This window comes from Enterobacter cloacae complex sp. SHL020, assembly GCF_049236945.1.
Taxonomy (GTDB): Bacteria; Pseudomonadota; Gammaproteobacteria; order Enterobacterales; family Enterobacteriaceae; genus Enterobacter; species Enterobacter dykesii.
Genome location: NZ_JBMKJF010000014.1, coordinates 1 through 81,533 on the forward strand (window position 1 = coordinate 1; position 81,533 = coordinate 81,533).

General features: G+C 56.4%; 75 protein-coding genes and 5 tRNA genes. 59 read left to right on the forward strand and 21 right to left on the reverse strand.

The window, feature by feature from the left end:
- The first annotated feature begins 128 nt into the window (after positions 1-128).
- A tRNA-Trp gene (locus ACOTZB_RS21605) sits at positions 129-204 on the forward strand.
- A 98-nt stretch (positions 205-302) separates the two neighbouring features.
- Here ACOTZB_RS21605 and hdfR read toward each other — a convergent pair.
- Positions 303-1,124, reverse strand: coding sequence for an HTH-type transcriptional regulator HdfR (gene hdfR / locus ACOTZB_RS21610; RefSeq protein WP_193805315.1), 822 nt, complete (start codon positions 1,122-1,124; stop codon positions 303-305).
- A gap of 118 nt (positions 1,125-1,242) precedes the next feature.
- Between hdfR and ACOTZB_RS21615 the strand changes: the two genes are divergently transcribed.
- Entirely contained in the window at positions 1,243-1,581 is a 339-nt protein-coding gene (locus ACOTZB_RS21615) for a DUF413 domain-containing protein (RefSeq protein WP_023309658.1), read from the forward strand.
- 30 nt (positions 1,582-1,611) lie between these two features.
- Here ACOTZB_RS21615 and ACOTZB_RS21620 read toward each other — a convergent pair whose 3' ends face one another.
- A complete protein-coding gene (locus ACOTZB_RS21620; protein ID WP_421628494.1) occupies positions 1,612-3,132 on the reverse strand; it encodes a YifB family Mg chelatase-like AAA ATPase in 1,521 nt (506 codons plus the stop codon).
- Between the two features lie 341 nt (positions 3,133-3,473).
- On the opposite strand from ACOTZB_RS21620, the gene ilvL reads away from it, so the two are divergent.
- The 7 genes from ilvL to ilvA all read left to right on the forward strand — a co-directional run bounded on the left by ilvL (position 3,474) and on the right by ilvA (position 10,024).
- Positions 3,474-3,572: an ilv operon leader peptide gene (gene ilvL, locus ACOTZB_RS21625; protein WP_001311244.1), complete on the forward strand. Its 99-nt coding sequence runs from the start codon at positions 3,474-3,476 to the stop codon at positions 3,570-3,572.
- 86 nt (positions 3,573-3,658) lie between these two features.
- The gene (gene ilvX, locus ACOTZB_RS21630; protein ID WP_166792073.1) at positions 3,659-3,709 is read left to right on the forward strand and encodes a peptide IlvX; all 51 of its coding nucleotides are present in this window, start codon (positions 3,659-3,661) and stop codon (positions 3,707-3,709) included.
- A 2-nt stretch (positions 3,710-3,711) separates the two neighbouring features.
- Positions 3,712-5,358, forward strand: coding sequence for an acetolactate synthase 2 catalytic subunit (ilvG, locus tag ACOTZB_RS21635; protein ID WP_421628495.1), 1,647 nt, complete (start codon positions 3,712-3,714; stop codon positions 5,356-5,358).
- Positions 5,355-5,618, forward strand: a complete 264-nt coding sequence (ilvM, locus tag ACOTZB_RS21640) for an acetolactate synthase 2 small subunit (protein WP_024907956.1) — start codon at positions 5,355-5,357, stop codon at positions 5,616-5,618. Before ilvG ends, ilvM begins: the two co-directional genes overlap by 4 nt.
- A gap of 18 nt (positions 5,619-5,636) precedes the next feature.
- Positions 5,637-6,566: a branched-chain-amino-acid transaminase gene (ilvE, locus tag ACOTZB_RS21645; protein WP_023309654.1), complete on the forward strand. Its 930-nt coding sequence runs from the start codon at positions 5,637-5,639 to the stop codon at positions 6,564-6,566.
- Between the two features lie 60 nt (positions 6,567-6,626).
- Entirely contained in the window at positions 6,627-8,477 is a 1,851-nt protein-coding gene (ilvD, locus tag ACOTZB_RS21650) for a dihydroxy-acid dehydratase (RefSeq protein WP_033146918.1), read from the forward strand.
- 2 nt (positions 8,478-8,479) lie between these two features.
- On the forward strand, positions 8,480-10,024 hold the full coding sequence (gene ilvA, locus ACOTZB_RS21655; RefSeq protein ID WP_039267211.1) for a threonine ammonia-lyase, biosynthetic: 1,545 nt from the start codon (positions 8,480-8,482) through the stop codon (positions 10,022-10,024).
- Here the strand turns inward: ilvA and ilvY are convergent.
- Positions 10,021-10,911 carry an HTH-type transcriptional activator IlvY gene (gene ilvY, locus ACOTZB_RS21660; protein ID WP_023333829.1) on the reverse strand — a complete coding sequence of 297 codons (891 nt, stop codon included), beginning with the start codon at positions 10,909-10,911 and terminating at the stop codon, positions 10,021-10,023. The two genes, ilvA and ilvY, sit on opposite strands and share 4 nt — an antisense overlap.
- Positions 10,912-11,063: 152 nt before the next feature.
- Here ilvY and ilvC point away from each other — a divergent pair, with 152 nt between their 5' ends.
- Positions 11,064-12,539, forward strand: coding sequence for a ketol-acid reductoisomerase (ilvC, locus tag ACOTZB_RS21665; protein WP_421628496.1), 1,476 nt, complete (start codon positions 11,064-11,066; stop codon positions 12,537-12,539).
- A gap of 93 nt (positions 12,540-12,632) precedes the next feature.
- On the opposite strand, the gene ppiC (ACOTZB_RS21670) is transcribed toward ilvC, so the two are convergent.
- Both ppiC (ACOTZB_RS21670) and ppiC (ACOTZB_RS21675) read right to left on the reverse strand, forming a co-directional pair.
- Positions 12,633-12,914, reverse strand: a complete 282-nt coding sequence (gene ppiC, locus ACOTZB_RS21670; RefSeq protein ID WP_023309650.1) for a peptidylprolyl isomerase PpiC — start codon at positions 12,912-12,914, stop codon at positions 12,633-12,635.
- Positions 12,915-12,964: 50 nt separating this feature from the next.
- A complete protein-coding gene (ppiC, locus tag ACOTZB_RS21675) occupies positions 12,965-13,246 on the reverse strand; it encodes a peptidylprolyl isomerase PpiC (RefSeq protein ID WP_023309649.1) in 282 nt (93 codons plus the stop codon).
- Between the two features lie 112 nt (positions 13,247-13,358).
- Between ppiC (ACOTZB_RS21675) and rep the strand changes: the two genes are divergently transcribed.
- Positions 13,359-15,383 carry a DNA helicase Rep gene (gene rep, locus ACOTZB_RS21680; RefSeq protein ID WP_032646096.1) on the forward strand — a complete coding sequence of 675 codons (2,025 nt, stop codon included), beginning with the start codon at positions 13,359-13,361 and terminating at the stop codon, positions 15,381-15,383.
- Positions 15,384-15,442: 59 nt separating this feature from the next.
- On the opposite strand, the gene gppA is transcribed toward rep, so the two are convergent.
- Both gppA and rhlB read right to left on the reverse strand, forming a co-directional pair.
- Complete coding sequence (gene gppA / locus ACOTZB_RS21685) at positions 15,443-16,927, reverse strand: guanosine-5'-triphosphate,3'-diphosphate diphosphatase (protein WP_047652204.1); 1,485 nt, start codon at positions 16,925-16,927, stop codon at positions 15,443-15,445.
- Between the two features lie 6 nt (positions 16,928-16,933).
- Entirely contained in the window at positions 16,934-18,202 is a 1,269-nt protein-coding gene (rhlB, locus tag ACOTZB_RS21690; protein WP_021242834.1) for an ATP-dependent RNA helicase RhlB, read from the reverse strand.
- A gap of 144 nt (positions 18,203-18,346) precedes the next feature.
- Here rhlB and trxA point away from each other — a divergent pair, with 144 nt between their 5' ends.
- The 17 genes from trxA (at position 18,347) to ACOTZB_RS21775 (ending at position 33,504) form a co-directional block, all read left to right on the forward strand.
- On the forward strand, positions 18,347-18,676 hold the full coding sequence (gene trxA, locus ACOTZB_RS21695) for a thioredoxin TrxA (protein ID WP_421628497.1): 330 nt from the start codon (positions 18,347-18,349) through the stop codon (positions 18,674-18,676).
- 345 nt (positions 18,677-19,021) lie between these two features.
- Positions 19,022-20,281: a transcription termination factor Rho gene (gene rho / locus ACOTZB_RS21700; RefSeq protein ID WP_008501566.1), complete on the forward strand. Its 1,260-nt coding sequence runs from the start codon at positions 19,022-19,024 to the stop codon at positions 20,279-20,281.
- A gap of 242 nt (positions 20,282-20,523) precedes the next feature.
- Positions 20,524-21,627, forward strand: a complete 1,104-nt coding sequence (gene wecA, locus ACOTZB_RS21705) for a UDP-N-acetylglucosamine--undecaprenyl-phosphate N-acetylglucosaminephosphotransferase (protein WP_023309645.1) — start codon at positions 20,524-20,526, stop codon at positions 21,625-21,627.
- A gap of 13 nt (positions 21,628-21,640) precedes the next feature.
- Complete coding sequence (gene wzzE, locus ACOTZB_RS21710) at positions 21,641-22,687, forward strand: ECA polysaccharide chain length modulation protein (RefSeq protein ID WP_047652205.1); 1,047 nt, start codon at positions 21,641-21,643, stop codon at positions 22,685-22,687.
- A 56-nt stretch (positions 22,688-22,743) separates the two neighbouring features.
- Entirely contained in the window at positions 22,744-23,874 is a 1,131-nt protein-coding gene (gene wecB / locus ACOTZB_RS21715; RefSeq protein ID WP_421628498.1) for a non-hydrolyzing UDP-N-acetylglucosamine 2-epimerase, read from the forward strand.
- The gene (wecC, locus tag ACOTZB_RS21720) at positions 23,871-25,133 is read left to right on the forward strand and encodes a UDP-N-acetyl-D-mannosamine dehydrogenase (RefSeq protein ID WP_421628499.1); all 1,263 of its coding nucleotides are present in this window, start codon (positions 23,871-23,873) and stop codon (positions 25,131-25,133) included. The genes wecB and wecC overlap by 4 nt, the downstream gene beginning before the upstream one ends.
- Positions 25,130-25,807: a dTDP-4-amino-4,6-dideoxy-D-galactose acyltransferase gene (rffC, locus tag ACOTZB_RS21725; RefSeq protein WP_193805309.1), complete on the forward strand. Its 678-nt coding sequence runs from the start codon at positions 25,130-25,132 to the stop codon at positions 25,805-25,807. Before wecC ends, rffC begins: the two co-directional genes overlap by 4 nt.
- A 4-nt stretch (positions 25,808-25,811) precedes the next feature.
- On the forward strand, positions 25,812-26,942 hold the full coding sequence (gene rffA / locus ACOTZB_RS21730; RefSeq protein WP_047652209.1) for a dTDP-4-amino-4,6-dideoxygalactose transaminase: 1,131 nt from the start codon (positions 25,812-25,814) through the stop codon (positions 26,940-26,942).
- A gap of 1 nt (position 26,943) precedes the next feature.
- Positions 26,944-28,194: a lipid III flippase WzxE gene (wzxE, locus tag ACOTZB_RS21735; protein WP_193805308.1), complete on the forward strand. Its 1,251-nt coding sequence runs from the start codon at positions 26,944-26,946 to the stop codon at positions 28,192-28,194.
- Positions 28,191-29,270 carry a TDP-N-acetylfucosamine:lipid II N-acetylfucosaminyltransferase gene (locus ACOTZB_RS21740; RefSeq protein ID WP_193805307.1) on the forward strand — a complete coding sequence of 360 codons (1,080 nt, stop codon included), beginning with the start codon at positions 28,191-28,193 and terminating at the stop codon, positions 29,268-29,270. Before wzxE ends, ACOTZB_RS21740 begins: the two co-directional genes overlap by 4 nt.
- The gene (gene wzyE / locus ACOTZB_RS21745; protein ID WP_193805306.1) at positions 29,267-30,619 is read left to right on the forward strand and encodes an ECA oligosaccharide polymerase; all 1,353 of its coding nucleotides are present in this window, start codon (positions 29,267-29,269) and stop codon (positions 30,617-30,619) included. The genes ACOTZB_RS21740 and wzyE overlap by 4 nt, the downstream gene beginning before the upstream one ends.
- A gap of 12 nt (positions 30,620-30,631) precedes the next feature.
- Positions 30,632-31,372: a lipopolysaccharide N-acetylmannosaminouronosyltransferase gene (gene wecG / locus ACOTZB_RS21750; protein ID WP_421628500.1), complete on the forward strand. Its 741-nt coding sequence runs from the start codon at positions 30,632-30,634 to the stop codon at positions 31,370-31,372.
- 197 nt (positions 31,373-31,569) lie between these two features.
- Positions 31,570-32,955: a bifunctional threonine/serine APC transporter ThrP gene (gene thrP, locus ACOTZB_RS21755; protein WP_047652213.1), complete on the forward strand. Its 1,386-nt coding sequence runs from the start codon at positions 31,570-31,572 to the stop codon at positions 32,953-32,955.
- A gap of 102 nt (positions 32,956-33,057) precedes the next feature.
- Positions 33,058-33,134, forward strand: a tRNA-Arg gene (locus ACOTZB_RS21760).
- A 64-nt stretch (positions 33,135-33,198) separates the two neighbouring features.
- Positions 33,199-33,274 (forward strand) — tRNA-His (locus ACOTZB_RS21765).
- 22 nt (positions 33,275-33,296) lie between these two features.
- Positions 33,297-33,382 (forward strand) — tRNA-Leu (locus ACOTZB_RS21770).
- A 45-nt stretch (positions 33,383-33,427) separates the two neighbouring features.
- Positions 33,428-33,504, forward strand: a tRNA-Pro gene (locus tag ACOTZB_RS21775).
- Positions 33,505-34,011: 507 nt separating this feature from the next.
- On the opposite strand, the gene ACOTZB_RS21780 is transcribed toward ACOTZB_RS21775, so the two are convergent.
- The 5 genes from ACOTZB_RS21780 to hemC all read right to left on the reverse strand — a co-directional run bounded on the left by ACOTZB_RS21780 (position 34,012) and on the right by hemC (position 39,487).
- Positions 34,012-35,223 (reverse strand): MFS transporter, encoded by a 1,212-nt coding sequence (locus ACOTZB_RS21780; protein WP_193805303.1) that lies wholly within the window; start codon positions 35,221-35,223, stop codon positions 34,012-34,014.
- A 172-nt stretch (positions 35,224-35,395) separates the two neighbouring features.
- On the reverse strand, positions 35,396-36,595 hold the full coding sequence (gene hemY / locus ACOTZB_RS21785; RefSeq protein ID WP_257833590.1) for a protoheme IX biogenesis protein HemY: 1,200 nt from the start codon (positions 36,593-36,595) through the stop codon (positions 35,396-35,398).
- 2 nt (positions 36,596-36,597) lie between these two features.
- Positions 36,598-37,788 carry a uroporphyrinogen-III C-methyltransferase gene (gene hemX / locus ACOTZB_RS21790; protein WP_421628501.1) on the reverse strand — a complete coding sequence of 397 codons (1,191 nt, stop codon included), beginning with the start codon at positions 37,786-37,788 and terminating at the stop codon, positions 36,598-36,600.
- A 20-nt stretch (positions 37,789-37,808) separates the two neighbouring features.
- Positions 37,809-38,549 carry a uroporphyrinogen-III synthase gene (hemD, locus tag ACOTZB_RS21795; RefSeq protein WP_421628502.1) on the reverse strand — a complete coding sequence of 247 codons (741 nt, stop codon included), beginning with the start codon at positions 38,547-38,549 and terminating at the stop codon, positions 37,809-37,811.
- Positions 38,546-39,487 (reverse strand): hydroxymethylbilane synthase, encoded by a 942-nt coding sequence (hemC, locus tag ACOTZB_RS21800; protein WP_047652218.1) that lies wholly within the window; start codon positions 39,485-39,487, stop codon positions 38,546-38,548. The genes hemD and hemC overlap by 4 nt, the downstream gene beginning before the upstream one ends.
- 350 nt (positions 39,488-39,837) lie before the next feature.
- On the opposite strand from hemC, the gene cyaA reads away from it, so the two are divergent.
- Positions 39,838-42,381, forward strand: a complete 2,544-nt coding sequence (gene cyaA, locus ACOTZB_RS21805) for a class I adenylate cyclase (protein WP_023309629.1) — start codon at positions 39,838-39,840, stop codon at positions 42,379-42,381.
- 40 nt (positions 42,382-42,421) lie between these two features.
- On the opposite strand, the gene cyaY is transcribed toward cyaA, so the two are convergent.
- On the reverse strand, positions 42,422-42,742 hold the full coding sequence (gene cyaY / locus ACOTZB_RS21810; RefSeq protein ID WP_402517819.1) for an iron donor protein CyaY: 321 nt from the start codon (positions 42,740-42,742) through the stop codon (positions 42,422-42,424).
- A gap of 135 nt (positions 42,743-42,877) precedes the next feature.
- Between cyaY and lptM the strand changes: the two genes are divergently transcribed.
- From lptM to corA, 8 genes are all read left to right on the forward strand, one after another.
- Positions 42,878-43,081 (forward strand): LPS translocon maturation chaperone LptM, encoded by a 204-nt coding sequence (gene lptM / locus ACOTZB_RS21815; RefSeq protein WP_214577588.1) that lies wholly within the window; start codon positions 42,878-42,880, stop codon positions 43,079-43,081.
- A 35-nt stretch (positions 43,082-43,116) separates the two neighbouring features.
- Positions 43,117-43,941 (forward strand): diaminopimelate epimerase, encoded by an 825-nt coding sequence (dapF, locus tag ACOTZB_RS21820; protein ID WP_008501545.1) that lies wholly within the window; start codon positions 43,117-43,119, stop codon positions 43,939-43,941.
- A complete protein-coding gene (locus ACOTZB_RS21825; RefSeq protein ID WP_126331078.1) occupies positions 43,938-44,645 on the forward strand; it encodes a DUF484 domain-containing protein in 708 nt (235 codons plus the stop codon). The genes dapF and ACOTZB_RS21825 overlap by 4 nt, the downstream gene beginning before the upstream one ends.
- Positions 44,642-45,544 (forward strand): tyrosine recombinase XerC, encoded by a 903-nt coding sequence (gene xerC / locus ACOTZB_RS21830; RefSeq protein ID WP_348559425.1) that lies wholly within the window; start codon positions 44,642-44,644, stop codon positions 45,542-45,544. The genes ACOTZB_RS21825 and xerC overlap by 4 nt, the downstream gene beginning before the upstream one ends.
- On the forward strand, positions 45,544-46,260 hold the full coding sequence (gene yigB / locus ACOTZB_RS21835) for a 5-amino-6-(5-phospho-D-ribitylamino)uracil phosphatase YigB (RefSeq protein ID WP_421628503.1): 717 nt from the start codon (positions 45,544-45,546) through the stop codon (positions 46,258-46,260). Before xerC ends, yigB begins: the two co-directional genes overlap by 1 nt.
- 79 nt (positions 46,261-46,339) lie before the next feature.
- Positions 46,340-48,502, forward strand: a complete 2,163-nt coding sequence (uvrD, locus tag ACOTZB_RS21840; RefSeq protein ID WP_193805297.1) for a DNA helicase II — start codon at positions 46,340-46,342, stop codon at positions 48,500-48,502.
- 149 nt (positions 48,503-48,651) lie between these two features.
- Positions 48,652-48,708, forward strand: a complete 57-nt coding sequence (gene ysgD, locus ACOTZB_RS21845) for a YsgD/CorL family protein (protein ID WP_212743980.1) — start codon at positions 48,652-48,654, stop codon at positions 48,706-48,708.
- 151 nt (positions 48,709-48,859) lie between these two features.
- Entirely contained in the window at positions 48,860-49,810 is a 951-nt protein-coding gene (corA, locus tag ACOTZB_RS21850; protein WP_008501540.1) for a magnesium/cobalt transporter CorA, read from the forward strand.
- 52 nt (positions 49,811-49,862) lie between these two features.
- Here corA and rarD read toward each other — a convergent pair whose 3' ends face one another.
- Both rarD and yigI read right to left on the reverse strand, forming a co-directional pair.
- Positions 49,863-50,759: an EamA family transporter RarD gene (gene rarD, locus ACOTZB_RS21855; RefSeq protein WP_023309622.1), complete on the reverse strand. Its 897-nt coding sequence runs from the start codon at positions 50,757-50,759 to the stop codon at positions 49,863-49,865.
- Between the two features lie 51 nt (positions 50,760-50,810).
- Positions 50,811-51,278 carry an acyl-CoA thioesterase YigI gene (yigI, locus tag ACOTZB_RS21860; RefSeq protein WP_008501538.1) on the reverse strand — a complete coding sequence of 156 codons (468 nt, stop codon included), beginning with the start codon at positions 51,276-51,278 and terminating at the stop codon, positions 50,811-50,813.
- A 163-nt stretch (positions 51,279-51,441) separates the two neighbouring features.
- Here yigI and pldA point away from each other — a divergent pair, with 163 nt between their 5' ends.
- The 3 genes from pldA to rhtC all read left to right on the forward strand — a co-directional run bounded on the left by pldA (position 51,442) and on the right by rhtC (position 54,913).
- Complete coding sequence (gene pldA / locus ACOTZB_RS21865; protein WP_126331085.1) at positions 51,442-52,311, forward strand: phospholipase A; 870 nt, start codon at positions 51,442-51,444, stop codon at positions 52,309-52,311.
- A 90-nt stretch (positions 52,312-52,401) separates the two neighbouring features.
- The gene (gene recQ, locus ACOTZB_RS21870) at positions 52,402-54,231 is read left to right on the forward strand and encodes an ATP-dependent DNA helicase RecQ (protein ID WP_029741834.1); all 1,830 of its coding nucleotides are present in this window, start codon (positions 52,402-52,404) and stop codon (positions 54,229-54,231) included.
- 61 nt (positions 54,232-54,292) lie between these two features.
- The gene (gene rhtC / locus ACOTZB_RS21875; RefSeq protein WP_025757538.1) at positions 54,293-54,913 is read left to right on the forward strand and encodes a threonine export protein RhtC; all 621 of its coding nucleotides are present in this window, start codon (positions 54,293-54,295) and stop codon (positions 54,911-54,913) included.
- Here rhtC and rhtB read toward each other — a convergent pair.
- Positions 54,910-55,530 carry a homoserine/homoserine lactone efflux protein gene (gene rhtB / locus ACOTZB_RS21880; protein ID WP_008501533.1) on the reverse strand — a complete coding sequence of 207 codons (621 nt, stop codon included), beginning with the start codon at positions 55,528-55,530 and terminating at the stop codon, positions 54,910-54,912. The two genes, rhtC and rhtB, sit on opposite strands and share 4 nt — an antisense overlap.
- 110 nt (positions 55,531-55,640) lie before the next feature.
- On the opposite strand from rhtB, the gene pldB reads away from it, so the two are divergent.
- The 3 genes from pldB (at position 55,641) to ACOTZB_RS21895 (ending at position 58,447) form a co-directional block, all read left to right on the forward strand.
- A complete protein-coding gene (gene pldB, locus ACOTZB_RS21885) occupies positions 55,641-56,633 on the forward strand; it encodes a lysophospholipase L2 (protein ID WP_193805295.1) in 993 nt (330 codons plus the stop codon).
- A 31-nt stretch (positions 56,634-56,664) separates the two neighbouring features.
- Positions 56,665-57,465: a sugar/pyridoxal phosphate phosphatase YigL gene (gene yigL, locus ACOTZB_RS21890; protein ID WP_421628504.1), complete on the forward strand. Its 801-nt coding sequence runs from the start codon at positions 56,665-56,667 to the stop codon at positions 57,463-57,465.
- A gap of 82 nt (positions 57,466-57,547) precedes the next feature.
- Positions 57,548-58,447, forward strand: coding sequence for a carboxylate/amino acid/amine transporter (locus tag ACOTZB_RS21895; protein ID WP_032665167.1), 900 nt, complete (start codon positions 57,548-57,550; stop codon positions 58,445-58,447).
- Here the strand turns inward: ACOTZB_RS21895 and metR are convergent.
- Positions 58,335-59,288, reverse strand: a complete 954-nt coding sequence (gene metR / locus ACOTZB_RS21900; RefSeq protein ID WP_421628505.1) for an HTH-type transcriptional regulator MetR — start codon at positions 59,286-59,288, stop codon at positions 58,335-58,337. The genes ACOTZB_RS21895 and metR overlap by 113 nt on opposite strands.
- 115 nt (positions 59,289-59,403) lie before the next feature.
- Between metR and metE the strand changes: the two genes are divergently transcribed.
- The gene (metE, locus tag ACOTZB_RS21905; protein WP_421628506.1) at positions 59,404-61,665 is read left to right on the forward strand and encodes a 5-methyltetrahydropteroyltriglutamate--homocysteine S-methyltransferase; all 2,262 of its coding nucleotides are present in this window, start codon (positions 59,404-59,406) and stop codon (positions 61,663-61,665) included.
- 46 nt (positions 61,666-61,711) lie between these two features.
- On the opposite strand, the gene ACOTZB_RS21910 is transcribed toward metE, so the two are convergent.
- On the reverse strand, positions 61,712-62,518 hold the full coding sequence (locus ACOTZB_RS21910) for a dienelactone hydrolase family protein (protein WP_115877022.1): 807 nt from the start codon (positions 62,516-62,518) through the stop codon (positions 61,712-61,714).
- Between the two features lie 255 nt (positions 62,519-62,773).
- Here ACOTZB_RS21910 and udp point away from each other — a divergent pair, with 255 nt between their 5' ends.
- The 9 genes from udp (at position 62,774) to tatD (ending at position 70,684) form a co-directional block, all read left to right on the forward strand.
- Positions 62,774-63,535: a uridine phosphorylase gene (udp, locus tag ACOTZB_RS21915; RefSeq protein ID WP_003860792.1), complete on the forward strand. Its 762-nt coding sequence runs from the start codon at positions 62,774-62,776 to the stop codon at positions 63,533-63,535.
- Positions 63,536-63,674: 139 nt separating this feature from the next.
- A complete protein-coding gene (rmuC, locus tag ACOTZB_RS21920) occupies positions 63,675-65,132 on the forward strand; it encodes a DNA recombination protein RmuC (RefSeq protein WP_126331095.1) in 1,458 nt (485 codons plus the stop codon).
- Between the two features lie 66 nt (positions 65,133-65,198).
- A complete protein-coding gene (ubiE, locus tag ACOTZB_RS21925) occupies positions 65,199-65,954 on the forward strand; it encodes a bifunctional demethylmenaquinone methyltransferase/2-methoxy-6-polyprenyl-1,4-benzoquinol methylase UbiE (protein ID WP_023309612.1) in 756 nt (251 codons plus the stop codon).
- Positions 65,955-65,967: 13 nt separating this feature from the next.
- Entirely contained in the window at positions 65,968-66,573 is a 606-nt protein-coding gene (gene ubiJ, locus ACOTZB_RS21930) for a ubiquinone biosynthesis protein UbiJ (protein ID WP_421628507.1), read from the forward strand.
- Complete coding sequence (gene ubiB, locus ACOTZB_RS21935; protein WP_421628508.1) at positions 66,570-68,210, forward strand: ubiquinone biosynthesis regulatory protein kinase UbiB; 1,641 nt, start codon at positions 66,570-66,572, stop codon at positions 68,208-68,210. Before ubiJ ends, ubiB begins: the two co-directional genes overlap by 4 nt.
- 76 nt (positions 68,211-68,286) lie before the next feature.
- Positions 68,287-68,541, forward strand: coding sequence for a Sec-independent protein translocase subunit TatA (gene tatA, locus ACOTZB_RS21940; RefSeq protein WP_023309609.1), 255 nt, complete (start codon positions 68,287-68,289; stop codon positions 68,539-68,541).
- Positions 68,542-68,544: 3 nt separating this feature from the next.
- Positions 68,545-69,087 (forward strand): Sec-independent protein translocase protein TatB, encoded by a 543-nt coding sequence (gene tatB / locus ACOTZB_RS21945; RefSeq protein WP_032662846.1) that lies wholly within the window; start codon positions 68,545-68,547, stop codon positions 69,085-69,087.
- Between the two features lie 2 nt (positions 69,088-69,089).
- Entirely contained in the window at positions 69,090-69,860 is a 771-nt protein-coding gene (tatC, locus tag ACOTZB_RS21950; RefSeq protein ID WP_023309607.1) for a Sec-independent protein translocase subunit TatC, read from the forward strand.
- A 41-nt stretch (positions 69,861-69,901) separates the two neighbouring features.
- Entirely contained in the window at positions 69,902-70,684 is a 783-nt protein-coding gene (gene tatD / locus ACOTZB_RS21955) for a 3'-5' ssDNA/RNA exonuclease TatD (protein WP_421628509.1), read from the forward strand.
- Here the strand turns inward: tatD and rfaH are convergent.
- Complete coding sequence (rfaH, locus tag ACOTZB_RS21960; RefSeq protein WP_033146887.1) at positions 70,681-71,172, reverse strand: transcription/translation regulatory transformer protein RfaH; 492 nt, start codon at positions 71,170-71,172, stop codon at positions 70,681-70,683. The two genes, tatD and rfaH, sit on opposite strands and share 4 nt — an antisense overlap.
- Before the next feature lie 173 nt (positions 71,173-71,345).
- On the opposite strand from rfaH, the gene ubiD reads away from it, so the two are divergent.
- Positions 71,346-72,836 (forward strand): 4-hydroxy-3-polyprenylbenzoate decarboxylase, encoded by a 1,491-nt coding sequence (ubiD, locus tag ACOTZB_RS21965; RefSeq protein WP_348941619.1) that lies wholly within the window; start codon positions 71,346-71,348, stop codon positions 72,834-72,836.
- A gap of 42 nt (positions 72,837-72,878) precedes the next feature.
- On the forward strand, positions 72,879-73,580 hold the full coding sequence (gene fre / locus ACOTZB_RS21970; RefSeq protein ID WP_008501516.1) for an NAD(P)H-flavin reductase: 702 nt from the start codon (positions 72,879-72,881) through the stop codon (positions 73,578-73,580).
- A 124-nt stretch (positions 73,581-73,704) separates the two neighbouring features.
- Here the strand turns inward: fre and fadA are convergent, their stop codons facing one another.
- Together fadA and fadB are read right to left on the reverse strand one after the other, a co-directional pair.
- A complete protein-coding gene (gene fadA / locus ACOTZB_RS21975) occupies positions 73,705-74,868 on the reverse strand; it encodes an acetyl-CoA C-acyltransferase FadA (RefSeq protein WP_126331105.1) in 1,164 nt (387 codons plus the stop codon).
- A 9-nt stretch (positions 74,869-74,877) separates the two neighbouring features.
- The gene (gene fadB / locus ACOTZB_RS21980; RefSeq protein ID WP_421628510.1) at positions 74,878-77,067 is read right to left on the reverse strand and encodes a fatty acid oxidation complex subunit alpha FadB; all 2,190 of its coding nucleotides are present in this window, start codon (positions 77,065-77,067) and stop codon (positions 74,878-74,880) included.
- A 190-nt stretch (positions 77,068-77,257) separates the two neighbouring features.
- Between fadB and pepQ the strand changes: the two genes are divergently transcribed.
- Genes pepQ through hemG form a run of 4 tightly spaced genes read left to right on the forward strand, consistent with a single transcriptional unit; the run spans position 77,258 to position 81,249 of the window.
- Positions 77,258-78,589 (forward strand): Xaa-Pro dipeptidase, encoded by a 1,332-nt coding sequence (pepQ, locus tag ACOTZB_RS21985; protein WP_045888442.1) that lies wholly within the window; start codon positions 77,258-77,260, stop codon positions 78,587-78,589.
- Complete coding sequence (locus tag ACOTZB_RS21990; RefSeq protein WP_063442062.1) at positions 78,589-79,203, forward strand: IMPACT family protein; 615 nt, start codon at positions 78,589-78,591, stop codon at positions 79,201-79,203. Before pepQ ends, ACOTZB_RS21990 begins: the two co-directional genes overlap by 1 nt.
- A gap of 41 nt (positions 79,204-79,244) precedes the next feature.
- Positions 79,245-80,696 carry a Trk system potassium transporter TrkH gene (gene trkH / locus ACOTZB_RS21995; protein WP_421628511.1) on the forward strand — a complete coding sequence of 484 codons (1,452 nt, stop codon included), beginning with the start codon at positions 79,245-79,247 and terminating at the stop codon, positions 80,694-80,696.
- Between the two features lie 10 nt (positions 80,697-80,706).
- Positions 80,707-81,249 carry a menaquinone-dependent protoporphyrinogen IX dehydrogenase gene (hemG, locus tag ACOTZB_RS22000; protein ID WP_421628512.1) on the forward strand — a complete coding sequence of 181 codons (543 nt, stop codon included), beginning with the start codon at positions 80,707-80,709 and terminating at the stop codon, positions 81,247-81,249.
- The last annotated feature ends 284 nt before the right edge of the window (positions 81,250-81,533 follow it).

Consider the following 81,533-nt stretch of genomic DNA (forward strand, 5'->3'; position numbering starts at 1 on the left):
AGCGGTAGTTCAGTCGGTTAGAATACCTGCCTGTCACGCAGGGGGTCGCGGGTTCGAGTCCCGTCCGTTCCGCCACTTATTAAGACATTAAGCCTGCCTTGTTGGCAGGCTTAATGGCAAAAAACTTTAGGGGCGTAGCTCAGTTGGTAGAGCACCGGTCTCCAAAACCGGGTGTCGCGAGTTCGAGTCTCTCCGCCCCTGCCATATATAATCCTTTGCTTCGGCAAAGGATTTTTTTTGCCTGAAACACTGTAGAAAACTCTCTTCATAATATTCAGCCAGCATTCCTGCTGGCTGATGCATCAATCCATTACATTGATTTTTAATAGATCTTTTATCTGCGCTTGCTTATCACTGTTTTGCAGCCAAATTGCATACAGCGGCCTGGTAAGCGTGGTGGAATCCATCACGGTGTGCAGCCCTGCTTTAGTGTCTGCCCAGCGAACAGGTAACCAGGTACAACCTTTCAGCAGGGACAGCTGCTGACAGGCGATCTCTGCAGAGCTGGTCGTTAACTGCGGAACATCATCAGGCGCAATTAGTCCCGTCTCGTGCTGCTGAAAATCTGGCCCCCATTCCAGGCGTAAATAGGTCAGGTCTGCCTTCATCATCGAAGGTTCAGACGCATAAAGCGCCAGGCCAAACTGGCCCACAATCTGGCTGCTAAATTCGTCCATCTTGGGGGCTTCGGTTGTGATCAGAAGATCAAGCTGGCGCTCATGAAGTTGCTTAACCAGCGACTGCCGTTGCGCAATCCTGGCTTCAAATTGCAGATGGCCGTGTGAATGATACAGCCGGGTAAGCCACTGACTTAGCATGCATTCCCACAGAGAAGCGCTGGCCCCTATCGAGAACTCATTATGCCTCGAAGTATGTGCCACCTCTTTACGTGCTGCCTGCCAGGTATTCATGAGCGTTTCTGCATACGGCAGCAGTTTCTCGCCGGCCGGCGTTAAGCGAATATTGTTGCGATGGCGGGTAAAAAGATTCACACCCAGTTGATTTTCCAGCTGTCGAATACGAAAACTGACTGCTGACTGCGTCAGGTAAAGGGCCTCAGCTGCTCGCCCAAAGTGGCGTGTTCTGCTCACTTCAAGGAAAGTTTTAAGCAATTCCGTATCCACATCTTTCTCCGCAAAATTATTTGTCGTTATGATTTAAATGTTTTGTTTTACACTCTGTCAAGCGTAACTAATACTCCGCGCCATAAATAGCTCGGCCAAAGAATTAGGAGCGTGTAGGATGGCGGAAAGCTTTACGACGACTAATCGTTTTTTCGACAATAAACATTATCCGCGCGGGTTCTCTCGTCACGGCGATTTCACCATCAAAGAAGCTCAACTGCTTGAGCGCCATGGTTATGCCTTTAACGAGCTGGATCTGGGTAAGCGTGAACCTGCAACCGAAGACGAAAAACAGTTTGTTTCTGTTTGCCGTGGTGAGCGTGAGCCGGAGTCTGAAGCGGAACGCGTATGGATAAAGTACATGGCGCGCATTAAGCGTCCTAAGCGCTTCCATACGCTGTCTGGCGGCAAGCCGCAGATGGAAGGTGCAGAAGACTACACCGAGTCTGATGACTAAAATGAAAAGAAGGGGCTACGGCCCCTTTTTTTATGCCAGCAATTTCTGCAAATGCAGCAGCAAACGATCGATAGCGCGGTAGCTCAGCGCCTCCTGCAAATGCTTTCTCTCAATGTCAGTGCACCCCTCTACGTCAGCAATAGTTCTGGCCACCTTCAGCAAACGCTGCCACGCACGTATGGACAGCCCGAACCGCGTCAACGTCTCCTCCAGCCATCCCGCATCTTCGACGTTAAGAGAACAAAACTGCCGGATCCCGGCGTTATCCAGCCGCGCATTCAACCTGTTCTGACGAGCATACTGCCGCGTCTGGGCTGCAATCACCCGTTCGCGTACCTCCGCTGAGCTTTCACCCGTTATGCTCGTTTGCCTGAGCAGACCCGGCGGGGGGAGGGGGATTTCGAGGGATAAATCGAAACGGTCGAGGAACGGGCCGGATAACTTACCCAGATAACGCAACGTCTGCTCTGGCGTACAGCGGTTATGGTTTCCCTGGTAGTGACCCGTCGGGCTGGGATTCATCGCCGCAACCAGCTGAAACTGCGCGGGATAGCTTATTTTCGCTCGTGCGCGTGAGATATGTATCTCACCGGATTCAATGGGCTCCCTCAGTGCATCCAGCACGCGGCGCTCAAACTCCGGCAGCTCGTCAAGAAACAGAATGCCATTGTGTGCCAGCGAGATCTCACCCGGCCCGGGGATAGACCCGCCGCCGACCATTGCCGTCAGTGAAGCGCTATGATGCGGGGAACGAAAAGGACGACGGCGCCACTGTTTTTGCAACGATGCAGAACTGATGAGACTATATATGGCGGCGCTTTCCAGCGCTTCATGGTTATTGAGCGGTGGAAGCAACCCACTCAGCCTGCTCGCCAGCATCGTTTTCCCCGTACCCGGCGGGCCAATTAACAGAAGATTGTGTCCACCTGCCGCCGTAATCTCCAGCGCCCGTTTCCCTTGCTCCTGTCCCATAATCTCGCTGAGATCCTCTGGTGCATCCGCTATAACATCATCACATTCCTCCGGCTCGGACAGTTCATGCCGTCCTTCCAGCCACGCACAAACTTCCTGTAAATGCCCAGCGATGAGACACCCCTTCTCGGCGATAAGACTCACTTCTGATGCGTTTTCATTGGCGACAATGATTTGCCGTCCTGCTCGTATGGCTTCCAGCGCTCCCGATATAGCACCGGGAACGCCTCTTAACGCGCCTGTAAGCGCGAGTTCGCCAACGAACTCATACGAGCCTAGCCGTGTCGTATTAAGCTGCTCAGAAGCCGCGAGAAGGGCAATTGCGATAGGTAAATCGTATCGTCCCCCCTCTTTAGGCAGATCGGCGGGGGCAAGGTTGATGGTGATCTTCTTTGCGGGGAAGGTATAACCGCTATTTATTATTGCGCTGCGAACGCGATCCCTGGCCTCTTTAACCGTCGTTTCAGGTAACCCGACAAGCGTGAGTCCGGGTAGCCCATTGCTCAAATGAACCTCGACGGAAATAAGCGGTGCTTTTACCCCGAGAGCCGCACGCGTATAAACAACTGACAGTGACATTTGCACTACCTCCTGGTGTGACTATGCCAGCGCCTTTTTTGCCTGTTTAGCGTCGTTTTGCGAATTTACGCCGCCTGTTCAGAGATTTTAAGCGCACACTGAAACCCTTGCATAACCGTGGAAGCCTCCTCGCAGAATGTAAAAAGCCCCGTTTTGACGGTAAGAACCGCAGTGAAAAAATGAAAAATATTCATTTTCTAATTTCCGTATATAAAACAACGGTTTTAAGAAATATGATTCGCTGCCTAATCAAATTCGTCATAAATAAATCTTGTGTTTGATTTAAAAACTGTGATAACTCTTTAGGTATTCCTTCGAACAAGATGCAAAAAGAACTGAAAATGACAGCCCTTCTACGAGTGATTAGCCTGGTCGTGATTAGCGTGGTGGTGATTATTATCCCACCGTGCGGGGCTGCACTTGGACGAGGAAAGGCTTAGAAATCAAGCCTTAACGAACTAAGACCCCCGCACCGAAAGGTCCGGGGGTTTTTTTATGACTAAAAAACGTAAATGAGGAGCAGAGAATGACGACTAGCACAAAATTCTGTTTCTCCCGATTTATGACGGGGAACTAACTATGAATGGGGCACAGTGGGTAGTACATGCGTTGCGCACGCAGGGAGTCGAAACCGTATTCGGTTATCCGGGTGGCGCAATTATGCCGATTTACGATGCACTGTATGACGGCGGCGTGGAACATCTCTTGTGCCGACACGAGCAGGGCGCAGCGATGGCAGCCATCGGTTATGCCCGCGCGACCGGTAAAACCGGCGTGTGTATGGCGACTTCAGGCCCGGGCGCAACGAACCTGATCACCGGCCTGGCTGACGCGCTGCTGGATTCCGTTCCCGTTGTCGCCATCACCGGGCAGGTGGCGTCTCCGTTCATCGGTACCGATGCTTTTCAGGAAGTCGACGTCCTCGGTTTATCGCTGGCCTGCACCAAACATAGCTTCCTCGTCCTGTCTCTGGAAGAGCTGCCGCGCGTAATGGCAGAAGCGTTCGACGTGGCAAACTCAGGTCGTCCTGGTCCGGTACTGGTCGATATCCCGAAAGATATCCAGGTGGCACTCGGCGAGCTGGAACCGCACTTCTCTACCGTTGAAAGCGACGATGTCTTTCCGGAAGCGGAAGTTGAAGAGGCCCGTCAGATGCTGGCCCAGGCGAAACAGCCGATGCTGTACGTCGGCGGTGGCGTCGGCATGGCACAGGCCGTTCCTGCCCTGCGCGAATTTATCGCAACAACGCAGATGCCAGCGACCTGCACGTTGAAAGGTCTCGGTGCAGTCAACGCGGATTACCCCTACTATCTGGGCATGCTGGGAATGCACGGCACCAAAGCGGCAAACCTGGCGGTGCAGGAGTGCGATCTGCTCATCGCCGTAGGTGCCCGTTTTGACGACCGCGTCACCGGCAAGCTGAATACCTTTGCGCCGAACGCCAAAGTCATCCATATGGATATCGACCCGGCAGAGATGAACAAGCTGCGTCAGGCGCATGTCGCCTTGCAGGGCGATCTCAACGCGCTGTTACCGGCATTGCAGCAGCCGCTGGATATCAACGCATGGCGTCAGCACACCGCAGATATGCGCGCCGAGCACGCCTGGCGGTACGACCACCCCGGCGAGGCCATTTACGCGCCGCTGCTGTTGAAGCAGTTGTCCGACCGTAAACCGGCTGACAGCGTCGTCACCACCGACGTAGGCCAGCACCAGATGTGGTCCGCGCAGCACATGACCTACACCCGCCCGGAAAACTTCATCACCTCCAGCGGGTTAGGGACGATGGGCTTCGGTCTGCCAGCCGCCGTTGGCGCGCAGGTTGCCCGCCCGAACGATACCGTTATCTGTATCTCCGGTGACGGCTCCTTCATGATGAACGTTCAGGAGCTCGGCACCGTTAAGCGCAAGCAGTTGCCGCTGAAGATCGTGTTGCTCGATAACCAGCGTTTAGGAATGGTTCGCCAGTGGCAACAGCTGTTCTTCCAGGAGCGCTACAGCGAAACGACTCTCACCGATAACCCCGATTTCCTCACCCTGGCCAGCGCCTTTGGCATCCCTGGTCAGCACATCACCCGTAAAGATCAGGTTGAAGCGGCGCTCGACACCATGCTGAACAGCGATGGGCCTTACCTGCTTCATGTCTCAATCGACGAACTCGAGAACGTCTGGCCGTTGGTACCGCCTGGTGCCAGTAACTCACAAATGATGGAGAAATTATCATGATGCAGCATCAGGTCGCCGTACAGGCTCGCTTCAACCCGGAAACCTTAGAACGCGTTTTGCGTGTGGTGCGTCATCGTGGTTTTCAGATTTGCTCTATGAATATGGAGACGGCCACTGACGCCCGGAATATCAGTATCGAATTAACCGTTGCCAGCCCGCGGTCGGTCGACTTACTGTTTAGTCAGTTATCAAAGCTGGTAGACGTTGCCCATGTTGCCATCTGCCAGAGCACAACCACATCACAACAAATCCGCGCTTAAGCGTGACAGGACGAAAAAATGACGACAAAAAAAGCTGATTACATTTGGTTCAACGGTGAGATGGTTCGCTGGGAGGACGCGAAGGTCCACGTGATGTCCCACGCGCTGCACTACGGTACCTCCGTATTTGAAGGCATCCGCTGCTACGATTCTCACAAAGGGCCAGTGGTGTTCCGCCATCGCGAACACATGCAGCGTCTGCATGACTCAGCCAAAATTTATCGTTTCCCGGTTTCACAAAGCGTTGATGAGCTGATGGAAGCCTGCCGCGACGTGATCCGTAAAAACAACCTGACCAGCGCCTATATCCGTCCGCTGGTCTTCGTGGGTGACGTCGGTATGGGCGTGAACCCGCCAGCCGGCTATACCACAGATGTGATCATTGCCGCGTTCCCGTGGGGTGCTTACCTGGGTGCAGAAGCCCTGGAGCAGGGGATCGACGCAATGGTCTCTTCCTGGAACCGCGTTGCGCCAAACACTATCCCGACCGCCGCGAAAGCAGGCGGGAACTATCTCTCCTCATTGCTGGTCGGTAGCGAAGCGCGCCGCCACGGCTATCAGGAAGGTATCGCCCTCGACGTAAATGGCTACATCTCTGAAGGTGCGGGTGAAAACCTGTTTGAAGTGAAAGACGGTATCCTGTTCACGCCGCCGTTCACTTCCTCCGCGCTGCCGGGCATCACCCGCGACGCCATCATCAAGCTGGCGAAAGATCTGGGTATCGAAGTGCGCGAGCAGGTGCTGTCCCGCGAATCCCTGTATCTGGCGGATGAAGTGTTTATGTCCGGTACGGCGGCTGAAATCACGCCGGTACGCAGCGTGGACGGTATCCAGGTGGGCGAAGGCCGCTGTGGCCCGGTCACCAAACGTATTCAGCAAGCGTTCTTCGGCCTCTTCACCGGTGAGACAGAAGATAAATACGGCTGGTTGGATCAGGTTAATCACTAAGCATAAATTTGGGACGGCACGCACCGTCCCAGTAAATAGTCAGACGGGAGTCAATAAAGCATGCCTAAGTATCGTTCAGCCACCACCACCCACGGCCGTAATATGGCGGGAGCCCGCGCGCTGTGGCGCGCCACCGGAATGACCGACGCCGATTTCGGCAAGCCGATTATCGCCGTGGTGAACTCCTTCACCCAGTTTGTACCGGGCCACGTACACCTGCGCGATCTCGGCAAGCTGGTTGCCGAGCAAATCGAAGCCTCCGGCGGCGTGGCGAAAGAGTTCAACACCATTGCGGTGGATGACGGTATCGCGATGGGGCACGGGGGCATGCTCTATTCACTGCCGTCGCGCGAGCTGATCGCCGACTCCGTAGAGTATATGGTTAACGCCCATTGCGCCGATGCGATGGTCTGTATCTCCAACTGCGACAAAATCACCCCGGGGATGCTAATGGCCTCCCTGCGCCTGAACATTCCGGTGATCTTCGTCTCCGGCGGCCCAATGGAAGCGGGGAAAACCAAACTCTCCGACAAAATCATCAAGCTCGACCTGGTCGATGCGATGATCCAGGGCGCGGATCCAAAAGTCTCTGACGAGCAGAGCGACCAGGTGGAACGCTCCGCGTGTCCGACCTGCGGCTCCTGTTCCGGTATGTTCACGGCAAACTCCATGAACTGTCTGACCGAAGCGCTGGGTCTGTCTCAGCCGGGTAACGGCTCGCTGCTGGCGACCCACGCAGACCGTAAGCAGCTGTTCCTCAACGCCGGTAAGCGCATCGTTGAGCTGACCAAACGCTACTACGAGCAGGACGACGCCAGCGCGCTGCCGCGCAACATCGCCAGCAAGGCCGCATTTGAGAACGCGATGACGCTGGATATCGCAATGGGCGGCTCCACCAACACTGTTCTGCACCTGCTGGCCGCCGCGCAGGAAGCCGAAATCGACTTCACCATGAGCGACATCGACAAGCTCTCCCGCAAAGTCCCGCAGCTGTGTAAAGTCGCGCCGAGCACCCAGAAGTACCATATGGAAGACGTACACCGCGCGGGCGGCGTGCTGGGCATTCTCGGCGAGCTGGATCGCGCCGGGCTGCTGAACCGTGACGTGAAAAACGTGCTTGGCCTGACGCTGCCTGAGTCGCTGGACCAGTACGACGTCATGCTGACCAAAGACGACGCGGTGAAAAAAATGTTCCGCGCCGGCCCTGCCGGTATCCGCACCACCCAGGCGTTCTCGCAGGATTGTCGCTGGGATACGCTGGACGATGACCGCGCCGAAGGCTGCATCCGCTCGTTGGAACATGCCTACAGCAAAGACGGCGGTCTGGCCGTGCTGTACGGTAACTTCGCGGAAAACGGCTGCATCGTGAAAACCGCAGGCGTGGACGACAGCATCCTGAAATTCACCGGTCCGGCGAAGGTATACGAAAGCCAGGATGAAGCGGTAGACGCGATTCTCGGCGGCAAAGTGGTGGAAGGCGACGTGGTTGTCATTCGCTACGAGGGCCCGAAAGGCGGTCCGGGCATGCAGGAGATGCTCTACCCAACTACCTTCCTGAAATCCATGGGGCTCGGTAAGGCCTGCGCGCTGATCACCGACGGACGTTTCTCCGGCGGTACCTCCGGCCTCTCTATCGGCCACGTTTCCCCTGAAGCGGCAAGCGGCGGCAACATCGCCATCATCGAAGACGGTGACCTGATCGAAATCGACATTCCGAATCGCGGCATTCAGCTGAAGCTGAGCGACCAGGAAATTGCGGCCCGTCGTGAAGCGCAGGAGGCCCGCGGCGACAAAGCCTGGACGCCGAAAGACCGCCAGCGTGAAGTCTCCTTCGCCCTGCGCGCCTACGCGAGCCTTGCCACCAGTGCAGATAAAGGCGCGGTGCGCGATAAATCGAAACTTGGGGGCTAATGATGGCCGAGTCACAACCCTTATCCGCCGCCCCCGAGGGGGCGGAATACCTGAGAGCGGTGCTGCGCGCGCCGGTCTATGAAGCCGTGCAGGTCACACCCCTGCAGAAAATGGAAAAACTCTCTTCGCGCCTCGACAACGTCATTCTGGTGAAGCGCGAAGACCGTCAGCCGGTGCACAGCTTCAAGCTGCGCGGTGCCTACGCGATGATGGCCGGGCTGACCGACGAGCAGAAAGCGCGCGGCGTAATTACCGCGTCGGCGGGCAACCATGCTCAGGGCGTGGCGTTCTCGTCTGCCCGTCTGGGGCTGAAAGCGCTGATCGTGATGCCGGTTGCTACCGCAGATATCAAAGTCGACGCGGTGCGCGGTTTCGGCGGCGAGGTACTGCTCCACGGCGCCAACTTTGACGAAGCGAAAGCCAAAGCGATCGAGCTGGCGCAGCAGCAGGGGTTCACCTGGGTGCCGCCATTCGATCACCCGATGGTGATTGCCGGACAAGGCACGCTGGCGCTGGAACTGCTGCAGCAGGATGCCCATCTCGACCGCGTCTTCGTCCCGGTGGGCGGCGGTGGCTTAGCCGCAGGCGTGGCGGTGCTGATCAAACAGCTGATGCCGCAGATCAAAGTCATCGCCGTGGAAGCGGAAGACTCTGCCTGCCTGAAAGCGGCGCTGGATGCCGGTCATCCGGTGGACCTGCCGCGCGTCGGGCTGTTTGCCGAGGGCGTGGCGGTGAAGCGCATTGGCGACGAAACCTTCCGCCTGTGCCGGGAATATCTCGACGATATCGTCACGGTGGATAGCGACGCTATCTGCGCGGCGATGAAAGATCTGTTCGAAGACGTGCGTGCGGTGGCGGAACCGTCAGGCGCGCTGGCGCTGGCGGGGATGAAAAAATACATCGCGCAGCACAACATTCGCGGCGAGCGACTGGCGCACGTGCTTTCCGGCGCCAACGTGAACTTCCACGGTCTGCGCTACGTTTCCGAGCGCTGCGAGCTGGGCGAACAGCGTGAAGCGCTGCTGGCGGTGACGATTCCTGAAGAGAAGGGCAGCTTCCTGAAGTTCTGCCAACTGCTGGGCGGCCGTTCGGTGACGGAATTTAACTACCGTTTTGCCGATGCCAAAGACGCCTGCATTTTTGTCGGCGTGCGTCTGAGCCGCGGCGTGGAGGAGCGCAAAGAGATCCTCAACCTGCTGCATGAGGGTGGCTACAGCGTGGTCGATCTTTCTGACGATGAGATGGCGAAGCTGCACGTGCGCTACATGGTCGGCGGGCGTCCATCAAAGCCGCTCAGGGAACGTCTGTTTAGCTTCGAGTTCCCGGAATCACCGGGCGCGCTGCTCAAGTTCCTGCACACGCTGGGCACGCACTGGAATATTTCACTATTCCACTACCGCAGCCACGGCACCGACTACGGCCGCGTGCTGGCGGCGTTCGAACTGGGCGAGCACGAGCCGGATTTCGAAACGCGGCTGAACGAGCTGGGCTATGAGTGCCACGACGAAACCCATAACCCGGCGTTCAGGTTCTTCCTGGCAGGTTAGTGGTTCGGCAATATCGTCCAGAACGCATCAATAAGCGGCTCATGCAGCCGCTTTTTTTGTGCGCACACGCCAAGCTCAAACGGCGTTTTCTCATCGCTGCGCTCCAGAATCATCACGCGATTGCGCACCGGTTCCGGGCTATTTTCCAGCACCACCTCCGGCAGCAGCGCCACGCCGCAGCCGAGCGCCACCATCGACACCATTGCCTCATGGCCGCTGACCGTGGCGTAAATCGACGGGTTGCTGATTTTCTGGCGGCGGAACCACAGCTCAATACGACGGCGCACCGGCCCCTGATCGGCCATGATAAACGGTACCGTGGACCAGTCCGGTTTTTCCACCGACACCTGGTTACGTACCGGGCAGGGCAGCGCCGGGGCAATGAGTACCACCGCCAGATTCTCCAGCATGGAGAATGCCACCGCGCCCGGCAGGGTTTCAGGTTTCCCGGCAATGGCGAGATCCGCTTCGCCCGTCACCACTTTTTCCATTGCGTCGGAGGCGTCGCCGGTGGTGAGCTTAATTTCAACCGACGGATGCGCCGCGCGGAAGCGGTCAAGGATGGGCGGCAGATGGCTGTAAGCGGCGGTCACGGAGCAAAAAATATGCAGCTCGCCGGAAAGTGACGGCCCCTGCTGGTCAATCGAGTGCCGCAGCTGCTGGTACTGCAGCAGCGTCTGCTGGGCAAAAATGCGTAGCTCTTCGCCCGCTTCCGTGAGGGTGACGGTGCGGTTGTCGCGCACGAACAGGGGCTGGCCGAGGTCTTCCTCAAGGCGCTGGATCTGGCGTGAAAGCGTGGAGGGGCTAACGTGCATCGCCCGGGCGCTGCGGCCAAAATGGCGGCTTTCTGCCAGATGCAGGAACATTTTCAGATCGCGTAAATCCACCGATTCCACTCCCTCTTTTTACATTGCAAAAATTGCAACATGACGTTGTGAATATATCAATTTCCGCAATAAATTTCCTGTTGTAATGTGGGTACATTCTCGCTGAAACGCGAACCGAACAATAAGACACACAACATCACGAGGTATCACCCATGGCTAACTACTTTAATACACTGAACTTGCGCCAGCAGCTGGCGCAGCTGGGCAAATGCCGCTTCATGGCGCGCGATGAATTTGCCGATGGCGCGAGCTACCTTCAGGGTAAAAAAGTGGTCATCGTCGGCTGTGGCGCACAGGGTCTGAACCAGGGCCTGAACATGCGTGACTCCGGTCTGGATATCTCCTACGCTCTGCGCAAAGAAGCAATTGCCGAGAAGCGTGCTTCCTGGCGTAAAGCGACCGAGAACGGCTTCAAAGTGGGCACCTACGAAGAGCTGATCCCGCAGGCGGATCTGGTGGTTAACCTGACCCCGGACAAGCAGCACTCTGACGTTGTGCGTTCAGTACAGCCGCTGATGAAAGACGGCGCCGCGCTGGGTTACTCTCACGGCTTCAACATCGTTGAAGTGGGCGAGCAGATCCGTAAAGACATCACCGTGGTGATGGTGGCGCCGAAGTGCCCGGGTACGGAAGTACGCGAAGAGTACAAACGTGGCTTCGGCGTGCCGACCCTGATCGCGGTTCACCCGGAAAACGATCCGAAAGACGAAGGCATGGCGATTGCCAAAGCGTGGGCTGCGGCGACCGGCGGCCACCGTGCGGGCGTGCTGGAATCGTCCTTCGTTGCCGAAGTGAAATCTGACCTGATGGGTGAGCAGACCATTCTGTGCGGCATGCTGCAGGCCGGTTCTCTGCTGTGCTTCGACAAGCTGGTGGAAGAGGGTACCGACCCGGCCTACGCGGAAAAACTGATTCAGTTCGGCTGGGAAACCATCACCGAAGCGCTGAAGCAGGGCGGTATTACGCTGATGATGGACCGTCTGTCCAACCCGGCAAAACTGCGTGCTTACGCGCTGTCTGAACAGCTGAAAACCATCATGGCACCGCTGTTCCAGAAACACATGGACGACATCATCTCCGGCGAATTCTCTTCCGGCATGATGGCGGACTGGGCGAACGACGATAAAAACCTGCTGACCTGGCGTGAAGAGACCGGTAAAACCGCGTTCGAAACCGCGCCGCAGTATGAAGGTAAAATCGGCGAGCAGGAGTACTTCGATAAAGGCGTACTGATGATCGCGATGGTGAAAGCAGGCGTTGAGCTGGCGTTCGAAACCATGGTGGATTCCGGCATCATCGAAGAGTCTGCGTACTACGAATCTCTGCACGAGCTGCCGCTGATCGCGAACACCATTGCCCGTAAGCGTCTGTACGAAATGAACGTGGTTATCTCTGATACCGCAGAATACGGTAACTATCTGTTCTCTTACGCCTGCGTACCGCTGCTGAAAGAGTTTATGACCACTCTGCAGACGGGCGATCTGGGTAAAGCGATTGCGGAAGGTGCCGTAGATAACGCGCAGCTGCGCGATGTGAACGAAGCGATTCGCAGCCATCAGATCGAGAAAGTGGGTCACAAACTGCGTGGCTACATGACCGATATGAAGCGTATCGCGGTAGCGGGTTAACACCTGGTGCGGGCTGATGCCCTCACCCCGCCCCTCTCCCACTGGGAGAGGGTGCAAACATTAAAGGCCTTCTCTTAGAGAAGGCCTTGCTGTTTATTTCCGATACAGTACTTTAATAATGTGATACCCGAACTGCGTGTGCAGCGGGCCGGTTGGCTCCAGCACCGGGCAGGAGAACACCACTTTATCGAACGCCGGAACCATCTGACCCTGGCGGAATTCACCCAGGTCGCCTCCACGTTTGCCTGACGGGCAGATGGAATGCTTCTTCGCCAGCTTGCCGAAGTCGGCACCGTTTTTAATCTGCTCCAGAAGATCCAAAGCCAGTTTCTCTTCTTTAACGAGGATGTGCACTGCTGCTGCTGTTTTTGCCATGATCGTGCCTTGAATAGGTTGAAATAAATCGGGGCGCAATATACCACGCGTCAGCGGCGATAAAGCACCTTAATGATATGGTAGCCAAATTTGGTTTTTACCGGGCCGTAGGGCTTCAGAAGCGGGCAGCTAAAGACCGCCCGATCGAACGGGCCGACCATCGCACCTTGTTGAAACTCGCCGAGATCCCCGCCATTGCGCCCGGACGGGCATTTAGAGTAGCGCTTTGCCAGATGATCGAAGCTGATGCCGCGCTCCAGCTTGGCCAGGATCTCCTGGGCCAGTTTCTCTTCTTTTACCAGAATATGCAGGGCTGCTGCGGTCTTTTTCATGGTTCTGCTCTACGGGTTAAACGCGATTTCTCCACTTTATCATTAGCTGGTAAATCTGCGCCCGGCTTTCTGCTACAATCCACACCCCGTTCGAAGATTGAGCAACACTCCCATGCGTTTAAACCCTGGACAACAACAAGCGGTCGAATTCGTTACTGGACCATGCCTGGTGCTGGCAGGGGCCGGTTCGGGTAAAACCCGCGTGATCACCAACAAAATCGCCCATCTGATCCACAACTGCGGATATCAGGCGCGACACATTGCGGCGGTCACCTTTACCAATAAAGCGGCGCGTGAGATGAAAGAGCGCGTCGGTCAGACGCTTGGCCGTAAAGAAGCGCGCGGTCTGATGATCTCCACCTTTCACACGCTGGGGCTGGATATCATCAAACGCGAGTATGCGGCGCTGGGAATGAAGTCCAACTTCTCGCTTTTTGACGATACCGATCAGGTGGCGCTGCTCAAAGAGCTCACCGAGGGGCTGATCGAAGATGACAAGGTGCTGTTGCAGCAGCTGATCTCGACGATCTCGAACTGGAAAAACGATCTGATGACGCCGGCCCAGGCCGCGGCGATCGCCAAAGGCGAACGGGATCGGATTTTCGCCCACTGCTACGGTCTGTACGATGCGCATATGAAAGCGTGCAACGTGCTGGACTTTGACGATCTGATCCTGCTGCCCACGCTGCTGCTGCAGCGCAATGAAGAGGTGCGCGAGCGCTGGCAGAATAAAATCCGCTACCTGCTGGTGGATGAATATCAGGACACCAACACCAGCCAGTACGAGCTGGTGAAGCTGCTGGTGGGGCAGCGCGCGCGTTTCACCGTGGTAGGCGACGACGACCAGTCAATTTACTCCTGGCGCGGTGCGCGCCCACAAAACCTGGTGCTGCTGAGCAAAGATTTCCCGGCCCTGCAGGTGATTAAGCTAGAGCAGAACTACCGCTCCTCCGGGCGTATCCTGAAGGCGGCAAACATCCTGATTGCCAATAACCCGCACGTGTTTGAGAAGCGTCTCTTCTCCGAACTGGGCTACGGCACGGAGCTGAAAGTGCTCAGCGCCAATAATGAGGATCATGAAGCGGAGCGCGTGACGGGCGAACTCATCGCTCACCACTTCGTCAACAAAACCGAATATAAGGATTACGCGATCCTCTATCGCGGTAATCACCAGTCGCGCGTCTTTGAAAAGATGCTGATGCAGAACCGCATTCCGTACAAAATCTCGGGCGGCACGTCGTTCTTCTCACGACCAGAAATCAAAGATCTGCTGGCCTATCTTCGCGTGCTCACTAATCCGGATGATGACAGCGCGTTTCTGCGCATCGTGAATACGCCTAAACGCGAGATTGGCCCGGCGACGCTGCAAAAGCTCGGCGAGTGGGCGATGACCCGCAACAAAAGTATGTTTACTGCCAGCTTCGACATGGGGCTGAGCCAGACGTTAACCGGACGCGGGTATGACTCGTTAACCCGCTTCACCCACTGGCTCGGCGAAGTGCAGCGTCTCGCGGAGCGGGAGCCGGTGGCGGCCGTGCGCGATCTCATTCACGGCATCGACTATGAGTCCTGGCTGTATGAAACCTCAGCCAGCCCGAAGGCGGCTGAGATGCGCATGAAGAACGTTAACCAGCTCTTCAGCTGGATGACCGAAATGCTGGAAGGCTCTGAAATCGACGAGCCGATGACCCTGACGCAGGTGGTCACCCGCTTTACCCTGCGCGACATGATGGAGCGCGGCGAAAGCGAAGAAGAGGCCGATCAGGTTCAGCTGATGACGCTGCATGCGTCAAAAGGGCTGGAGTTCCCGTATGTGTATCTGGTCGGCATGGAAGAGGGATTGTTGCCGCACCAGAGCAGCATCGATGAAGATAACGTCGACGAGGAGCGCCGCCTGGCCTACGTGGGGATCACCCGCGCGCAGAAAGAGCTAACGTTCACGCTGTGTAAAGAGCGCCGTCAGTATGGCGAACTCGTCCGCCCGGAGCCGAGCCGTTTCCTGCTGGAGTTGCCGCAGGATGACGTGATCTGGGAACAGGAACGCAAAGTTATTACTGCGGAAGAGCGGATGCACAAGGGGCAGGCTAACGTGGCGAACATTCGCGCCATGCTGGCGAAAGCCAAAGAGAAAGGATAAGTCCGTAGGGACCTGTAGGCCGGGTAAGGCGAAGCCGCCTCCCGGCAATGTTCAGCGTATTACTTCACCTCAAGCACCCAGTGCACATAGCTCTGCCACTGGCATTCCTGTTCGATCATTTCTGCCCCTAACGGGTGACGATCAATCCAGTTCTCCGGCAGCGTCAGCGAAAGCTTCTCGTCATCGGCCACCAGATTAATGGCTGGCAGCAAATCATCGCGGCGGCGGCTGGCAAACAGGATCGCCAGACGCAGCAGGCGGCACAGATGCTCGGCCACGCGCGGCGGGACGGCGTTTTGCTGATGCAAAGAGGAGAGATCGACGGCATTGGTCTGGTTCAGCAGCAGCGTGGCCAGCAATTTTTTCTGCGCGGGCGTATAGCCCGGTAAATCAAGGTTGCGGACCAAATACGCTGCGTGAGCCGGTGCCTGCTTAAAATCAATGCTCAGCCCGATTTCATGGAGCGCGCAAGCGCTCAGCAATAAATCCCGGCTCAGATGATCAAGATCCCAGACGTTAGCGACCCGATCGGCGAAGCGTGACGCCAGCTGCGATACGCGTCCTGCCTGATCGATATCAACCAGAAAGCGACGCTGCACGTTGCGCAGAGTACGGCTGCGGATATCCTGATCGACCGAAAGATGTAACATCCCGTAGACCAGACCTTCGCGCAGCGCGCCGCCGGCCAGGGTCATACACTGGATGTTCAGCTCGGTGAAAATGGCGATAAGAATGGCCAGCCCGCTCGGGAAGACCAGCGCGCGTTCCAGCGTCAGGCCTTCAATTTCCAGCTCTTCCAGGCGTCCGCACTGAATGGCGCGCTGTTTCAGCTGCTGAAGTTTGGCAAGCGTAATCCGCTCGTCCATTCCCTGCGCCATCATGATTTCCTGCAGAGCCTGCACGGTGCCTGATGCACCCACGCAGACTTTCCAGCCGTGATAGCGCAGCTCGTCCATCACCGGGCGTAACACCTCGCGCGCGGCGTTTTCTGCCTCATCGAAGTTCTCTTTCGCCAGGTTCCGATCGGTAAAGTAGCGCTCAAGCCAGGTCACGCAGCCCATCGACAGGCTGAACAGCGACGTTGCCTGCGCGCCGGTGCCGGTCACCAGTTCGGTACTGGCACCGCCGATATCCACCACCAGGCGGCGATCGTCACCTCCCGTGGTGTGCGCAACCCCCTGATAAATAAGGCGAGCTTCTTCTTCACCGCTGATAACCTGTACCGGACAACCGAGAATTTCCTGCGCTCTGGCAATAAAATCCACGGCGTTGACCGCCAGGCGGAGTGTCGCAGTGGCGACCACGGTGATTTGGGCGTGCGGGATATCCTGCAGACGTTCGGCAAAGAGCCGCAGACACTGCCAGCCACGTTCCATGGCTTCAGGGGAGAGGTGATTATCGCTGCTCAGGCCCGCCGCGAGGCGGACCTTGCGCTTGATGCGCGTCAGCGTTTGTATGCTTCCCGCCACCTCGCGCACAACCAGCATATGAAAACTATTCGAACCGAGATCAATTGCCGCATAAAGCGAGGTGGAGCTGAGCATATTTTCTTAACCTGAACGACGACGATTACGCGGCGCGCCGCCTGAACGACGCGGACCATTGCCGGAGCGTGGGCGGGTTAGACGCTTAGGCGGCGGCAGTTCGCTTAACAGTGCTTCCGGATTGTATTTGCTCTGTGGAATAGAGTGACCGATATACGTCTCAATGGCCGGGAGATTCAGCGCATACTCTTCACACGCAAGGCTAATCGAGTGACCGCTTGCGCCCGCACGACCGGTACGACCGATACGGTGTACGTAGTCTTCGCAGTCGTCTGGCAGATCGTAGTTAAAGACGTGCGTTACGGCCGGAATGTGCAGACCACGAGCGGCAACGTCGGTTGCGACCAGAATATCGAGATCGCCACGGGTGAATTCTTCCAGAATACGCAGGCGTTTTTTCTGCGCCACGTCGCCGGTCAACAGGCCAACACGGTGACCGTCTGCAGCCAGATGGCCCCAGATGTCTTCGCAACGGTGTTTGGTGTTCGCGAAGATAATGGCGCGATCTGGCCACTCTTCTTCGATCAGCGTTTGCAGCAGACGCATTTTCTCTTCATTGGAAGGATAGAAGAGCTCTTCTTTAATGCGGTGACCCGTTTTCTGCTCCGGTTCCACTTCTACATATTCGGCGTTGTTCATCTGTTCGAACGCCAGCTCGCGTACGCGATAAGAAAGAGTAGCGGAGAACAGCATATTCAGACGCTGATTGGCCGGCGGCATGCGGCGGAATAGCCAGCGAATGTCTTTAATGAAGCCCAGATCGTACATGCGGTCAGCTTCATCGAGCACCACAACCTGGATTGCGCCGAGGTTAATGTGGTTCTGTTTGGCGTAATCAATAAGACGGCCGGTGGTACCGATCAGGATATCCACACCGCTTTCCAGCACTTTCAGCTGTTTATCGTAGCCGTCGCCGCCATAGGCCAGGCCCAGCTTCAGGCCAGTAGCCTGCGCCAGGGGTTCAGCGTCTGCGTGGATCTGTACCGCCAGTTCTCGCGTCGGGGCCATAATTAGCGCGCGCGGCTGGTTAACTTTGCGGTCTGCAATCGCTGGGTGAGAAAGTAAATAATGAAACGTTGACGTTAAAAACGCCATCGTTTTGCCGGTACCGGTTTGCGCCTGCCCGGCAACATCGCGACCGGCCAGCGTCAGCGGCAGCGCGAGGGCCTGAATGGGCGTGCAGTTATGAAACCCTTTATTTTCAAGGGCTTCAATCACCTTCGGGTGCAGCGCGAAGTCGGAAAACTTCTGTTCTGTTAAATGTGTTTTGCTCATAGTGTGGTAGAATATCAGCTTACTATTGCTTTACGAAAGCGTATCCGGTGAAATAAAGTCAACCTTTAGTTGGTTAATGCGACATCAACACGTCGTTGGTGGAGACAAAACCAACGTACCAGGCTTATTCCTGTGGAGTTATATATGAGCGATAAAATTATTCACCTGACTGACGACAGTTTTGACACGGACGTACTTAAGGCTGACGGGCTGATCCTCGTCGATTTCTGGGCTGAATGGTGTGGTCCTTGCAAAATGATCGCCCCGATTCTGGATGAGATCGCCGACGAATATCAGGGCAAACTGACCGTTGCCAAGCTGAACGTCGACCAGAACCCGGGCACCGCACCAAAATACGGTATCCGTGGCATCCCGACCCTTCTGCTGTTCAAAAACGGCGAAGTGGCGGCGACCAAAGTGGGCGCACTGTCCAAAGGTCAACTGAAAGAGTTCCTGGACGCTAACCTGGCGTAAGGTTTCTCCGCTGTGCGTTCAGAGCTCCCGGCTAAATGATGTGGAACTCTGGACGCCCGGCTGAAGTCGTGCTAAGTTAGCTATGACTTCGTTTTAAACATATCTTGTTGTTTGAATCTTGTTTTACCCGATACTTCCCGTTGTTAACATGAACAGTGCGTGAAGTGGCTAAATTCCGGGCTTGTCACTCAATCCGTCTTGTCGTTTCAGTTCTGCGTTCTTTCCCTGTGACCAGACAGCGAACAGACATGAGTCGATGGCCGCTAAACAGGCATGGATGACCCTGCCATACCATTCACAACATTAAGTTCGAGAATCACCCCGAGTTTAAGAACCCACACCATTATGAATCTTACCGAATTAAAGAATACGCCGGTTTCTGAGCTGATCACTCTCGGCGAAAATATGGGGCTGGAAAACCAGGCTCGTATGCGCAAGCAGGACATCATTTTCGCCATCCTGAAGCAGCACGCTAAGAGTGGCGAAGATATCTTTGGCGACGGTGTGCTGGAGATATTGCAAGACGGATTTGGTTTCCTCCGCTCTGCAGACAGCTCCTACCTCGCCGGCCCTGACGACATCTACGTATCCCCCAGCCAAATCCGCCGTTTCAACCTCCGCACTGGTGACACCATTTCAGGTAAGATTCGTCCTCCTAAAGAGGGTGAACGCTACTTTGCGCTGTTGAAAGTCAATGAAGTTAACTTCGACAAACCGGAAAACTCGCGTAATAAGATCCTCTTTGAGAACTTAACGCCGCTGCACGCGAACTCTCGCCTGCGCATGGAGCGTGGTAACGGTTCTACTGAAGACTTAACCGCGCGTGTTCTGGATCTGGCATCACCAATTGGTCGCGGCCAGCGTGGTCTGATTGTGGCACCGCCAAAAGCGGGTAAAACCATGCTGCTGCAGAACATCGCGCAGAGCATTGCCTATAACCACCCAGACTGCGTGCTGATGGTGCTGCTGATTGACGAACGTCCGGAAGAAGTGACCGAGATGCAGCGTCTGGTTAAAGGTGAAGTGGTTGCTTCTACCTTCGACGAACCGGCATCTCGCCACGTTCAGGTTGCGGAAATGGTTATCGAGAAGGCGAAACGCCTGGTTGAGCACAAGAAAGACGTGATCATCCTGCTTGACTCCATCACCCGTCTGGCGCGTGCCTACAACACCGTGGTTCCTGCATCCGGTAAAGTGCTGACCGGTGGTGTGGATGCTAACGCCCTGCATCGTCCGAAACGCTTCTTCGGTGCCGCACGTAACGTGGAAGAGGGCGGCAGCCTGACCATCATTGCGACGGCGCTGATCGATACCGGTTCTAAAATGGACGAAGTGATTTACGAAGAATTTAAAGGTACAGGTAACATGGAACTGCACCTTTCTCGTAAAATCGCTGAAAAACGCGTCTTCCCGGCTATTGACTACAACCGTTCCGGTACCCGTAAAGAAGAGCTGCTCACCACGCAGGAAGAGCTGCAGAAAATGTGGATCCTGCGCAAAATTATCCATCCAATGGGTGAAATTGACGCGATGGAGTTCCTCATTAACAAACTGGCGATGACCAAAACCAACGACGATTTCTTCGACATGATGAAACGCTCGTAACGTAAATAAAGCCAGCGAACGCCACGTTTTTACGTGGCGTTTTTCTTTTATGGACTATACGCTAGTACCATCTACTCCCAATTTTGACCGGTCGGTGCGACAATAGGGCCGTTTGTGCAGCTAAAGAAATAATTGATTGAAAAATATACAAAGGAAGTGGTGAGAAGCCATCTTTATTACTTCTGAGGCTGTAGCTTCATGGTTATACTTCCGGGACTAACATTTGTTGAGAGCAATCCATTGTGAATCTATTCACCGCCGTTACTGAACTGATCAGTATTTTTTTATTCACAACCTGTTTTTTGTTCATTGCGCGAAAGGTGGCAAAACGAATAGGGTTGGTGGATAAGCCGAATTTTCGTAAACGTCATCAGGGACTTATTCCTTTAGTCGGCGGGATTTCTGTATACGCAGGGATTTGCTTCACGTTTGGAATTGCCGACTATTATATTCCGCATGCCGCCCTCTACATTGCCTGCGCCGGTGTCCTGGTGTTGGTCGGGGCTCTTGATGACCGGTTCGATATCGCGGTGAAAATACGCGCGACCGTTCAGGCGGCCATTGGCGTGGTGATGATGGTTGTGGGCGGACTGTATCTGCGAAGCCTCGGCTATGTATTTGGCCCCTGGGAGTTAGTCCTGGGTCCATTTGGCTTCTTCCTGACACTCTTTGCCGTCTGGGCGGCAATCAATGCTTTCAACATGGTGGATGGCATTGACGGCCTGCTCGGTGGGTTGTCATCCGTCTCGTTTGCCGCTATCGGCATTATTTTATGGTTTGATGGCCAGTACAGTCTGGCAATGTGGTGTTTTGCCATGATTGCCGCCATTCTGCCTTATATCCTCTTAAACCTCGGAGTGCTGGGCCGTCGCTATAAAGTCTTTATGGGTGACGCGGGCAGCACGTTGATTGGTTTTACGGTTATCTGGATCCTGCTTGAAACCACACAGGGTCAAACCCATCCGATAAGTCCCGTAACCGCGCTGTGGATTATCGCGATTCCATTAATGGATATGGTGGCGATTATGTATCGCCGCCTGCGCAAAGGAATGAGTCCTTTCTCTCCTGACCGCCAACACATTCATCATCTCATCATGCGTGCGGGTTTTACTTCTCGTCAGGCGTTTGTGCTGATTACTCTGGCCGCCGCTATTTTAGCCGCGATTGGTGTAGCTGCAGAATATTCCCATATTATTCCTGAGTGGGTTATGTTGGCATTATTCTTGCTGGCATTTTTCCTGTACGGCTACTGCATTAAACGCGCATGGAAAGTGGCGCGATTTATTAAACGTCTTAAACGCCGGATGCGTCGTAACAGTGGCAAAAACACAACATTAACTAAGTAAAACCGGGACTATGATGACTCAACCGTTGGCGGGAGCGAAATCAGTGGTAACTGAGAATGAACTGGATATTCGGGGTTTGTTTCGCGTGTTATGGGCAGGCAAACTTTGGATTGCGGGGATCGCGCTGGGGTTTGCACTGTTAGCGCTGGCCTATACGTTCTTTGCAAAACAAGAGTGGAGCGCCACGGCAATTACAGACAAGCCAACGGTTAACATGCTCGGGGGATACTATTCCCAGCAGCAATTCCTGCGTAACCTGGATATCAAAGCCAGTCTTGCAACGCCAGACCAGGCTTCCGTTATGGATGAAGCCTATAAAGAGTTTGTAATGCAGCTGGCTTCGTGGGATACCCGACGCGATTTCTGGTCCCAGACGGATTACTACAAGCAGCGCCGGGTTGATAATACAAAAGCCGACGCCGCCCTGCTGGACGATCTGATTAACAATATTCAGTTTATGCCGGGCGACGCGCTGCGTAACGTGAATGACAGCGTCAAGCTGATTGCAGAAACCGCGCCGGATGCCAACAACCTGTTGCGTCAGTACGTCGCGTTTGCCAGCCAGCGTGCCGCAAGCCATCTTAACGAAGAGCTTAAAGGCGCCTGGGCTGCCCGCACCATCCAGATGAAAGCCCAGGTGAAACGTCAGGAAGAGGTGGCGAATACCATTTTCGGTCGCCGCGTGCATAACATTGAGCAGGCGCTGAAAATTGCGGAGCAGCACAATATTTCCCGTACTGAGACGGACGTGCCCGCCGATGAGCTGCCTGACTCTGAAATGTTCCTTCTTGGTCGCCCTATGCTGCAGGCGCGTCTGGAAAACCTGAAGGCCGTCGGTCCTGATTTTGACCTCGATTACGATCAAAATCGCGCGATGCTCAATACGCTTAATGTAGGTCCATCCCTGGACCCGCGTTTTCAGACCTATCGTTATTTGCGAACGCCTGAAGAACCTGTAAAACGCGATAGCCCGCGTCGTGCATTCCTGATGATTATGTGGGGGATTGTAGGCGCACTGACGGGCGCTGGCGTGGCGTTAACGCGTCGTCGCAAAAACTAAGAACGCCGTCTACGATGAAGGCTGCGGCCTTCATCGCCTAATCGAAGAGAATCGATGTGAAAGTACTAACCGTATTTGGCACCAGGCCGGAGGCCATTAAGATGGCACCTCTGGTTCATGCGCTGGCCTGCGATCCCGATATTGATGCGAAAGTGTGCGTCACTGCCCAGCACCGTGAGATGCTCGATCAGGTTTTAACGCTCTTCTCCATCGTCCCGGATTATGACCTTAATATTATGAAGCCGGGGCAAGGATTAACGGAGATAACCTGTCGCATTCTGCAAGAGCTAAAGCCGATCCTGGAGTCATTTAAGCCTGACGTGGTGCTGGTACACGGTGACACAACCACAACCGTGGCGACCAGCCTGGCCGCGTTTTATCAACGGATTCCCGTGGGGCATGTTGAGGCGGGTCTGCGTACCGGCAATCTCTATTCGCCGTGGCCGGAGGAGGCCAACCGCACGTTAACGGGCCATCTGGCGATGTACCACTTTGCGCCAACTGAAAACTCGCGTCAGAACCTGCTGCGTGAAAATATCGCCGATAACAAAATCTTTGTGACCGGCAATACGGTCATCGATGCTTTAATTTGGGTACGTGACCGCGTCCTCGCAAACGACGATCTCAAGAAAGAGCTCGCTGCCCGCTATCCGTTTCTCCACAACGGCAAAAAAACTATTCTGGTTACTGGCCACCGTCGCGAAAGCTTTGGCCGGGGTTTTGAGCAAATCTGTCACGCGCTGGCTGAAATCGCCGCGCATAACGACGATGTGCAAATTGTCTATCCAGTACACCTTAACCCTAACGTCAGCGAGCCGGTTAACCGGATCCTGGGCCATGTCGACAATGTCCTTCTGATTGAACCTCAGGACTATATGCCGTTTGTCTGGCTGATGAACCACGCCTGGCTTATCCTCACCGATTCCGGGGGAATTCAGGAAGAAGCGCCATCCCTCGGCAAACCGGTGCTGGTGATGCGTGAAACGACCGAACGTCCGGAAGCCGTTAAAGCCGGTACGGTGCGGCTGGTCGGCACCAACGCGCAGCTCATCGTCGAAGAGGTCACGCGCCTGCTGCATGACGATGAAGCGTATCAGGCGATGAGCCGGGCCCATAATCCTTACGGAGACGGGCAGGCTTGTGGCCGTATTTTGCATGCACTTAAACACAATCGGGTATCGCTATGAGTTTTACTACCATCTCTGTCATTGGTCTTGGCTACATTGGCTTGCCTACTGCGGCCGCGTTTGCCTCTCGTCAGAAACAGGTTGTCGGTGTGGATATCAACGCACGGGCGGTAGAAACCATTAACCGTGGCGAGATTCATATTGTGGAGCCCGATCTTGACCGCGTGGTGAAAGAGGCGGTGGAGGGGGGCTTCCTGCGTGCCAGCACGACGCCAGTTGAAGCGGATGCCTACCTGATTGCCGTCCCCACTCCATTTAAAGGCGACCACGAGCCCGACATGGCGTTCGTCGAGGCGGCGGCAAAATCTATAGCCCCTGTGCTGAAGAAAGGGGCGTTGGTGATTCTGGAATCGACCTCTCCGGTCGGCGCTACCGAGCAGATGGCACGGTGGCTGGCCGACGCGCGTCCTGACTTAAGCTTCCCGCAGCAGGCGGGTGAGCAGGCGGATATCAACATCGCCTACTGTCCGGAGCGCGTGCTGCCGGGCCAGGTGATGGTCGAACTGATTAAAAACGACCGCGTCATTGGCGGTATGACGCCCGTCTGTTCCGAACGTGCCAGCGCGCTGTACAAGATTTTCCTGGAAGGTGAGTGCGTGGTGACCAACTCTCGCACCGCCGAGATGTGCAAGCTGACGGAAAACAGCTTCCGCGACGTCAATATCGCCTTTGCGAACGAACTGTCGCTGATCTGTGCCGATCAGGGGATTAACGTCTGGGAGCTGATTAGCCTGGCGAATCGCCATCCGCGCGTGAACATTCTTCAGCCAGGCCCGGGCGTGGGCGGACACTGTATCGCCGTCGATCCGTGGTTTATCGTGGCGCAAAATCCGGCGCAGGCGCGTCTGATTCGCACCGCGCGTGAAGTGAACGACAGCAAGCCTCACTGGGTGCTCAACCAGGTTAAAGCGACGGTAGCGGATTGCCTGGCAGAGAGCGGCAAGCGCGCCAGCGAGCTGAGAATTGCCTGCTTTGGTCTGGCATTCAAACCCAATATTGACGATCTGCGTGAAAGCCCGGCGATGGAAATTGCCGAGATGATTGCCGAATGGCACAAGGGTGAAACGCTGGTGGTTGAGCCGAATATCCATGAATTGCCGGCAAAACTGGCGGGGCACTGCACGCTAACGGCGCTGGACGACGCGCTGGCGACGGCGGACGTGCTGGTGCTGCTGGTGGATCATAAAGAGTTTAAAGCGACGTCCGGCGATGCCGTTCGTCAGCAGTATATTGTTGATACCAAAGGTGTCTGGCGTTGAATAGCCTGAATGGGGTGCTCGAGTCCCTGCAGTGGGAGAGTGCCTTTTTCGGCCTGCCGTCGGCCATCGTGCGTCTGCGCGATGACGCGTCGGTGCTGGCTGAACCGGATTTTATCGCCTGGCAACGGGTGCAGGCTAAGATCCCGGCGGAGCGCGCCGATCTGCTTGACGCGCTCCAGCAACACGGCTTTCAGCTGGTTGAAGGTGAGGTAGACCTTTCCATTACCCTTACCCGGCACGATGCATCCGGCGCGGAAATTGCAAACGAACTGGACATCCCCGTGCTGCGTCAGATGGCGGCCCAGGCATTTGCACAGAGTCGCTTTCGTGCGCCCTGGTATGCACCTGACGATAGCGGACGTTTCTATGCCCAGTGGATAGAGAATGCGGTCAAAGGCACATTTGACCACGTCTGCCTGGTTTTCCGTGCAGGGGACGGTCAAATCCAGGGGTTCGTCTCGCTGCGTAAGCTCAACGAGCGCGAGGCGCGTATCGGCTTATTAGCCGGGCGCGGCATGGGTGAAAAACTCATGCAGGCGGCGCTGCACTGGGCTCAGCAGCAACAGCTTGTGACGCTGCGGGTCGCGACCCAACTGGGCAACACAGCCGCGCTTAAACGTTATATTGCGAGTGGTGCCAACATCGACGCCACCGCCTACTGGTTATACAGGTGACAAGATGATTCCATTTAACGCACCACCCGTTGTCGGAACTGAACTCGACTATATGCAGTCTGCTATGGGCAGCGGCAAACTCTGTGGTGACGGCGGTTTCACCCGACGCTGTCAGCAGTGGATGGAACAGCGTTTTCGCAGCGCCAAAGTGCTGCTGACCCCGTCCTGTACGGCATCGCTGGAAATGGCGGCACTGTTGCTGGATATCCAGCCCGGTGATGAAGTGATTATGCCGAGCTATACCTTCGTTTCCACGGCGAACGCCTTTGTCCTGCGCGGAGCGAAAATCGTCTTTGTGGATATCCGCCCGGATACCATGAACATTGATGAGACGCTGATTGAAGCGGCGATCACTGACAAAACGCGCGCGATCGTGCCGGTTCACTACGCGGGTGTGGCCTGTGAAATGGACACCATCATGGCCATCGCCAAAAAACATAATCTGTTCGTGGTGGAAGATGCCGCGCAGGGCGTGATGTCCACCTACAAGGGACGCGCGCTGGGCACTATCGGCCACATAGGCTGCTTTAGCTTCCACGAAACCAAAAACTACACGGCGGGCGGAGAAGGTGGCGCGACGCTGATTAACGACCGGGCTCTCGTGGAGCGTGCGGAAGTGATCCGCGAAAAAGGCACCAACCGCAGCCAGTTCTTCCGGGGTCAGGTAGACAAATACACCTGGCGCGATATCGGCTCCAGCTATCTGATGGCGGATCTGCAGGCGGCGTACCTGTGGGCGCAGCTGGAAGCGGCGGAACGTATCAACCTTCAGCGTCTTTCCCTGTGGCAAACGTATTACGATGCGCTTGAGCCGCTGGCCAAAGCCGGGCGTATTGAGCTGCCGACCATCCCAGCGGATTGCGTCCACAACGCGCATATGTTCTACATCAAGCTGCGCGATAACGACGATCGCAGCGCGCTTATCGCCTGGCTGAAAGAGGCCGAAATTATGGCGGTGTTCCACTACATCCCGCTGCACTCCAGCCCGGCCGGCGAAGCGTTTGGCACGTTCGCGGGTGAAGACCGTTACACCACGAAAGAAAGTGAGCGTTTGCTTCGCCTGCCACTGTTTTACAACCTCGCGCCTGTTAACCAGCGTACGGTGATTAATACCCTTCTGAGTTATTTCGGCTGATATGTCTCTGGCAAAAGCATCGGTGTGGACCGCCGCGTCCACGCTTGTAAAAATTGGCGCCGGGCTGCTGGTCGTCAAGCTGCTGGCCGTCTCTTTTGGCCCCTCTGGCGTGGGGCTGGCGGGTAATTTCCGCCAGCTCGTTACCGTCCTTGGGGTGCTGGCCGGTGCCGGTATTTTCAACGGCGTTACCAAATACGTTGCGCAGTATCACGATGATGCGGCTCAGCTGCGCAGGGTGGTGGGCACCTCTTCGGCGATGGTCACGGGTTTTTCGACCCTGATGGCGATTGTCTTTCTGCTGGCAGCGGCGCCCATCAGCCAGGGATTGTTCGGGCACACCCATTATCAGGGACTGGTGCGTCTGGTCGCGTTGGTTCAGATGGGCATTGCCTGGGCAAACCTGCTGCTGGCGCTGATGAAAGGTTTTCGTGATGCCGCCGGAAACGCGCTTGCCTTAATCCTGGGTAGCGTCATCGGCGTGATTGCCTATTACTTCTGCTATCGCCTGGGCGGCTATGAAGGCGCGCTGCTGGGGCTTGCGCTGGTCCCGGCCCTGGTGGTTGTGCCTGCGGCATTGATGCTGATGCGTCGGGGCGTCATCCCTTTGAGCTACCTGAAACCGCAATGGGACACGATGCTTGCCAGCCAGCTGGGCAAATTTACCCTGATGGCGCTCATCACCTCCGTCACGCTGCCGGTAGCCTACGTGATGATGCGAAACCTGCTGGCGGCGCATTATAGCTGGGATGAAGTGGGGATCTGGCAGGGCGTAAGCAGTATTTCCGACGCTTATCTCCAGTTTATTACGGCTTCCTTTAGCGTTTACCTGCTGCCAACCTTATCGCGATTGGCATCCAGACAGGAAATCACGCGTGAGATTTTCCGATCGCTGCGCTTTGTGCTGCCGGCAGTCGCGGCGGCCAGCTTTACCGTCTGGTTACTGCGCGATGTCGCTATCTGGCTGCTGTTCTCGGCGAAGTTCACCGCCATGCGCGATCTCTTTGCCTGGCAGCTGGTGGGTGATGTGCTGAAAGTGGGTGCTTACGTTTTTGGCTATCTGGTGATTGCAAAAGCGTCCCTGCGGCTGTATATCCTGGCGGAAATTAGCCAGTTTGCGTTACTGACAGCATTTTCACACTGGCTGATACCCGCGCACGGTGCGCTGGGTGCGGCTCAGGCCTACATGGCAACCTATATCGTTTATTTCGCTGCCTGTTGCGGCGTATTTTTATTGTGGCGTAAACGCGCATGACTGCACTGATTCACATCCTGGGATCGGATATCCCACACCATAACCAGACCGTTTTGCGGTTCTTCAACGACGAGCTGGCATCGGGTAATCCTGATGCGCGTGAGTTTATGGTTGCAGGTCAGGATAAGGGCCTGAGCGAGGCGTTTCCGGCACTGACGATTCGCTTCTGGCCGGATAAGGCCGCGCTGGCGAAGGCGGTCGTTGCCAGAGCCAAAGCGGATCGTAAGCAACGTTTCTTTTTCCACGGGCAGTTCAATACCGGCCTGTGGCTGGCACTGCTCAGCGGGGGGATTAAACCCTCCCAGTGCAGCTGGCATATCTGGGGAGCCGATCTCTACGAAGTCTCCCGCGGCTGGAAATTCCGTCTTTTCTATCCGCTGCGGCGCATGGCGCAGGGGCGCGTGGGCTGTGTGTTTGCCACCCGCGGCGATCTCAACTATTTTGCTAAACAGCACCCGAACGTGCGCGGAGAACTGCTCTATTTCCCAACCCGCATGGATCCGGCCCTGAACGCCATGGCGAATGACGCGGTGCGTGAAGGCAAGCTGACGATCCTGGTGGGGAATTCCGGCGATCGCAGTAACGAACACGTCGCGGCGCTCAAGGCGGTGCATCAGCAGTTTGGCGACACGGTGAACGTGGTGGTGCCGATGGGCTATCCCGCCAACAACGACGCCTATATTGCTGAGGTTCGCCAGCAGGGACTTGCGCTGTTTAGTGCAGAAAATCTGCACATTCTCAGCAATAAGCTGGAATTTGATGACTATCTTGCGCTGCTGAGAAAATGCGATCTCGGCTATTTCATCTTTGCCCGACAGCAGGGAATTGGCACGCTGTGTCTGCTGATCCAGGCTGGTGTACCGTGCGTGCTCAACCGCGACAACCCGTTCTGGCAGGATATGGCCGAGCAGCATATTCCGGTGCTGTTTACCTCAGACACGCTGAATGTTGAGGTGGTACGGGAAGCCCAACGGCAGCTCACGCTGGTGGACAAAAATAGCATCGATTTTTTCAGCCCGAACTACCTCACGCCGTGGCACCGCGCGCTGCGTATCGCTTCAGGAGACAAAGCATGAGTCAGTTGCAATTCAGCGGCTTACTGGTTGTCTGGCTTCTGAGCGCCCTGTTTATCGCCACGCTTACCTGGTTTGAATTCCGCCGGGTGCGCTTCAACTTTAACGTTTTCTTCTCGTTACTGTTTCTGCTGACATTCTTTTTCGGCTTCCCGCTGACCAGCATTCTGGTCTTCCGTTTTGACGTGAGCGTTGCGCCGCCGGAAATCCTGCTCCAGGCGCTTCTGGCGGCGACCTGCTTCTATGCGGTCTACTACGTCACCTATAAAACGCGTCTGCGTTCAGCGCAGGCTGCTGCCCCGCGTCGGCCGCTTTTTACCATGAATCGGGTTGAGACCCACCTGACGTGGGTGATGCTGATGACCATCGCCCTGGTCAGCGTCGGTATCTTCTTCATGCACAACGGCTTTCTGCTGTTTAAGCTCCACTCCTATAGCCAGATTTTTTCGGCCGAAGTCTCGGGCGTGGCGCTTAAGCGTTTCTTCTACTTCTTCATCCCGGCGATGCTGGTGGTCTTTTTCCTGCGCCAGGACAGCAAAGCGTGGCTGTTTTTCCTGGTCAGTACCGTCGCGTTTGGCATTCTGACCTACATGATTGTGGGCGGCACGCGCGCGAACATTATCATCGCCTTCGCCATCTTCCTGTTTATCGGCATCATCCGCGGCTGGATCTCGCTGTGGATGCTGGTTGCGGCAGGCGTGTTTGGCATTGTTGGGATGTTCTGGCTGGCGCTGAAGCGCTACGGGATGAACGTGGCGGGCGATGAGGCGTTTTACACATTCCTCTACCTGACGCGCGATACCTTCTCGCCGTGGGAAAACCTGGCGTTGCTGCTGCAAAACTACGACAAGATTGATTTCCAGGGGCTGGCGCCGATTGTTCGCGACTTCTACGTCTTTATCCCTTCCTGGCTATGGCCGGACCGGCCTGACGTGGTGCTTAACACGGCAAATTACTTTACCTGGGAAGTGCTGAACAACCATTCCGGTCTGGCAATCTCGCCGACGCTGATTGGTTCCCTGGTGGTGATGGGGGGGGCGTGGTTCATTCTGCCCGGGGCGGTTGCCGTGGGGCTGATTATCAAGTGGTTCGACTGGCTTTACCTGCGCGGCAACGAAGAGACCAACCGCTATAAAGCCGCCATTTTGCACAGTTTCTGCTTTGGTGCCATTTTCAATATGATCGTTCTGGCGCGCGAAGGGCTGGACTCGTTCGTGTCGCGCGTGGTGTTCTTCATGGTCGTTTTCGGCCTCTGCCTGTTGCTCGCCAAACTGTTGTACTGGCTGTTTGACAGCGCAGGGCTCGTGCACAAGCGCGAGCGGCAGGGCAGCACAACGCTGTCGCAAGTCTGAGTAAGGATAGTAATGACTGATAAAATTTCTGCACCGCGCTATGCGCTACGTGGCCTGCAGCTTATTGGCTGGCGCGACATGCAGCACGCGCTGGACTTTCTGTTCGCCGACGGCCAGATGAAATCCGGTACGCTGGTGGCCATCAACGCGGAAAAAATGCTGGCGGTTGAGGATAATGCGGAAGTCAAAAGCCTGATTGAAGCGGCTGAATTCAAATACGCGGACGGGATCAGCGTGGTCCGCTCTATCCGTAAAAAGTATCCTGACGCTAATGTATCCCGCGTGGCGGGGGCCGATCTCTGGGAGCAGCTTATGGCCCGCGCCGGTGTGCAGGGTACGCCCGTGTTCCTGATTGGCGGAAAGCCGGAGATACTGGCCCAGACGGAGGAGAAACTGCGTCGTCAATGGAATGTTAATATTGTCGGCAGCCAGGATGGTTACTTCAAACCGGAAGATCGACAGGCTCTGTTTGAGCGCGTTCGTGACAGCGGGGCGAAAATTGTCACCGTGGCGATGGGCTCCCCGCGTCAGGAGATCCTGATGCGCGACTGCCGTCTGGTCTGTCCTGATGCCCTCTACATGGGCGTCGGCGGCACGTACGACGTCTTTACCGGCCACGTTAAGCGTGCGCCTAAGGTCTGGCAAAATCTGGGGCTGGAGTGGCTGTACCGCCTGCTATCGCAACCGACGCGCATTAAACGACAGATCCGTCTGCTTCGCTACCTCGCCTGGCATTACACCGGCAAAATGTAATCAAAATGTAGCGCGATATGCTATTCGCGCTGCAACTCGCCTGCAAAACTGCTGATAATCTGTGCAATGCATTCATTTTTTTAATGCATCGTTTGCCATTTGGCAGATTTTAGGAAACCATTCGCTCCGTATTTTAGTACCCCTAAAAAACAATACCCGGTATTAAGCCGGGAAACAGCAAACACAATCGAGGATCTATGGCAGAGAAACAACCGGAGCTACAGCGTGGGCTGGAAGCTCGTCATATTGAACTGATAGCGCTGGGCGGCACTATCGGCGTGGGCCTGTTTATGGGCTCCGCAAGCACGCTCAAATGGGCAGGCCCTTCCGTATTACTGGCGTATATTATCGCCGGGCTGTTTGTTTTCTTCATTATGCGTTCCATGGGCGAAATGCTCTTCCTGGAGCCGGTAACCGGCTCTTTCGCCGTTTACGCGCATCGCTATATGAGCCCGTTCTTCGGCTACCTGACGGCCTGGTCATACTGGTTTATGTGGATGGCGGTGGGCATCTCAGAGATCACCGCGATAGGGGTCTACGTCCAGTTCTGGTTCCCGGACATGGTCCAGTGGATACCCGCGCTCATTGCCGTGGGGCTGGTGGCGCTGGCAAACCTGGCAGCCGTGCGCCTTTACGGTGAAATTGAGTTCTGGTTCGCAATGATCAAAGTCACCACGATTATCGTGATGATTGTCGTCGGCCTGGGCGTGATTTTCTTCGGCTTTGGCAACGGTGGGCACGCTATCGGTTTTGGCAACCTGACCGAAAACGGCGGCTTCTTTGCCGGCGGCTGGAAGGGCTTCCTGACGGCGCTGTGTATCGTTGTGGCCTCGTATCAGGGCGTGGAGCTGATCGGTATTACCGCCGGTGAAGCGAAAAACCCGCAGGTCACGCTGCGTAGCGCGGTGGGCAAAGTGCTGTGGCGCATCCTGATTTTCTATGTGGGCGCGATCTTCGTCATCGTGACCATCTTCCCGTGGAACGAAATTGGCACGACGGGTAGCCCGTTTGTATTAACCTTTGCCAAAATTGGTATCACGGCGGCGGCGGGTATCATCAACTTTGTGGTCCTGACGGCAGCGCTGTCAGGCTGTAACAGCGGGATGTACAGCTGCGGGCGTATGCTCTATGCGCTTTCGAAGAATAACCAGCTGCCTGCAGCAATGAGTAAAGTCTCACGTGCCGGCGTACCGGTGGCGGGTGTGGCGGTCTCCATTGTAATCCTGCTGATTGGCTCTTGCCTGAATTACATCATTCCTAACCCGCAGCGCGTGTTCGTTTACGTCTACAGCGCCAGCGTACTGCCGGGCATGGTGCCGTGGTTCGTTATCCTCATCAGCCAGCTACGTTTCCGCCATGCGCATAAAAAAGCGATCGAAAGCCATCCGTTCCGCTCAATTCTGTTCCCCTATGCGAACTATTTGACGATGGCGTTCCTGATTTGCGTATTAATCGGCATGTACTTTAATGAAGATACCCGCATGTCGCTGTTTGTCGGGATGATCTTCCTGGCGGCTGTGACGGCCGCATATAAGCTTTTTGGTCTGGGTCGCCGCGCCACCACGCATAAAGTGGAGGAATAAGCGGCAAAATGTGCAAACCATAACCAAACGCGCATTTTTTTCAAAAAAGCACTAGACAGCGGGGACGGAGGTACGTAATATCCAGCCCCGCAACGGCGCTAAGCGCCCGTAGCTCAGCTGGATAGAGCGCTGCCCTCCGGAGGCAGAGGTCTCAGGTTCGAATCCTGTCGGGCGCACCATTAACCCGGTGCTAGAGCTGCGGTGGTCTGAGAAGTAGTCAGTACCGCGTGAAAGAATACAGTGGTGGCTATAGCTCAGTTGGTAGAGCCCTGGATTGTGATTCCAGTTGTCGTGGGTTCGAATCCCATTAGCCACCCCATTATTTGAAAGAGTTGTGAATTGCGAAGGTGGCGGAATTGGTAGACGCGCTAGCTTCAGGTGTTAGTGTCCTTTGGATGTGGGGGTTCGAGTCCCCCCCCTCGCACCACGACTTTTTAAATGAATTGAACTAAAAATTCAAAAAGCAGTACATCGGCGAGTAGCGCAGCTTGGTAGCGCAACTGGTTTGGGACCAGTGGGTCGGAGGTTCGAATCCTCTCTCGCCGACCAATTTTGAACCCCGCTTCGGCGGGGTTTTTTGTTTTCTGCGGCTTCTCACCCCTGTAGTAATGCCCCGACAGCGCCCTTTTTCTTTGTCGCAATCCAGCGACATACAATGCATTGAAAATTAAACAAATAACTATTTATTGGTTTTGCTGTCTCCTCCTGGCGACATATTGCCGCCTTTTACCGATACGTTGTAGAGCCTAAGACGGCGCATAGCAGCTTAATTTCCTTTTATCTTAAAATGTTGCGTCATGTAAAAGTTCTGGGTGTCATGTTGGCACGTTACGTGCAATAATATGCGTGTAGATGCTCATTCCATCTCTTATGTTCGCCTTAGTGCCTCATAAACTCAGGAATGACGCAGAGCCATTTACGGTGCTTATCGTCCACTGACAGATGTCGCTTCGGCCTCATCAGACACCATGGACACAACGTTGAGTGAAGCACCAAATATGTTGTCTTACAGACCTGTTTTAACGCCTGCTTTTATAGCAGGCGTTTTTTTATGCCTTATTCCCGATAAAGGCGCATGATCAGGGCAACCATCAGCAAGGCCGATGCAGAGACAGCATAGAGCGCCTGTACTGAGCCAAACCCTGAAGCCACCGCCGCTGCAATGCCGGTGAAAAGAGAGGCGCTGAGCGTTTGCCAGCGCCAGGCTTTACCGCTGGCCGAAGCGGTTTGCGTGAGAGGAAAACTGCTGAGCACGCCAAACGTGCCTGCTGCGAAGAGAACATTCGAGGCCAGATGCGCGATAAAGATCATCCCCAGCGCACATACCGTCCACCCGGACAAAAGCGGCAGAATGCCGTAAGCGGCCAGAAAGATGCTCAGGCAAACGATTATTCGCGGCGTGTGGGCCGCAACGCGCGTCAGGCTCTCTTTTTTTAGCAGCAGGGGGCCACAAAGCTGCCCCAGACTCCTCGCGAAAAGCAGAGGCAAAGCAAGGCCCGCCGCATCCTGAGGACGAAGCTGCTGGGCCAGTGCCGGAAGAAGCGCCATCGCCGGTGAGCCGACGGCGGCCAGCGCCGGCAGGATGAGCAGGCTGCGTTTTTGCCGAACGGTCAACGCCTGCCAGCGTAATGTTGCAGAAGCTCCCCTTTCCAAAGCGGTGGGATGTGGTGCTGGAGAAAACCGGCGCCCAGCCAGCCATAGCAGTAACAGTGACCCAAAAAAGCTCGCAGCATCAATAGCCAGCAGGGTAAACACGGATGTCTTCTGAAACAGCACCACGCCCAGGCCGGTCCCTAACAACACCTGAGAAGCAAAAATCACATTTTCCAGACAGGTTGCAGCGGGCAACTCCGCTTCGCTAAGTCCGCGCTTAAAGAGCAATGTCAGCGCGGGCCAGCTCATCCCGCTGAGCAGCGCCTCGGTGGATTGCACGGCGAGCAATGCGGCAACGCTGTGGTAACCCACGCCAAGCAGGGGAAAGAGCAGGGCGAGCAGGCCCAGCCCCTCGGTCAGTATCAGCAGGGATATCGGTGAAAAGCGCGAGCACAGCTTTTCGCCGAAGATACTGCCGATGAACCCTGGGACCGTAGCGAAAAGAAAAGCGAGAGTGAGCAGAGCGGGCGGGGCTGACCACGCTAGCAGCAAACCGAAGACTACAACCTGGGTTAAACCATTCCCCAGTGAAGAAAAGATAAAAGCGCAGGCAAGCAGGCGCAGCCAGCGGTGGCAGCGCAGCGCCTGAATAAGCGCATGCAAAAGCGAGTTCATTGAGATTTCCTTTCAAAAACGATTTAGTCCACGCTGCAAAATGTGCGCGTGTGTGAAAAAAGGTTAATGAAAAGACATCGTTACATTGGCGGGTTCGTTTGCGGATGTGTGTATAAAGAATGTAGCAGGAGAAGGGCGATAAAAAAAGGAGGCCCTCTGGCCCCCTTTTTATTTACTGCTGCGTACCGTTATTTTGCAGCGTTAACAGCAACCCATCACGACGCATGGCGGCTGCCTCTTCCGGTTTATGCTGTTTGTCCAGCGCATCGGCAAGCCACGCGTAGTCAAACGCGTCCGGACGCTGCTTCAGCGCCGCGCGGAAGGCGAGGCTCGCCTCCTGCCATTCGCCGTGCTTCATCAGCGATTGACCGAGCGTGCTCCACAGCAGCGGGCGATCCCCAACGGCTTTAATCTGCTGTCGCAGCACTTTTTCGATTTGCTCAGGATTATTGGTTTTCAGGCGCGGGATCACCATCACCAGACGATCGTCATACTGGCGCTTCAGGCCGTCGAGGAGGATCTCCTGAGCCGTGTCATGATCGTCACATTCAATAAGATGTTCCGCCATGGCGACCTGCAGAGGAACCTGCTGGCGCGTCTTACGGCTCTGATTCTTCCACCACGTTTTCAGACCGTCGCTGCCCAGGTCGGCGCGCGCCTGATCCATCAGGCCAATCCATGCCAGACGCTGAAGTTCATCACGATGTTCATCGTCGCCCACCTCGGCCTTCGCCATCGACGGAATGATGTCCAGCAGCGAGCCCCAGGCGCCGGTACGAATATACGCCTGCTCGGCAAGACGCAGCACTTCCGGATGACGTGGCGCAACTTCCAGCAGGCGATCGATACCGTGACGCGCCGCGTGATTTTCATTGCGCGCCAGCTGCAGGCGAACGCGCGTGATTTCTACAGGAATCGGGTCGCCGTGAGCCAGCTCAGCCGCCCGCTCCAGATGCTGATTGGCGCGGGCTTCGTCACCGCGCTGCTGCGCCGCTTCGGCTGCGAGCAGATAATTCACCACCGGCTGTTCGGCATGGTCGGCGTTTTTCGACATCAGCTTTTCAACCTGCTGATAGTCACCCTCGGCAAGCTTAAGCAGCGCCTGTTCGGTCTGCTTACGGGCGCGGCGGCGCTTGCGGCCAACGAACCAGCCGCGCGTGTGGGCACCGGTGCGGAAAATGCGGCGCAGGATCCACTCGATCGCAAACAGCACCACCACGCCGAGGATCAGAATGATCGTCAGGCCGGTTACGCTGGTTTCAATGTTGTAGTTATCCGTCTGGATCAGGACGTAACCCTGATGACCCGCAAGCATGGGCCCCAGCACGATCCCGGCGATCAGCAGGATGAAGAGTAAGAGAACTTTTAGCATCATTACTCTCCTTGTGGTGCGCTTTCAGGCGCCGGAGCCGGAGCCGCTACGCCCGACGGCTCTGCCGGCACGCCCGGCTGCGCCAGCAGGTTACGCACGCGCGTCTGCATCAGCTTCTCCAGAATCGGCTGGCTGGCCAGCTTATCCGGAACGTTCATGGTGATGTTCTGCTGGCTCAGCTTATCAATGTCTTCGAGGAAGGCGGTGGTCGTCGCATCATCGGTGTTGTAGTAGGCGCGTACCCACGTTGAGACGTTATCCAGCGCCTGTTTGTAGGTCTCTTCCTGATGACGCGGCACGGCCTGAGCCGCCACCAGCAGGCGGGAACGAATGTTCTCGCGCAGATAGATATCCTGGTTCGGCGCCAGCAGCGGCACGGCGGTTTCGTCGCGACGGCGGATAGTGATGAAGCTGTCCATAAAGTTCTGCCAGCTTTTCTGCAGGTTTATGCGCCATTCGCTCAGGGAGCTGGAAAGCTCGGTACCGTCGGAATCCATCGGTGAGTCGTCGTCGTTGTTATCCGCCAGCTGCAGGTTATCAATCTGATTCGACAGCTGGTTCACCTTGAGGATAATGCCGTCGTAATCCACCTGCGAGACGGCGGAGAGACTGGCGATGTCTTCGGTGATCGCGCGACGCGCGGTGATAAGGCTCGGGTCGTTCATGTCTGCCAGGCTCGCATCGGCGCTTTTCAGCAGCGCGGCGGCAGTGGTGACGTCCTGATCGCTCCAGAGCTTACGTCCGGCGAGCTTCACCAGGAAGTCAGCCTGCGAGAGCAGCCAGGTTTTGGCATCGGTGCCGGAAATCGTGGCGACTTTCTGCTGCACTTCGCCCAGCTGTTTAGTCAGCTCTTCCTGTTTGCTGTTCGCCTCGGCAAGCGCGGCGGCCTGCTGCTTAATCACCGTTTCCAGCTCGGTTTTCTGCGTCTCCTGCGCTTTTTGCAGGGCAGTGAGCTGATTCACCAGCGCATCGCTGGTGGACGTCTGGCTAGCGCCCTGTTGCTTCACCAGACCGTACAGGCCAACCCCTGCTGCCAGCGCAATGGCGATGGCAATCGCGCTCAGCGCGAGGCTCGTTTTGTTGCTGCCGTTTTTCTTCTCAGCGGTTTTCTCTGTCGTCTCTGGCTGTGGCGTCGTTTCCACAGTCTCCCTGGTCTCTTCAACCACGGCGGAGGATTTGTCGTGTTCCGTCATTATGGCTTCCCATTTGAGAGTTATTGTAATGCGCGCAGCAGCGCATCGTTGTCGGCGTTATCAGCGATCCGAATATCCTGCCAGCCCAGTTCCCGGGCCTGGTTCGCCAGACGCTCACTGACGACCAGAAGCCGACAGCGGAGTAACCAGTTTTCGCGATACCAGAGCGGTATCAGCGACCAAAGCTGTTGTAACATTTCACCGCTGGTGACCACCAGCGTATTAATGTCGCGCGCGTGCCAGCGCATCGCCTCTTCCGCGCCATCGTAGTGTTTTGCACAGCGCTGATAGCACTCAATGAACGTCACGTCTGCACCACGTTCACGCAGCGTTTCGCCCAGCAGCTCGCGACCACCATTACCGCGTAAAATGAGCGCACGCTTTCCGGCAATGTTTTGTAATTCAGGTAATTGTAGCAAGACTTCGCTGATTTCCCGATCTAACGGGTAACGAACGTCCGCGCTGCTTACGGTATGCAGCGCCAGTGCCGTTGTGCGGCCAATCGCGAAATAGCGGGGGGCGGCTGGCCAGGCTAAACCCTGCTGTTGCAGCTGTGCGTGGGCAAATTCCACCGCATGTTGCGACAGCGCAAACAGCAGGTCGCCTTCCTGAAGGGTATTCATCTGGTCGGCGAGCGCGGAGAGCTCCCGACCGGGGGAGAATTCAATGAGCGGAAAACTCCAGGCCACCTGCCCCAGTGTGCGCAGACGGCTCACTAACTGCTCTCCTGCGGGAGAAGGGCGGGTGACAAGAATACTCATGCAGGGGGCTCTCCATTATAAACGTCAGCCAGAATCTCGCGGGCGCCGTTATCCAGCAGTTCTTCCGCCAGCGACACGCCAAGCTGCTCGGCATCTTGCGCTTTACCGCGACGTTCGCCGCGTACCATCTGCGAACCGTCAGGGGCGCCCACCAGCGCACGCAGCCACAGTTCGCCATCTGTTAATTCAGCATAGCTGCCAATCGGTACCTGGCATCCTCCTTCGAGGCGGGTATTCATCGCTCGCTCGGCTTTTACGCGGATAGCGGTCTCGTCATGGTTCAGCGGTGCGAGCAGTTCGCGGGTACGCGCATCGTCCAGACGGCACTCGATGCCGACGGCGCCCTGGCCCACGGCCGGCAGCGACAGTTCCGGCGGCAATGCCACGCGAATGCGCGACTCCAGCCCCAGACGCTTAAGGCCGGCAACGGCGAGGATAATGGCATCGTAATCGCCGTTATCCAGTTTGCCCAGACGCGTGCCGACGTTACCGCGCAGCGAGCGAATGATCAGGTCAGGACGGCGCTCTGCCAGCTGACACTGACGGCGTAAACTGGACGTGCCAACTACGCTACCCTCCGGCAGCGCGTCGAGCGAGTCATAGCGGTTGGAGACAAACGCATCGCGCGGATCTTCGCGCTCGCAGATTGTCACCAACCCCAGCCCTTCCGGGAACTCGACGGGCACGTCTTTCATTGAATGTACGGCGATATCGGCGCGGTTCTCAAGCAATGCCAGTTCCAGTTCTTTGACAAACAGGCCTTTGCCGCCCACTTTCGCCAAGGGCGTGTCGAGGATCACGTCACCGCGCGTGACCATCGGCACCAGCTCGACGCGCAATCCGCTGTGGCAGGCTTCAAGGCGCTGCTTCACATAATGTGCCTGCCAGAGCGCGAGGGGGCTTTGGCGTGTGGCAATTCTCAAAACATTGTCTAACATGCTTGTTACCGTCATTATCAATCGCTAACCATCCTAACATTGTTGACTCTGGGATGGCAGTTTTACGGTTGATGAAGCGTGAGAGGGACAAGGCGGCGTATTCGTCAGCCATAGCCGTATTCAGGAATTTACACGTACAGAACGGTGCTACACTTGTATGTAGCGCATCTTTCTTTACGGTCAACCGGCAAGGTGTTAAATTGATCACGTTTTAGACCATTTTTTCGTCGGTACCACCAAAAATGATAAGGGCGAAAAAGGGTAACGGTTATCTTTTTGAAATACTGCGGGTCCGCTGTTATTCGTGTTTTGAATAGCTTGCGACACCCGGAAACATCAGGCGATACGTCTTGTACCTCTATATTGAGACTCTGAAACAGAGACTGGATGCCATTAATCAACTGCGTGTGGATCGCGCGCTTGCTGCCATGGGCCCTGCTTTCCAGCAGGTATACAGTCTGCTGCCGACATTATTGCACTATCACCATCCGCTAATGCCTGGCTACCTTGACGGTAACGTTCCCCAGGGCATTTGCCTTTTCACGCCTGATGAAACCCAACAGCATTACCTCAACGAACTGGAACTCTACCGCGGCATGCCGCCACAGGAGTCTCCAAAAGGTGAACTGCCGATTACCGGCGTTTACTCTATGGGGAGCACCTCATCGGTAGGGCAAAGCTGTTCTTCGGACCTGGACATCTGGGTCTGCCATCAGTCCTGGCTCGATAACGACGAGCGTCAGCTGCTGCAGCGCAAGTGCAGCCTGCTGGAGAGCTGGGCGGCCTCGCTCGGTGTGGAAGTAAGCTTCTTCCTGATTGATGAAAACCGTTTCCGCCATAATGAAAGCGGCAGTCTGGGTGGTGAGGACTGCGGCTCGACTCAGCACATCTTACTGCTGGATGAATTTTACCGTACTGCTGTGCGTCTGGCCGGGAAGCGTATTCTGTGGAATATGGTCCCTTGCGAAGAAGAAGAGCATTACGATGACTACGTCATGTCGCTTTACGCGCAGGGTGTACTGACGCCAAACGAATGGCTGGACCTCGGCGGTCTCAGCTCTCTGTCTGCGGAAGAGTACTTCGGCGCAAGCCTCTGGCAGCTCTATAAGAGTATCGACTCGCCGTACAAAGCGGTGCTGAAAACGCTGCTGCTGGAAGCCTATTCCTGGGAATACCCCACGCCGCGCCTGCTGGCGAAAGATATCAAGCAGCGTCTGCACGACGGGGAGATCGTCTCCTTCGGGCTCGACGCCTACTGCATGATGCTGGAGCGCGTGACCGAATACCTGAAAGCCATTGATGACACCACGCGTCTTGACCTGGTGCGTCGATGTTTCTATCTCAAAGTCTGTGAGAAATTGAGCCGCGAGCGCGCCTGCGTGGGCTGGCGTCGTGAAGTGGTCAGTCAGTTAGTGAAAGAGTGGGGATGGGACGAAGCGCGTCTGTCCATGCTCGACAACCGGGCCAACTGGAAAATCGATCAGGTGCGTGAAGCGCACAACGAACTGCTCGATGCGATGATGCAAAGCTACCGTAACCTGATCCGCTTTGCGCGCCGTAACAACCTCAGCGTTTCCGCCAGCCCTCAGGATATCGGGGTATTAACCCGTAAGCTGTACGCCGCGTTTGAAGCGCTGCCGGGTAAAGTCACCCTGGTTAACCCGCAGATTTCGCCAGACCTGTCAGAACCGAATCTGACCTTTATCTACGTGCCGCCGGGCCGCGCAAACCGCACCGGGTGGTATCTGTATAACCGTGCGCCAAGCATGGACTCAATCATCAGCCATCAGCCGCTGGAGTATAACCGCTACCTGAACAAGCTGGTGGCCTGGGCCTGGTTTAACGGCCTGCTGACCTCGCGCACGCGCCTGTTTATCAAAGGCAACGAGGTGGTCGATCTCGCTAAGCTGCAGGAGATGGTTGCGGATGTGTCGCACCACTTCCCGCTGCGTCTGCCTGCCCCAACGCCAAAAGCGCTCTACAGCCCGTGCGAAATTCGCCATCTGGCAATTATCGTCAACCTGGAATACGACCCGACGGCGGCCTTCCGCAATCAGGTGGTTCACTTTGACTTCCGCAAGCTGGACGTCTTTAGCTTTGGCGAGCAGCAAAACTGCCTGGTAGGCAGTGTGGATCTGCTGTACCGCAACTCGTGGAACGAAGTGCGTACCCTGCATTTCAACGGTGAGCAGGCAATGATCGAAGCGCTGAAAACGATTCTCGGCAAGATGCACCAGGATGCCGCACCGCCGGATAGCGTTGAGGTGTTCTGCTACAGCCAGCACCTGCGCGGTTTAATTCGTACCCGCGTGCAGCAGCTGGTCTCTGAGTGTATCGAACTGCGTCTCTCCAGTACTCGCCAGGAAACCGGGCGCTTTAAAGCGCTGCGCGTCTCCGGTCAGACCTGGGGCCTGTTCTTCGAGCGCCTGAACGTGTCGGTACAGAAGCTGGAAAACGCCATCGAGTTCTACGGCGCGATTTCACACAACAAGCTGCATGGCCTGTCGGTGCAGGTGGAAACCAACCACGTTAAGCTCCCGCAGGTGGTGGACGGATTCGCCAGCGAAGGGATTATTCAGTTCTTCTTTGAAGAGTCGGGCGACGATGCCGGGTTCAACATCTACATTCTGGATGAAACCAACCGCGCCGAGGTGTATCACCACTGTGAAGGCAGTAAAGAGGAGCTGGTGCGCGACGTAAGCCGCTTCTACTCCTCTTCGCATGACCGTTTCACCTACGGCTCAAGCTTTATCAACTTTAACCTGCCGCAGTTCTACCAGATTGTGAACGTCGACGGTCGTACGCAGGTGATCCCGTTCCGCACCCAGGCCGTAACGCCTGCCGCGCCTGCCAATCAGGACACCGCGCCGCTGTTGCAGCAATACTTCTCCTGAGGCTTTTCGCCGGGTAGCGCAGCGCCACCCGGCAACAAAACTACCTGAAACTCACTTCCTCACCGGCCTGCGCGGTCGCCGCTTGTTCCAGCAGATCCCAGAACGGTACGCCGCTGCGGTCGCAAACCCATTCCCCGTCTTTCAGATCGAAATGATAGCCGCCCTGTTTCGCGGCCAGCCACACCTGGTGAAGCGGCTCCTGGCGGTTAATAATAATTTTGCTGCCATTTTCGAAGCTCAGGGTCAGAATGCCGCCGTTGATTTCACAATCGATATCGCTGTCGCCGTCCCAGTCGTCAAGACGCTCTTCGATGGTCATCCACAGGTTGTCGGCAAGGCGATGGAATTCACTGTCGTTCATGGTTTTGTTCCTGTTTTTCGTGATGCCGGCAGTATAACCCTAAATAATTCCCGTTGCAGGAAAGCGGCAAACTCTTGCTTTTGTGTCTTCTCCTGCGATGATAGAAACAGATTTGAACTTACGGGCAACTTTATAATGAAAAACGCTTTCCGAACGCTTGCCGTTCTCATCACGCTGTTTAGCCTGACTGGCTGCGGACTGAAGGGACCACTGTACTTCCCGCCTGCGGATAAAACCGCACCGCCGCCGACGAAACCGGTTAACAGCGGCATTGAGTCTACCACGCCAACTACTAACGATCGTGGCGACAACGGTGGCCCGACTCAGGTTAATCTCTGACGACAACGTTCTGTACCCGCGCAATGGAGCAAATGATGCAGTTCTCTAAAATGCATGGCCTTGGCAACGATTTTATGGTCGTCGACGCGGTAACGCAGAATGTGTTTTTCTCCCCGGAACTGATCCGTCGCCTGGCGGATCGGCATCTGGGCGTGGGGTTCGATCAGCTGCTGGTGGTCGAGCCACCGTACGATCCCGACCTCGATTTTCACTACCGTATTTTTAACGCGGACGGCAGCGAAGTTAACCAGTGCGGCAACGGCGCGCGCTGTTTTGCCCGCTTTGTCCGCCTGAAAGGGCTGACCAACAAGCGTGATATTCGCGTCAGCACGGCCAATGGCCGCATGGTGCTCAGCGTCACCGATGATGAGCTGGTGCGCGTGAACATGGGCGAGCCTAACTTCGAGCCCTCCGTCGTGCCGTTTCGCGCAAACAAAGCGGAAAAGACCTATATTATGCGTGCAGCCGAGCAGACAGTATTGTGCGGCGTCGTCTCAATGGGTAACCCACACTGCGTGATTCAGGTTGATGATGTGGAAACCGCCGCGGTCGAAACGCTCGGCCCGGTGCTGGAAAGCCACGAACGTTTCCCGGAGCGTGCGAACATCGGCTTTATGCAGGTGGTGAAGCGCGAGCACATTCGCCTGCGGGTTTACGAGCGCGGCGCGGGCGAGACTCAGGCCTGCGGAAGCGGCGCCTGTGCAGCGGTGGCCGTGGGCATCTCTCAGGGGTTACTGGCAGAAGAGGTTCGCGTGGAATTACCGGGCGGTCGGCTTGATATCGCCTGGAAAGGACCGGGTCATCCACTGTATATGACTGGCCCGGCGGCACATGTCTATGACGGGTTTATCCATCTATGAAACAACCAGGGGAAGAACTGCAGGAAACAGTGACGGAACTGGACGACAGAGCTGTTGTTGATTATCTGCTGCGCAATCCTGAGTTTTTTATTCGCAATGCACGCGTCGTCGAAGAGATGCGCGTGCCGCATCCGGTTCGCGGGACCGTGTCGCTGGTCGAATGGCACATGGCGCGCTCGCGCAACCACATCAATCAGCTAGAAGAGAACATGACGCTGCTGATGGAGCAGGCCAGCACCAACGAAAGCCTGTTCTATCGTCTGCTGCATCTGCAGGCGCGTCTGGCGTCGGCGCACAGCCTTGACGAGTTCCTCAGCCGCTTCCACCGCTGGGCCCGGGAGCTGGGGCTGGCGGGCGCAACGATTCGTCTGTTCCCTGACCGCTGGCGCATCGGCGCGCCGTCGGGGTTCACCCATCTGGCGCTGAGCCGTCAGGCGTTTGAACCGCTGCGCATTCAGCGTCTGGGCCACGAGCACCACTATCTGGGGCCGCTTAACGGACCTGAGCTACTGGTGGTGTTACCTGAGGCCAAAGCGATTGGCTCGGTGGCGATGTCGCTGATGGGGCGCGATGGCGATCTGGGCGTCATATTATTTACCAGCCGCGACGCGCATCACTATGAGCAGGGGCAGGCCACGCACCTGCTGCAGGAGATTGCCCTGATGCTGCCCGAGCTGCTGGAGCGCTGGATTGAGCGCGTATGACGGACGGACTGCTCGCCACTGACGTCTCGCGCTTTCTGCGCTATCTGGGCATGGAGCGTCAGCTTAGCCCCATTACCCTGCTCAACTACCAGCGTCAGCTTGATGCCATCATGCAGATCGCCGACGAAATCGGCCTGAAAAGCTGGCAACAATGTGACGCTGCGACGGTACGCGGGTTCGTCGTGCGTAGCCGTAAAAAAAATCTCAGCCCGGCAAGCCTGGCGCTCAGGCTCTCGGCGCTGCGCAGTTTCTTCGACTGGCTGGTCAGCCAGGGGGGCTTAAAAGCCAACCCGGCAAAGGGGATCGCCACGCCGAAAGCGCCGCGCCATCTGCCTAAAAATATCGACGTTGACGACGTAAACCGCCTGCTGGATATCGACCTTAACGATCCGCTCGCCGTGCGCGACCGCGCGATGCTGGAGGTGATGTACGGTGCCGGGCTGCGTCTGTCAGAGCTGGTTAATCTTGATATCAAACACCTCGATCTGGAGTCCGGTGAAGTGTGGGTAATGGGCAAGGGCAGCAAAGAGCGCCGCCTGCCGATTGGCCGCAATGCAGTTTCCTGGATTGAGCACTGGCTTGACCTGCGCGGGCTGTTTGGCAGCGAAGAGGATGCGCTCTTCCTGTCGAAGCTCGGCAAGCGGATCTCGGCGCGTAACGTGCAGAAGCGCTTTGCGGAGTGGGGCATTAAGCAGGGGCTGAACAGCCACGTGCATCCGCACAAGCTGCGCCACTCCTTTGCGACACACATGCTTGAGTCGAGCGGCGATCTGCGCGGCGTGCAGGAACTGCTTGGCCACGCGAACCTGTCGACTACACAAATCTATACCCACTTAGACTTTCAGCACCTTGCCTCGGTGTATGACGCGGCGCATCCACGCGCCAAACGGGGGAAATAATGCGTTTTTACCGCCCACTTGGTCAGATCTCAGCCCTGACGTTTGACCTTGATGACACCCTTTACGACAACCGCGAGGTGATCCTGCGTACCGAGCAGGAGTCTCTGGCGTTTGTGCAGAACTACCATCCCGCGCTGAAGGCGATACAGAACAAAGACTTTCAGAAGCTGCGTCAGTCCCTGCGGGAAACCGAGCCGGACATTTACCACGACGTGACCGAATGGCGTCGTCGCGCGGTTGAGCAGGCGATGCTCAATGCCGGCCTGAGCGCGCAGGACGCGGCCATCGGGGCGGAAGCGGCCATGGAAAACTTTGCCAAATGGCGCAGCCGTATCGACGTGCCGCAGGAAACCCACGACACGCTGGCGAAGCTTGCCGAAAAGTGGCCGCTGGTGGCTATCACTAACGGCAATGCTCAGCCGGAGCTGTTTGGCCTCAGCGATTATTTTGAGTTCGTGCTGCGTGCGGGTCCTCACGGGCGCGCGAAGCCGTTCAGTGACATGTACCATCTGGCGGCAGATAAGCTTAAGCTGCCGCTGGGTAACATTCTGCACGTGGGGGATGACCTGACCACGGATGTGGCCGGTGCTATCCGCTGCGGGATGCAGGCCTGCTGGATCAAGCCGGAAAACGCTGACCTGATGATCGCCTCCGATAGCCGTCTTCTGCCGCACGTGGAAATTTCACGGTTGGCATCCCTCACGACGCTGATATAATCATCAATTGTTCTGTATAAATTAACAGGGTTTTGGCGAGTGGAAACATTCGCCTGCCCGACATGACGTGACGGTGCCAATGGACGTTTCTTACCTGCTCGACAGCCTTAATGACAAACAGCGTGACGCGGTTGCCGCCTCGCGCACCAACCTGCTGGTGCTGGCTGGAGCGGGCAGTGGTAAGACGCGCGTGCTGGTTCACCGTATCGCCTGGCTGCAGAGCGTGGAGAACTGCTCCCCGTACTCCATCATGGCGGTGACGTTCACCAACAAGGCGGCGGCAGAGATGCGCCACCGTATCGCCCAGCTGATGGGCACCAGCCAGGGCGGCATGTGGGTCGGTACCTTCCACGGCCTGGCGCACCGCCTGCTGCGCGCGCACCATATGGACGCCAACCTGCCGCAGGATTTCCAGATCCTCGACAGCGAAGACCAGCTACGTCTGCTGAAGCGCCTGATCAAGGCGATGAACCTCGACGAGAAGCAGTGGCCGCCGCGTCAGGCGATGTGGTACATCAACGGCCAGAAGGACGAGGGGCTGCGTCCGCACCATATTCAGAGCTTCGGCAATCCGGTCGAGCAGACCTGGCAGAACGTCTACAAGGCCTATCAGGAAGCGTGCGATCGCGCCGGTCTGGTGGATTTTGCCGAGCTGCTGCTGCGCGCTCACGAGCTGTGGCTCAACAAACCGCACATCCTGCAGCACTACCGCGAACGCTTCACCAATATTCTGGTGGACGAATTCCAGGATACCAACAACATTCAGTACGCGTGGATCCGCCTGCTGGCCGGTGATACCGGCAAGGTGATGATCGTGGGCGATGATGACCAGTCGATCTACGGCTGGCGCGGGGCGCAGGTGGAGAACATCCAGCGCTTCCTCAACGACTTTCCCGGCGCGGAAACTATCCGTCTGGAGCAGAACTACCGTTCAACCAGCAACATCCTGAGCGCGGCCAACGCCCTCATTGAAAACAACAACGGGCGTCTGGGTAAAAAGCTGTGGACCGACGGCGTCGACGGCGAACCGATTTCGATCTACTGCGCCTTCAACGAGCTCGACGAAGCCCGCTTCGTGGTGAACCGCATCAAAACCTGGCAGGATAACGGCGGCACGCTGGAGCAGTGCGCCATTCTCTACCGCAGCAACGCCCAGTCGCGCGTGCTGGAAGAGGCGCTCCTGCAGGTGAGCATGCCGTACCGCATTTACGGCGGTATGCGCTTCTTCGAACGTCAGGAAATCAAAGATGCGCTGTCGTATCTGCGCCTCATTGCGAACCGTAACGACGACGCGGCGTTTGAGCGCGTGGTCAATACGCCGACCCGCGGGATTGGCGACCGCACGCTGGACGTCGTGCGTCAGGTCTCGCGCGATCGCCAACTGACGCTGTGGCAGGCGTGCCGCGAGCTGCTGCAGGAAAAAGCGCTCGCCGGACGTGCCGCCAGCGCATTGCAGCGCTTCCTTGAGCTGATTGACGCTCTGGCGCAGGAAACGGCCGACATGCCGCTGCACGTGCAGACCGACCGGGTGATTAAAGACTCCGGCCTGAGAACCATGTACGAGCAGGAGAAAGGCGAGAAGGGCCAGACCCGTATTGAGAACTTAGAGGAACTGGTCACGGCAACGCGCCAGTTCAGCTACAACGAAGAAGACGAAGACCTGATGCCGCTGCAGGCGTTCCTCTCCCACGCCGCGCTGGAAGCGGGTGAAGGACAGGCGGACACCTGGCAGGATGCGGTTCAGCTGATGACCCTGCACTCCGCCAAAGGTCTGGAGTTCCCGCAGGTGTTTATCGTCGGGATGGAAGAGGGGATGTTCCCGAGCCAGATGTCGCTGGATGAAGGCGGACGTCTGGAAGAGGAACGTCGTCTGGCCTACGTGGGCGTGACGCGCGCGATGCAAAAGCTGACGCTAACCTACGCCGAAACCCGACGTCTGTACGGTAAAGAGGTCTATCACCGTCCATCGCGCTTTATCGGCGAACTGCCGGAGGAGTGCGTGGAAGAGGTGCGTCTGCGGGCGAGCATCAGCCGTCCGGTCAGCCATCAGCGCATGGGCTCACCGATTGCGGAAACCGACACCGGCTACAAGCTGGGCCAGCGCGTGCGCCATTCGAAGTTTGGCGAAGGCACCATTGTGAATCTGGAAGGCAGCGGCGAGCACAGCCGCCTGCAGGTAGCGTTCCAGGGGCAGGGGATCAAATGGCTGGTGGCGGCCTATGCGAAGCTGGAAACAGTCTAACATTCAGAAAAATATCATTATTTTGTAATAATCTGCTAGCCTTATACAGTGAAGGTCAATTAATGCCCTTCAGCGTTCCGTTGCGTGTTGACGCCACAGTTATAGCTGGCGTAACATGCGCGCACGATTACGCTAAGAGGACATTCGCCTTGGACACACCCAGTAGATACTGGCTCAATTCCCTGTCATCCAGGAACAACTCCTAAGGCTATCTCCTCTTGCTGATGGCCTTAGTGGTTGTCAGCGACCTGCATTATTCCCGTCGCGCTGAGTCAGGCTGTTTAATGGTCTGAAACCCAATTTGTTTCTGTGTGCCCACCGAACTGTCCGATATTTTTTGCATTGGGAGTCCCGGTCATGTTGAGCGCATTTCAACTCGAAAATAACCGACTGACTCGGCTTGAAGCCGAAGAGTCACAGCCCCTCATTGATGCCGTATGGGTGGATCTGGTCGAGCCGGACGACGATGAGCGCCTTCGCGTACAATCTGAACTGGGGCAAAGCCTGGCAACCCGCCCAGAACTGGAAGACATCGAAGCATCCGCGCGTTTTTTTGAAGACGAAGACGGTCTGCATATTCACTCCTTCTTCTTCTTTGAAGATGCGGAAGACCACGCGGGTAACTCCACCGTGGCGTTTACCATTCGCGACGGCCGTCTGTTTACCCTGCGCGAGCGTGAGCTGCCGGCATTCCGCCTCTACCGCATGCGCGCCCGCAGCCAGGCAATGGTGGACGGTAACGCTTACGAGCTGCTGCTCGATCTGTTCGAGACCAAAATTGAACAGCTGGCGGACGAAATTGAAAACATCTATAGCGATCTGGAAAAGCTTAGCCGCGTGATCATGGAAGGCCATCAGGGCGATGAGTACGACGAAGCGCTCTCCACGCTGGCGGAGCTGGAAGATATCGGCTGGAAGGTGCGCTTGTGTCTGATGGATACCCAGCGCGCGCTGAACTTCCTGGTGCGCAAGGCGCGTCTGCCGGGCGGTCAGCTGGAGCAGGCGCGTGAGATCTTACGAGATATCGAATCCCTGCTGCCGCACAACGAATCCCTGTTCCAGAAGGTGAACTTCCTGATGCAGGCGGCGATGGGCTTTATCAACATCGAGCAGAACCGCATCATCAAGATCTTCTCGGTGGTTTCCGTGGTGTTCCTGCCGCCGACGCTGGTAGCCTCCAGCTACGGGATGAACTTCGAGTTTATGCCGGAGCTGAAGTGGAGCTTTGGCTACCCGGGGGCGATTATCTTTATGATCCTCGCGGGGCTGGCGCCGTATCTCTATTTCAAGCGCCGGAACTGGCTGTAAGAGCGAGGCGAATTCCCTCTCCCTGTGGGAGAGGGTTAGGGTGAGGGCAACATCACAGCCCTTTGCGCACCCTGCGCTGGGTATAAATCGCATCCGCAACAAAGATTGCCAGCGCCACCCAGATAAAGGCGAACGTCACCATCTTATCCGCCCCCGGCACTTCGCCGTAGAACACCACTGCCAGCAGGAACATCAGCGTCGGGCCAATGTACTGGAAGAAGCCCAGCGTGGAGAGACGCAGGCGCGTCGCGGCACCGGTGAAGCACAGCAGTGGAATGGTGGTTACCACGCCCGCCGCCATCAGCATCAGGTTCAGCGACCACGGGTTGCTGCCCATATGGCTGGTGGCGCTGTCGGCAATGCCGAAGAGATAAATCGCCGCTACCGGCAGCAGCCACAGGGTTTCAAACAGCATCCCCGTCTGTGCTTCAACCGCAATCTTCTTACGCACCAGGCCGTAGAAGGCAAAGCTGAACGCCAGACCGAGGGCGATAATCGGCAGCGAGCCGAAGGTCCAGAGCTGCACCAGTACGCCACAGAAGGCCAGAATCACCGCCACCCACTGCATCCGGCGGAAGCGCTCCCCGAGGAAAATCATCCCCAGCACGATATTCACCAGCGGGTTAATGAAGTACCCCAGGCTCGCTTCAAGCATGTGATGATTATTCACCGCCCAGATAAACAGCAGCCAGTTGCCGCCAATCAGCACCGCTGAGAGCGCCAGCAGGAAAATCTTTTTCGGGGTTTGCAGCAGCGTTTTGACGCCCGACCACTGACGGCTGAGGCTCATTAGCGCAATCATAAAGAAGAATGACCAGATAACGCGGTGAGTCAGGATCTCATCGGCAGGAACGTAGGCGATAAGCTTGAAATACGCCGGGGCGATACCCCAAATAAAATAAGCGGCAAGGGCGAGTAAAACGCCCTGCCGCGTCTGTTTAGCATCCATCGGGAAAATCCGTTACAAAAAAGTGAATTAATTTTACCCGATTTTGCTGCCTCAACCCACCATATAAGTGGCGGTTGCGCTGGCGATATACACCTGTTCTTCGTTGTGTAATTCAACGCGCGCCACGGCAACTTTATTCCCCGCGCGCAGCAGGCTGCTGGTACAGGTAAAGCGATTACCGCGCCCCGGGCGAAGATAGTCGACGCGTAAATCAATGGTGCCCATGCGCGCCAGACGCTGCCGGAGTTCGTCTTCGTTGATGGTGTCATGGCGGGTCAGCGTACTGCCCACGCAGACCAGACCTGCCGCCACGTCCAGCGCGGAGGCAATCACGCCGCCGTGCAAAATACTTTGCGCCCAGTTGCCCACCATCATCGGCTGGTTATTGAAGCTCAGTTGGGCAAAATCTTTCTCGTAACGCTCCAGCTCCAGTCCCAGCGCACGGTTAAACGGCATATGGTAAACAAAAATCTCGCCCACGAGTTTTAACACTTCTTCGGCGGTAAGCATGGCTGACATGAGGCATCACATCCTTATTGTTAACGAAATGTTGATTTTATGCCTCGGCAACAAGGAATTCCACTTTCAGAAACGAGGATGCAGCAGTTGTCGCAGAAGTCTGTAGAATGTTCGCCACATAACTATTCAGCTAATTTTACTCTTTTGCAGGAGAACACCACCGATGCGGACGTATCTGGCCTGGTTACTGGCGGCGGTTGCGCTGCCCCTCACAGCATATGCGCAGGAAGCGACGATCAAAGAGGTGCATGATAAACCTGCCGTTCACGGTAGCATTATCGCGAACCTTCTTCAGGAGCATGACAATCCGTTCACGCTCTATCCGTATGACACCAACTATGTGATTTACACCCAGACCAGCGATCTCAACAAAGAGGCGATAAGCTCCTATAACTGGTCTGATAATGCGCGTAAAGATGAGGTGAAGTTCCAGCTCAGCCTCGCGTTCCCGTTCTGGCGCGGTATTCTGGGCCCGAACTCGGTGCTCGGGGCGTCTTACACGCAGAAATCCTGGTGGCAGCTCTCTAACAGCGGAGAATCCTCGCCGTTCCGTGAAACCAACTATGAGCCGCAGCTGTTCCTCGGTTTTGCAACGGATTATGAGTTTGCGGGCTGGACGCTGCGCGATGTCGAAGTGGGCTTTAACCACGATTCCAACGGTCGCTCTGACCCGACATCCCGCAGCTGGAACCGTGCCTATACGCGTCTGATGGCGCAGAACGGTAACTGGATGGTGGAAGTGAAGCCGTGGTATGTGGTCGGCAGTACGGATGACAACCCGGATATCACCAAATATATGGGCTACTACCAGCTTAAAGTCGGCTATCAGTTAGGCGATGCCGTGCTCAGCGCCAAAGGCCAGTACAACTGGAACACCGGCTACGGCGGTGCGGAAGTGGGCTTAAGCTATCCAATGACGAAGCATGTCCGCATCTACACTCAGGTGTACAGCGGTTACGGCGAGTCGCTTATCGATTACAACTTCAACCAGACCCGCATCGGCGTGGGCGTGATGCTGAACGATATTCTCTAGGCTGTTCGAATGTTTTTGCGTTAAACGTTGAAGTTTCTCTCTCAGGCGCTGAAAATAGCGCCTGTTTCATTTTTGGCATATGGGGTTAACGTGGCGCAGGCGGAAGTATTGAATCAGGAGTCGCTGGCTAAACAGGTTTTGCATGAAACCTTTGGCTACCAGCAGTTCCGCCCCGGCCAGGAAACCATCATTGAAACGGTGCTGGAAGGTCGTGATTGCCTGGTGGTAATGCCGACCGGTGGCGGCAAGTCCCTCTGTTATCAGGTGCCCGCGCTGGTGCTTAACGGCCTGACGGTCGTGGTATCCCCCCTTATTTCTCTGATGAAAGACCAGGTTGACCAGCTGCTTGCCAACGGCGTGGCGGCGGCCTGTCTCAACTCGACCCAAACCCGGGAGCAGCAGCAAGAGGTGATGGCCGGTTGTCGTACCGGGCAGATCCGCCTGCTGTATATCGCCCCGGAACGCCTGATGCTGGATAACTTCCTCGATCACCTGGCGCACTGGAACCCGGTCCTGCTGGCGGTGGACGAAGCGCACTGTATTTCCCAGTGGGGACACGATTTCCGCCCGGAATACGCTGCCCTCGGCCAGCTGCGTCAGCGCTTCCCCGAGCTGCCGTTTATGGCGCTTACCGCCACGGCGGATGACACCACGCGGCTGGATATCGTTCGTCTGCTCGGGCTGAACGACCCCTATATTCAGGTTAGCAGCTTTGACCGCCCCAACATCCGCTATATGCTGATGGAAAAGTTCAAGCCGCTGGATCAGCTCCTGCGCTACGTCCAGGAGCAGCGCGGCAAGTCCGGCATCATCTACTGCAACAGCCGTGCGAAGGTGGAAGACACCGCCGCGCGTCTGCAAAACCGTGGCTTTAGCGCCGCCGCCTATCACGCCGGATTAGAGAACCACATCCGCGCCGACGTGCAGGAAAAATTCCAGCGCGATGACCTGCAAATCGTCGTCGCGACCGTGGCGTTTGGAATGGGGATCAACAAGCCAAACGTGCGCTTTGTGGTGCATTTCGACATCCCGCGCAATATCGAATCCTACTATCAGGAAACCGGCCGCGCCGGGCGTGACGGGCTGCCTGCGGAAGCGATGCTGTTTTACGATCCGGCCGATATGGCGTGGCTGCGCCGCTGTCTGGAAGAGAAGCCGCAGGGACAGCTGCAGGATATCGAGCGCCACAAGCTCAACGCGATGGGCGCGTTTGCCGAAGCGCAAACCTGCCGTCGTCTGGTGTTGCTCAACTACTTTGGTGAAGGGCGCCAGGAGCCGTGCGGCAACTGCGATATCTGCCTCGACCCGCCAAAGCAGTACGATGGCCTGATGGACGCGCGTAAGGCGCTCTCGACCATTTATCGTGTGAATCAACGCTTCGGGATGGGCTACGTGGTGGAGGTGCTGCGCGGCGCCAATAACCAGCGTATCCGCGATATGGGCCACGACAAGCTGCCGGTCTACGGTATTGGCAAGGAGCAGAGCCACGAACACTGGGTGAGCATCATTCGCCAGCTGATCCACCTCGGCTTCGCCACGCAGAACATTGCCCAGCACTCCGCCCTGCAGCTGACCGAGGCGGCGCGTCCTGTCCTGCGCGGTGACGTTGAACTCAAGCTCGCCGTGCCGCGCGTCATCGCCCTGAAGCCACGCGTGATGCAGAAATCCTACGGCGGCAACTACGACCGCAAGCTGTTCGCCAAACTGCGCAAGCTGCGTAAAGCCATCGCCGACGAAGAAAACATCCCTCCTTACGTGGTGTTCAACGACGCGACGCTGATCGAGATGGCCGAGCAGATGCCGCTCAGCGCCAGCGAAATGCTCAGCGTCAACGGCGTGGGGACGCGCAAGCTGGAGCGCTTCGGTAAAGAGTTTATGGCGCTCATCCGCTCTCACGCCGATGGTGATGATGAGGAGTAGTCAGCCGGGCGAAAAAGTGCCAGGATGATGACTCACTGAATTATTTCCTCGCGAGCTAATTATGTTAATGCTATTTCTCACCGTGGCGTTAGTGCACATCGTTGCGCTGATGAGCCCCGGCCCGGACTTTTTCTTCGTATCACAAACGGCCGTCAGCCGCTCCCGCAAAGAGGCGATGATGGGCGTGCTCGGTATCACCATGGGCGTTATGGTCTGGGCGGCCGTTGCGCTGCTCGGTCTGAACCTAATCCTGGCGAAGATGGCCTGGCTGCATAACATCATTATGGTCGGCGGCGGCCTGTATCTGTGCTGGATGGGCTACCAGATGCTGCGCGGGGCGCTGAAGAAAGAAGAGAAAAAGCCGCAAGAGCCGAAGGTGGAGCTGGCAACGGGCGGCCGCAGCTTTGTAAAAGGGCTGCTGACCAATCTGGCGAACCCAAAAGCGATTATCTATTTCGGCTCGGTGTTCTCGCTGTTTGTCGGCGATAGCGTCGGCGCGGGCGCGCGCTGGGGCATCTTCCTGCTGATCGTCGTTGAAACCTTTGCCTGGTTTACTATCGTGGCCAGCCTGTTTGCCTTACCGGCGATGCGCCGCGGCTATCAGCGTATCGCGAAGTGGATTGACGGCTTCGCCGGCGCGCTGTTCGCCGGCTTCGGCATTCATCTCATCATTTCTCGCTAAGCATGACGCGCTGACGCAAGCAGCGCGCCAACCAGCATAAACAGCGAGCCAAAGACTTTATTCAGGGCCTTCATCTGCTTAGGCCCTTTAATCCACGCCGCAATTCGCTGCGCCAGCGTCGCATAACCAATCATCACGATGATATCGACGATAATGGTGGTCGCGCCCAGCACCACGTACTGCATCACCTGGGGCTGATGCGGAACGATAAACTGCGGGAACAGCGCGGCGAGGAAAACGATGCTCTTCGGGTTGGTCAGGTTGACGAACACCGCGCGCTTAAACAGATGGCCGCGGTTTTGCGTCTGAGCCAGCGTATTCAGGTTGATGGAGCCTGCCGCGCGCCACTGCTGAATGCCGAGCCAAATGAGATACGCTGCCCCGGCCCATTTCAGCACCTCAAAGGCCAGCACGGAGCGGGAGAACAGGGTTCCCAGACCAATCCCGACCAGCACAATATGAATGCCCAGCCCGGTCTGCAAACCGGCAATCGACGCTGCCGCACCGCGGTAGCCGTGATTGATGGAGGTGGTCATGGTGTTAATAGCCCCCGAACCCGGAGAAAGGCTGAGGATAATGGATGTCAGCAGGTAGGCGAACCACCATTCGAAGGTCATTTGAAACTCCCGAACCGTCTATTTTTATGCCACAATACGCTATTATTGAGTCATTTTGTGACCGGTGACGAAAAAAACGATATTCCCTGGATTACGTGAGTGGAAACCCAATGTTTCAGCAGAAAAAGGACTGGGAAACACGAGAAAACGCTTTTGCTGCTTTCTCTATGGGGCCGCTGACCGATTTCTGGCGGCAGCGTGAGGAAGATGAGTTTACGGGCGTCGGGGGCATCCCTGTGCGTTTCGTTCGTTTCCGAAATGAAAAAAATGACCGGGTGATTGTGGTCTGCCCTGGGCGTATTGAAAGCTACGTTAAATACGCCGAGCTGGCCTACGACCTGGTCCATATGGGGTTCGATGTGCTGATCATCGACCATCGTGGGCAAGGGCTGTCCGGACGTATGTTGCCGGACACGCACCGTGGGCACGTCGATCGCTTCAGCGATTACGTCGACGATTTTGCCGCGTTCTGGCAGCAGGACGTGCAGCCCGGCCCCTGGCGCAAGCGGTATATTCTTGCGCACTCCATGGGCGGCGCAATATCGACGCTGTTTTTGCAGCGTTATGCGCACCAGTGCGACGCCATTGCGCTCACCGCGCCGATGTACGGTATCGTGATCCGTTTTCCTGACTGGATGGTGCGCCATCTTCTTGACTGGGCTGAGGGCCATCAGCGCATTCGTGAAGGTTACGCCATTGGCACAGGACGCTGGCGCGCGCTGCCGTTCGCCATCAACGTCTTAACCCACAGCCGGCAGCGTTATCGCCGCAACCTGCGCTTTTATGCCGATGAACCGCGCTTGCGCGTCGGCGGCCCAACCTGGCACTGGGTGCGGGAGGGTATTCTGGCCGGTGAGCAGGTGCTGGCGGGCGTAGGCGATGATGACACGCCGACGCTTCTGATCCAGGCGGAAGAAGAGCGTGTGGTCGATAACCGCATGCATGACCGCTATTGTGAACTGCGCGCTGCAGCCGGTCACCCTTGTGAAGGGGGTAAACCGCTGGTCATTAACGGCGCGTTCCATGAGATCCTTTTTGAAAAGGACGCTATGCGCTCAGTCGCGCTTAACGCCATTGTTGAATTTTTCAACAGGCATAATTGATTCTTGTTTTCCACCAGAGGTTGAAATCCCTATGTACCAGGTTGTTGCATCTGATTTAGATGGCACGCTGCTTTCCTCCGACCACACCCTGTCGCCTTACGCGAAAGAGACCTTAAAACTCCTGACTGCCCGTGGCGTGAACTTTGTGTTCGCCACCGGCCGCCACCACGTGGACGTGGGGCAGATCCGCGATAATCTTGAGATCAAATCGTACATGATCACCTCCAACGGTGCGCGCGTGCATGATACCGACGGCAACCTGATCTTTACCCACAATCTGGATCGCGATATTGCCGCCGATCTGTTCGGCGTGGTCCATAACAACCCGGCTATCGTCACTAACGTTTACCGCGACGACGACTGGTTTATGAACCGCCACCGCCCGGATGAAATGCGTTTCTTCAAGGAAGCGGTATTCAACTACTCCCTCTACGAACCGGGCCTGCTGGAGCCGGAAGGGATCAGCAAGGTGTTCTTCACCTGTGACAGCCACGAAGAGCTGCTCCCGCTGGAACAGGCGATCAACGCCCGCTGGGGCGATCGCGTCAACGTGAGCTTCTCAACCCTGACCTGCCTGGAGGTGATGGCGGGTGGCGTCTCCAAAGGTCACGCTCTGGAAGCGGTTGCGAAACGTCTGGGCTTCGGGCTGAAAGACTGTATCGCCTTCGGTGACGGCATGAACGACGCCGAGATGCTTTCGATGGCGGGCAAGGGCTGCATCATGCAGAACGCGCACCAGCGTCTGAAGGATCTGCACCCTGAGCTGGAAGTGATTGGTTCTAACGCAGACAACGCGGTACCGAAATACCTGCGCAAACTGTTCCTTGAATAATCTTCATTCGATTATTTATTACTCAGTTGTCAACTAAAGAGTTCGCTACAATGCCTCTCCTTCTTTCTGAGAGACAAGCATTGTGGCGCTACTCATTATCACCACTATCCTGTGGGCCTTCTCCTTTAGCCTGATTGGCGAATACCTTGCCGGTTCGGTCGACAGCTACTTCTCGGTGCTGATGCGCGTGGGGCTGGCGGCGCTGGTGTTCCTGCCGTTTCTGCGCACGCGCGGGCAATCGCTGAAAACGATTGTGCTGTATATGCTGGTGGGAGCGATGCAGCTCGGCATCATGTATCTGTTCAGCTTCCGGGCCTACGTCTACCTGTCTGTCTCCGAGTTCCTGCTCTTTACCGTGCTGACGCCGCTCTATATCACGCTGATTTACGACCTGCTCAGCAGGCGCCGCCTGCGCTGGGGATACCTGCTTAGCGCCGCGCTGGCGGTGATTGGCGCGGCGATTATTCGCTATGACAAAGTCAGCGATCACTTCTGGACCGGGCTGATGTTCGTCCAGCTCGCCAACATCAGTTTTGCCATCGGCATGGTGGGCTACAAACGCCTGATGGAAACCCGTCCGATGCCGCAGCATAACGCGTTCGCCTGGTTTTATATGGGCGCCGCGATTGTCGCGGTGGCGGCGTGGTTTATGCTCGGTAACCCGCAAAAGCTGCCGACCACCGCCGTGCAGTGGGGCGTTCTGGTCTGGCTGGGCGTGGTGGCGTCAGGGCTGGGGTACTTCATGTGGAACTACGGCGCTACGCAGGTAGACGCCGGTACGCTGGGGATCATGAACAACGTGCATGTCCCGGCAGGGCTGTTGGTCAACCTTGCCATCTGGCAGCAACAGCCGCACTGGCCGAGCTTTATTATTGGGGGAGCGGTGATCCTGGCTTCGCTGTGGGTCCATCGCCGATGGGTCGCTCCGCGCTCCGCACAAACGGAAGATGGTCGCACGCGTGGTTCCGCGCTGAGCGAATAAACGCCTCCGTAATCGGCTGACGCTGCTCGCCATCGCGCACGGCGGCGTACAGTCGGCTCCACAGTCCTTCACCCAGGGTTTTGGTCTGCACCAGACCCTGGCGTTCAAAACTCTCCACCACCCAGTGCGGCAGCGCCGCGATACCCATTTTTGCCGCCACCATCTGAATCAGCAGCAGGGTGTTATCCACGCTTTTCAGCTGCGGGCTAATGCCTGCCGGCTGCAGGAAGTGGCGCCAGATATCCAGGCGGCTGCGCTGCACCGGATAAATCAGCAGCGTTTCTGTCGCCAGATCTTCCGGCGTGATGCGCGTTTTACTGGCCAGCGGATGGTCCGGGGCCAGCACCAGGCGCACTTCATAATCAAACATCGGCGAATAGTGCAGGCCGCTGCGCGGCAGAATATCTGACGTCATCACCAGATCCAGCTCGCCCTGCTGAAGCGACGGCTGCGGGTCAAAGGTCACGCCGGATGTAAAGTCCATCTCCACCTGCGGCCACTTCTGGCGGAAGTTCTCAAGCGCGGGGGTCAGCCACTGAATACAGCTGTGGCACTCAATGGCGATGCGCAGTTTGGTCTGCTGCGGTTCGTTACACGCCTGCAGCGCGCTGGCGATTTGCGGCAGTACCTGATTTGCCAGCTGAAGAAGAATTTCACCCTGCGGCGTAAAGCGTAGCGGCTGGCTCTTACGCACAAAAAGACGGAAGCCGAGGCGTTGTTCCAGATCGCTGAACTGGTGAGAAAGGGCAGACTGGGTCTGATGCAGCGTGGCCGCAGCCGCCGCGAGCGAACCGCAGTTCCGCAACGCTTGTAGCGTTTTCAGGTGTTTAATCTCGATCATGAAAGTCCTTCACTTCGCCATGAACATATTGCGCTTGAGGAATATACAGTACCTGCCAATTATAGATGTGTAAACATCTGGACGTCTAAATAACGAATTTCACAAGGGGCACACCATGACAATCCGCAATCACACTCTCGGTTTCCCTCGCGTCGGCCTGCGTCGCGAGCTGAAAAAAGCGCAAGAAAGCTACTGGGCGGGTAATGCCACCCGTGAAGAGCTGCTGGCGGTGGGGCGCGAGCTGCGCGCCCGCCACTGGGAGCAGCAAAAACAGGCGGGCATTGACCTGCTGCCGGTGGGCGATTTCGCCTGGTACGACCATGTTCTGACGACCAGCCTGCTGCTTGGCAACGTGCCGGCTCGTCATCAGAACAAAGATGGATCGGTAGATATCGATACCCTGTTCCGCATCGGCCGTGGCCGCGCGCCAACGGGGGAGCCAGCGGCAGCGGCGGAAATGACCAAGTGGTTTAACACCAACTATCACTATATGGTGCCGGAGTTCGTCAAAGGCCAGCAGTTCAGGCTGACCTGGACGCAGCTTCTGGACGAGGTGGACGAAGCGCTGGCGCTGGGCCACCAGGTGAAGCCGGTGCTGCTCGGGCCGGTAACGTACCTGTGGCTGGGCAAAGTAAAGGGCGAGCCGTTTGACCGACTCAGCCTGCTGAAGGATATTCTGCCGGTCTACAAACAGGTGCTGAGTGAGCTGGGCAAACGCGGCATTCAGTGGGTGCAAATCGACGAACCGGCGCTGGTGCTTGAGCTGCCGCAGGATTGGCTCGATGCCTTCAAACCGGCGTATGACGCGCTCACCGGTCAGGTAAAACTCCTGCTGACGACCTATTTCGAGGGCGTGACGCCGAACCTGAAGACCATTACCGCGCTGCCGGTGCAGGGCCTGCACGTTGATCTCGTACACGGTAAAGACGATGTCGCGGAACTGCATAAGCGTTTGCCAGCGGACTGGCTGCTCTCCGCCGGGCTGATCAACGGCCGTAACGTCTGGCGCGCCGATCTCACCGAGAAATACGCGCAAATCAAAGACATCGCCGGTAAACGCGAGCTGTGGGTGGCCTCATCTTGTTCCCTGCTGCACAGCCCGATCGATCTGAGCGTGGAAACACGTCTGGATGCTGAGGTGAAAAGCTGGTTTGCCTTCGCCCTGCAAAAATGTGAAGAGCTGACGCTGTTGCGCGACGCGCTGAACAGCGGCGACACGGCGGCGATTACCGAATGGAGCGCCCCGATCCAGGCGCGTCGTCACTCGGCGCGCGTGCACAACCCGGCGGTGGAGAAACGCCTGGCGGCCATCACCGCCCAGGACAGCCAGCGCCAGAGTCCGTACGAGGTGCGCGCTGAAGCGCAGCGCGCCCGCTTTAATCTGCCCGCCTGGCCGACCACCACAATTGGTTCTTTCCCGCAGACTACGGAAATCCGCGGCCTGCGCCTGGACTTCAAAAAGGGCAATCTGGATGCGAATCACTACCGCACCGGCATCGCGGAACACATCAAGCAGGCGATTATCGAGCAGGAACGCCTGGGGCTGGACGTGCTGGTGCACGGCGAGGCCGAGCGTAACGACATGGTGGAATACTTCGGTGAGCACCTGGACGGCTTCGTCTTTACCCAGAACGGCTGGGTGCAGAGCTACGGCTCCCGCTGCGTCAAGCCGCCGGTGGTCATCGGTGACGTCAGCCGCCCGGAAGCGATCACCGTGGAGTGGGCGAAGTATGCCCAGTCCCTTACCGACAAGCCGGTAAAAGGGATGCTCACCGGTCCAGTGACCATTCTCTGCTGGTCGTTCCCGCGTGAAGACGTGACTCGTGAAACCATCGCCAAACAGATTGCCCTGGCGCTGCGTGATGAGGTGGCGGATCTGGAAGCGGCAGGCATTGGCATTATCCAGATTGACGAGCCCGCTCTGCGCGAAGGGTTGCCGCTGCGCCGCAGCGACTGGGATGCCTACCTGCAGTGGGGCGTGGAGGCGTTCCGCATCAACGCTGCGGTGGCGAAGGACGACACCCAGATCCACACCCACATGTGTTACTGCGAATTTAACGACATCATGGATTCGATTGCCGCGCTGGACGCCGACGTGATCACCATCGAGACCTCTCGTTCAGACATGGAGCTGCTGGAGTCGTTTGAAGAGTTCGACTACCCGAATGAAATCGGGCCGGGCGTGTACGACATCCACTCCCCGAACGTGCCGAGCGTGGAGTGGATTGAAGCCCTGCTGAAAAAAGCGGCCCAGCGCATTCCGTCAGAACGCCTGTGGGTGAACCCGGACTGCGGACTGAAAACCCGCGGCTGGCCGGAGACGCGCGCGGCGCTGGCGAACATGGTGAAGGCGGCGCAGAACCTGCGTCAGGCTTGATGATGCGTAGGCCCGGTAAGGCATAGCCGCCACCGGGCTTTTTTTATTACGCTTTCTTACCACCGTACTGGCTAAACCACGCCAGCATTCTCTGCCAGCCATCTTTGGCTGATTCTGCGTGATAGCTCGGACGATAATCGGCGTTAAACGCGTGCCCGGCATCCGGGTACACCACAATCTCCGCCTTCGCATTTGCCGCGCGGAGCGCATGGCGCATGGTCTCTACCGAATCCAGCGAAATACCGGTGTCCTGACCGCCGTAAAGCCCTAACACGGGGGCATTTAACTCGGTGGCGATATCCACGGGATGTTTCGGCGAATTCAGCGTTTTTTCACCCACCAGTTTGCCGTACCAGGCGACAGCGGCTTTGAGCTGCGGATTATGCGCGGCGTACAGCCAGCTAATGCGTCCGCCCCAGCAGAAACCGGTGACCAGAAGACGATGCGGATCGCCGCCGTTGCGCGCCGCCCAGCTGGCGACGTGATCGAGATCGGCCAGAACCTGCGCGTCCGGGACTTTGCTGACCAGGTTGCTGAGCAATGTTGGAATATCACTGTAGTCGTTCGGATCGCCCTGACGGAAATAGAGCTCTGGCGCAACGGCCAGATACCCTTCCAGCGCCAGCCGGCGGCAGAGGTCGCGAATGTGTTCGTGAACACCAAATATCTCCTGAATCACAATTACGATGGGCAGTGGGCCCTCTGCCGATTTTGGCCTTGCGTGATAAGCAGGCATATTCTCCCCCTGCGAGGGAATGGAGGTCTCACCCGCGGTAATTGCCGCTTCTGGCGTCGACACGATGGTTGAAGCATGTGGGGCCGCAGCAGGTGCAAAACCGGTTTTTTCAGTCATGGCATTCTCCGTACCAATGAGTTAGCGCAAAGGTAAATATAGACACCAGGTTAACAACTCACAGTGCCTTAAACGGTCTATCTTTTGTGCAGCACCTGGCGATATAACTTGTTAATGTGATGTAAATCACTTTTTTATGGAAATTCAATGTAATCATTTTCATTCATGGTGAGGTGTGTCACGAAAATATGCTTACTGCTTCTGTAAAGTACCGTTTTACTTCTTCTGACTAACCGACCCACAGAGGAGTCACCTATGTCTAAGTCTGATGTTTTTCATCTCGGCCTCACCAAAAACGATTTACAAGGGGCTACGCTCGCTATCGTCCCTGGCGATCCTGAGCGTGTGGAAAAGATCGCCGCGCTGATGGATAAGCCGGTCAAGCTGGCTGCCCATCGTGAGTTCACCACCTGGCGCGCAGAGCTGGATGGCAAAGCGGTGATCGTGTGCTCTACCGGTATCGGTGGTCCGTCTACCTCTATTGCTGTTGAAGAGCTGGCACAGCTGGGCATCCGTACTTTCCTGCGTATCGGTACCACCGGCGCTATCCAGCCGCACATCAACGTCGGTGACGTGCTGGTCACGACCGCGTCCGTTCGTCTGGACGGCGCAAGCCTGCACTTTGCACCGATGGAATTCCCGGCAGTGGCTGATTTCGAATGCACCACCGCGCTGGTTGAAGCCGCGAAATCCGTAGGCGCAACCACCCACGTGGGTGTAACCGCCTCTTCCGACACCTTCTACCCGGGCCAGGAACGTTACGACACCTTCTCAGGCCGCGTGGTAAGCCGTTTCAAAGGCTCAATGGAAGAGTGGCAGTCCATGGGCGTGATGAACTACGAAATGGAATCCGCAACGCTGCTGACCATGTGCGCAAGCCAGGGTCTGCGTGCCGGTATGGTGGCGGGCGTGATCGTCAACCGTACCCAGCAGGAGATCCCGAACGCCGAAACCATGAAGCAGACCGAAAGTCATGCGGTGAAAATCGTGGTGGAAGCAGCGCGTCGCCTGATCTAATCCTCTCTTCCGAAATCAAAGGCCGACGCGTTCGGCCTTTATTTTTTGCGTAGCGCCTCGCAGGAAAACCCTTTCAAACTGGACGTTTATACAGCACAATTCTATTTTGTGCGGGTAATACGTTGATGCAGGGGGCATTGTGGATATCTCAATCCTGATTTACGCGGTGATTGCGCTGGTGGGCTTAGGGATTGGCTGGCTGATTTCCAGCTACCAGCATGCGCAGCAGAAGGCCGACCAGCTGGCCGAGCGAGAAGAGATGGTCGCCGATTTAAGCGCGACAAAACAGCAGCTTGCGCTGAGCGAACACTGGCGCGACGAGTGTGAATTGCTCAATAACGAGCTACGCAACCTGCGCGATATCAACACGTCACTGGAAGCCGATCTCCGCGAAGTGACCACCCGCCTTGAATCCACCCAGCTGCATGCGGAAGACAAAATCCGCCAGATGATCAACAGCGAGCAGCGCCTTAGCGAACAGTTTGAGAACCTCGCCAACCGAATTTTTGAGCACAGCAACCGCCGCGTTGACGAACAGAACCGCCAGAGCCTGAACAGCCTGCTGACGCCCCTGCGCGAACAGCTTGACGGTTTTCGCCGTCAGGTGCAGGACAGCTTTGGTCAGGAAGCCCGCGAGCGTCACACCCTGGCGCATGAGATTCGCAATCTCCAGCAGCTGAATGCCCAGATGGCGCAGGAAGCGGTCAATCTGACCCGCGCGCTGAAAGGGGATAACAAAACCCAGGGCAACTGGGGAGAAGTGGTGCTGACCCGCGTGCTGGAGGCCTCTGGTCTGCGCGAAGGATACGAATACGAAACGCAGGTGAGTATCGAAAACGATGCCCGCTCGCGTATGCAGCCGGATGTCATCGTGCGGCTGCCGCAGGGTAAAGATGTGGTGATTGACGCCAAAATGACGCTGGTGGCGTATGAACGCTACTTTAATGCGGACGATGACTACACCCGCGAGTCTGCGCTGCAGGAGCACATTGCCTCCGTGCGTAATCATATTCGCCTGCTCGGCAGAAAAGACTACCAGCAGCTGCCGGGTCTGCGCTCGCTGGACTATGTCCTGATGTTCATCCCGGTAGAACCCGCGTTCCTGCTGGCACTCGACAGACAGCCTGAACTTATCACCGAAGCGCTCAAAAATAACATTATGCTGGTCAGCCCCACCACGCTGCTGGTGGCGTTACGCACCATTGCGAACCTGTGGCGCTATGAGCACCAGAGCCGCAACGCGCAGCAGATTGCCGATCGTGCCAGCAAGCTGTACGACAAAATGCGCCTCTTCGTGGATGATATGTCTTCAGTCGGGCAGAGCCTGGATCGTGCGCAGGAAAACTACCGCCAGGCGATGAAAAAACTCGCCTCCGGACGCGGCAATCTGCTGGCACAGGCCGAATCATTCCGTAGCCTGGGGGTTGAGGTTAAACGCGAGATTAATCCGGAATTGGTCGAACAGGCCACCGCCCAGGACGACGAGTTTCGCCTGCGAGAAGGCGCGGACGAACAAAATACAAACAGTGAAGACAACACGTTAGCGATGGATTCATCACCAGATGAGACCCCAGCGCGTTTCTTTCGCGGTGGTTGAAACGTAGGGCAAACGCGCCCAATCTGTTACACTTCACGAACATTTTACTGATAAGCAGGCTCTGAGATGGCTGACGATTCACAAGACACAACGCACTTTGGCTTTCAGACTGTTGCCAAAGCGCAGAAAGCTGACATGGTGGCCCACGTATTTCATTCCGTGGCGGCGAAGTACGATGTGATGAATGACCTGATGTCGTTCGGCATTCATCGCTTGTGGAAGCGCTTCACCATTGACTGCAGCGGCGTACGTCGTGGACAAACGGTGCTGGACTTAGCCGGCGGCACGGGTGATTTAACCGCGAAATTCTCCCGTCTGGTGGGCGAAACCGGTCGCGTTGTTCTCGCCGATATTAATGACTCCATGCTGAAAATGGGACGCGAAAAGCTGCGTAACATCGGCGTGGTGGGGAATGTGGAGTATGTGCAGGCAAACGCCGAAGCGCTGCCATTCCCGGATAACACCTTTGACTGCATCACGATCTCTTTCGGTCTGCGTAACGTGACCGATAAAGAAAAAGCGCTGCGCTCCATGTACCGCGTGCTGAAGCCGGGTGGACGTCTGCTGGTGCTCGAGTTCTCTAAACCGATCATTGAGCCGCTGAGCAAAGCCTACGACGCCTATTCCTTCCACGTGCTGCCGCGAATTGGTGAGCTGGTGGCTAACGACGCTGAAAGCTACCGCTATCTGGCGGAATCTATCCGTATGCACCCGGATCAGGACACATTAAAAGCCATGATGCAGGACGCGGAATTTGAGAACGTTGAATATTTCAACCTGACGGCCGGTGTCGTCGCGCTGCATCGCGGTTACAAATTCTGAGTGGAGGTGTCCCGTGCCCTTTAAACCCTTAGTCTCCGCAGGCATCGAGAATGTACTGAACGCTTTTCTGTATCGCGCCCCTGCGCTGAAAGCTGCACGTCAGCGGCTTAACGGAAAGGTATTACGCATTGTTTTAAAAGAGTTCTCGACGCCGCTTGTGCTGGTATTCAGCGAACGCCAGCTTGACGTTCTGGGGGCGTGGGAAGGTGAGGCCGACTGCTCGGTCATCACGCACATGAGCGTGCTGCCAAAACTGCGCGATCGCCAGCAGTTAACGGCGCTTATCCGCAGCGGTGAGCTGGAAGTGGAGGGCGACATTCAGGTCGTGCAGAACTTCGTTGTGCTCACCGATTTGGCAGAATTCGATCCGGCAGAGCTGCTCGCGCCTTTTATCGGCGACATTGCCGCCGAAGGCATCGGGAAAGTCCTTCATGGTGGCGCCTCCTTTGCGCGTAAAAGCCTCCAGCGCCAGCAACGCTATGCGACGGAAGTGCTGACTGAGGAGTGGCGAATGGCGCCCGGGCCACTGGAAGTTGCATGGTTTGCGGAAGAGACCGCTGCTGTTGAACGTGCGGTGGATGCGTTAACCAAACGGCTGGAAAAACTGGAGGGCAAATGACGCCTGGTGAAATTCGGCGCCTCTATTTTATTATTCGCACCTTTTTGAGCTACGGGCTCGACGAGCTTATCCCCAAAATGCGTATCACGCTGCCGCTTCGTATCTGGCGGCGGATGCTCTTCTGGATGCCCAATCGCCATAAAGGTCAACCGCTGGGTGAGCGTCTGCGCCTCGCGCTGCAGGAACTCGGCCCGGTATGGATTAAATTCGGGCAGATGCTGTCTACCCGCCGCGATCTCTTCCCGCCTCTGATTGCCGATGAGCTTGCGATGCTGCAGGATCGCGTCGCACCGTTTGACGGCGCGCGCGCGAAAAAGCAAATTGAAGAGGCGATGGGAAATGTACCCGTCGAGACCTGGTTTGACGATTTCGACATTAACCCACTGGCATCGGCCTCTATTGCGCAGGTGCACACCGCGCGTCTGAAAGAAAACGGCAAAGAAGTCGTTATTAAGGTCATTCGTCCGGACATCCTGCCAGTCATCAAAGCGGACATGAAGCTGATTTATCGTCTGGCGCGCTGGGTACCACGCTTGCTGCCGGACGGGCGTCGCCTTCGTCCACTGGAAGTGGTGCGGGAATATGAAAAAACGCTGATTGATGAGCTTAACCTGCTGCGCGAATCGGCAAACGCCATTCAGCTGCGCCGTAACTTTGAAAACAGCCCGATGCTCTATGTACCCGAAGTCTATTCTGACTACTGCAGCCAGAACATGATGGTGATGGAGCGTATCTACGGTATTCCGGTTTCGGATGTCGTAGCCCTGGAGAAGCAGGGAACGAACATGAAGCTCCTGGCCGAACGTGGCGTACAGGTCTTCTTTACCCAGGTGTTCCGCGACAGCTTTTTCCATGCTGACATGCATCCGGGCAATATCTTCGTGAGCTACGAACACCCTGAGGACCCGAAATATATCGGTATCGACTGCGGGATTGTGGGGTCGCTGAACAAAGAGGATAAACGGTATTTGGCTGAGAACTTCATCGCGTTCTTCAACCGCGACTACCGCAAGGTGGCCGAGCTGCACGTCGATTCCGGTTGGGTGCCGCCGGACACTAACGTCGAAGAGTTCGAGTTCGCGATCCGGACCGTTTGTGAACCTATTTTTGAAAAACCGCTGGCGGAAATTTCCTTTGGGCACGTGCTGTTAAACCTGTTCAACACGGCTCGCCGTTTTAATATGGAAGTTCAGCCACAGCTAGTTTTACTTCAGAAAACATTACTTTACGTTGAGGGTGTAGGCCGACAGCTCTATCCTCAGTTAGACTTGTGGAAGACCGCGAAACCTTTCCTTGAATCCTGGATTAAGGATCAGGTTGGCATTCCGGCGCTGGTGCGCTCGCTGAAAGAGAAAGGCCCGTTCTGGATAGAAAAAATGCCTGAAATTCCTGAACTGGTTTATGAGAGTTTGCGTCAGAGCAAGAACCTTCAGCACAGCATGGATAAAATCGCCCGCGAACTTCAGTCCAGCCGCGTTCGCCAGGGGCAGTCACGCTATCTCTTTGGGATTGGCGCAACGCTGCTGCTGAGCGGTACGCTGCTGCTGATCAACCGTCCGGACTGGCAGATGATGCCCGCCTGGCTGATGGCTGGCGGGGTGGTAGTCTGGCTAGCAGGCTGGCGAAAAACGCGCTGAGCGTGCGTCGCTATCGACGGGTCGCACACGTATAATGCGACCTGACTCATTAATCATCTATCCCTGAGGAACATGTATGGGTGGTATCAGTATCTGGCAATTAGTCATTATTGCCGTCATCGTCGTGCTGCTGTTTGGCACCAAAAAGCTCGGTTCTATTGGTTCCGATCTGGGCGCGTCTATCAAAGGCTTCAAGAAAGCGATGAGCGATGATGAGAGCAAGCAGGATAAAACCAGCCAGGACGCTGACTTTACTGCTAAATCCATCGCCGACAAGCAAGAAGAAGCCAAAAAGGAAGACGCTAAACGCCACGATAAAGAGCAGGTGTAAGTCGTGTTCGACATTGGTTTTAGTGAGCTCCTGCTGGTCTTTGTGATTGGCCTGATTGTGCTGGGGCCGCAGCGTCTGCCGGTGGCAGTGAAAACCGTTGCGGGCTGGGTTCGTGCGCTGAGATCGCTGGCATCGACCGTTCAGAATGAGCTGGCGCAGGAGCTTAAGCTGCAGGAATTTCAGGAAAGCCTGAAAAAGGTCGAGAAGGCGAGCATGGATAACCTGACGCCGGAACTGAAAGCGTCAATGGATGAGCTGCGCGAAGCGGCGGAATCGATGAAGCGCTCTTACAGCGTCAACGATCCTGAAAAAGCGAGCGATGAAGCGAACACCATCCATAACCCGGTGGTTAAGGGCAGCGAGGAGCAGCGCGAGGGCGTAACGCCTGCGAGTGCTGAACATCAGGCTGCCGCGCCAGAACAGACGCCTCAGGAAACCGAACTGAAAAAACAGGCGCAGCCGGAAGAGCCGGTAGCAAAAGCGGCGGAAGTGAAGCCCGCTGCGTCCGTTTCCGAATCATCCCCCTCGTCGAGTGATAAAGCGTAAACATGGCAGTAGATGATACTCAACCGCTGATTACGCACCTCATTGAGCTGCGTAAGCGCCTGTTAAACTGCATTATTGCGGTTTTACTCATATTCCTGTGCCTGGTCTATTTTGCCAACGATATCTATCAGGTGGTCTCTGCGCCGCTGATCAAGCAGATGCCGCTGGGCGCAACGATGATTGCAACAGACGTTGCTTCTCCGTTCTTTACCCCCATCAAGCTGACCTTCTGGGTGTCGTTGATTGCTTCTGCACCGGTCATTCTTTACCAGGTGTGGGCGTTTGTGGCGCCCGCGCTGTATAAGCATGAACGCAAGCTGGTGATCCCGCTGCTGGTGTCCAGCTCGCTGCTATTCTATATCGGCATGGCGTTTGCCTATTTCGTTGTCTTCCCGCTGGCCTTCGGCTTCCTGACGCATACCGCGCCGGAAGGGGTCCAGGTGTCGACGGATATCGCCAGCTACCTCAGCTTTGTGATGGCGCTGTTTATGGCGTTTGGCGTGGCTTTCGAAGTACCGGTGGCGATTGTGCTGCTCTGCTGGGTAGGAGTAACGACCCCGGATGACCTGCGTAAGAAGCGTCCGTATATCCTTGTGGGCGCATTTGTTGTCGGCATGCTGCTGACACCGCCGGATGTGTTCTCGCAGACGCTGCTGGCCATACCGATGTACTGTCTGTTTGAGGTCGGCGTTTTCTTCTCGCGTTTCTACGTGGGTAAAGGACGTCGAGCGGATGACGAAGACGATACGTCCGACAAGACCACTGAAGAGTAAAACCAGCCGCCCGTCAGGGCGGTTGTTATATGGGGATTTGCATGTTTGATATCGGACTCAACCTGACCAGCTCGCAGTTTGCGAAAGATCGTGATGAGGTGGTTGCGCGTGCGTTTGCAGCCGGGGTGAAAGGACTGCTGCTGACAGGCACCAACCTGCATGAGAGCGAGCAGGCGCAGCAGCTGGCGCAACGCTACGATCGCTGTTGGTCTACCGCTGGCGTGCATCCTCACGACAGCAGCCAGTGGACCGAGGAAAGTGGCGACACCCTGTACAAGCTGGCGAAGACGCCAGACGTTGTGGCGATCGGCGAATGCGGTCTCGATTTCAACCGTAACTTTTCCACGCCTGAAGAGCAGGAAAAGGCGTTTACTGCCCAGCTTGCGCTGGCGGCAGAGCTTGGAATGCCCGTGTTTATGCACTGCCGCGACGCGCATGAGCGTTTCCTGGCGCTTCTGGATCCGTGGCTGGAGAAACTGCCCGGCGCGGTGCTGCACTGTTTTACCGGCTCACGGCAGGAAGCGCTGGATTGCCTGGCGCGAGGGCTTTATCTGGGCATTACCGGCTGGGTTTGCGATGAGCGCCGCGGGCTTGAACTTCGTGAGCTATTGCCGGTAATCCCGGCTGACCGGCTGCTCCTCGAAACCGATGCGCCTTATCTGCTACCGCGCGACATGAAACCCAAACCGGCATCGCGGCGAAATGAGCCCGCGTATCTGGGGCACATTGTTGAGAGCGTCGCGAAGTGGCGCGGAGAGGATCCGCACTGGCTTTCGGCGCAGACGGATGGCAACGTGCGTAATCTGTTCGGGATAAACGTTTAAAGCTTGCGGAAGTCGGTGTTTTTAACGCTCTGCAGCACCTGCTTGTTCAGCAGATTGAGCAACAGCATAGAGCGCGCTTCACCGTCCGGCTCGGCAAAAATCGCCTGCAGGCCTTCGAAAGCGCCTTCGGTAATCACGACGCTATCGCCGCTGTAAGGGGTTTCGGGGTCGGTGATCCCTTCAGGCTGTTGATAAATCGACAGCTGATGAATGACCGTCGACGGAACCGTTGCCGGGTGGGCACCAAAACGAACGAAGTGGCTGACGCCGCGCGTTGCGCTGATGGTGGTGGTGTGGATGACTTCCGGGTCGAACTCCACGAACAGGTAGTTCGGGAACAACGGCTCACTGACGGTTGTGCGCTTCCCGCGCTGCATTTTTTCAAGCGTGATCACGGGTGTCAGGCAATTTACAGACTGACGTTCAAGATGTTCCTGCGCGCGCTGAAGTTGCCCGCGTTTGCAATACAGTAAATACCAGGCCTGCATAATCACTCTTTCCCTTAGTTCGGGGCGCAAGCATATCAAAACCCTGGCGGGATCGCTAAGTTGATTATAATGGGGGAAAATGGAACAGAACGCATAAGTTCACGCTTATTTAACAAAATTACAGCATCAAGCAGGCTTACGCCGTATAATGAAGCGCTTACAGAGAGGCCATGATTAACTGCATGAAATACCACGATCTCCGCGACTTCCTGACGCTGCTGGAAAAGCAGGGTGAACTCAAACGTATTACATTTCCTGTCGATCCTTATCTGGAAATGACAGAAATTGCTGACCGCACCCTGCGTGCCGGTGGCCCCGCATTACTGTTTGAAAATCCGAAAGGTTACTCCATGCCGGTGCTGTGCAACCTGTTTGGTACACCGCGTCGTGTTGCACTGGGAATGGGGCAGGAAGACGTCTCTGCGCTGCGTGAAGTCGGTAAACTGCTGGCGTTTCTGAAAGAGCCGGAGCCACCGAAGGGCTTTCGCGATCTGTTCGACAAACTGCCGCAGTTTAAGCAGGTGCTGAATATGCCCACCAAACGCCTGCGCGGCGCGCCGTGCCAGCAGAAAGTGCTGGAAGGCGATGCGGTAGATCTGACTAAAATCCCTATCATGCAGTGCTGGCCGGAAGATGCCGCGCCGCTGATCACCTGGGGACTGACCGTCACGCGCGGCCCGCACAAAGAGCGCCAGAATCTCGGTATTTACCGCCAGCAGTTGATTGGCAAGAATAAGCTCATTATGCGCTGGCTGTCGCATCGCGGCGGCGCGCTGGATTTCCAGGAGTGGTGCGCTGCGCATCCGGGGGAACGCTTCCCGGTGTCTGTCGCCTTAGGCGCCGATCCAGCCACCATTCTGGGAGCCGTCACACCGGTGCCGGATACACTCTCTGAATATGCGTTTGCAGGCCTGCTGCGCGGAACGAAAACCGAAGTCGTGAAGTGTATCTCTAACGATCTCGAAGTGCCGGCCAGTGCGGAAATTGTGCTGGAAGGTTACCTTGAGCAGGGTGAAATGGCGCCAGAAGGCCCCTACGGCGACCACACGGGCTATTACAACGAAGTGGATAACTTCCCGGTGTTTACCGTGACGCACATTACGCAGCGTGAAGATGCGATTTATCACTCCACGTATACCGGACGTCCACCGGATGAACCGGCGGTGCTGGGCGTGGCGCTGAATGAAGTGTTTGTGCCGATCCTGCAAAAGCAGTTCCCGGAAATTGTTGATTTTTATCTGCCGCCTGAAGGATGCTCGTATCGCATGGCGGTGGTCACGATGAAGAAGCAGTATCCTGGCCATGCTAAACGCGTGATGATGGGCGTATGGTCTTTCCTGCGCCAGTTTATGTATACCAAATTTGTTATTGTCTGCGATGATGACGTTAACGCCCGCGACTGGAATGACGTAATCTGGGCCATTACCACGCGAATGGACCCGGCGCGCGATACGGTGTTAGTCGAAAATACGCCGATAGATTACCTGGATTTTGCCTCGCCGGTTTCCGGTCTTGGCTCAAAGATGGGACTGGATGCCACAAATAAATGGCCTGGCGAAACCGACCGTGAATGGGGTCGCCCGATCAAAAAAGATCCTGCCGTGACCGCGCGAATTGACGCGATCTGGGACGAGCTGGCCATAATGAATAACGGTAAACCCTGAGCTAACCGTTAAGCCCTATAGACTTCCCGACAGAGAGAGCGAATGACAACCTTAAGCTGTAAAGTGACCTCGGTAGATGCCATCACCGACACCGTATATCGCGTCCGTTTAGTGCCAGAAGCGCCATTCTCTTTCCGCGCGGGTCAGTACCTGATGGTCGTGATGGATGAGCGTGATAAGCGTCCTTTCTCCATGGCCTCCACGCCAGCGGAGCAGGAATTTATTGAGCTTCATATTGGTGCGTCAGAGCTTAACCTGTATGCGATGGCGGTGATGGATCGGATCCTGAAGGAACGTGAAATCGTGGTGGATATTCCGCACGGCGATGCGTGGCTGCGCGATGACGAAGACCGTCCGCTGATCCTGATCGCTGGCGGTACGGGCTTCTCTTACGTGCGCTCCATTCTGCTGACCGCCCTGGCGCGTAACCCTGACCGCGACATCACCATTTACTGGGGTGGCCGCGAAGAGAAACATCTGTACGACCTGTCTGAGCTGGAAGCGCTGAGCGTAACCCATCCTAATCTGCGCATTGAGCCGGTGGTTGAGCAGCCGGAAGAGGGCTGGCGTGGTCGTAGCGGGACGGTGCTGACGGCGGTGCTGCAGGATCATGGCACGCTGGCAGGGCACGATATCTATATCGCTGGCCGTTTCGAGATGGCGAAAATTGCCCGCGACCTGTTCTGTAACGAACGTGACGCGCGTGAAGACCGCCTGTTTGGCGATGCGTTTGCCTTCATTTAAATAAAAAACCCGCCCCTGACAGGCGGGAAGAACGGCAACTAAACTGTCTCTCTTCGCCAATGACGCCATAACTGCGTTGGCTGCGTTCGTTCTGACGTCATTGGCTTGAGATACTTTTCCTGATTTACACTCTCTCAAACACCGTCGCGATACCCTGACCCAGCCCGATACACATCGTTGCCAGGCCAAACTGGGCATCTTTGCGTTCCATCAGGTTGATAAGCGTCGTGCTGATACGCGCTCCGGAGCAGCCCAGCGGGTGACCGAGGGCGATCGCGCCGCCGTTGAGGTTAATCTTCTCGTCGATCTGCTCCATCAGCCCCAGATCCTTAATGCACGGCAGGATCTGCGCGGCGAACGCTTCGTTCATTTCAAACAGGTCGATGTCGCTGGCGGCTAATCCCGCTTTTTTCAGCGCCAGCTTCGAGGCCGGAACCGGGCCGTAACCCATGATTGAAGGATCGCAGCCCACGACCGCCATCGAACGTACCCGAGCGCGAGGCGTTAAGCCCAGATCGCGGGCACGACTTTCGCTCATCACCAGCATCGCGGCGGCACCGTCGGACAGCGCCGACGAAGTACCTGCCGTTACCGTACCGGTGACCGGATCAAACGCAGGGCGCAGGGTAGAAAGTGCTTCTACGGTAGTTTCCGGGCGGATGACTTCGTCGTAGCTGAACTGCTTCAGTACGCCGTCAGCGTCGTGGCCGCCGGTAGGGATGATCTCGTTCTTAAAGGCACCAGACTGCGTGGCGGCCCATGCGCGGGCGTGAGAGCGCGCGGCAAAGGCATCCTGCATTTCACGGCTAATGCCGTGCAGACGAGAGAGCATCTCGGCGGTCAGGCCCATCATCCCCGCAGCTTTCGCCACGTTACGGCTCATGCCAGGATGAAAATCGACCCCGTGGCTCATCGGCACGTGACCCATGTGTTCAACGCCGCCTACCAGGCAGGCCTGCGCATCACCGGTCATGATCATCCGCGCCGCGTCGTGCAGCGCCTGCATTGACGAACCGCACAGGCGGTTGACGGTGACGGCCGGAACCGAATGCGGGATCTCCGCCAGCAACGACGCGTTACGGGCGATGTTGAAACCTTGCTCCAGGGTCTGCTGCACGCAGCCCCAGTAGATATCGTCCAGCGCAGCAGGATCCAGCGCCGGGTTACGCGCCAGCAGGCTACGCATCAGATGTGCGGAGAGGTCTTCCGCACGCACGTTACGGAATGCACCGCCTTTTGAACGGCCCATCGGGGTGCGAATCGCATCAACAATGACAACCTTTTCCATTGTGACTCCTTAAGCCGTTTTCAGCTCGCCAACCGGACGGGCTGGCTCAACTGCTGGATAGTAGGGTTCGTTATGGCGCGCTTTGTTACGCAGCCCTTCCGGCACCTCATAAAGCGGGCCGAGGTGCTGATACTGCTGAGCCATATCGAGATAGCGGGCGCTGCCGAGCGTGTCCAGCCAGCGGAATGCGCCGCCGTGGAACGGAGGGAAGCCCAGGCCGTACACCAGCGCCATGTCGGCTTCTGCCGGGCTGGCGATGATGCCTTCTTCGAGGCAACGCACCACTTCGTTGATCATCGGAATCATCATGCGGGCGACGATCTCATCGTCGGTGAAGTCGCGTTTTGGCTGGCTAACGTCGGCCAGCAGACCATCCACCGCGGCATCTTCTTCTTTCTTCGGTTTGCCTTTGCTGTCTTCTTTATAGCGCCAGAAGCCCAGGCCGTTTTTCTGGCCGAAGCGGTTAGCGTCGAACAGAGCGTCAATGGCGTCGCGATAATCTTTCTGCATACGCTGCGGGAAGCCTGCCGCCATCACCGCCTGAGCATGGTGGGCGGTATCAATGCCGACCACGTCCAGCAGATACGCCGGGCCCATCGGCCAGCCGAACTGTTTCTCCATCACTTTGTCGATTTTGCGGAAGTCCGCACCGTCGCGCAGCAGCTGGCTGAAGCCGGCGAAGTAAGGGAACAGCACGCGGTTGACGAAGAAGCCCGGGCAGTCGTTAACAACGATCGGCGTTTTACCCATCTTGCTGGCCCATGCCACCACTTTAGCGATGGTTTCGTCAGAGGTTTTTTCCCCGCGGATCACTTCGACCAGCGGCATACGGTGTACCGGGTTGAAGAAGTGCATCCCGCAGAAGTTTTCCGGACGCTTCAGCACGCTCGCCAGTTCGCTGATTGGAATGGTGGAGGTGTTAGAGGCCAGCACGGTCTCAGGACGAACCTTGTCTTCCGTTTCTGCCAGCACCGCTTTTTTGACTTTCGGGTTCTCAACAACCGCTTCAACGACGACGTCCACACGGTCGAAACCGCTGTATTCCAGCACGGGCTGAATGGTGGAGATCACGCCTGCAAGCTTCAGCCCGTCAATTTTTCCGCGTTCCAGCTGTTTATTCAGCAGCTTGGCCGCTTCGGTCATGCCCAGCGTCAGGGATTTCTCGCTGATGTCTTTCATCACCACCGGCACGCCTTTCCAGGCCGACTGGTAAGCGATGCCGCCACCCATAATGCCGGCGCCGAGTACCGCCGAATGTTTTGGCGTCTCAACGTTTTTAGTCAGCTGTTTGGCTTTACCCTTCACGAACTGGTCGTTGAGGAAGATACCGACCAGCGCGCGAGCTTCATTGGTGTGCGCCAGAGGGACAAAGCTCTGATTTTCGAGCTTCAGCGCTTCATCGCGTCCGAGACGAGCAGCCGCTTCAATGGTTTTCACCGCCGTGATCGGCGCTGGGTAGTGTTTACCCGCCGTCTGCATCACCATGCCTTTGGCGATGGTGAAGCTCATGGTGGCTTCAATCTTGCTGAGTTTTAACGGCTCCAGCTTCGGCTGGCGTTTGGCTTTCCAGTCGAGATCGCCGTTAATCGCCTGACGCAGAATGGCGAGTGCGCCTTCAACCAGTTTCTCAGGCTTCACGACGCCGTCGACCAGGCCGATTTTCTGCGCCTGTTCTGCGCCGACATCTTTACCCGCGGCAATGATCTCCAGCGCGCTGTCGGCACCGAGCATGCGCGGCATACGCACGGAGCCGCCAAAGCCCGGCATGATGCCCAGCTTGGTTTCCGGCAGGCCGATGCGCAGGTCCGGCGTCGCCAGACGGTAGTCGGTCGCGAGTACGCACTCGCAGCCGCCGCCCAGCGCGTAGCCGTTAACGGCGGAAATGGTCGGGACAGGCAGATCTTCCAGACGATTAAAGACGCTGTTGGCAAAGTGCAGCCACTGGCTCAGCTGTTCTTCCGGGACCAGGAACAGCGAAAGAAACTCGGTGATATCGGCACCGACGATAAAGGCCGCTTTGTTCGAACGCAGCAGCAGCCCTTTTAATTCAGGTTGTTTTTCAAGAACATCCAGCGCCTGGCCAAGACTGGCCACCGTCGCGGTATCAAGCTTGTTCACTGAGCCGGGGGCATCGAACACCAGTTCGGCAATGCCATCTTCCAGCCAGTTGAGGTACAGGGTGTCGCCTTTGTAGAGCATGTCAGTCTCCTGAATCCAGCAATTGGATCTGGTCATACCAGATGAATCGGAGTGTGAGATTTATGTTAATAAAATGCAAATTACTCATTAAGAAATTGCTGCATTGATCACGGTCGGTGGAAATCACGCAGCCGGAGTGAGGTGTGCTAAGATGCGATGACTTGAGGTCAAAAAAACGAAAGGAAGAATGATGGACTCACTGGCTTCGCTTTATAAAAATCATATCGTTACCCTACAGGAACGTACCCGCGATGTACTGGCCCGCTTTAAGCTGGATGCGCTGCTGATCCACTCCGGCGAGCTGATGAATACCTTTCTGGATGACCACGCTTATCCGTTTAAGGTGAACCCGCAGTTTAAAGCCTGGGTGCCGGTGACTCAGGTTCCAAATTGCTGGCTGCTGGTGGATGGCGTGAACAAGCCGAAGCTGTGGTTCTACCTGCCGGTCGATTACTGGCACAACGTAGAGCCGCTGCCGACCTCTTTCTGGACGGAAGAGATTGATGTGATTGCACTGCCGAAAGCGGACGGTATTGGTAGCCAGCTGCCTGCCGCGCGGGGCAACATCGCCTATATTGGCCCTGTTCCGGAGCGCGCGCTGGGTCTGGATATTCCGGCAGACAAACTCAATCCGAAAGGCGTGCTGGATTACCTGCACTATTACCGCGCGTATAAAACCGACTACGAACTTTACTGCATGCGTGAAGCGCAAAAAACGGCGGTCAATGGCCACCGTGCCGCGCATGAAGCGTTCCAGTCGGGGATGAGCGAGTTCGACATCAATCAGGCCTATCTGACCGCGACGGGCCACCGTGATACCGACGTGCCGTACAGCAATATCGTCGCGCTGAACGAGCACGCGTCTGTGCTTCACTACACCAAACTGGATCACCATGTTCCGTCGGAGATGCGCAGCTTCCTGCTTGACGCAGGCGCCGAGTACAACGGCTACGCGGCCGACCTGACCCGTACCTGGGCGGCGAATGCGGATACCGATTTCGCGCAGCTGATTAAAGACGTGAACGATGAACAGCTGGCGCTGATTGCCACCATGAAGGCGGGAACCAGCTATGTGGATTATCACATCCAGTTCCATCAGCGCATCGCAAAACTGCTGCGTAAACATCAGATTGTGAAAGACATGAGCGAAGAGGCGATGGTCGAAAACGATCTGACCGGGCCATTTATGCCGCACGGTATCGGTCACCCGCTGGGCCTGCAGGTTCACGACGTTGCGGGCTTCATGCAGGATGATACCGGCACGCACCTGGCGGCACCGTCTAAATATCCTTACCTGCGCTGCACCCGTATTCTGGAGCCGCGTATGGTGCTGACGATTGAACCGGGGATCTACTTTATCGAATCCCTGCTGGCGCCGTGGCGTGAAGGCCAGTTCAGCAAGCACTTCAACTGGGAAAAAATTGACGCGCTGAAGCCGTTTGGCGGTATTCGCATCGAAGATAACGTGGTGGTTCACGAAAACGGTATTGAGAACATGACGCGAGACCTGAAGCTGGCCTGATGGAAAGCTGGCTGATACCGGCTGAACCGGTCACCTTTGTTGAGGAAATCAAGAAAAGCCGCTTTATTACGCTGCTGGCGCATACCGACGGCGTAGAGGCGGCAAAGGCGTTTGTCGAATCCGTTCGAGCTGAGCATCCTGACGCGCGTCACCACTGCGTGGCGTGGGTGGCAGGGCCGCCGGACGATTCACAACAGCTGGGGTTTTCCGACGACGGTGAACCGGCGGGCACGGCTGGTAAACCCATGCTTTCGCAGCTGATGGGCAGCGGCGTGGGTGAAATTACCGCCGTGGTGGTGCGCTACTACGGCGGCATCCTGTTGGGCACGGGTGGGCTGGTAAAAGCCTATGGCGGCGGAGTTCAGCAGGCACTGAATATGCTCACAACTATCCGCAAAACGCCGCTCACCGAATATACTTTGTTGTGCGATTACGCTCAGCTATCGGGCATTGAAACGCTGCTCAAACAGTTTAACGGCGTCATCGCGCACAGTGAATATCAGGCAATGGTGCAATTACGCGTGGCGCTTCCGCAGGCGGAGCTGGCTGCTTTTTCAGCAAAACTGGCTGATTTTAGTCGTGGTTCGTTGCAATTGCTGCCGATTGAAGAATAATCCCCACCTCACTTTTATGAATACCAAAGGAAGCGGCAGAGATGCATTTTCGTGCCATAACCCGAATCGTTGGACTGCTGGTCATACTCTTTTCCGGGACGATGATTCTCCCAGGACTGGTGGCGCTTATCTATCGGGACGGCGCGGGGCGGGCTTTTACCCAGACCTTCTTTGTCGCGCTGGCGATAGGCTCGCTGCTGTGGTGGCCAAACCGTCGTCAGAAAGGTGAGCTGAAATCTCGCGAAGGATTTCTGATTGTGGTCCTGTTCTGGACGGTGCTGGGGAGCGTCGGTTCGCTGCCCTTTATCTTCTCTGAACAGCCTAACCTGAGCATCACGGATGCCTTTTTTGAATCGTTCTCCGGTTTAACTACCACCGGGGCGACGACGCTGGTGGGGCTGGATTCACTCCCGCACGCCATTCTCTTTTATCGCCAGATGCTGCAGTGGTTCGGGGGGATGGGGATCATCGTCCTGGCAGTGGCTATTCTTCCTATTCTGGGCGTTGGCGGCATGCAGCTTTATCGCGCCGAAATGCCCGGGCCGCTGAAAGATAACAAAATGCGTCCGCGTATTGCCGAGACGGCGAAAACCCTCTGGCTTATCTATGTCTTACTGACGGTGGCATGTGCGCTGGCGCTATGGTTTGCCGGGATGCCCGCTTTCGACGCCATCGGACACAGCTTTGCGACGATCGCTATCGGCGGGTTCTCCACCCATGACGCCAGCGTGGGCTACTTCGACAGTCCAACGATTAACACCATTATTGCCATTTTCCTGCTGATTTCAGGCTGTAACTACGGTCTGCACTTCTCTTTACTGAGCGGGCGCAGCCTGAAGGTGTACTGGCGTGACCCGGAGTTCCGTATGTTTATTGGCGTCCAGCTTACGCTGGTAATCATCTGTACCCTGGTGCTGTGGTTCCATGATGTCTACAACTCCGCGCTGACCACGCTAAATCAGGCGTTCTTCCAGGTGGTATCGATGGCGACGACCGCCGGGTTTACCACGGACAGTATCGCGCGCTGGCCGCTGTTCCTGCCGGTGCTGCTGTTATGCTCGGCATTTATCGGGGGCTGTGCGGGTTCTACGGGCGGCGGCCTGAAGGTAATTCGTATTCTGCTGCTGTTTAAGCAGGGCAACCGTGAGCTGAAGCGCCTGGTCCACCCGAACGCGGTTTACAGCATTAAGCTGGGGAACCGCGCGCTGCCGGAACGTATCCTCGAAGCGGTGTGGGGGTTCTTCTCGGCGTATGCGCTGGTCTTTATCATCAGTATGCTGGCTATTATTGCGACGGGGGTGGATGATTTCTCCGCCTTTGCGTCCGTCGTAGCAACATTGAATAACCTCGGGCCCGGTCTGGGCGTTGTGGCGGATAACTTTGCCAGCATGAACCCGGTCGCGAAATGGATCCTCATCGCCAATATGCTGTTTGGTCGTCTTGAGGTCTTTACGCTGCTGGTGCTGTTCACCCCTACATTCTGGCGCGAGTAAGGAGCCGTTGATGAAAGCATTGATTCTTTTCTCTACGCGAGACGGACAAACGCGTGAGATTGCCGCTTATCTGGCGTCGGAATTAAAAGAGCTGGGTATTTACTCTGATGTGGTGAACCTGAACCGTGCGGAGCAGATAGCCTGGCAGGATTACGATCGCGTGGTAATTGGCGCGTCAATTCGTTACGGGCATTTCCATCCGGCGCTGGATCGCTTTGTGAAAAAGCACACGGCGGTGCTCAACAAATTGCCCGGTGCCTTTTACTCGGTCAACCTGGTCGCTCGTAAAGCCGAGAAGCGTACGCCGCAGACCAACAGCTACACGCGCAAGTTTTTACTCAGCTCGCCGTGGCAGCCAGACCTGTGCGCCGTCTTTGCCGGCGCGCTGCGCTATCCTCGCTACCGCTGGTATGACCGCTTTATGATCCGCCTGATTATGAAGATGACCGGGGGTGAAACCGATACGCGTAAAGAAGTGGTTTATACCGACTGGTCACAGGTGGCCAGTTTTGCGCGGGAAATCGCACATTTAACGGGCGATTCGCGACATTAATAAGCGTTAAGTTTGAAAAGTGAGCGAACGAAAAGTTTTTTGTATTTTATGCTTGTCACGTCGGAATAACTCCCTATAATGCGCCTCCACTGACACGGAACAACGGCACACACGCCGCCGGGTCAGCAGAGAAAAGCGAAATTAATCACTTGACTCTGAAGCGGGAAAGCGTAATATGCACACCCCGCGCCGCAGCGAAAACGAAGCGGCACTGCTCTTTAACAATTTATCAGACAATCTGTGTGGGCACTCAAAGTGACATGGATTCTTAATGTCTTCGGACA

Bases quoted from the DNA above. Each gene is read 5' to 3' on its own strand.
- ACOTZB_RS21615 (WP_023309658.1), top strand. From the start codon at position 1,243: ATGGCGGAAAGCTTTACGACGACTAATCGTTTTTTCGACAATAAACAT.
- ACOTZB_RS21620 (WP_421628494.1), bottom strand. From the start codon at position 3,132: ATGTCACTGTCAGTTGTTTATACGCGTGCGGCTCTCGGGGTAAAAGCA.
- ilvL (WP_001311244.1), top strand. From the start codon at position 3,474: ATGACAGCCCTTCTACGAGTGATTAGCCTGGTCGTGATTAGCGTGGTG.
- ilvG (WP_421628495.1), top strand. From the start codon at position 3,712: ATGAATGGGGCACAGTGGGTAGTACATGCGTTGCGCACGCAGGGAGTC.
- ilvM (WP_024907956.1), top strand. From the start codon at position 5,355: ATGATGCAGCATCAGGTCGCCGTACAGGCTCGCTTCAACCCGGAAACC.
- ilvE (WP_023309654.1), top strand. From the start codon at position 5,637: ATGACGACAAAAAAAGCTGATTACATTTGGTTCAACGGTGAGATGGTT.
- ilvD (WP_033146918.1), top strand. From the start codon at position 6,627: ATGCCTAAGTATCGTTCAGCCACCACCACCCACGGCCGTAATATGGCG.
- ilvA (WP_039267211.1), top strand. From the start codon at position 8,480: ATGGCCGAGTCACAACCCTTATCCGCCGCCCCCGAGGGGGCGGAATAC.
- ilvC (WP_421628496.1), top strand. From the start codon at position 11,064: ATGGCTAACTACTTTAATACACTGAACTTGCGCCAGCAGCTGGCGCAG.
- ppiC (WP_023309650.1), bottom strand. From the start codon at position 12,914: ATGGCAAAAACAGCAGCAGCAGTGCACATCCTCGTTAAAGAAGAGAAA.
- ppiC (WP_023309649.1), bottom strand. From the start codon at position 13,246: ATGAAAAAGACCGCAGCAGCCCTGCATATTCTGGTAAAAGAAGAGAAA.
- rep (WP_032646096.1), top strand. From the start codon at position 13,359: ATGCGTTTAAACCCTGGACAACAACAAGCGGTCGAATTCGTTACTGGA.
- gppA (WP_047652204.1), bottom strand. From the start codon at position 16,927: ATGCTCAGCTCCACCTCGCTTTATGCGGCAATTGATCTCGGTTCGAAT.
- rhlB (WP_021242834.1), bottom strand. From the start codon at position 18,202: ATGAGCAAAACACATTTAACAGAACAGAAGTTTTCCGACTTCGCGCTG.
- trxA (WP_421628497.1), top strand. From the start codon at position 18,347: ATGAGCGATAAAATTATTCACCTGACTGACGACAGTTTTGACACGGAC.
- rho (WP_008501566.1), top strand. From the start codon at position 19,022: ATGAATCTTACCGAATTAAAGAATACGCCGGTTTCTGAGCTGATCACT.
- wzzE (WP_047652205.1), top strand. From the start codon at position 21,641: ATGACTCAACCGTTGGCGGGAGCGAAATCAGTGGTAACTGAGAATGAA.
- wecC (WP_421628499.1), top strand. From the start codon at position 23,871: ATGAGTTTTACTACCATCTCTGTCATTGGTCTTGGCTACATTGGCTTG.
- rffA (WP_047652209.1), top strand. From the start codon at position 25,812: ATGATTCCATTTAACGCACCACCCGTTGTCGGAACTGAACTCGACTAT.
- wzxE (WP_193805308.1), top strand. From the start codon at position 26,944: ATGTCTCTGGCAAAAGCATCGGTGTGGACCGCCGCGTCCACGCTTGTA.
- ACOTZB_RS21740 (WP_193805307.1), top strand. From the start codon at position 28,191: ATGACTGCACTGATTCACATCCTGGGATCGGATATCCCACACCATAAC.
- wzyE (WP_193805306.1), top strand. From the start codon at position 29,267: ATGAGTCAGTTGCAATTCAGCGGCTTACTGGTTGTCTGGCTTCTGAGC.
- wecG (WP_421628500.1), top strand. From the start codon at position 30,632: ATGACTGATAAAATTTCTGCACCGCGCTATGCGCTACGTGGCCTGCAG.
- thrP (WP_047652213.1), top strand. From the start codon at position 31,570: ATGGCAGAGAAACAACCGGAGCTACAGCGTGGGCTGGAAGCTCGTCAT.
- ACOTZB_RS21780 (WP_193805303.1), bottom strand. From the start codon at position 35,223: ATGAACTCGCTTTTGCATGCGCTTATTCAGGCGCTGCGCTGCCACCGC.
- hemY (WP_257833590.1), bottom strand. From the start codon at position 36,595: ATGCTAAAAGTTCTCTTACTCTTCATCCTGCTGATCGCCGGGATCGTG.
- hemX (WP_421628501.1), bottom strand. From the start codon at position 37,788: ATGACGGAACACGACAAATCCTCCGCCGTGGTTGAAGAGACCAGGGAG.
- hemD (WP_421628502.1), bottom strand. From the start codon at position 38,549: ATGAGTATTCTTGTCACCCGCCCTTCTCCCGCAGGAGAGCAGTTAGTG.
- hemC (WP_047652218.1), bottom strand. From the start codon at position 39,487: ATGTTAGACAATGTTTTGAGAATTGCCACACGCCAAAGCCCCCTCGCG.
- cyaY (WP_402517819.1), bottom strand. From the start codon at position 42,742: ATGAACGACAGTGAATTCCATCGCCTTGCCGACAACCTGTGGATGACC.
- lptM (WP_214577588.1), top strand. From the start codon at position 42,878: ATGAAAAACGCTTTCCGAACGCTTGCCGTTCTCATCACGCTGTTTAGC.
- dapF (WP_008501545.1), top strand. From the start codon at position 43,117: ATGCAGTTCTCTAAAATGCATGGCCTTGGCAACGATTTTATGGTCGTC.
- ACOTZB_RS21825 (WP_126331078.1), top strand. From the start codon at position 43,938: ATGAAACAACCAGGGGAAGAACTGCAGGAAACAGTGACGGAACTGGAC.
- xerC (WP_348559425.1), top strand. From the start codon at position 44,642: ATGACGGACGGACTGCTCGCCACTGACGTCTCGCGCTTTCTGCGCTAT.
- yigB (WP_421628503.1), top strand. From the start codon at position 45,544: ATGCGTTTTTACCGCCCACTTGGTCAGATCTCAGCCCTGACGTTTGAC.
- uvrD (WP_193805297.1), top strand. From the start codon at position 46,340: ATGGACGTTTCTTACCTGCTCGACAGCCTTAATGACAAACAGCGTGAC.
- corA (WP_008501540.1), top strand. From the start codon at position 48,860: ATGTTGAGCGCATTTCAACTCGAAAATAACCGACTGACTCGGCTTGAA.
- rarD (WP_023309622.1), bottom strand. From the start codon at position 50,759: ATGGATGCTAAACAGACGCGGCAGGGCGTTTTACTCGCCCTTGCCGCT.
- yigI (WP_008501538.1), bottom strand. From the start codon at position 51,278: ATGTCAGCCATGCTTACCGCCGAAGAAGTGTTAAAACTCGTGGGCGAG.
- pldA (WP_126331085.1), top strand. From the start codon at position 51,442: ATGCGGACGTATCTGGCCTGGTTACTGGCGGCGGTTGCGCTGCCCCTC.
- rhtC (WP_025757538.1), top strand. From the start codon at position 54,293: ATGTTAATGCTATTTCTCACCGTGGCGTTAGTGCACATCGTTGCGCTG.
- rhtB (WP_008501533.1), bottom strand. From the start codon at position 55,530: ATGACCTTCGAATGGTGGTTCGCCTACCTGCTGACATCCATTATCCTC.
- pldB (WP_193805295.1), top strand. From the start codon at position 55,641: ATGTTTCAGCAGAAAAAGGACTGGGAAACACGAGAAAACGCTTTTGCT.
- yigL (WP_421628504.1), top strand. From the start codon at position 56,665: ATGTACCAGGTTGTTGCATCTGATTTAGATGGCACGCTGCTTTCCTCC.
- metR (WP_421628505.1), bottom strand. From the start codon at position 59,288: ATGATCGAGATTAAACACCTGAAAACGCTACAAGCGTTGCGGAACTGC.
- metE (WP_421628506.1), top strand. From the start codon at position 59,404: ATGACAATCCGCAATCACACTCTCGGTTTCCCTCGCGTCGGCCTGCGT.
- ACOTZB_RS21910 (WP_115877022.1), bottom strand. From the start codon at position 62,518: ATGACTGAAAAAACCGGTTTTGCACCTGCTGCGGCCCCACATGCTTCA.
- udp (WP_003860792.1), top strand. From the start codon at position 62,774: ATGTCTAAGTCTGATGTTTTTCATCTCGGCCTCACCAAAAACGATTTA.
- ubiE (WP_023309612.1), top strand. From the start codon at position 65,199: ATGGCTGACGATTCACAAGACACAACGCACTTTGGCTTTCAGACTGTT.
- ubiB (WP_421628508.1), top strand. From the start codon at position 66,570: ATGACGCCTGGTGAAATTCGGCGCCTCTATTTTATTATTCGCACCTTT.
- tatA (WP_023309609.1), top strand. From the start codon at position 68,287: ATGGGTGGTATCAGTATCTGGCAATTAGTCATTATTGCCGTCATCGTC.
- tatC (WP_023309607.1), top strand. From the start codon at position 69,090: ATGGCAGTAGATGATACTCAACCGCTGATTACGCACCTCATTGAGCTG.
- tatD (WP_421628509.1), top strand. From the start codon at position 69,902: ATGTTTGATATCGGACTCAACCTGACCAGCTCGCAGTTTGCGAAAGAT.
- rfaH (WP_033146887.1), bottom strand. From the start codon at position 71,172: ATGCAGGCCTGGTATTTACTGTATTGCAAACGCGGGCAACTTCAGCGC.
- fre (WP_008501516.1), top strand. From the start codon at position 72,879: ATGACAACCTTAAGCTGTAAAGTGACCTCGGTAGATGCCATCACCGAC.
- fadA (WP_126331105.1), bottom strand. From the start codon at position 74,868: ATGGAAAAGGTTGTCATTGTTGATGCGATTCGCACCCCGATGGGCCGT.
- fadB (WP_421628510.1), bottom strand. From the start codon at position 77,067: ATGCTCTACAAAGGCGACACCCTGTACCTCAACTGGCTGGAAGATGGC.
- pepQ (WP_045888442.1), top strand. From the start codon at position 77,258: ATGGACTCACTGGCTTCGCTTTATAAAAATCATATCGTTACCCTACAG.
- ACOTZB_RS21990 (WP_063442062.1), top strand. From the start codon at position 78,589: ATGGAAAGCTGGCTGATACCGGCTGAACCGGTCACCTTTGTTGAGGAA.
- trkH (WP_421628511.1), top strand. From the start codon at position 79,245: ATGCATTTTCGTGCCATAACCCGAATCGTTGGACTGCTGGTCATACTC.
- hemG (WP_421628512.1), top strand. From the start codon at position 80,707: ATGAAAGCATTGATTCTTTTCTCTACGCGAGACGGACAAACGCGTGAG.